This is a genomic window from Kribbella sp. DT2 (genome assembly GCF_049844575.1).
GTDB lineage: Bacteria > Actinomycetota > Actinomycetes > Propionibacteriales > Kribbellaceae > Kribbella.
On record NZ_JBNCLH010000010.1, the window covers coordinates 192,220 to 305,292 of the forward strand.

The 113,073-nt window shown below is 69.7% G+C and carries 105 protein-coding genes, 2 tRNA genes and 1 riboswitch (1 of these 108 only partly in view); of the genes, 43 read left to right on the forward strand and 64 right to left on the reverse strand.

Going from position 1 to position 113,073, the window contains the following annotated elements:
* The first annotated feature begins 99 nt into the window (after nt 1-99).
* On the forward strand, nt 100-927 hold the full coding sequence (locus ACLQ2O_RS35030) for a hypothetical protein (protein WP_425840663.1): 828 nt from the start codon (nt 100-102) through the stop codon (nt 925-927).
* A gap of 331 nt (nt 928-1,258) precedes the next feature.
* Here the strand turns inward: ACLQ2O_RS35030 and ACLQ2O_RS35035 are convergent, their stop codons facing one another.
* Nucleotides 1,259-2,269: a hypothetical protein gene (locus ACLQ2O_RS35035; protein WP_425840666.1), complete on the reverse strand. Its 1,011-nt coding sequence runs from the start codon at nt 2,267-2,269 to the stop codon at nt 1,259-1,261.
* A gap of 191 nt (nt 2,270-2,460) precedes the next feature.
* Entirely contained in the window at nt 2,461-2,925 is a 465-nt protein-coding gene (locus ACLQ2O_RS35040; RefSeq protein WP_425840669.1) for a MarR family winged helix-turn-helix transcriptional regulator, read from the reverse strand.
* Between the two features lie 68 nt (nt 2,926-2,993).
* On the opposite strand from ACLQ2O_RS35040, the gene ACLQ2O_RS35045 reads away from it, so the two are divergent.
* The 5 genes from ACLQ2O_RS35045 (at nt 2,994) to ACLQ2O_RS35065 (ending at nt 7,054) form a co-directional block, all read left to right on the forward strand.
* Nucleotides 2,994-3,362 carry a VOC family protein gene (locus ACLQ2O_RS35045; RefSeq protein ID WP_425840672.1) on the forward strand — a complete coding sequence of 123 codons (369 nt, stop codon included), beginning with the start codon at nt 2,994-2,996 and terminating at the stop codon, nt 3,360-3,362.
* Between the two features lie 217 nt (nt 3,363-3,579).
* Nucleotides 3,580-3,996: a YciI family protein gene (locus ACLQ2O_RS35050; protein ID WP_425840675.1), complete on the forward strand. Its 417-nt coding sequence runs from the start codon at nt 3,580-3,582 to the stop codon at nt 3,994-3,996.
* The gene (locus tag ACLQ2O_RS35055) at nt 3,996-5,207 is read left to right on the forward strand and encodes an RNA polymerase sigma factor (protein WP_425840677.1); all 1,212 of its coding nucleotides are present in this window, start codon (nt 3,996-3,998) and stop codon (nt 5,205-5,207) included. Before ACLQ2O_RS35050 ends, ACLQ2O_RS35055 begins: the two co-directional genes overlap by 1 nt.
* A 66-nt stretch (nt 5,208-5,273) precedes the next feature.
* The gene (locus ACLQ2O_RS35060; protein ID WP_425840680.1) at nt 5,274-5,801 is read left to right on the forward strand and encodes an ArsR/SmtB family transcription factor; all 528 of its coding nucleotides are present in this window, start codon (nt 5,274-5,276) and stop codon (nt 5,799-5,801) included.
* A complete protein-coding gene (locus ACLQ2O_RS35065) occupies nt 5,798-7,054 on the forward strand; it encodes an MFS transporter (protein ID WP_425840683.1) in 1,257 nt (418 codons plus the stop codon). Before ACLQ2O_RS35060 ends, ACLQ2O_RS35065 begins: the two co-directional genes overlap by 4 nt.
* A 37-nt stretch (nt 7,055-7,091) precedes the next feature.
* Here ACLQ2O_RS35065 and ACLQ2O_RS35070 read toward each other — a convergent pair whose 3' ends face one another.
* From ACLQ2O_RS35070 to ACLQ2O_RS35085, 4 genes are read right to left on the reverse strand one after another with little or no spacing between them, the layout of a single operon-like run.
* Entirely contained in the window at nt 7,092-8,225 is a 1,134-nt protein-coding gene (locus tag ACLQ2O_RS35070; RefSeq protein ID WP_425840686.1) for a D-alanine--D-alanine ligase family protein, read from the reverse strand.
* A gap of 58 nt (nt 8,226-8,283) precedes the next feature.
* Nucleotides 8,284-9,426 carry an NAD(P)/FAD-dependent oxidoreductase gene (locus tag ACLQ2O_RS35075; RefSeq protein ID WP_425840689.1) on the reverse strand — a complete coding sequence of 381 codons (1,143 nt, stop codon included), beginning with the start codon at nt 9,424-9,426 and terminating at the stop codon, nt 8,284-8,286.
* Nucleotides 9,426-9,617 (reverse strand): ferredoxin, encoded by a 192-nt coding sequence (locus tag ACLQ2O_RS35080; protein WP_425840692.1) that lies wholly within the window; start codon nt 9,615-9,617, stop codon nt 9,426-9,428. Before ACLQ2O_RS35080 ends, ACLQ2O_RS35075 begins: the two co-directional genes overlap by 1 nt.
* Nucleotides 9,617-10,819 carry a cytochrome P450 gene (locus ACLQ2O_RS35085; RefSeq protein WP_425840695.1) on the reverse strand — a complete coding sequence of 401 codons (1,203 nt, stop codon included), beginning with the start codon at nt 10,817-10,819 and terminating at the stop codon, nt 9,617-9,619. The genes ACLQ2O_RS35080 and ACLQ2O_RS35085 overlap by 1 nt, the downstream gene beginning before the upstream one ends.
* A gap of 74 nt (nt 10,820-10,893) precedes the next feature.
* On the opposite strand from ACLQ2O_RS35085, the gene ACLQ2O_RS35090 reads away from it, so the two are divergent.
* Together ACLQ2O_RS35090 and ACLQ2O_RS35095 are read left to right on the forward strand one after the other, a co-directional pair.
* Nucleotides 10,894-11,493: a TetR/AcrR family transcriptional regulator gene (locus ACLQ2O_RS35090; RefSeq protein WP_425840697.1), complete on the forward strand. Its 600-nt coding sequence runs from the start codon at nt 10,894-10,896 to the stop codon at nt 11,491-11,493.
* Nucleotides 11,494-11,512: 19 nt separating this feature from the next.
* On the forward strand, nt 11,513-12,619 hold the full coding sequence (locus tag ACLQ2O_RS35095; RefSeq protein WP_425840700.1) for a trans-sulfuration enzyme family protein: 1,107 nt from the start codon (nt 11,513-11,515) through the stop codon (nt 12,617-12,619).
* 16 nt (nt 12,620-12,635) lie between these two features.
* Here the strand turns inward: ACLQ2O_RS35095 and ACLQ2O_RS35100 are convergent, their stop codons facing one another.
* A complete protein-coding gene (locus ACLQ2O_RS35100) occupies nt 12,636-13,799 on the reverse strand; it encodes an MFS transporter (protein WP_425840703.1) in 1,164 nt (387 codons plus the stop codon).
* A complete protein-coding gene (locus tag ACLQ2O_RS35105) occupies nt 13,796-14,581 on the reverse strand; it encodes a DeoR/GlpR family DNA-binding transcription regulator (protein WP_425840707.1) in 786 nt (261 codons plus the stop codon). The genes ACLQ2O_RS35100 and ACLQ2O_RS35105 overlap by 4 nt, the downstream gene beginning before the upstream one ends.
* A 63-nt stretch (nt 14,582-14,644) precedes the next feature.
* Between ACLQ2O_RS35105 and ACLQ2O_RS35110 the strand changes: the two genes are divergently transcribed.
* Nucleotides 14,645-15,814: an MFS transporter gene (locus tag ACLQ2O_RS35110; protein ID WP_425840710.1), complete on the forward strand. Its 1,170-nt coding sequence runs from the start codon at nt 14,645-14,647 to the stop codon at nt 15,812-15,814.
* Here the strand turns inward: ACLQ2O_RS35110 and ACLQ2O_RS35115 are convergent.
* On the reverse strand, nt 15,798-16,469 hold the full coding sequence (locus tag ACLQ2O_RS35115) for a FadR/GntR family transcriptional regulator (protein WP_425840713.1): 672 nt from the start codon (nt 16,467-16,469) through the stop codon (nt 15,798-15,800). The genes ACLQ2O_RS35110 and ACLQ2O_RS35115 overlap by 17 nt on opposite strands.
* A 43-nt stretch (nt 16,470-16,512) precedes the next feature.
* On the opposite strand from ACLQ2O_RS35115, the gene ACLQ2O_RS35120 reads away from it, so the two are divergent.
* Entirely contained in the window at nt 16,513-17,691 is a 1,179-nt protein-coding gene (locus ACLQ2O_RS35120) for an MFS transporter (RefSeq protein ID WP_425840715.1), read from the forward strand.
* A gap of 108 nt (nt 17,692-17,799) precedes the next feature.
* Here the strand turns inward: ACLQ2O_RS35120 and ACLQ2O_RS35125 are convergent, their stop codons facing one another.
* Nucleotides 17,800-18,807 carry a sugar phosphate isomerase/epimerase family protein gene (locus ACLQ2O_RS35125; RefSeq protein ID WP_425840718.1) on the reverse strand — a complete coding sequence of 336 codons (1,008 nt, stop codon included), beginning with the start codon at nt 18,805-18,807 and terminating at the stop codon, nt 17,800-17,802.
* Between the two features lie 47 nt (nt 18,808-18,854).
* On the reverse strand, nt 18,855-19,943 hold the full coding sequence (locus ACLQ2O_RS35130; RefSeq protein ID WP_425840721.1) for a Gfo/Idh/MocA family protein: 1,089 nt from the start codon (nt 19,941-19,943) through the stop codon (nt 18,855-18,857).
* Between the two features lie 77 nt (nt 19,944-20,020).
* On the opposite strand from ACLQ2O_RS35130, the gene ACLQ2O_RS35135 reads away from it, so the two are divergent.
* The gene (locus ACLQ2O_RS35135) at nt 20,021-21,169 is read left to right on the forward strand and encodes an ROK family protein (RefSeq protein ID WP_425840724.1); all 1,149 of its coding nucleotides are present in this window, start codon (nt 20,021-20,023) and stop codon (nt 21,167-21,169) included.
* Here the strand turns inward: ACLQ2O_RS35135 and ACLQ2O_RS35140 are convergent.
* From ACLQ2O_RS35140 to ACLQ2O_RS35150, 3 genes are read right to left on the reverse strand one after another with little or no spacing between them, the layout of a single operon-like run.
* Nucleotides 21,156-22,175: an aminoglycoside phosphotransferase family protein gene (locus ACLQ2O_RS35140; RefSeq protein WP_425840727.1), complete on the reverse strand. Its 1,020-nt coding sequence runs from the start codon at nt 22,173-22,175 to the stop codon at nt 21,156-21,158. The genes ACLQ2O_RS35135 and ACLQ2O_RS35140 overlap by 14 nt on opposite strands.
* Nucleotides 22,172-23,176: an NAD(P)H-dependent glycerol-3-phosphate dehydrogenase gene (locus ACLQ2O_RS35145; protein WP_425840730.1), complete on the reverse strand. Its 1,005-nt coding sequence runs from the start codon at nt 23,174-23,176 to the stop codon at nt 22,172-22,174. The genes ACLQ2O_RS35140 and ACLQ2O_RS35145 overlap by 4 nt, the downstream gene beginning before the upstream one ends.
* Complete coding sequence (locus ACLQ2O_RS35150) at nt 23,173-23,925, reverse strand: lysophospholipid acyltransferase family protein (protein ID WP_425840733.1); 753 nt, start codon at nt 23,923-23,925, stop codon at nt 23,173-23,175. Before ACLQ2O_RS35150 ends, ACLQ2O_RS35145 begins: the two co-directional genes overlap by 4 nt.
* Before the next feature lie 49 nt (nt 23,926-23,974).
* Between ACLQ2O_RS35150 and ACLQ2O_RS35155 the strand changes: the two genes are divergently transcribed.
* A complete protein-coding gene (locus ACLQ2O_RS35155) occupies nt 23,975-24,775 on the forward strand; it encodes a 2-phospho-L-lactate guanylyltransferase (RefSeq protein WP_425840735.1) in 801 nt (266 codons plus the stop codon).
* A 16-nt stretch (nt 24,776-24,791) separates the two neighbouring features.
* Here the strand turns inward: ACLQ2O_RS35155 and ACLQ2O_RS35160 are convergent, their stop codons facing one another.
* From ACLQ2O_RS35160 to leuC, 8 genes are all read right to left on the reverse strand, one after another.
* Nucleotides 24,792-24,998 carry a hypothetical protein gene (locus ACLQ2O_RS35160; RefSeq protein WP_425840738.1) on the reverse strand — a complete coding sequence of 69 codons (207 nt, stop codon included), beginning with the start codon at nt 24,996-24,998 and terminating at the stop codon, nt 24,792-24,794.
* A gap of 246 nt (nt 24,999-25,244) precedes the next feature.
* Entirely contained in the window at nt 25,245-25,835 is a 591-nt protein-coding gene (locus tag ACLQ2O_RS35165; RefSeq protein WP_425840741.1) for an HU family DNA-binding protein, read from the reverse strand.
* Between the two features lie 225 nt (nt 25,836-26,060).
* On the reverse strand, nt 26,061-26,258 hold the full coding sequence (locus ACLQ2O_RS35170) for a hypothetical protein (RefSeq protein ID WP_425840744.1): 198 nt from the start codon (nt 26,256-26,258) through the stop codon (nt 26,061-26,063).
* A gap of 53 nt (nt 26,259-26,311) precedes the next feature.
* Entirely contained in the window at nt 26,312-27,484 is a 1,173-nt protein-coding gene (corA, locus tag ACLQ2O_RS35175) for a magnesium/cobalt transporter CorA (protein ID WP_425840747.1), read from the reverse strand.
* Between the two features lie 882 nt (nt 27,485-28,366).
* Nucleotides 28,367-28,729 (reverse strand): hypothetical protein, encoded by a 363-nt coding sequence (locus ACLQ2O_RS35180; protein ID WP_425840750.1) that lies wholly within the window; start codon nt 28,727-28,729, stop codon nt 28,367-28,369.
* Nucleotides 28,730-28,888: 159 nt separating this feature from the next.
* Nucleotides 28,889-29,146 (reverse strand): hypothetical protein, encoded by a 258-nt coding sequence (locus tag ACLQ2O_RS35185; protein WP_425840752.1) that lies wholly within the window; start codon nt 29,144-29,146, stop codon nt 28,889-28,891.
* A 113-nt stretch (nt 29,147-29,259) separates the two neighbouring features.
* The gene (leuD, locus tag ACLQ2O_RS35190) at nt 29,260-29,859 is read right to left on the reverse strand and encodes a 3-isopropylmalate dehydratase small subunit (RefSeq protein ID WP_425840754.1); all 600 of its coding nucleotides are present in this window, start codon (nt 29,857-29,859) and stop codon (nt 29,260-29,262) included.
* 13 nt (nt 29,860-29,872) lie between these two features.
* On the reverse strand, nt 29,873-31,303 hold the full coding sequence (gene leuC / locus ACLQ2O_RS35195) for a 3-isopropylmalate dehydratase large subunit (protein WP_425840757.1): 1,431 nt from the start codon (nt 31,301-31,303) through the stop codon (nt 29,873-29,875).
* A gap of 108 nt (nt 31,304-31,411) precedes the next feature.
* Here leuC and ACLQ2O_RS35200 point away from each other — a divergent pair, with 108 nt between their 5' ends.
* Nucleotides 31,412-32,131, forward strand: coding sequence for an IclR family transcriptional regulator (locus tag ACLQ2O_RS35200; protein WP_012922430.1), 720 nt, complete (start codon nt 31,412-31,414; stop codon nt 32,129-32,131).
* A gap of 237 nt (nt 32,132-32,368) precedes the next feature.
* Nucleotides 32,369-32,968, forward strand: coding sequence for an HdeD family acid-resistance protein (locus tag ACLQ2O_RS35205; RefSeq protein ID WP_425840760.1), 600 nt, complete (start codon nt 32,369-32,371; stop codon nt 32,966-32,968).
* 45 nt (nt 32,969-33,013) lie between these two features.
* Here the strand turns inward: ACLQ2O_RS35205 and ACLQ2O_RS35210 are convergent.
* The 5 genes from ACLQ2O_RS35210 to ACLQ2O_RS35230 form a co-directional block, all read right to left on the reverse strand.
* Nucleotides 33,014-33,089, reverse strand: a tRNA-Glu gene (locus tag ACLQ2O_RS35210).
* Between the two features lie 81 nt (nt 33,090-33,170).
* Nucleotides 33,171-33,242 (reverse strand) — tRNA-Gln (locus tag ACLQ2O_RS35215).
* A gap of 117 nt (nt 33,243-33,359) precedes the next feature.
* Nucleotides 33,360-34,319 carry a CPBP family intramembrane glutamic endopeptidase gene (locus ACLQ2O_RS35220; RefSeq protein WP_425840762.1) on the reverse strand — a complete coding sequence of 320 codons (960 nt, stop codon included), beginning with the start codon at nt 34,317-34,319 and terminating at the stop codon, nt 33,360-33,362.
* Between the two features lie 2 nt (nt 34,320-34,321).
* Nucleotides 34,322-35,860: a glutamate--tRNA ligase gene (gltX, locus tag ACLQ2O_RS35225; RefSeq protein WP_425840765.1), complete on the reverse strand. Its 1,539-nt coding sequence runs from the start codon at nt 35,858-35,860 to the stop codon at nt 34,322-34,324.
* On the reverse strand, nt 35,853-36,641 hold the full coding sequence (locus ACLQ2O_RS35230) for a fumarylacetoacetate hydrolase family protein (RefSeq protein ID WP_425840768.1): 789 nt from the start codon (nt 36,639-36,641) through the stop codon (nt 35,853-35,855). Before ACLQ2O_RS35230 ends, gltX begins: the two co-directional genes overlap by 8 nt.
* Before the next feature lie 115 nt (nt 36,642-36,756).
* On the opposite strand from ACLQ2O_RS35230, the gene ACLQ2O_RS35235 reads away from it, so the two are divergent.
* Both ACLQ2O_RS35235 and ACLQ2O_RS35240 read left to right on the forward strand, forming a co-directional pair.
* Entirely contained in the window at nt 36,757-37,260 is a 504-nt protein-coding gene (locus tag ACLQ2O_RS35235; protein WP_425840771.1) for a GNAT family N-acetyltransferase, read from the forward strand.
* The gene (locus ACLQ2O_RS35240) at nt 37,257-38,144 is read left to right on the forward strand and encodes a 3-methyladenine DNA glycosylase (RefSeq protein WP_425840774.1); all 888 of its coding nucleotides are present in this window, start codon (nt 37,257-37,259) and stop codon (nt 38,142-38,144) included. Before ACLQ2O_RS35235 ends, ACLQ2O_RS35240 begins: the two co-directional genes overlap by 4 nt.
* On the opposite strand, the gene ACLQ2O_RS35245 is transcribed toward ACLQ2O_RS35240, so the two are convergent.
* The 3 genes from ACLQ2O_RS35245 to ACLQ2O_RS35255 all read right to left on the reverse strand — a co-directional run bounded on the left by ACLQ2O_RS35245 (nt 38,141) and on the right by ACLQ2O_RS35255 (nt 41,068).
* Entirely contained in the window at nt 38,141-39,481 is a 1,341-nt protein-coding gene (locus ACLQ2O_RS35245) for an alpha/beta fold hydrolase (RefSeq protein ID WP_425840777.1), read from the reverse strand. The two genes, ACLQ2O_RS35240 and ACLQ2O_RS35245, sit on opposite strands and share 4 nt — an antisense overlap.
* A complete protein-coding gene (locus ACLQ2O_RS35250; RefSeq protein ID WP_425840779.1) occupies nt 39,478-40,068 on the reverse strand; it encodes a TetR/AcrR family transcriptional regulator in 591 nt (196 codons plus the stop codon). The genes ACLQ2O_RS35245 and ACLQ2O_RS35250 overlap by 4 nt, the downstream gene beginning before the upstream one ends.
* A gap of 88 nt (nt 40,069-40,156) precedes the next feature.
* The gene (locus tag ACLQ2O_RS35255) at nt 40,157-41,068 is read right to left on the reverse strand and encodes a class I SAM-dependent methyltransferase (RefSeq protein ID WP_425840782.1); all 912 of its coding nucleotides are present in this window, start codon (nt 41,066-41,068) and stop codon (nt 40,157-40,159) included.
* Between the two features lie 321 nt (nt 41,069-41,389).
* On the opposite strand from ACLQ2O_RS35255, the gene ACLQ2O_RS35260 reads away from it, so the two are divergent.
* From ACLQ2O_RS35260 to ACLQ2O_RS35270, 3 genes are all read left to right on the forward strand, one after another.
* Nucleotides 41,390-41,971, forward strand: coding sequence for a DinB family protein (locus ACLQ2O_RS35260; RefSeq protein WP_425840785.1), 582 nt, complete (start codon nt 41,390-41,392; stop codon nt 41,969-41,971).
* Nucleotides 41,972-42,029: 58 nt separating this feature from the next.
* A riboswitch (cobalamin riboswitch) is annotated at nt 42,030-42,186 on the forward strand.
* Nucleotides 42,187-42,317: 131 nt separating this feature from the next.
* On the forward strand, nt 42,318-45,284 hold the full coding sequence (locus tag ACLQ2O_RS35265) for a ribonucleoside-diphosphate reductase subunit alpha (RefSeq protein WP_425840788.1): 2,967 nt from the start codon (nt 42,318-42,320) through the stop codon (nt 45,282-45,284).
* On the forward strand, nt 45,281-46,342 hold the full coding sequence (locus ACLQ2O_RS35270) for a ribonucleotide-diphosphate reductase subunit beta (RefSeq protein ID WP_425840791.1): 1,062 nt from the start codon (nt 45,281-45,283) through the stop codon (nt 46,340-46,342). The genes ACLQ2O_RS35265 and ACLQ2O_RS35270 overlap by 4 nt, the downstream gene beginning before the upstream one ends.
* A gap of 292 nt (nt 46,343-46,634) precedes the next feature.
* Here the strand turns inward: ACLQ2O_RS35270 and ACLQ2O_RS35275 are convergent, their stop codons facing one another.
* Genes ACLQ2O_RS35275 through ACLQ2O_RS35285 form a run of 3 tightly spaced genes read right to left on the reverse strand, consistent with a single transcriptional unit; the run spans nt 46,635 to nt 49,071 of the window.
* Nucleotides 46,635-47,216: an isochorismatase family protein gene (locus ACLQ2O_RS35275; RefSeq protein WP_425840794.1), complete on the reverse strand. Its 582-nt coding sequence runs from the start codon at nt 47,214-47,216 to the stop codon at nt 46,635-46,637.
* 17 nt (nt 47,217-47,233) lie between these two features.
* Nucleotides 47,234-48,622 carry an MFS transporter gene (locus ACLQ2O_RS35280; protein ID WP_425840797.1) on the reverse strand — a complete coding sequence of 463 codons (1,389 nt, stop codon included), beginning with the start codon at nt 48,620-48,622 and terminating at the stop codon, nt 47,234-47,236.
* On the reverse strand, nt 48,619-49,071 hold the full coding sequence (locus tag ACLQ2O_RS35285) for a MarR family winged helix-turn-helix transcriptional regulator (RefSeq protein WP_425840799.1): 453 nt from the start codon (nt 49,069-49,071) through the stop codon (nt 48,619-48,621). The genes ACLQ2O_RS35280 and ACLQ2O_RS35285 overlap by 4 nt, the downstream gene beginning before the upstream one ends.
* 124 nt (nt 49,072-49,195) lie before the next feature.
* Between ACLQ2O_RS35285 and ACLQ2O_RS35290 the strand changes: the two genes are divergently transcribed.
* From ACLQ2O_RS35290 to nagA, 6 genes are read left to right on the forward strand one after another with little or no spacing between them, the layout of a single operon-like run.
* Nucleotides 49,196-50,422 carry an ROK family transcriptional regulator gene (locus ACLQ2O_RS35290; protein WP_425840802.1) on the forward strand — a complete coding sequence of 409 codons (1,227 nt, stop codon included), beginning with the start codon at nt 49,196-49,198 and terminating at the stop codon, nt 50,420-50,422.
* Nucleotides 50,419-51,717: an extracellular solute-binding protein gene (locus ACLQ2O_RS35295; protein WP_425840806.1), complete on the forward strand. Its 1,299-nt coding sequence runs from the start codon at nt 50,419-50,421 to the stop codon at nt 51,715-51,717. Before ACLQ2O_RS35290 ends, ACLQ2O_RS35295 begins: the two co-directional genes overlap by 4 nt.
* 12 nt (nt 51,718-51,729) lie before the next feature.
* Nucleotides 51,730-52,686 (forward strand): carbohydrate ABC transporter permease, encoded by a 957-nt coding sequence (locus tag ACLQ2O_RS35300; protein WP_425840809.1) that lies wholly within the window; start codon nt 51,730-51,732, stop codon nt 52,684-52,686.
* Complete coding sequence (locus tag ACLQ2O_RS35305; protein WP_425840812.1) at nt 52,683-53,504, forward strand: carbohydrate ABC transporter permease; 822 nt, start codon at nt 52,683-52,685, stop codon at nt 53,502-53,504. The genes ACLQ2O_RS35300 and ACLQ2O_RS35305 overlap by 4 nt, the downstream gene beginning before the upstream one ends.
* Nucleotides 53,505-53,525: 21 nt before the next feature.
* On the forward strand, nt 53,526-54,995 hold the full coding sequence (locus ACLQ2O_RS35310) for a glycoside hydrolase family 3 protein (RefSeq protein WP_425840815.1): 1,470 nt from the start codon (nt 53,526-53,528) through the stop codon (nt 54,993-54,995).
* Entirely contained in the window at nt 54,992-56,098 is a 1,107-nt protein-coding gene (nagA, locus tag ACLQ2O_RS35315) for an N-acetylglucosamine-6-phosphate deacetylase (protein WP_425840818.1), read from the forward strand. Before ACLQ2O_RS35310 ends, nagA begins: the two co-directional genes overlap by 4 nt.
* On the opposite strand, the gene ACLQ2O_RS35320 is transcribed toward nagA, so the two are convergent.
* The 4 genes from ACLQ2O_RS35320 to ACLQ2O_RS35335 are packed head-to-tail and all read right to left on the reverse strand — an operon-like array spanning nt 56,057 to nt 60,467.
* On the reverse strand, nt 56,057-57,235 hold the full coding sequence (locus tag ACLQ2O_RS35320) for an ROK family protein (protein ID WP_425840821.1): 1,179 nt from the start codon (nt 57,233-57,235) through the stop codon (nt 56,057-56,059). The two genes, nagA and ACLQ2O_RS35320, sit on opposite strands and share 42 nt — an antisense overlap.
* Entirely contained in the window at nt 57,216-58,082 is an 867-nt protein-coding gene (locus tag ACLQ2O_RS35325) for a carbohydrate ABC transporter permease (RefSeq protein WP_425840824.1), read from the reverse strand. Before ACLQ2O_RS35325 ends, ACLQ2O_RS35320 begins: the two co-directional genes overlap by 20 nt.
* On the reverse strand, nt 58,079-59,068 hold the full coding sequence (locus tag ACLQ2O_RS35330) for a carbohydrate ABC transporter permease (RefSeq protein ID WP_425840827.1): 990 nt from the start codon (nt 59,066-59,068) through the stop codon (nt 58,079-58,081). The genes ACLQ2O_RS35325 and ACLQ2O_RS35330 overlap by 4 nt, the downstream gene beginning before the upstream one ends.
* A 7-nt stretch (nt 59,069-59,075) precedes the next feature.
* Nucleotides 59,076-60,467: an ABC transporter substrate-binding protein gene (locus ACLQ2O_RS35335; protein ID WP_425840829.1), complete on the reverse strand. Its 1,392-nt coding sequence runs from the start codon at nt 60,465-60,467 to the stop codon at nt 59,076-59,078.
* Nucleotides 60,468-60,550: 83 nt separating this feature from the next.
* Between ACLQ2O_RS35335 and ACLQ2O_RS35340 the strand changes: the two genes are divergently transcribed.
* Genes ACLQ2O_RS35340 through ACLQ2O_RS35350 form a run of 3 tightly spaced genes read left to right on the forward strand, consistent with a single transcriptional unit; the run spans nt 60,551 to nt 63,833 of the window.
* Nucleotides 60,551-61,738 (forward strand): oxidoreductase, encoded by a 1,188-nt coding sequence (locus tag ACLQ2O_RS35340; RefSeq protein ID WP_425840832.1) that lies wholly within the window; start codon nt 60,551-60,553, stop codon nt 61,736-61,738.
* On the forward strand, nt 61,738-62,532 hold the full coding sequence (locus ACLQ2O_RS35345; RefSeq protein WP_425840835.1) for a sugar phosphate isomerase/epimerase family protein: 795 nt from the start codon (nt 61,738-61,740) through the stop codon (nt 62,530-62,532). Before ACLQ2O_RS35340 ends, ACLQ2O_RS35345 begins: the two co-directional genes overlap by 1 nt.
* Nucleotides 62,529-63,833, forward strand: a complete 1,305-nt coding sequence (locus ACLQ2O_RS35350; RefSeq protein ID WP_425840838.1) for an MGH1-like glycoside hydrolase domain-containing protein — start codon at nt 62,529-62,531, stop codon at nt 63,831-63,833. The genes ACLQ2O_RS35345 and ACLQ2O_RS35350 overlap by 4 nt, the downstream gene beginning before the upstream one ends.
* Here ACLQ2O_RS35350 and ACLQ2O_RS35355 read toward each other — a convergent pair.
* The 3 genes from ACLQ2O_RS35355 to ACLQ2O_RS35365 form a co-directional block, all read right to left on the reverse strand.
* Entirely contained in the window at nt 63,820-64,110 is a 291-nt protein-coding gene (locus ACLQ2O_RS35355) for a hypothetical protein (RefSeq protein WP_425840842.1), read from the reverse strand. The genes ACLQ2O_RS35350 and ACLQ2O_RS35355 overlap by 14 nt on opposite strands.
* The gene (cimA, locus tag ACLQ2O_RS35360; protein WP_425840845.1) at nt 64,107-65,696 is read right to left on the reverse strand and encodes a citramalate synthase; all 1,590 of its coding nucleotides are present in this window, start codon (nt 65,694-65,696) and stop codon (nt 64,107-64,109) included. The genes ACLQ2O_RS35355 and cimA overlap by 4 nt, the downstream gene beginning before the upstream one ends.
* A gap of 233 nt (nt 65,697-65,929) precedes the next feature.
* Nucleotides 65,930-66,328 carry a hypothetical protein gene (locus ACLQ2O_RS35365; protein ID WP_425840848.1) on the reverse strand — a complete coding sequence of 133 codons (399 nt, stop codon included), beginning with the start codon at nt 66,326-66,328 and terminating at the stop codon, nt 65,930-65,932.
* 64 nt (nt 66,329-66,392) lie between these two features.
* Here ACLQ2O_RS35365 and ACLQ2O_RS35370 point away from each other — a divergent pair, with 64 nt between their 5' ends.
* Nucleotides 66,393-67,007 carry a nitroreductase family protein gene (locus ACLQ2O_RS35370; RefSeq protein WP_425840851.1) on the forward strand — a complete coding sequence of 205 codons (615 nt, stop codon included), beginning with the start codon at nt 66,393-66,395 and terminating at the stop codon, nt 67,005-67,007.
* 138 nt (nt 67,008-67,145) lie between these two features.
* Here ACLQ2O_RS35370 and ACLQ2O_RS35375 read toward each other — a convergent pair whose 3' ends face one another.
* From ACLQ2O_RS35375 to ACLQ2O_RS35385, 3 genes are all read right to left on the reverse strand, one after another.
* Nucleotides 67,146-68,237 (reverse strand): branched-chain amino acid aminotransferase, encoded by a 1,092-nt coding sequence (locus ACLQ2O_RS35375; RefSeq protein WP_425840854.1) that lies wholly within the window; start codon nt 68,235-68,237, stop codon nt 67,146-67,148.
* Nucleotides 68,238-68,327: 90 nt separating this feature from the next.
* Complete coding sequence (locus ACLQ2O_RS35380; protein WP_425840857.1) at nt 68,328-69,380, reverse strand: 3-isopropylmalate dehydrogenase; 1,053 nt, start codon at nt 69,378-69,380, stop codon at nt 68,328-68,330.
* Nucleotides 69,377-69,541: a hypothetical protein gene (locus tag ACLQ2O_RS35385; RefSeq protein WP_425840860.1), complete on the reverse strand. Its 165-nt coding sequence runs from the start codon at nt 69,539-69,541 to the stop codon at nt 69,377-69,379. Before ACLQ2O_RS35385 ends, ACLQ2O_RS35380 begins: the two co-directional genes overlap by 4 nt.
* Before the next feature lie 149 nt (nt 69,542-69,690).
* Between ACLQ2O_RS35385 and ACLQ2O_RS35390 the strand changes: the two genes are divergently transcribed.
* A complete protein-coding gene (locus tag ACLQ2O_RS35390; RefSeq protein WP_425840863.1) occupies nt 69,691-70,257 on the forward strand; it encodes an O-methyltransferase in 567 nt (188 codons plus the stop codon).
* A 329-nt stretch (nt 70,258-70,586) separates the two neighbouring features.
* Here ACLQ2O_RS35390 and serA read toward each other — a convergent pair whose 3' ends face one another.
* From serA to ACLQ2O_RS35445, 11 genes are all read right to left on the reverse strand, one after another.
* The gene (gene serA, locus ACLQ2O_RS35395; RefSeq protein ID WP_425840866.1) at nt 70,587-72,194 is read right to left on the reverse strand and encodes a phosphoglycerate dehydrogenase; all 1,608 of its coding nucleotides are present in this window, start codon (nt 72,192-72,194) and stop codon (nt 70,587-70,589) included.
* A gap of 97 nt (nt 72,195-72,291) precedes the next feature.
* The gene (locus tag ACLQ2O_RS35400; RefSeq protein WP_425840869.1) at nt 72,292-73,521 is read right to left on the reverse strand and encodes a serine protease; all 1,230 of its coding nucleotides are present in this window, start codon (nt 73,519-73,521) and stop codon (nt 72,292-72,294) included.
* A gap of 106 nt (nt 73,522-73,627) precedes the next feature.
* Nucleotides 73,628-74,650, reverse strand: coding sequence for a ketol-acid reductoisomerase (gene ilvC, locus ACLQ2O_RS35405; RefSeq protein WP_184806177.1), 1,023 nt, complete (start codon nt 74,648-74,650; stop codon nt 73,628-73,630).
* Nucleotides 74,651-74,734: 84 nt separating this feature from the next.
* Nucleotides 74,735-75,412, reverse strand: coding sequence for an acetolactate synthase small subunit (gene ilvN, locus ACLQ2O_RS35410; RefSeq protein ID WP_425840872.1), 678 nt, complete (start codon nt 75,410-75,412; stop codon nt 74,735-74,737).
* On the reverse strand, nt 75,413-77,212 hold the full coding sequence (locus ACLQ2O_RS35415; protein ID WP_425840875.1) for an acetolactate synthase large subunit: 1,800 nt from the start codon (nt 77,210-77,212) through the stop codon (nt 75,413-75,415). It lies immediately after the preceding gene.
* A gap of 231 nt (nt 77,213-77,443) precedes the next feature.
* The gene (ilvD, locus tag ACLQ2O_RS35420; protein WP_425840878.1) at nt 77,444-79,117 is read right to left on the reverse strand and encodes a dihydroxy-acid dehydratase; all 1,674 of its coding nucleotides are present in this window, start codon (nt 79,115-79,117) and stop codon (nt 77,444-77,446) included.
* 21 nt (nt 79,118-79,138) lie between these two features.
* Nucleotides 79,139-80,113, reverse strand: coding sequence for a hypothetical protein (locus ACLQ2O_RS35425; protein ID WP_425840881.1), 975 nt, complete (start codon nt 80,111-80,113; stop codon nt 79,139-79,141).
* A 77-nt stretch (nt 80,114-80,190) separates the two neighbouring features.
* Nucleotides 80,191-80,730: an AAA family ATPase gene (locus ACLQ2O_RS35430; protein ID WP_425840884.1), complete on the reverse strand. Its 540-nt coding sequence runs from the start codon at nt 80,728-80,730 to the stop codon at nt 80,191-80,193.
* Between the two features lie 43 nt (nt 80,731-80,773).
* Nucleotides 80,774-81,049 (reverse strand): ubiquitin-like small modifier protein 1, encoded by a 276-nt coding sequence (locus ACLQ2O_RS35435; protein ID WP_425840887.1) that lies wholly within the window; start codon nt 81,047-81,049, stop codon nt 80,774-80,776.
* Entirely contained in the window at nt 81,046-82,134 is a 1,089-nt protein-coding gene (locus ACLQ2O_RS35440; protein ID WP_425840890.1) for a WD40/YVTN/BNR-like repeat-containing protein, read from the reverse strand. Before ACLQ2O_RS35440 ends, ACLQ2O_RS35435 begins: the two co-directional genes overlap by 4 nt.
* 16 nt (nt 82,135-82,150) lie before the next feature.
* A complete protein-coding gene (locus tag ACLQ2O_RS35445; RefSeq protein ID WP_425840893.1) occupies nt 82,151-83,080 on the reverse strand; it encodes a 2-hydroxyacid dehydrogenase in 930 nt (309 codons plus the stop codon).
* A gap of 221 nt (nt 83,081-83,301) precedes the next feature.
* Here ACLQ2O_RS35445 and ACLQ2O_RS35450 point away from each other — a divergent pair, with 221 nt between their 5' ends.
* Together ACLQ2O_RS35450 and ACLQ2O_RS35455 are read left to right on the forward strand one after the other, a co-directional pair.
* On the forward strand, nt 83,302-84,681 hold the full coding sequence (locus ACLQ2O_RS35450; RefSeq protein ID WP_425840896.1) for an FAD-binding oxidoreductase: 1,380 nt from the start codon (nt 83,302-83,304) through the stop codon (nt 84,679-84,681).
* The gene (locus ACLQ2O_RS35455; RefSeq protein ID WP_425840899.1) at nt 84,678-85,964 is read left to right on the forward strand and encodes a class I SAM-dependent methyltransferase; all 1,287 of its coding nucleotides are present in this window, start codon (nt 84,678-84,680) and stop codon (nt 85,962-85,964) included. The genes ACLQ2O_RS35450 and ACLQ2O_RS35455 overlap by 4 nt, the downstream gene beginning before the upstream one ends.
* A gap of 13 nt (nt 85,965-85,977) precedes the next feature.
* On the opposite strand, the gene ACLQ2O_RS35460 is transcribed toward ACLQ2O_RS35455, so the two are convergent.
* Nucleotides 85,978-87,324 carry a hypothetical protein gene (locus tag ACLQ2O_RS35460; RefSeq protein ID WP_425840902.1) on the reverse strand — a complete coding sequence of 449 codons (1,347 nt, stop codon included), beginning with the start codon at nt 87,322-87,324 and terminating at the stop codon, nt 85,978-85,980.
* A 179-nt stretch (nt 87,325-87,503) separates the two neighbouring features.
* Here ACLQ2O_RS35460 and ACLQ2O_RS35465 point away from each other — a divergent pair, with 179 nt between their 5' ends.
* Complete coding sequence (locus ACLQ2O_RS35465; RefSeq protein ID WP_425840905.1) at nt 87,504-88,637, forward strand: PQQ-dependent sugar dehydrogenase; 1,134 nt, start codon at nt 87,504-87,506, stop codon at nt 88,635-88,637.
* Nucleotides 88,638-88,733: 96 nt separating this feature from the next.
* Nucleotides 88,734-89,168 carry a hypothetical protein gene (locus ACLQ2O_RS35470; protein WP_425840907.1) on the forward strand — a complete coding sequence of 145 codons (435 nt, stop codon included), beginning with the start codon at nt 88,734-88,736 and terminating at the stop codon, nt 89,166-89,168.
* 51 nt (nt 89,169-89,219) lie between these two features.
* Here ACLQ2O_RS35470 and gatB read toward each other — a convergent pair whose 3' ends face one another.
* From gatB to gatC, 3 genes are read right to left on the reverse strand one after another with little or no spacing between them, the layout of a single operon-like run.
* Nucleotides 89,220-90,716 carry an Asp-tRNA(Asn)/Glu-tRNA(Gln) amidotransferase subunit GatB gene (gene gatB / locus ACLQ2O_RS35475; protein WP_425840910.1) on the reverse strand — a complete coding sequence of 499 codons (1,497 nt, stop codon included), beginning with the start codon at nt 90,714-90,716 and terminating at the stop codon, nt 89,220-89,222.
* On the reverse strand, nt 90,713-92,218 hold the full coding sequence (gatA, locus tag ACLQ2O_RS35480; protein ID WP_425840913.1) for an Asp-tRNA(Asn)/Glu-tRNA(Gln) amidotransferase subunit GatA: 1,506 nt from the start codon (nt 92,216-92,218) through the stop codon (nt 90,713-90,715). Before gatA ends, gatB begins: the two co-directional genes overlap by 4 nt.
* Nucleotides 92,218-92,514: an Asp-tRNA(Asn)/Glu-tRNA(Gln) amidotransferase subunit GatC gene (gene gatC, locus ACLQ2O_RS35485; protein ID WP_425840916.1), complete on the reverse strand. Its 297-nt coding sequence runs from the start codon at nt 92,512-92,514 to the stop codon at nt 92,218-92,220. The genes gatA and gatC overlap by 1 nt, the downstream gene beginning before the upstream one ends.
* 237 nt (nt 92,515-92,751) lie before the next feature.
* Here gatC and ACLQ2O_RS35490 point away from each other — a divergent pair, with 237 nt between their 5' ends.
* The gene (locus ACLQ2O_RS35490) at nt 92,752-93,396 is read left to right on the forward strand and encodes an ACT domain-containing protein (RefSeq protein WP_425840918.1); all 645 of its coding nucleotides are present in this window, start codon (nt 92,752-92,754) and stop codon (nt 93,394-93,396) included.
* 75 nt (nt 93,397-93,471) lie between these two features.
* On the opposite strand, the gene ACLQ2O_RS35495 is transcribed toward ACLQ2O_RS35490, so the two are convergent.
* The 6 genes from ACLQ2O_RS35495 to ACLQ2O_RS35520 form a co-directional block, all read right to left on the reverse strand.
* Nucleotides 93,472-93,696, reverse strand: a complete 225-nt coding sequence (locus tag ACLQ2O_RS35495; RefSeq protein WP_425840921.1) for a hypothetical protein — start codon at nt 93,694-93,696, stop codon at nt 93,472-93,474.
* Between the two features lie 8 nt (nt 93,697-93,704).
* Nucleotides 93,705-95,117 carry a hypothetical protein gene (locus ACLQ2O_RS35500; RefSeq protein WP_425840924.1) on the reverse strand — a complete coding sequence of 471 codons (1,413 nt, stop codon included), beginning with the start codon at nt 95,115-95,117 and terminating at the stop codon, nt 93,705-93,707.
* A gap of 150 nt (nt 95,118-95,267) precedes the next feature.
* Nucleotides 95,268-97,397 carry an NAD-dependent DNA ligase LigA gene (gene ligA / locus ACLQ2O_RS35505; RefSeq protein ID WP_425840927.1) on the reverse strand — a complete coding sequence of 710 codons (2,130 nt, stop codon included), beginning with the start codon at nt 97,395-97,397 and terminating at the stop codon, nt 95,268-95,270.
* 47 nt (nt 97,398-97,444) lie between these two features.
* Nucleotides 97,445-98,431 carry a methionine synthase vitamin-B12 independent gene (locus tag ACLQ2O_RS35510; RefSeq protein ID WP_425840930.1) on the reverse strand — a complete coding sequence of 329 codons (987 nt, stop codon included), beginning with the start codon at nt 98,429-98,431 and terminating at the stop codon, nt 97,445-97,447.
* Nucleotides 98,428-99,516, reverse strand: coding sequence for a tRNA 2-thiouridine(34) synthase MnmA (gene mnmA / locus ACLQ2O_RS35515; RefSeq protein ID WP_425840933.1), 1,089 nt, complete (start codon nt 99,514-99,516; stop codon nt 98,428-98,430). Before mnmA ends, ACLQ2O_RS35510 begins: the two co-directional genes overlap by 4 nt.
* A complete protein-coding gene (locus ACLQ2O_RS35520) occupies nt 99,516-100,718 on the reverse strand; it encodes a cysteine desulfurase family protein (RefSeq protein WP_425840936.1) in 1,203 nt (400 codons plus the stop codon). Before ACLQ2O_RS35520 ends, mnmA begins: the two co-directional genes overlap by 1 nt.
* Nucleotides 100,719-100,869: 151 nt before the next feature.
* Between ACLQ2O_RS35520 and ACLQ2O_RS35525 the strand changes: the two genes are divergently transcribed.
* From ACLQ2O_RS35525 to ACLQ2O_RS35560, 8 genes are all read left to right on the forward strand, one after another.
* Nucleotides 100,870-102,258, forward strand: coding sequence for a serine hydrolase domain-containing protein (locus tag ACLQ2O_RS35525; protein WP_425840939.1), 1,389 nt, complete (start codon nt 100,870-100,872; stop codon nt 102,256-102,258).
* 16 nt (nt 102,259-102,274) lie between these two features.
* On the forward strand, nt 102,275-103,861 hold the full coding sequence (locus ACLQ2O_RS35530; RefSeq protein WP_425840942.1) for an ABC transporter substrate-binding protein: 1,587 nt from the start codon (nt 102,275-102,277) through the stop codon (nt 103,859-103,861).
* A 61-nt stretch (nt 103,862-103,922) separates the two neighbouring features.
* Nucleotides 103,923-104,858, forward strand: coding sequence for an ABC transporter permease (locus ACLQ2O_RS35535; protein WP_425840945.1), 936 nt, complete (start codon nt 103,923-103,925; stop codon nt 104,856-104,858).
* Nucleotides 104,858-106,756: a dipeptide/oligopeptide/nickel ABC transporter permease/ATP-binding protein gene (locus tag ACLQ2O_RS35540; RefSeq protein WP_425840947.1), complete on the forward strand. Its 1,899-nt coding sequence runs from the start codon at nt 104,858-104,860 to the stop codon at nt 106,754-106,756. Before ACLQ2O_RS35535 ends, ACLQ2O_RS35540 begins: the two co-directional genes overlap by 1 nt.
* Nucleotides 106,753-107,784 carry an ABC transporter ATP-binding protein gene (locus ACLQ2O_RS35545; RefSeq protein WP_425840950.1) on the forward strand — a complete coding sequence of 344 codons (1,032 nt, stop codon included), beginning with the start codon at nt 106,753-106,755 and terminating at the stop codon, nt 107,782-107,784. Before ACLQ2O_RS35540 ends, ACLQ2O_RS35545 begins: the two co-directional genes overlap by 4 nt.
* The gene (locus ACLQ2O_RS35550; RefSeq protein ID WP_425840953.1) at nt 107,781-111,110 is read left to right on the forward strand and encodes an LpqB family beta-propeller domain-containing protein; all 3,330 of its coding nucleotides are present in this window, start codon (nt 107,781-107,783) and stop codon (nt 111,108-111,110) included. Before ACLQ2O_RS35545 ends, ACLQ2O_RS35550 begins: the two co-directional genes overlap by 4 nt.
* The gene (locus tag ACLQ2O_RS35555; protein ID WP_425840956.1) at nt 111,110-112,213 is read left to right on the forward strand and encodes a M20 family metallopeptidase; all 1,104 of its coding nucleotides are present in this window, start codon (nt 111,110-111,112) and stop codon (nt 112,211-112,213) included. Before ACLQ2O_RS35550 ends, ACLQ2O_RS35555 begins: the two co-directional genes overlap by 1 nt.
* Nucleotides 112,210-113,073: the 5' portion of a GNAT family N-acetyltransferase gene (locus tag ACLQ2O_RS35560; protein ID WP_425840959.1), read on the forward strand. The gene runs 63 nt beyond the window's last position; 864 of the gene's 927 nt are visible here — the first part of the coding sequence; it begins with the start codon at nt 112,210-112,212; the stop codon falls past the right edge of the window. The genes ACLQ2O_RS35555 and ACLQ2O_RS35560 overlap by 4 nt, the downstream gene beginning before the upstream one ends.

Sequence of the window (113,073 nt, forward strand, 5' to 3'; positions counted from 1 at the left end):
GCGCCTCAACTGGCCTCGGCCTCTCTCGCCAGTCGACCTTCGCGACCACTGTGCGCCGCCCTCGTCACCTGGTCTACGGTTACTCTCCGTGGAGGGTCGATGAGCCAGGGGATTATCCGGTTTGCCGAGTACCGAGCGTTCGACGAGCAACGCATCGAGGCAAGCAACGCGATGATGGGGTTGCTTGCCGGCGCCCAGCTGGCGTCGCACCTGCTCCAACTGACCGACGGCTCCGACACTCTCCTCCCCGAGGTGTTCCCTCGGGTCCCGCACATCAGGCGGTTCAACCTCCGCACCCAGGCCGCCAAGGAGATCCTCCAAGCGGCCGACACCTACCTCGGCGCGATGAGCGTCCCCTACGCGCTTGCCCTTCACGAAGACTTCCTCAAGTCCTGCACAAGCCTCCTTGCCCGTGACGGCCAAATCGCAGCGCCGAGCCGTCCGGTACTGGCCCAACTTCACGATCTGATCGAGACAGCAACCGGCGCGACCTTCAAGCCGAACAGCATCATCCAGATCGACACTCTGCGGCTGATGCGCAACTGCACAATCCACAGTGGGAGCCGAGCCAGTCAGGCACTGGTCGATCAGGTCGGACGCTGGACACCAACCGTCGAAGCCAACTGGGCACGGCTCACCAACCAGACTTTGACAGGCATCTCCGTCGGCGACCGGATCGAGTTCGGGCATGCCGAATTGATTCTCACGCTGGCTGTGACGAAAGCACTCGCTCGGCAAGCCAACATCATCCTGCGTGATTCCTTGAGTCGTGAGCTCTGGGCACAACTGGTCGTGGAGGACGTTCATGTCGAGGAGCGCCAGCCGATGAACAAGCATCAGCTGGAGCGCAAGGTCCAAGGTATGGCCCGCCGTCACTACGCAGCCCTCCATCTGACCGCGGACGAACTCGGCGCGGCGATGGCTTGAGCAGGCGTCGCGACAAAAAAGTGGTGGGGCGCCCGGGGGGCCCCCACAACAAAAAGTGGGGGGCGTGGGCTGGTGGTCCATGAAAAGGCGACCCGGTGTGCCGGGATTCGAACCCGGATCGTCCACTTCAGCCAGAGCATCCGGTCATGAACCGAGGGGACGATCTCCCAATGCTCCGATCATGCTTGGTCCGCAGACCCAACATGCCTCAACGATATCAGCCGGCACCTGCCGAGCAAAGCACGTTCGGGCGCCCATCGGTTGCCACGCTCGACGCCGAAGATCGCTGGGCAGGGAGCTGCCGCACCGCTGACTGCGATGCTCCACCTGGCTAACCCAAGTGGAGGTTGCCAGTTACCGCCGCCAGGTTCCGCAGTTGGTTGATCTTGTCGGGGAGGTCTCGCAGTGCGTTGCTGATGGCGGCTTCGATCGTCGTGCGGTCCCCCATCCATCGGGCCGCGGGGGCCTCGTCGAGGGCGACGCGGAGGCGTTCGCTGAGGACCTGGAGGTGGTTTCTGGTGACGCTGAGGAAGAGGTCCGGTCCGGGCCAGGCCAGGTTGCCGCCGACTGCGGCGTACGTGGTGAGGATTCTCCTGACCCGCTCAGGCTCTCTGTCTCCGAAGATGTACGCGACCCGGGCCGCTTCGAGGGCTGCACTGTCGGTGCGGACGCTGTCCCAGTCGACGAGGACGGGGCCCGACGCAGACCTGACGATGTTGTGGGGCTTGAAGTCGCCGCGGGTTGTCACAAGGTCCGGTACCACGTCACAGAGGTCCGCGATTCGTTCGGTGACCGCGAGGATGTGCGGGAGCGTGTCGAGGTACAGGGCCGTCCATAAGGCGTCACGGTCGCGGGCCTTCGCGAGCCAGGCCTCCCAGGTCGCCGGCGACTGGACCGCTTGCCGCCACCACTGGGGCAAGCCGACTCGGCCGAGTGGCTGCAATCGATGGACCTGCAGCATCGTCCGGCCCAGCCATGCCGAGAGGTCTTGGTCGGGCTGGGACGTGGGATGGTCGATCCATCGGTGGACCCTGAAGAGCCGGTCCTCGACGCGGGCCAACCATCCCAGGACAGGGTCGACCGGCGCTATCGGCTCCGGCATGTCCACACCTGCCGCGAGCGCTTGGCGCTCGAACTCCATCGCGACCGCCAACTGGTCGGTCAAGTGCTCGCCGTGGAACTGGCCACCTGTCGTCGGAAAGTAGCCCTTCAAGAAATAGCGCCCTGTCGTGGTGTCGAGCCGCCACGCATCGGTGTCGCCACGCCGGACATGAACGAGGCTGCCGACGGGGATCCCTAGGTCGAAAGCCGCCGCGATCTCGTCCGGAGTCGGCGTGTGCAACGGTCCTCCAGGATCGGCGTACGAGCAGCGTTCTCAGTGATCAACGGCCGTGACGACGAAGGCGTTCCAGCTCACTGCGCGGGCGGGTCCGCCGGACGTCACGCCCGCGGCGCTGGTACGACGTACGGCACCGCCCGCGGCGCTGGTACGACGTACGTTGTGTACGTCGCCACCCGGCAGTGAATCGATCGTCACTCCACCGTCTGGCGACCGTCGTCGCCGGCGCGCAGGGAGTGGATCATGCTCTGCAGGATCCGGAACACCGCGGACTGGTCGGTCTCGGTCAGGTCGGCGGTCATTCTGAGCTCGACGGAGCGGACGGCCGCGGTTGCCTTCTCGAGGCTGGCTCGGCCGCTTGGTGTGAGCTGGGTCGGGAGAACTTTCCCGACGGGTGCCTGCGTGGGCCTGGTGACGTAGCCGTCTCGTTCGAGGGTCTGGAGCAGGACGTTCATCGACTGCCGGGTCACGAACGCGCCGCGTGCCAGCTCGGAGTTCGACAGGCCCGGGCGTTGGGCCAACAGTTCGAGGCAGGAGTAGTGCGTGATGCTCATCCCGAGCGGCCGGAGTACTTCCTCCATGGCTGCGCGCAAGGCGCTCGACGCCTCTTTCAGCAGGTAGCCCAGTGACGTCTGCAGGTCGACACCTTCTTGACTCATGTCAGTATTCTGACATAGCTTGAGCTGTGTCAGCTAACTGACACACCTATCTGAAGGAGCGTCAAGTCATGCCCGTCACCGGACCCGATTTCGTCTCGTTGCAAGCGCGCGACCTCGCCGCCTCGCAGGCGTTCTACGAGCAGTACCTCGGCCTCGTCCGCTCGCCGGCCGGACCGCCGCACGCCGTCGTCTTCGAGACGAAGCCGATCGCGTTCGCCCTCCGCGACGTCGTTCCCGGCACCGATCTCGCCTCCGTCGCGCAGCCCGGCATCGGCGCGGCGATCTGGCTCCACGCCACGGACGTCCAGGCGATCCACGACACCCTCGTCGCCGACGGGCACACCATCGTCTCCGCCCCGATCGACGGGCCTTTCGGCCGGACGTTCACCTTCGCCGACCCCGACGGCTACCAGATCACCCTCCACGACCGCGGCTGATCGGACATCGGGCTGTTCATCGTTGATTCGCGTTCAGCATTGCTCCGCACTGGTTGATTGGTGGAGCAGGTCGCCGGGTCGGCCGGGCGGCTGCTGCACGGCTGGAAGCGGCAGCTCGATATTCCCCCACGAACCCGTGTCCGGTTCTGCGTGGGGGCGTCGACGTGGGGGGTGAGAGGCGCCACAGTGGTGTCACTCGCTGACCGAGGAGACGAGCATGAAGTACATGATCCTGAGCTACGCGTCGCAGGAGGACTACGACGGGATGGGCGGCAAGGACACCGGGAAGCCGGCCTGGACCGAGGCGGACTTCGCGGCGATGGGGGCGTTCATGGAGAAGTTCAACGCCGAGCTGGTCGAGTCCGGGGAGCTGGTGGAGACCCGCGCGCTGGCGGCGCCGGCGCTGACGCGGCGGATCGGGTCGAAGGACGGCGAGTCGGTCGTCACCGACGGCCCGTACGCCGAGACGCAGGAGGTCCTGGCCGGCTACTGGATCGTCGAGTGCGACTCGTTCGACCGGGCGGTCGAGATCGCGTCGCGGCTCGGGGACACGCCCGCGCCCGAGTTCGCCCGTGCCACCGCGTACGCCGACATCCGCCCGGTCGTCGGAGGACGCGACGAACTGATCAGCTGATGGACCGACCGGTCGAGGACCTGCTGCGCGAGCTCGCGCCGCGGGTCCTCGGCACGCTCGTCCGCCGGTACGGCCACTTCGACACCGCGGAGGACGCCGTCCAGGAAGCGTTGCTCGCGGCAACCGACCAGTGGCCCGGCGAAGGTCGTCCCGACAACCCCGTGGCCTGGCTGATCACGGTCGCCTCGCGTCGGCTCACCGATCTCCTGCGCGCGGAGCAGGCCCGCCGGCGCCGCGAGCAGCAGGTCGCCCAGTGGACCGCCGTACCGCCGGAGCCGGTCACAGACTCCGACGACACGCTCATCCTGCTCTTCCTCTGCTGCCACCCGTCGCTGTCGCCGTCGTCGCAGATCGCGCTGACCCTGCGTGCGGTCGGCGGCCTGACCACCACCGAGATCGCCCGCGCGTTCCTGACCACCGAGGCGACGATGACGCGCCGGATCACCCGCGCCAAGCAGTCGGTGAAGTCCAGCGGCGCCCGGTTCTCGCTGCCGCCCGACCACGTCGACCGTCTGAGCGCCGTACTGAAGGTCGTCTACCTGATCTTCACCGAGGGCTACGCCAGTACGACGGGTCCGCAGCTCCACCGCGTCGAGTTGACCGCCGAGGCGATCCGCCTGGCCCGGATGCTGCACGGCCTGCTCCCCGACGACTCCGAAGTCACCGGTCTGCTCGCGCTGATGCTGCTCACCGACGCCCGCCGCCCCGCGCGCACCGGCCCGGCCGGCGAGCTGATCCCCATGGACGAGCAGGACCGCACGCTCTGGATCCGCCCCGCGATCGACGAAGGCGTCGCCCTGATCACCGCCGCACTCCCCCGCGGCCCGCTCGGCCCGTACCAACTCCAGGCCGCGATCGCCGCCGTCCACGACGAGGCCGCCACCGCCGAGGCGACCGACTGGCCGCAGATCGCCGCCCTGTACGGCGTACTGCTGCAACTCACCGACAACCCGATGACCACGCTCAACCACGTCGTCGCCGTCGCGATGTCGGAGGGCCCGGCGGTCGGCCTGCGCTACCTCGCCACCATCGACACCGATCCGCGACTGACCAGCGACCATCGCCTGTACGCCGTACGCGGTCACCTGCTGGAGAAGTCCGGCGACGCCACCGGCGCCCGCGCCGCCTACGAGCGCGCCGCCGAGCTGGCCACCAGCCTCCCCCAGCGCCGCTACCTGAACAAGAAGCTCGCCCAGCTGACTCCCCAATAACCATTTGACAGTCGAGGCCCGGGCAACGCATCGTTCTCCCCAAGACTTGTTGGGGAGTGAGGAACGATGACCGACGACGACCTCAAGGAACTGCGCGCCGTGGCCCACCCGGTCCGGCTGCGCATCCTCTCGCTGCTCACCGGATCGGCGATGAGCGCCGCCGAGGTGGCCCGCGAGCTCGACCTGAGCCACGCGAACGCGTCGTACCACCTGCGCCTGCTGCTCGAGTCGGGCTCGCTCGTGGAGGCCGGTGAGGAGCGGATCCGCGGCGGCATCGCCAAGCGCTACCGCTACCCGCACGAGGAGCGCGGGCAGCGCCGTACCGGCGGGACCACCGAGGACCGGATCGCCGAGCTACGGGCCCTCGGGCGTGAGCTCGAGCGACGCCTGCTGCAGCGCAAGCGGACGTCGATCGGCCACCTCAGCGACATCGACGCCTGGGTCCCGCCGGAGGTCGACCAGCGCGTGCGCGACCTGCTGATGGAGGCGTCCATGCTGCTCCACGACAACAACCAGCCACCCCGTACGCCGGGAACCGTGCACCTCAGCGCGACCTCCTGGATCTTCGAGATGACCCGGAAGGCCCGCTCGTGAAGGACCGCTCCGCCCTCGCCCCGCTCCGCAACGCGAACTTCCGCAACTACTGGCTGGCCCGCCTGATCGACCGCGCCGGTACGACGATGGCCGGCGTCGCGCTCGCGTTCGCGGTGCTCGAGGTCAGCGACTCCGCGACCGCGCTCGGCGTGGTGTTGGCCGCGCACAGCATCCCGATGGTCGTGTTCATGCTGGCGGGTGGCGTCCTGGCCGACCGGTTCGGCCGGACCCTGGTGATCCAGGCAACGAACATCACCTCCGGCGTCACCCAGATCGCGATCGCGGGGCTGGTGATCACCGGTACCGCCGAGATCTGGATGCTGGTGGCGCTCACCGCGGTCAACGGCACGACCACCGCCGCGAGGATGCCGGCGATGGCGGGCCTGCTTCCCCAGCTGGTCCCCCGTGACCAGCTCAAGGCCGCGAACCTCGTGGCCGCCGTGCCCGAGAACGCGTTGATGGTGCTCGGTCCGGCGGTGAGCGGCTTGCTCGTGATCGCGGTCGGACCGGGCTGGGCCCTGGCCGTCGACGGTGCGACGTACCTGGTCGCGGCGCTGCTACTCGTGCGGGTGCGGATCCCTCGCCCGGTGGAGGGTCAGAGCAAGGGCGTCGTCGCCGACCTGCGGGAGGGATGGACGTACTTCCGCAGTACGACGTGGTTGTGGGTGGTGGTCGTGGCGTTCACCCTGCTCAACGCCATCAGCAGCGGCGCGTTCAACACGCTCGGCCCGGTGCTCGCCACCCAGACCGCCATCGGCGAGGCCGGCTGGGGACTGATCCGCTCGGCCGAGGCGGTCGGGTACCTGGTGTGCTCGCTGATCCTGATCCGGCTCACGTTGCGGCGACCGCTGCGCTGGGGCATGGCCGCGATGGCCCTCCAGGGCCTGCCGATGATGGTGCTCGGCTTCGAGCCGGTGCTCGTGGCGGCGATGGTGGCGACGTTCGTCGGCGGCCTCGGCAGCCAGATCTTCAACCTGGGCTGGGACCTGGCCATGCAGGAGCACGTGCCGGACGAGATGCTGTCGCGGGCCTACTCCTACGACATGCTCGGCTCGTTCGCCGCGATCCCGCTCGGCCAGCTGGCGATCGGTCCGCTGGGGCTCGCCTTCGGCCTCCAGCCGGTGATGCTCGTGGCCGGGGCGGCGTTCGTCGTCATCTCACTGGCGCCGCTGCTGTCGCGGTCCGTACGGGACCTTTCCCGCGCGACGGCAGCAGCCAGTGGGACACCCGCCGAGCCCCAGCCAACGAGCTGAACCGTCCGATCAGGCCAGGCCGATCAGACCAGAGCGATCAGCGCAGACCAGTCGGGCGGGTCTGCGCCAGCGTCAGCAGCCGGTCGACCAGCGCCGGGTAGTCCAGCCCCGAGGCCGCCCACAACCGCGGGAACATGCTGGTCGGGGTGAAACCGGGCATCGTGTTGATCTCGTTGATGACGACGCGGCCGTCGCCGTCGAGGAAGAAGTCGACGCGGGCCAGGCCCTCGGCCTCGATCGCGTCGAAGGCGGTCAGCGCCTTGGCCTGGATCTCGGCCACGACCTCGGCGGGCAACTCGGCCGGCACCGACAGCGCCGTGTACTCCTCGCCCTCGGGCAGGTACTTGGTCTCGAAGTCGTAGAAGTCGTGCCCGCCACCGGAGATCGAGATCTCGCCGCAGACACTCGCCTCGGGCTGACCGCCGTTCAGCCCACCCAGTACGCCGACCTCGATCTCGCGCGCGTCGTTCACCGACGCCTCGACGATCACCTTCGGGTCGTGCGCGCGCGCCTCGGCGATCGCGTCGTCCAGCTCGTCGACCGAGGTGACCCGGCTGATCCCGAGGCTCGACCCGCCACGGGCCGGCTTCACGAACACGGGGAAGCCGAGCTCGACCACGGAGGCGCGGCAGGCGGCGGGGTCGCGCAGCCAGTCGCGGTCGCGGATCACGACGTACGGGCCGACCTCCAGCCCGGCGGCCGCGAACACGACCTTCATGTAGTGCTTGTCCATGCCGACCGCGCTGGACAGGACGCCGGAGCCGACGTACCGGATGTCCGACATCTCCAGCAGGCCCTGCAGCGTGCCGTCCTCACCCCAGGGGCCGTGCAGCAGCGGGAAGACCACGTCGACCTCGCCGAGCGTGCTCGGCACCCGGTCCGGCTCGGAGACGATCAGTTCGCGGTCGCTGCCGAACAGCACCGGCGACGCCGTCACGTCCACCTCGGGCAGCTTGCCGTCGGTGATCGACAGCCGGTCCGGGTCGCCGCTCTCCAGCACCCAGTGCCCGGACGTCGTGATCCCGACCGGTACGACGTCGTACTTGTCCCGGTCGATCGCCTGCAGCACGTTGGCCGCGGTGACGCAGGAAATGGCGTGCTCGCTCGACCGGCCACCGAAAACGACGGCGACGCGGGGCTTGCTTTTTTCGTCCCTCGAGAACTCACTCACCGGCTCGACGATAGCGTCACCGCCGACCGATCCTGACCGGGGTTCGGTAAAGATCGCTTCAGATTGCTGTCAGTAGCGCCCTCTCGGAACGCAGTTCGCGCGGCATGTTCCAGCCCAGAACAGCGCTCACCCGACCGCCGGAAACGTAGTGCGCGAGGAACTTCCGTACGCCTGGATCGCCCTGTACGACGACCAGCCGCGCGTCCGGCGGAACCACGCCGTACACCTGGATCCTCGCGTCGTACTGGTCGGTCCAGAAGTACGGCACCGGATCGAACGAAATCTCCTGCCCCGCGATCCGGCGCGCCGCGCAGACCGCCTGCTCGGTCGCGTTGAACCGGTGCTCCAGCCGCAGCGAGGTGCCGAAGCGTCGACTCGTCCACCGCGCCACGTCCCCCGCCGCGTGCACCCCGGCAGGCGCCTCATCACCCAGCACGCCGTCCGCGCACGGCAAGCCCGATGTAACCAACCAGTCGGTTGCCGGGCGCGAGCCCACAGCGACGAGGACGGCGTCCGCCTTCACGACCGAGCCGTCTGCCAGCTCGACACCTTCCACCGCAGACTCACCGAGCAAGCGCGTCACGCCGGACCCACCAAGCACCCGTACGCCGTTGGCCGCGTGCAGCTCGCCGATCATCCAGCCCAGCTCGGCCCCCAGCTGCACAGCCATCGGCGCCGGAGCCAGGTCGACCAGCGTCACCTCACACCCGAGCTGCCGAGCCGCAGCGGCCGTCTCCGAGCCGAGGAACCCAGCACCGACGACTACTACCGCCGAGGCGTCCACCAGCGACTTCCGCAGCGCCACCGCGTCGTCCAGCGTCCGCAGCACGTGGACGCCGGCCAGGTGATGTCCCTCCCGGAGCCGGACGGGCTGCACGCCGGTAGCCACGACCAGGTGGTCCCAGCCGACCTCCTCGCCGGTCGCCAGCTCGACGACTCGCCGTGAGAGGTCCAGTCCGGAGGCACGCGACCCCAGGCGCAGGTCGATGCCCTGCTCGGCGTACGTCGTACTGGGCCCGAAGCTGGTCCGCTCGGCCGGCCAGCTGCCGAGCAGGACCTGCTTGGACAGCGGCGGCCGGTCGTACGGGAGGTGCGGCTCGTCGCCGATCACCGTGATGCTTCCGGCGAAGCCCTCGCGGCGCAGCGTCTGTGCGGTCGTGGAGCCCGCTGCCGAGGCTCCTACGACTACAACATGCTCCATCACTCGGCCAGGTGGATGGCCCGGGCCGGGCAGAGCAGCGCGGCCTCGCGGGTGGCGTCGTACTCGGCGGCCAATGGCTCCCGCAGCAGTACGGCGACGCCGTCCTCGTCACGCTGGTCGAAGACGTCCGGTGCGGCCAGCACGCACTGCCCGGCCGCGACGCACCCTTCCTGGTCGATCTCGACGTTCATCAGTTGGCCTCCCAGGTGACCGGCAGCTCAGCGAGCCCGTAGACCAGGGCGTCGTGCTTGAACTTGATCTCCTCGAACGGCACGGCCAGCCGCAGCGTCGGGATCCGCGCGAACAGCCGGGTGTAGACCTCGCTCAGCTCGACCCGCGCGAGCTGCTGCCCGAGGCACTGGTGCGGGCCGAACCCGAAGGCCAGGTGCGCGGACGCCTTGCGGGTCAGGTCGATCCGGTCCGGGTCGGGGAAGACGCTGGTGTCCCGGTTCCCGGCGGTGATCGCGGCGATCAGGTACTCGCCCGCCTTGACCGTCTCGTCGCCGATCGGGATGTCGTCGAGCACGTGGCGGAACAGGCCGAACTGTACGACGGTCAGGTACCGCAGCATCTCCTCGACCGCGGCCGGTGCGATCTCCGGCTGCTCCCGCAGCTGCTGCAGCTGGTCGGGGTTGCGCAGCAGGGCCAGCGTGCTCAGCCCGATCATGTTGGCCGTCGTCTCGTGACCGGCGATCAGCAGCGTGATGCCGATCGACACCAGCTCGGGCACGGTCAGCGGTGTGCCCTGGTCCTCGGCGCGGGTGATCAGGCGGCTCAGCAGGTCGTCGGCCGAGCGGTCCTCCTGCTTCGACATGACCAGCTTGGCCATGTACTGCTGGAGCTCCTCGCTGGTCTGCAGCTGCTCCTGCTGGGTCCGCTTCACCGAGAGCAGCAGCGCCGACCAGTGCTGGAACTGGTCGCGGTCGTCGTACGGGACGCCGAGCAGCTCGCAGATGACCAGGGACGGGATCGGCAGCGCGAACTGCTCGACCAGGTCGACCGGTCCGCCGGCGGCGAGCATCTTGTCGAGGTGCTGCTCGACCAGGTCGACGATGCGCGGCCGGAGCGCCTGCACGCGCTTCACGGTGAACTCGGCGGTCAGCAGCCGGCGCAGGTGCGCGTGCCGCTCGCCGTCGTTCTGCAGGATCGAGCCGGAGTCGACCTCACGCTGCAGGTCCGCGTGCGGCGACATGTGCGCCGAGGGAGCCGAGCGGGAGCTCAGGTTCGGGTTGCTGAGCACCTCGCGCACCTCGTCGTACCGGCTGACGACCCAGGCGTCGACGCCGAGCGGCGTGGACACCTTGGTGGGCTGCTCACCGGCCAGCAGGTCGGTGTAACCAGTGGCGGGGTCGAACGGGCACCCGGTCGGCCGGATGTGAGGAAAGGCAGTCATCGAACCTCCATAATCTGACAGTGACTACCATATGACTGTAGGTACTGCTTTTCAAAAGGCAGTAAGTTGGGACGATGGGGCTTCGTGAGCTGAAGCGGGAACGGACCCGCCGGCTGATCTCGGACAAGGCTTTCGAGCTGTTCACCGACCACGGTTTCGGCCGGACCACGGTGGAGCAGATCGCCGCGGCGGCCGAGGTCGGGCCGAGCACGCTCTACCGGTACTTCCCGACCAAGGAGACGCTCGTTCTCGAGTTCGTCGAGAACAGCCTGTTCGGCGCGCTCGACTGGTTCCGCGAGCAGCCCGCCGACCTGGAGCTCCCGGACGCCCTCGAGCAGGTGATCGGCCGCGTCCTGGACCAGATGGACAGCAACCCCGACCGGGTCCGCGCCGTCTACGAACTGGCCGGCCAGACCCCGTCGCTGAGCGCCCACCTGACCGACGCGATCTGGCGCTGGCGCAAGGACCTCAGCGTCGAGCTGGTACGACGCTCGTCCGGCACCAGCACCGAACTGACCGCCAAGCTCGCCGCCGGCACGACGATGAACATCATCGAAATCGTGGTGGAGACCTGGGTCGACCACCCCAACGGCCCCACGGTCAAACAGCTCGCGGAAAAAACCCTCGAACTCTTCCGCGACAACACCATCCCCCTCCCCAGGGCCCGTCAGTAACTGTTGGCACAATCCCCGCATGACCTCTGACCTGGATCCGTCCACCGTTGTCGTGCACGCCGGACGTCCCGAGCGGGTGCCCGACGCGCCGCTCGGTGGATCGCCGGTGTTCAGCTCGACGTACATCGCCGGCGGCGACCGCGGCTACGGCCGGTTCGACAACGACGCCTGGGCCGCGTTCGAGCAGACCCTCGGCGCGCTGGAGGGCGGTCGCGGCCTGACCTTCGCCTCCGGCATGGCCGCCGCGGCCGCGGTGATGGACCTCGTACCGGTCGGCGGTCTGGTCGTCGCACCCCAGCACGCCTACAGCGGCGTACTGGGTCTGCTCGACCAGCAGGCGGCGACCGGCCGGCTGAACCTCCAGCGCGTCGACATCACCAACACCGACGAGGTCACGGCCGCGGTGGAGAGCGCCGACCTGCTCTGGATCGAGTCGCCGACCAACCCGGCCATGGAGGTCGCCGACCTCCCCGCGCTCTGCGCCGCGGGCCGCGCGGCCGGCGCGCTGATCGTGGTCGACAACACCTTCGCCACCCCCCTGCTGCAACGCCCGCTGACCTTCGGCACCGACCTGGTGATGCACTCCGCGACCAAGTTCATCGCCGGCCACTCGGACGTCGTACTGGGTGCGATCGTCACCGCGAACGACGACCTGTGGACGACGCTGGAGTCCAAGCGCCGCAACCTCGGCGCCGTCCCCGGCCCGATGGAGGCCTGGCTGGCGCTGCGCGGCCTCCGCACCCTCGCGCTGCGCCTCGAGCGCGCCCAGTCGAACGCCGCCTTCCTCGCCGAGCGCCTGCTCGAGCACCCGCGGGTCAGCCGCGTCCGCTACCCCGGCCTGCCCGACGACCCGGGCCACGAGCGCGCCAAGGCCCAGATGTCCGGCTTCGGCGCGATCCTCGCGATCGAGCTCGGCGGCGACGCCGAGGGCGCTCAGCGCGTCTGCGAGTCCACCAAGCTCTGGGTCCACGCGACGAGCCTCGGCGGCGTCGAGTCGATGCTCGAACGCCGCCGCCGCTGGCCCGCCGAGGTCCCGACGATCCCGGCCGACCTGATCCGCCTGTCGGTCGGCATCGAGCACCCCGACGACCTCTGGGCCGACCTCGACCAAGCCCTCAAGGCTTGACCCGTACGACGCCCGCCTAGTCCTTCGGCTTCCGCAGGACCGGCGCGCCGATCACCGTCACCACGCACAGCACCACCGGCAGCACGAACGCCACGTTCAACGGCATCCAGTGCGCCAGCCCGCCGATCAGCGCCGGTCCCGCCAGCAACCCGACGTACCCGAGCCCCACGACCCGAGCCATCAACGCTCCCGATGCCCTCGGGTCCAGGTTCCCCGCCGCCGTGAACAGCTGCGGCACTCCCCCGGCCAGCCCGAGCCCGAACAACGCCCAGCCGGCCAGCCCGACCGCGACCCACGGGCTGACGATCACGACGGTCAACCCGACGGCGGCCAGCGCCGCGCCGTACCGGACGATCGCCATCGCCCCGATCACCGCGGCGACCCGGTCGGTCGCGAACCGCCCGATCGTCATCGCGACCGCGAAGGCGCCGTACGCGTAGGCCGCCGTACTGGTCGAGGTGCCCAGCACGTCGCGGAACTGCAGCGCCGCCCAGTCGTTCGCGACGCCCTCGGCCAGCATCAGCCCGAAGGCCAGTCCACCCAGTGCCCAGACCAGCTTCGCCGGCGGCTTCCGCGACGGCAGGTCCTCCTCGTCGTGCTCCTCGAGCACCTCCGCCTCGATCAGGAACCGACCGGTCAGCAGCGACACCACGACGAGCAGCGCCCCACAAGCGCCGAGCGTCACCTCCGTCGGTACGTCGGCCCGCAATGTCATCGCGCCGATCAACGCGGCGATCGCGCCGCCGATCGACCACATCGCGTGGAAGGCCGCCATGATCGGCCGCGGGTAGGCCCGTTCGACCACCACCGCGTGCGCGTTCATCCCGACGTCGAGCGACCCGTTGGCGAACCCGAGCACGATCAGCGTGAGCCCGAGCGTCCACCACGAGTGCGTGAGCCCGGGCCCGAACAGCGACAAGCCGAGCAGCACACCGGACGCCGGCACGAGCCGCCGTTGGCCGACCTTGTCGGCCAACGGGCCGGCCACTTGCATGCCGAGGAACGCGGCACCGCCGAGGACGAGCAGCAGGAGCCCGAGCGTGCTGTGGGTGATTCCCGTCGCCTGCTCGATGTTCGGGATGTGCACGACCCACAGGCCGATGGCGAAGCCGTTGACGCCGAAGTACACCCAGGTCGCGATCCGGGCCGCCCGCGGTGGGGCGGCGACGAGCGTGCTCAAGAGTTCTGGTCCAATCTCGGTGTTCCGGCGACCTGCACAAGTACGCCGCGCTCGGCCAGCGCGGCCCGCTCGTCCAGCGGGGCCGACGGGTCGGTGATGATCAGGTCAGGTCGATCGGCCGGGCAGACGTAGGCCAGGGCCGCCCGTTCCCACTTCGCGCCGTCGACGAGAGCGATCGAGCGCGTCGCGACGGCAAGGGCCTGCAGCTTCACCTCGGCGTCGCCGAGGTCGTAGGCGGTCAGTCCGGCTTCCAGGCTGAACGCGCACGGACTCAGTACGGCGACGTCGAAGCGCAGCGCGCGCAGCGAGGCCAGCGTCAACGGCCCGACCAGCGCCTGCTCGCCCTTGCGCGGCTCGCCGCCGGGCAGCAGCAGCCGGATCCCGGGGTAGTCGACGAGCTCCTGCGCGATCTGCAGCGACAGCGGCATCACCGTCAGCGTGCGGCCGCGCAGCCGCCGGGCGACCTCGAGCGCCGTCGTACCGCTGTCGAGCACGATCGAGTCGCCGTCGCGCAGCTGGTCGACGGCCGCCGCGGCGATCACCTGCTTGGCCTCGACCGCCGCGGTCGAGCGCGCGGCGAACGGCGGCTCGACACCGGCCGGCATCACCGAGACCGCGCCACCGTGGACGCGCTTGAGCACGCCCTGCGCGGCCAGGTAGTCGAGGTCGCGGCGGACCGTCATGTCCGAGGCGCCGGTCAGCTCGACCAGGTCGGAAACCGCGATCCGGGTCTCGCCCCGCAGCCGTTCTACGATGACTCGCTGACGTTCGGCACTCTTCACGGCACCGAATCTAACATGTCGTTCTGTGCGTTCAAACATTCCGCCTGTTGATATGGACTTCCTTTGACGATCGATGAGGTACGGCGCGCCCGCGTCGCGGTGGCCGTCGTGTTCTGCGTGCACGGCGCGGTGACCGGCTCGTTCGCGACCCGCGTGCCGTGGATCCAGGACCACGCCGGCGTCAGCCCCGGCCAGCTGGGGCTCGCTCTCGCGTTCCCGGCGCTGGGAGCGGCGATCGCGATGCCGCTCGCCGCCCGGGTCAGCCACCGCTTCGGATCCCGTACGGCGTTGCGCGGGCTGCTCGCGCTCTGGACCCTGGCCCTGATCCTGCCGTCGCTCGCACCGAACCTGATCGCCCTGTGCGGCGCCCTGTTCGTGTACGGCGCGACCGCCGGCATGGCCGACGTCGTGATGAACGCGCTCGGCGTCGAGGTCGAGCGGCTGCTGAAGAAGTCGATCATGTCCGGCCTGCACGGGATGTGGAGCGTCGGCGCACTGATCGGGTCGGGCATCGGGACCGTCGCCGCGCACCTCGAGATCAACGCGCAACTGCACCACCTGGTGATGGCACTCGTCCTGACCGTGCTCGGTGCGTTCGCCTGCCAGTCCGTGCTCAACCTCCACCCGACCGAGGAGGAGGAAGCGCCACCGCGCTTCGCGCTGCCGCCGAAGTCCGCGCTGCTGATCGGCGCCGTCGGTTTCTGCGCGGTCTTCGCCGAGGGCGCGAGCCTGGACTGGTCGGCCGTCTACCTGGAGGACGTGCTCACCACCTCGGCCGGCGTCGCGGCCGGAGCGACCACCGGCTTCGCGCTGACGATGGCCGTCGCGCGGCTGGTCGGCGACGCGGTGGTCGACCGGTTCGGCGCTGTTCCGACGGTCCGGGTCAGCGGCGTGATCGCGACGCTCGGCGGCGTGCTCGTCGTACTGGCTCCGCATCCGGCCGTCGCGATGGCCGGCTTCGGACTGCTCGGGCTCGGCATCGCCGTGGTCGTCCCGTTGGCCTTCGCGGCCGCGGGCAAAGCGGGTCCCAACCCGAGCCAGGCCATCGCGGGCGTCGCCACGGTCACGTACGCCTCCGGGCTGGTCGCGCCGTCGATCATCGGCGGCATCGCGCAGGCGAGCAGCCTGACGTTGTCGTTCATCGTCGTCACGGTGCTCGCGACCGGGCTGGCGCTGTTCGCTCCGGTGCTTGCTCCTCGCCGTACGGGTCGCAGCGTCACTGGTTCTGCTTGACGGTCTCGATCAGCGCGTACGACGCTCGCGCGGCGGCGTCCGGGTCGCCCGCCGCGATCGCCTCGAACACGTCGAGGTGGGCGGCCCGCAGCTGAGGATGCTCGGGGAAGTGCGCGCTCGCCTCGATGGACTCGGCGAGCAGGCCGGCCATCGCGTCGTACAGGCGCAGGAGGATCGGGTTGCCCGAGGCCTCGACGACGCCCCGGTGGAAGGCGGTGTCGGCGACGACGAACGCCTCCAGGTCAGCCGTGTCGTTGGCGGCGTCGCGCGCCTCGACGGCAGCGATCAGCCCCTTGAGCCGGTCCGGGCTGGGCCGCCCCGCCGCGAGCCGGGCGGCCGCCGCCTCGATGCCCGCGCGGGCATCGAAGACCTGGTCGAGCGCCGAGAGCTCGTCGCGCAGGAGTACGCCGCTGATCTCGTCGGTCGCGCGCACGTAGGTCCCGTCCCCCACGCGCGGTTCCAGCAACCCCGTCAGGCTCAGCGACCGCAACGCCTCGCGGACAGTCCCCCGACTGACCCCGAGCTCCGTCGCGAGCTGGTTCTCCCCGGGAATCCGCGTGTCCCGCGCCCACTTCCCCGACTCGATCAGCGCCCGGAACTGATCCGCGACCTGCTGAACCAAGGGCACCTGCCGTACAGGCCCATTCAATGACATAGTCTGTAAATGTAGGACATCTTCACGAGGGAGGGAAGCACCAGTGGCACTGTCAGCCGCACCGGTCGCCCGGCAGTACTCACCACTGGTCACCGCGACCGCCTTCATCGTCGCGCTCAGCCTGAGACCAGCACTGACCGCAGTCGGTCCCGTGCTCCCGAGAATCGGCGTCGACCTGCACCTCGGCGAAGGCATGCTCGGTCTTCTCGGCACGCTCCCCCTGCTCGCCTTCGCGTTCGCCTCGCCGCTCGTCCATCTCCTCTCCCGCCGCTTCGGCATGGAGCGGACGGTCTTCGTCTCGCTGCTCGTCCTGGCCGTCGGCACCGCCGCCCGCCCGTACACAGGCCTGGCCGGACTCTGGATCGGCACGGTCGTGGTCGGCGCGGCGATTGCCGTCGGCAACGTGCTCGTCCCGGTGATCCTCAAGCGCGACTACGCCGCGAACGTCTCCCGCGCGACCGGCGTGTACACCGCGTTCATCACCGGCGGCGCCGCGGTCGCCTCGCTGGTCGCCGTACCGATCGCGAACGCCGCAGGCTGGCGGCTCGCACTCGCGGTCTGGGGCGGTCTCGCCGTACTGGTTGCTTTGGCGTGGTTGCCGCGGACGATCTCACCGGCCCCGGTCCCACCCGCACCGACGACCGACGAAGCCCCGCCGGTCAGCGTCTGGCGGCAGCCGATGGCGTGGCTGGTCACGTTCTACATGGGCCTGCAGTCGACGAGCTTCTACCTGCTCGTGAACTGGCTGCCGACGATCGAGATCTCGAACGGGATCTCGGAGCGGACCGCCGGCGTGCACATCTTCTTGTTCCAGTGCTTCGGCCTGATCGGCGGACTCAGCATCCCCTGGCTGATGAAGCACCCGACCAACCAGCGCCCGGGCACGATCACCGCGAGCCTGCCGATCCTGGTCGCGCTGCTCGGCCTCCTGCTGCTGCCCGATCTCGCGCTGCTCTGGGTCGTGCTCGCCGGGCTCGGCCAAGGTGCGGCGCTGGTTGCCGCGCTCTCGCTGATCAGCATCCGCGGCCGCAGCCACCACGAGACGACCCAGCTGTCCGGCATGGCCCAGGCCGTCGGCTACCTGCTGGCCGCGGGTGGACCAGTGCTGGCCGGCCTTCTCACCGAGCGCACCGGGAGCTGGGACACCGCGTTGATCGTCTTCGCAGGCCTGGCAGCGGTCCAGCTGACGATGGGGTACGCCGCCGGCCGCGACAGCCGCTGAGAACTCGTCGCGCCTACTTGCACGCGGCGAGGCGCAACGACCTGTAGGCGCGACCACCAGCAGTTGCCGCCGCCACAGCCACAAGGAGCTCCGGCGGCGGCCGACCGACTACTTCTCCGTGGCGAACGCCGCGTCGAAGGCGGCTTCCGGCTTGTCGAAGGCCAGGTTGCGGATCACGTTGACCGCCTCGGCAGCGCCGACCTTGCGCTCCATGCCGGCGTCCTCCCACTCGACCGAGATCGGCCCGGCGTACCCGATCGAGTTGAGCACGCGGAAGCAGTCCTCCCAGTTCACGTCACCGTGGCCGGTGGAGTAGAAGTCCCAGCCGCGCCGCGGGTCGCCCCACGGCAGGTGCGAGCCGAGCCGGCCGTTGCGCCCGCCGCCGGTCCGCATCCGGGTGTCCTTGCAGTCCACGTGGTAGATCCGGTCCTTGAAGTCCCACAGGAACGCGACCGGGTCGATGTCCTGCCACACCATGTGCGACGGGTCCCAGTTGAGCCCGAACGCCTCGCGGTGCCCGATCGCCTCGAGCGCCAGCGTCGTCGTCCAGTAGTCGTACGCGATCTCCGACGGGTGCACCTCGTGCGCGAACCGCACGCCCTCGGTGTCGAACACGTCGAGGATCGGGTTCCACCGGTCGGCGAAGTCCTGGTAGCCGGCGTCGATCCGGTCGGCCGGGACCGGCGGGAACATCGCGACGTACTGCCAGATCGACGACCCGGTGAAGCCGATCACCGTGTCGACGCCGAGCAACGCTGCGGCCCGCGCGGTGTTCTTCAGGTCGTCGGCCGCACGCTGCCGCACGCCCTCGGCGTCGCCGTCGCCCCAGACCCGGCCCGGCACGATCGCCTGGTGCCGGAAGTCGATCGGGTCGTCGCAGACCGCCTGGCCGACCAGGTGGTTCGAGATCGCCCAGACCTTCAGGTTGTACTTGTCCAGGATGTCCTTGCGGGTCTGGACGTAGTTCGGGTCGTCGATCGCCTGCTGGACGTCGAAGTGGTCACCGGAGCAGGCGATCTCGACGCCGTCGTAGCCGGCCGACGAGGCGAACTCGCAGACCTCCTCGAACGGCAGGTCGGCCCACTGGCCGGTGAACAGGGTGATCGGGCGTGGCATCCGCGGTGCTCCTCAGGGTGAAGTTGTGATCCTGTACGACGTACTGCCTAGTCCTCGACCTCGACCCACGCGGAGTCGGCGGCCGCCGAGCGAAGGACCGCGTCGACCAAGCGGGCAGACCGTGCGCCGGCGGCGAAGTCCGGAAGTCCGTCCGGACGGTCGCCACCGCGCACGGCCGCGTAGGTGTCCGCGACGAACGAGTCGAACGCGTCCTGGTAGCCCTGGGCGTGACCGGCGGGCAGCCGGTTCACGCGGGCCGCGGGCGGGCTCAACGTGTCGGGGTCGCGGGTGAGCAGTTGGCCGGCGGCGCGGTGGCCGACCCAGAGACGGTCCGGGTCCTCCTGGTCGAAGCCGTAGCTCGACTCGGTGCCGGAGACCTCCAGGTAGAGCCGGTTCTTGCGACCGGCGGCGACCTGGCTGACCACGACCGTGCCGACCACTCCGGCCTCCGTACGGAACTGTGCCGTCGCCAGGTCCTCGGTCTTGACGTCCACGCCACCACGCTGCGACCGGACGGTCCGGGTCTGCGCGCTGACCGCGGCGATCCGGTCGCCGGTGACGAACTCGGTCAGGTCGCACCAGTGCGAACCGATGTCGGCGAAGGTGCGCGACGGGCCGCCGGCCGCGTCGTCGACGCGCCAGTTGTCGTCGTCGGCGCCGGCGAGCCAGTCCTGCAGGTAGCTGCCGTGCAGGCTGGTGATCATCCCGGCGTCGCCGGCGGCGATCCGGGTCCGCAGCTCGCGGACCATCGGGTGGTAGCGGTAGACGAACGGCACGGTGGCGACCAGCCCGGCCTCCTGCGCGGCCGCGAGCAGTCCGGCGGCGTCCTGCGCGTTCGTGGCCAGGGGCTTCTCGCAGACGACGTGCTTGCCGGCCTCGAGCGCCTTCAGGGTCACCGGGAGGTGCGTGCTGTTCGGCGTACAGACGTGGACGAGGTCGAGGTCGGCGGCCAGCAGGTCGTCGAGAGTCTCGAATCCCTGCTCGGCTCCGGTCGCCTCGGCCGCGGCCTGCGCGCGTTCCGGGCTGGACCCGATCGCGCCGACGACCCGCGCGCCACCGACCAGCGCGGACCGGCCGTGCACCCGGCCCATGAAGCCGCCACCGATGATTCCGACCTTCAGCTTGTCTGTGGACACGTTCGGGACACTATGTGACACTTTTGAACCCCGTCAAGCAAAAGTCCGCCGACCGACCGACGAAAGTGCGTACGCCGATGACCGACCTCAGCACCACCGCCGCCGAGGCGGGCCCGCTGCTGCGGTTGCTGCTCGACGGACAACCGCGCACGCGCGCCGAGCTGATCGACCTGAGCGGCCTCGCGCGGTCGACGGTGACGGGCCGGATCGAGGCGCTGCTGGCCAGCGGGCTCGTCGTACCGTCCGGTGAAGCGGCGTCGACCGGAGGCCGTCCGCCGGCGCGTTTCCGCTTCAACCCGTCGGCCCGGCTGGTCCTCGCCGCGGACGTCGGCGCGACCCATCTCTCGGTCGCCCTGACCGACCTGACCGGCGCGATGATCGGCAGCCGAACGCTCCCGCTCAACATCGCCGAAGGCCCCGAGGTGGTCCTGAGCGCGATCGTCCGGACCGGCTTGGCGTTGCTGACCGCTGCCGACCGCTCCCCCGCCGACCTCGCAGGCACCGGCGTCGGCCTGCCCGGCCCGGTCGAGCACCGCACCGGCCGCCCGAACCATCCCCCGATCATGCCCGGCTGGGACTCGTACGACGTCGTCGCCCGCCTCGGCGCCGACCTGCCCGGCCCGGTCCTCGTCGACAACGACGTCAACATCATGGCGCTCGGCGAGCACAGCACGGCGTACGCCGACGTCGAGCATCTGCTCTTCGTCAAGGTCGCCACCGGCATCGGCGCCGGCGTCATCAGCGGCGGCCGCCTCCACAGGGGAGCCCAAGGCGCGGCCGGCGACATCGGCCACGTGCAGACGCCCGGCCGCACCGACCTCTGCCGCTGCGGCAACCAGGGCTGCCTGGAAGCCGTTGCTTCCGGTACGGCGATCGCCACGGCTTTGACCTCGTCCGATATTCCAGCAAGTTCAAGTCGGGACGTCGTCGACCTGGTCCGCTCCGGCAACCCCACTGCTACTCAACTGGTCCGCCAGGCCGGTCGGGAGATCGGCTCCGTGCTCGCGACCGCGGTCAGCCTGCTCAACCCGTCGGTGATCGTCGTCGGCGGTTCGCTCTCGCTGGCCGGCGACAGTCTGCTGGCCGGCATCCGGGAGACCGTCTACGCCAGATCGTTGCCCCTGGCCACCACCGAGCTCCGCGTCGTCCCGTCGGCCGCCGGGCCCGACGCCGCCCTGCGTGGCGCCGCGGCTCTCGTCCTCCAGCACACCCTCAGCGCCAGCTGATGGCCAACTCGTCCACGAACGCGATCGCCTGCTCGAGCGCCGCCCCACCGCGCGCGAAGCCGAACCCCCGCCGGCGCCCCTCGTAAACAGCCAGCACCAACCGCAGCTGCGCCCATCGCCGAACGCGCTCACCGTCGACCTCGGCCGCCTCGGCGAACACGTCCAGCTCGCGCCGCAGCGCCTTCACCGGATCATCGGTCGTCATCAGCACCAGTGCCCGAGGCCCGACCAACCTGCCGGCGTCGTACGCCGGATCCCCCACCCACCCCTTCGGGTCGATCGCGAGCCAGTCCTCACGCTCACCCCGCAGAATGTTGCGTGGATGCAGATCCCCGTGCACGACGAGCTCCGGCTGGTGCCGCCCGAGTTCGTCCACGACCGCCAGCGCCGCGCGGACCACCGACGTCGGCAGCGCGTCCGGGAAGTCCTTCGATCCGGCCCGAAGCTGCTCACTCCAGCCATCGGCCTGGTCCCGCAACCGCGGCGGACCCGGAACAGAATGACCGTCCATCGCGCCGCCGTACGGGACGGCCAGCCGACGACAAAGCCGTCCGGCCGCCGCGGCGATCTCGTCACCGTCCTCGAGGTCCGCAAGCCGCGAGGGCCCCGCCCGCTCGAGCAACATCGCGAACCGCTCGTCGTCCCGCTCGTACAGCAGCACCGCGCCCCGCCCACCCCAGATCGCGAACGCCTCCGGCTCGCACGCGTTGCGCGGATCGGGAAAGGACACCTTGAGCACCGCACACCCGACAGCCTCACCCGAGCCCACAGCCTCGCCCGACCCCGCAGCCTCGCCGGACCCCGCAGCCTCAGCCGACCCCGCGACCCCGGCCGCACGCCGTACCGGCACGATCAGCCCGACCTCGCCGTGCATCACCGCACCGTCACGCTCGCACTCCCAGCGCGCCAGCAACTCCTCGACCAGCGCGGGCACCGAAGCCAGCCATACCCGCCCCGGCTCGCCCTCGCGATCGACCGTGGCGCGGGTGAAACTCTCCGGGATCAACCCCAACGTTCCGATTTCGCCGACCGGGAGACCAGGCTGAACAGCATGTCCTTCGGCGTCATCTCCCCCGCGACGACCTTCGTCACGTGCTCGGCGATCGGCATCTCCACGTCGTGCCGGTGGGCGAGCTCGGAGATCGACGAGCAGGACTTCACGCCCTCCGCGACCTGACGGGTCGCACCGGCGATCTCAGCGACGGTCATCCCCTGCCCGAGCTTCTCGCCGAACGTCCGGTTCCGGGACAACGGCGACGAGCAGGTCGCCACCAGGTCGCCGAGCCCCGCCAGCCCGGAGAACGTGTGCTCGTCAGCCCCCAGCGCCGCACCGAGCCGCGCGGTCTCAGCCAGTCCGCGCGTGATCACCGACGCCCGAGCGTTGTCACCGAACCCCAGCCCGACCGCCATCCCGACAGCCAACGCGATCACGTTCTTGGTCGCCCCACCGAGCTCGCACCCGACGACGTCGTTGTTCGTGTACGGCCGGAACACCGGCGAGTGGCACAGCTTCTGCAACCGCGTCGCCGTCCCCTCGTCGGCGCACGCGACGACCGCGGCGGCCGGCTGTCCTTCGGCGATCTCGCGCGCCAGGTTCGGCCCGGACACGACCGCGATCCGCTCCGGCCCGGCGCCGGTCAGCTCGGCGATCACCTCGGACATGCGTTTCGTCGTACCGACCTCGACGCCCTTCATCAGGCTGACCAGCGGCACCGCGGGCGGCAGTACGCCGGCCCAGTCGCGCAGGTTGTCCCGCAACGACTGACTCGGTACGGCGAGCACGATCGCCTCGGCGCCGTCGGCCGCGACGGCCGGGTCGTGCGTAGCGGTGATCGCCTCGGGCAACCGCAGCCCCGGCAGGTAGTCCGGGTTCTCGTGCCGGCTGTTGATCGCCGCGCACAACGACTCCCGCCGCCCCCAGACCGACACCTGGTTCCCCGCGTTGGCCAGCACCGTGGCGAACGCCGTACCCCAGGAACCGGCACCGAACACCGCTACTTTGGTCATTTGTTCTCCTCGTCCTCGGCCTTGGCCTCGCGCAGGTCGAACAGCTCCTTCGGCGGGGTCTGGCCCCGCAGCTCCCCGAGCCCCGCGGCGACCGTCTGCATGATCACCTCGGTTGCCTCGTGCAACAGCTCGTTGGTGATCGGCTGCCCGCGGAACGCGTCCAGGTCGACCGGCGGACCGGCCTTGACCCGCATCGTCTTGCGCGGCAGCAGCCCGACCCGGAACTTCTTGCCGTACGAGTGGAAGACTTCCTGCGCGCCCCAGTTCGCGATCGGGATCACCGGGCAGCCGGTCATCAACGCGATCCGCGCCGCCCCGGTCTTGCCGGTCATCGGCCACATGTCGGGCTCGCGGGTGATCGTGCCCTCGGGGTAGACGCCGACGCACTCACCGCGCTCGACCGCGGCGACCGCGTCCCGGAACGCGTCCGAGGCCTGCGCGGACCCGCGGTACACCGGGATCTGCCCGGCCGCGCTGATGATCTTGCCTGCGATCGGCAGCTTGAACAGCGACGCCTTGCCGAGCAGCCGCGGCACCCGCCGGCACTCCCAGATGTAGAAGCCGAGCACGAACGGGTCGAAGTGCGAGATGTGGTTGGTCACGAACACCACGCCACCGTGCCGCGGCATGTTCTCGCGGCCCTGGAAGTCGGGCTTGGTGAAGACCAGCATGAACGGCTTGACCAGCGCCACCACCAGCCCGAACCAGAACCCGCGCGGTGGGCGGGGATCGTGTCCTGGGCTGTTCACTGATGCCTCCTGTGCGTCGTCCCCGTACGTCATGGAAGAATCTTGCCTGATGGAAGACGTACAGGTCGCTCCCTGGATCCTGGTGGTCCCGGTGAAGCGTACGGCGATCGCGAAGAGCCGGCTCGCTGCGGCCTACCCCCAGCACCGTCCGGAGCTCGCGCGCGCCTTCGCCGCCGACACCGTCGACGCCGCCCTGGCCTCGCCACTGGTGCGCGCCGTTCTGGTCGTCACCGACGATCCCCAGGTCGCCGCCGACGTCACCGCGGCCGGCGCCCACGTCGTACCGGACCTGCCGGCGGCCGGCGCCCACACCGTCTCGGATCTTCCGGCGAACGGCACCAACACCGTCTCGGATCTCCCCGCGAACGGCACCCACGTCGTCCCGGAGCTTCCGCCGAACGGCACCCACGTCGTCCCGGAGCTTCCGGCGAACGGACTGAACGAGGCGCTCGAGCACGGCGCGGCCGTCGCCGCCGCCGAGTTCCCGGGCGCGCGCATCGCGGCGCTCTCCGCCGACCTGCCCGCGTTGCGCCCCGACGAGCTCACCGCCGCGTTGGCTGCCTGTGTCGCCGACCGCAGCTTCGTCATCGACCAACCAGGCACCGGTACGACGATGCTCGCGGCCGCTCCCGGCGTCGCGCTCGATCCCCGCTTCGGCGTCGGGTCCGCCCTGGCCCACCAGGCCTCGGGCGCTGTACCGCTCGACCTCGCGATTCCGTCGGTACGCCGGGACGTCGACACCGCCGCCGACCTCGCGGACGCCGTCCAGCTCGGCGTCGGCCCACGCACCGCCGAGGTGATGTCGATCGTGTTCGGCGCCGTGATCGGCTCCGAAGGCCTCGCCTGCTAGGGCACCGTGATCCTGCTCAGTGCAGCGTGATGAAGTGCACCGCGGTGATCGCGATCCCTTGCCCTGATCCGCTGGTCTCGACGCGCACCCGCTGACCGACGCGCAGGAAGCGCACCGGCGTACCGGCCAGCTCGTCGGCGCTGAACGGCAGCTCGACGCCGGTGTCGGTCAGCACCGCACCGGACCTGGACGCGTCGTCGTAACGGCTCACGGTCGCCTGCATGGCACCACGCTAGGCCATCCGGCGTGATCCCGCGTCCCGACGCCGCCCCCCGCAGCCCGACGCCGCCCTCGCGTCCCGACGCCGTCCTCGCGTCCCGGTGACCCGGTGACCCGGTGACCCGGCAGACGTTGCCGCCGACATCTTCTCGACGGCGCCCGCGCATCGCCCCGAACACGGCGAAGGCCGGTCGCCCCTGGAGTGGGGAGACCGGCCTTCGCTGGTACAGCGGTGCCGCAGTGCTGAAGGTCAGCGGGCCGAGGCGCGCTTGGCCGGAGCCTTCTTGGCGGGGGCCTTCTTGGCCGGCGCCTTCTTGGCGACGGTGGCCTTCTTGACCGGAGCCGCCTTCTTGGCAACGGTCTTGGCCGGGGCCTTCTTCGCCGGGGCCTTCTTGGCGACCGTCTTGGTGGCGGCGGCCTTGGCCGGCGCCTTCTTGGCGGCGGTCTTGGTCGCGACGGCCTTGGCCGGAGCCTTCTTGGCCGGCGCGGCCTTCTTGGCCGGAGCGGCTGCCTTGGTGGCGGTCGCGGCCGGCTTCGGGGCCACCAGCTTCGGCAGCTTCTTCGCACCGGAGACAACGGCCTTCAGCTCCGCACCCGCGCGGAACTTCGGAACCACGGTCTTCTTGGCACGCTTGGTCTCGCCGGTCCGCGGGTTGCGAACCATGCGGGCACCACGCTCGATGGCCTCGAAGGCACCGAAGCCGGTGATGGCGACCTTGCCGCCCTTCTTGGTCAGCTCGCGCTGGACGGTGTCGATCACCGACTCCAGGGCGTGCTGGGCCGAACGGCGATTTCCGTCGAAGTGCACTGCGAGCGCTTCGACCAACTGGCTCTTGTTCACTGTCTTCCCTCCGTGAACGATGGCGTCGAGCACAGCGCTCGATCTCACGTGAACGTTATGGACTCAACAGGCCGTTCACAAACACCAACGCGGCAATTTGGCCTTGTTTTGGGCGATTTGCCCCCGATTTGGCCTCCAAAGGCCCGATCTGGGCTCTTGGATTCCCTTCTGAGCAACGATCCGGCGACCAACGGTGACCCCGGCCACAACCCCGTACGCCGGTGCTCAGCGCCGCTTTCCCCGTAAAGAACGCAGTCCCGACTGGGCCGTGTCGAGCCCGCGGGCGACCGCGCTGTCGCCCTTGCGCTGCCGCAGGGTGTGGCTGATCTTGCCCAGCAACCACTCCACCAGCGGTACGGCGATCGCCAGCACGACCCACATGATCAGCCGCCGGCGCAGGAACAGCCACATCTTTGCCTCCAAGGTCTCAGGATGTCTCGAAGACTAGTGCCCGCGACAGAAACAGCGGGGATGTTTCACAGCCAGCCGCGGCGCTTGAAGACCTGATGCAGACTGCCGCAGACCAACGCCATCAGGCCGATCGCGAACGGGTACCCCCACTGCCAGTGCAGCTCGGGCATCACGTCGAAGTTCATCCCGTACACGGTCCCGATCAGCGTCGGCGCGAACAGGATCGCCGCCCACGCGGAGATCCGCTTCACCTCTTCGTTCTGCGCGTTGCTGGCGACGGTGAGGGACTTCATCTCCTCGTTCTGCTGCTGGGCCACCAGGGTCGCGTTCACGGTCAGGATGTCGCGCAGCAGCTCGCGGAAACCGTCCACCCGCTCGACCACCTGGGTGACGTGGTCGGCGACGTCGCGCAGCGACCGCTGCAGCTCCTGGTCCACGCCGTACTTGTCGAACCCGGCCCGCAACGAGTCCAGCATCCCGATCAGCGGCCGGGTCGCACGCTGGAACTCGATCACCTCACGCGACAGCTCGTAGATACGCCGCGACACCTTCGGGTCGCCGCGGAACACCTCGGTCTCGATCTCGTCGATGTCGTTCTCGAGGCCCGCGACCACCGGCGCGTACCCGTCGACGACCTTGTCCATGATCGCGTACAGAACCGCTTCGGTGCCTTGCCGCAGCAGCTCCGGATCGCGCTCCACCCGACGCCGTACGGCGGCCAGGTTGGGCGCCTCGGCGTGCCGGACCGTCACCACGAAGTCCGGTCCCACGAACACGTGCACCTCGCCGAACTCGACCTCCTCGGTCGCGTCCCGGTACCGCGCGGCCTTCAGCACGACGAACAGGGTGTCGCCGTACCGCTCGAGCTTCGGCCGCTGGTGGGCCTGGATCGCGTCCTCGATCGCCAGCTCGTGCAGGTCGAACTCCTGCGCCAGCGACATCAGCTCCCGCCGGTCCGGCCGGTACAACCCGATCCACGCCAGGCTCCGCGGCGCTTCGTGCAGCACCTGGTAGGTGTCGGCCAGCGACTCCGGCGACGCGACCCGGCGCCCCTCGCAGTAGATCGCGCTGTCGACCACCGAATGCCCCTTGGGCTTGCTGTGCACCGGGTGATCGGCCGCCGGCTCGATCGCTTCCGGGGCGGGCGCGGCCGGCCCTCCGGCGTACCGGCGAGCAGCGGCCCGCAACGACGGCGTACGGCCAAAGGCACGAAGGGTGCGCAGGCGCAGGTCGGACATGAGTCCTCCAGGGTTTGTTGCAGACGGGAGCGACGACGACGTCTGCCCGACCCCCGCGGCTCACCGCCGCGCACCACAACACACCCCGGTTTCGTACGCCGGGGCGGCTGACCTGGAAGAGGAGTTAGTTGCCTCGAGGCCGAGCGAGATCGGTATGTCTGGAGGGGTCACTGGTCATCAGCGCCTCACCTCCTAGATCTCGTCAGCCCGGTTCCTGCAACCCCGCAAGGGTAACACCAGAGTTATCACCCCAGCTGTGCAATCCGTTACGCCCACGTTGACATAGACCCCCACGTGGACTCCTCCGTTCGCTGGCACTCACTACGGTGCCTGCTCCCACCCACCCTTTGTTCAGTTGCGTGCTGACGCACGCGGTGCGCGTGCTTCGCCCGCTTCAAGTGCGCGCTGGCGCGCGGTTCTAGTGCGCGCCATCGCGCTTCACTTACGCGCTGCGCGCTTCATTTTCCGCGCTGTCGCGCGACCACGAGAACGCGCTGACGCGCTGAGTACGCGTGCCGGCGCCCGCTCGGTGGCGCCCTATCGCGCGGCGTGCGTACCTGCTACCGCGCCGGACGCTTGCTCGTTACTGCTCCGACTGTGCGAGCGTGGCCCCGCGACCGCGCTGATCGTTGTCCTCAGCAACCGAGCGAGCTGCACAAGCGACCAACTCGCGTCGAGTGATCGGCGTCCCCACCGACCTCGTGCGGCTCACCGAACCCCCGCCGCGAAGCATCGACGACCCGCTCACCGTGGATCGTCCATCTGGTCGCTTCATGTACATCATCCGCCGCCATGCGCCCACGCTATCGAGGTCCCGCAGCCAGAGCGGCGACTTGTGAAAGCGGCAGACAAGCGGATCGCCTGTGGCCTCGGGGACCAGCATCACTGCTCTGTCAGATCCGCAAGCCGAGCACTGTAGTCAAGAGCAAGGTCCTCGTACCGCATCACCAGCGTCGCGCCTGACAGGCGCGACGCGTCCTTGGCATTGACCTCGGCCTGAAGCAGCCAAGTGTGGCCACAGCCGGGGCCGGCACCACCGATGAATGCGAAGCTGTTGATCTTCAGGCCCTTGCCGTCGTCGATCGTGATTGACGGCCTCCTGTACCGCTCCGCCGCTCGCCCTTCGGCCACTACGCCGACAAACAGGGACTTCCCGCCCGGGCTCAGCCACACTCCGGTATGAAAGACCAAAGTGCCGTCATTTGCTCGGCCGACGGCAGCCGGGCTCAACAGTTGCGTCGGCACTGCGTCTTCTCCTGCGGGCACGAACTCCCTTTCTCTGTGGGCACCGCCACGATAGCCGTCCTCGGCGCCTCCAGCACGGCCCACGCTGCCGGCAAGGGGGCTGAAGCGTAGACCGTGCGCAGGCTCTTCCGCCTCCGAAGGGGCAGGACTCTCGTCCGGCTAACGGCGTCGGCGGATCACGACAAAGGCGACCAGCGCCAGCGTGGCAACGAAGGCGAGGAGGCCGAACGGCGTCGACTCCATGGATTCGACCCAGGCCGCGTCGGGTTCACCGTCACAGTCACAGGGCGTGTAGTGGTCGATGATCAGCCAGGTCACCAACCCCACGATGGCGGCGCCGATCGCAGCAAAACATCCGATGGAGAGACACGAACCGGCGCTGGACCCGGGTTTGCCAGCAGTCGACTCGCTCTCCATCGGACAAAGCTAATGGCGGACAAGGCCACGTGGCCTCGAACACCGACTGGGGCCGCGAACAAGACCTTCCCTGTCCACGGCCCCTGTTCACGCAGTCCGACGCATTGCCGTCCCTAAGCCTTCGCGGGCAGAGTCGCCGGCTTGAACGACGGCCTCGTGGCCTCGTACGTCTCGATGTCGTCGGCGTGAGACAGCGTGATGCCGACGTCGTCGAGCCCGTTGAGGAGCCGGTAGCGCGTGTAGTCGTCGATCTCGAACGGTGCGGACAGGGCGCCGGCGGAGATCGTCTTGGCCTCGAGGTCGACCGTCACCTTCGTGCCGGGGTCCTTCTCGATCGTCGTCCAGAGCTCCTCGACGACCTCCTCGGTGACCAGCGCGGCGAGCAGGCCCGCCTTGCCGGAGTTGCCGCGGAAGATGTCGCCGAAGCGGGCCGAGACGACGACGCGGAAGCCGTAGTCCATCAGTGCCCAGACCGCGTGCTCACGCGAGGAGCCGGTGCCGAAGTCGGGGCCGGCGACGAGCACCGAGACACCCTCGTACTCGGGCTGGTTCAGGACGAACGTCGGATCGTTGCGCCAGGCAGCGAACAGCCCGTCCTCGAAGCCGGTCCGGGTGACCCGCTTCAGGTAGACGGCGGGGATGATCTGGTCGGTGTCGACGTTGCCGCGGCGCAGCGGGGCCGCGGTGCCGATGTGCTGGGTGAAGGCGTCCATGATTCCTTTGTCCTCAGACGTTCTCGGGTACGGCGACCTCGACCGGCGGCAGATCGATCGGCGCGGCGAGGGTTCCGGTGACGGCGGTGGCAGCGGCGACGAGCGGCGACACGAGGTGCGTCCGCCCGCCCTTGCCCTGCCGGCCTTCGAAGTTGCGGTTCGACGTCGACGCGCTGCGCTCGCCCGGTGCCAGCTGGTCCGGGTTCATCCCCAGGCACATCGAGCACCCCGCCCCACGCCACTCGGCCCCGGCGTCCTTGAAGATGACGTCCAGCCCCTCGGACTCGGCCTGCAGCCGCACCCGGCCGGATCCCGGTACGACGAGCATCCGGGTGCCCTCGGCAACCTTCCGCCCGGCCAGTACGCCGGCCGCCGCGCGCAGGTCCTCGATCCGCCCGTTCGTGCAGGACCCGAGGAAGACGGTGTCGACCTGGATCTCCCGCAGCGGCGTACCGGCGGTCAGTCCCATGTACTCCAGCGCCCGCTCGGCCGCGACCCGGTCGTTCTCGGTCGTGAAGTCCGACGGCGACGGCACGTTGGCCGACAGCGGCAGGCCCTGGCCCGGGTTGGTCCCCCAGGTCACGAACGGCGCGATCTCCTCGGCGCGCAGCACGACCTCACGGTCGAACGACGCGTCGGAGTCGGTGGCCAGGCTGTTCCAGTACTCGACCGCGGCTTCCCAGTCGACGCCCTGCGGCGCGTGCGGCTTGTCCTTCAGGTACGCGTACGTCGTCTCGTCCGGCGCGATCATGCCGGCCTTGGCGCCCCACTCGATCGACATGTTGCAGATCGTCATCCGCGCTTCCATCGACAGCGCGCGGATCGCCTCGCCGCGGTACTCGACGATGTAGCCCTGACCGCCGCCGGTCCCGACCTGCGCGATCAGCGACAGCACCAGGTCCTTGGCCGAGACGCCGTCCGGCAGTACGCCGTCGACCGTGACCGCCATCGTCTTCGGCCGGGCCTGCATCAGTGTCTGGGTGGCGAGCACGTGCTCGACCTCGCTGGTGCCGATCCCGAACGCGATCGCGCCGAACGCGCCGTGCGTCGAGGTGTGGCTGTCACCGCAGACCACGGTCATCCCGGGCTGGGTCAGGCCGAGCTGCGGGCCGATCACGTGCACGACGCCCTGGTCGGGGTCGCCGAGGGTGTGGATCCGGATGCCGAACTCCTCGGCGTTCTTGCGCAGCGTGTCGACCTGGGTCCGCGAGACCGGGTCGGCGATCGGCTTGTCGACGTCGTACGTCGGGACGTTGTGGTCCTCGGTCGCGATCGTCAGGTCCGGGCGGCGAACCGCGCGGTTGGCCAGCCGCAGACCGTCGAAGGCCTGCGGGCTGGTCACCTCGTGGACGAGGTGGAGGTCGATGTAGAGGAGGTCGGGTTCCCCGTCGGCGTGACGCACGACATGTGCGTCCCAGACCTTTTCCGACAACGTCCTGCCCATCAGACTTCTCCTTCGGGTGGTGTACTAGGTGCGCTTTCGCTCACAGTGCGCCGAGAAGGGGCGCCAAAGCGACTTGCGTTCCACGATTCGAGACGGCAATATCGTCTCATGGACAACTCTAGCGGAGTCGGCGTTCTCGACAAAGCAGCTCTCGTTCTGTCCGCACTCGAGTCCGGGCCGGCGACCCTGGCCGGACTCGTGGCGGCGACGGGGCTGGCCCGCCCGACGGCACACCGGCTTGCCGTCGCGCTCGAGCACCACCGGCTGGTGGGGCGCGACATGCAGGGCCGCTTCGTGCTCGGGCCGCGCCTGAGCGAGCTCGCCTCCGCTGCCGGCGAGGACCGCCTGCTGGCGACCGCCGGTCCCGTCCTGGCCCGGCTGCGCGACATCACCGGTGAGTCGGCGCAGCTCTTCCGCCGCCAGGGTGAGTACAGAGTGTGCGTCGCGGCCGCGGAGCGTCCGTCCGGCCTGCGCGACACCGTCCCGGTCGGCAGCCAGCTGACGATGGCCGCTGGATCCGCCGCTCAAATACTGCTGGCCTGGGAGGACCCGGAGCGCATGCACCGCGGACTCCACAACGCCACCTTCAACGCCGCGGCCCTGGCCGGCGTACGGCGTCGCGGCTGGGCGCACTCGGTCGGCGAACGCGAGCAGGGCGTGGCCTCGGTCTCGGCCCCGGTCCGCTCCCCTTCCGGCAAGGTGATCGCGGCCGTCTCCGTCTCCGGCCCGATCGAACGCCTCTCCCGCCAGCCCGGCCGCATGCACGCTCCCGCCGTGATGGCCGCCGCCGAGCGTCTCTCCGAAGCCCTGCGCCGCGCCTCGGAGTAACCCCGTACGACAGAAGGCCTGACCGCACACCCCGCGGCCAGGCCTTCTTCTTTTGTCCGCCGGTCCCTCCGCCTTCTTCGGACGCCGGCCCCTCCGCCTTCCTTGGACGCCGGTCCGTCCGCCGGCTTTCTTGCGGCTCGACCACAACTACCCGGCGGCCTCTTGTCCCGTCCCGCGCTCGGGATCACGATGAAATCGGGTTGCGGCCCGTCCGGGCCGGCCCGTGGAGGTCGGCGGATGCCTGGATCAACGGCCGTGGGCGACTGGCTTTCGGTGGGGTGGAAGATGCTCGTCGTGCGCGGCGCGGTCGGCATCGTGTTCGGGATCCTGGCGATCGCCTGGCCGCTGTCGACCGCGATCGCCCTGGCCCTGCTGTGGGGTTTCTGGGCCTTGATGGACGGCCTCGGTTCACTCGTCCAGGCCTTCCAGCCGGAGTCGAGCGGCAGCAGGCTCTGGCTGGTGGTGATGGGCGTGATCGCACTCCTCGCGGCGTTCTTCGCGATCTTCAGCCCGGCGACGACCGCGGTGACCCTGACCTGGATCCTCGGCATCTGGCTGATCGTGCGCGGGGTGTTCGAGGCGATCGGCGCCTTCGGCAGTACCTCGTCGACGCCGCGCTGGCTGCTGCTGCTCAGCGCCGCCCTGTCGGTCCTGATCGGAATCCTCTTCGCGGCCAACCCCGGCGCGGGAGCGGTCACCATCGCCACCTGGCTGGGCATCGCGGCCCTGGCCTGGGGCGGCGTCTTCGTCCTGGGCGGTCTCGCCGTACGCCGGGAGCTCACCGGTCACAGCACCACACCGTTGATGCCCCCAGGCCCGGCCGCACCCCAAGCCTGAAACCAGAAGCGCCTCTCACCCGGAGGTGAGAGGCACTGTTTTCTCTGGTAGCCCCGACGGGATTCGAACCCGCGCTACCGCCTTGAGAGGGCGGCGTGCTAGGCCGCTACACAACGGGGCCAGAGCGTTGTTGCATGGTCCCTACGGACCTGGCAACGAGGAAGAACTCTACCGATTTTCATCGGTCGGGTCCAATCACTCGCTGGGGTACTAGGACTCGAACCTAGACTAACTGGACCAGAACCAGTCGGGCTGCCAATTACCCCATACCCCATAGCTTTTACTGCGATTGTCAGTGCGTTTCGCGCCCTCACAACCTGGCCCGCTGAGCCTATCGCAGCAGGGCGTCAGAAACCAAAACGAGTCCCCGCTGAACCAGGTGTCACTCGCGTCACACCAGTCTCCGGCCCGGTCCACCGACCACCGGCGCGTGCACCAGCGGCAGGTCGCACGTGGTCTGCAGGTCCTGCTTACGCGCCAGCAGTACGGCGACCACACCGAACAGCACGAACTTCGCCACGTCCACCGCCACCAGACCCCAGCCGGCGTCCGACGCGTTCAGACTGGCGTTCACGCTGTTCGTCAGCGCCGCGAACACGAACGTCACCACGTTGTTCGCCGCGTGCGCCGCGATCGACGCCTCCAGCCCACCCGTCCGTACGGCGAGGAAGCCGGCGACCAGCCCGAACGCGAAGCGGTCCAGGAACAAGGCCGGGCTCTCCCACGGCCACACCCCGTGCGCCATCGTGAACAGCACCGTCGTGACCACGACAGCGACCACCGAGCTGCGCACGAACGAGCCGACCGCCTGCAGCAGGTACCCGCGGAAGAAGTACTCCTCCCCCGCCGCCTGCAGCGACGAGGTGAGCAGCACGACGGCGATCACGCCGGCCGCGTCCGCGGCCGCTCCCTTGCCACCCTCGCCGAGCAGGTCGATCCCGCCGACCTTGATCACCCCGAGCATCACCAGTTCGACCACCACGGCGGCCAGGCCGAACCACAGCATCGGCCGCCACCGGATCCGGCCGACCACCGACGACAGCAGTCCCGGCGTCTGGTGGTTCAGCCGGGTCGCGACGACCATCGTCAACGGGATCAGCACGATCAGCGTCAGGTTGGTCGTCAGCAGCCCGAACCACGAGATCGTGCCCTCGGGATCCTTGCGGATGCCGAACCCGATCACCTGGATCACCAGGCTGAGGAACATCCAGCCGGCCAGGACGGCGAACGCGCCGAGCACGACGGTCCAGCCGGCCGTGACCGGGTTGCGCAGCAGCCGGTGGTACGGCTGCGGTCCCGCGTCCCGGGGATCCGCGGTGGACCCGGGACGCGGCGTCGCGTCGTACGGCACGGTCACTCCGCCGGAAGCAGCGTGCGGGCGTGCTCGAGCCGGTGCAGCGACCGGTCCCGGCCGATCAGCTCGAGTGACTCGAACAGCGGCGGTGAGATCCGGCGGCCGGAGATCGCGACCCGGACCGGGCCGAACGCGTTCTTCGGCTTCAGCCCCAGGCCCTCGATCAGCGAGGCGCGCAGCGCGGCCTCGATCGCCTCGGTGCTCCAGTCGGACAGGTTCGACAGCGCCTTCACCGACGCCTCCAGCACGGCGCCGGCGTCGCCGGTCAGCACCTTGCCCGCGGCATCGGGGTCGACCTTGAACGCGTCGTCGGAGACGAACAGGAAGCCGAGCATGTCGACCGACTCCGACAGCGTGTTCATCCGCTCCTGCACCAGCGGTACGGCGGCGGTCAGCAACCGCTGCTGCTCGTCGGTCGGCTCGGCCGGCAGCACGCCCGCCTTGGCCAGGAACGGCACCACCCGGCGGCCGAACTCGGCCGGCTCGAGCAGCCGCATGTGGGAGGCGTTGATCGCCTCGCACTTCTTCGGGTCGAACCGGGCCGCGTTCGAGTTCACCTTGCGGATGTCGAAGGCCTCGATCATCTCGTCCATCGTGAACACGTCGCGGTCCTCGGCGATCGACCAGCCGAGCAGGGCCAGGTAGTTCAGCAGACCCTCGGGCAGGAAGCCGCGCTCCATGTACTCGCCGAGGCCCGCGCCCGGGTCGCGCTTGGACAGCTTCTTGTTGCCCTCGCCCATCACGAACGGCAGGTGCCCGAACCGCGGCGTCCGGCCGGAGCCGATGCCGATCTCGGCGAGCGCCTCGTACAGCGCGATCTGCCGCGGCGTCGACGGCAGCAGGTCCTCGCCGCGCAGCACGTGGGTGATCTCCATCAGCGCGTCGTCGACCGGGTTCACCAGCGGGTACAGCGGGAACCCGTTGGCCCGGACCAGGACGTAGTCGCCCAGGTTCTCGGGCAGGAAGGTGATCTCGCCGCGGACCAGGTCGGTGAAGGTGATCGGCCGGTCCGGCATCCGGAGCCGGACGACCGGGCGACGGCCCTCGTCGACGTACGCCTTGACCTGCTCATCGGTGAGCGTGCGGCAGTGGCCGTCGTACCCGCTGTGCTGGCCGGCCTGACGGGCCGCCTCGCGCCGCTGGTCGAGCTCCTCCTGCGAGCAGTAGCAGTGGTACGCCTTGCCGGCCTGCAGCAGCTTGGCCACGACGTCGGCGTAGATGTCCATCCGCTCGGTCTGCTTGTACGGGCCGAAGTCGCCGCCGACCTCGGGGCCCTCGTCCCAGCCGATGCCGAGCCAGCGCAGCGAGTCGAGCGTGTACTGCAGCGCCTCGGGGGTGTTGCGGGCCGCGTCGGTGTCCTCGATCCGCAGGACCAGCTTGCCGCCGTAGTGGCGGGCGAAGGCCCAGGCGAACAGGGCGGTGCGGATGTTGCCGACGGTCAGCAGACCGGTCGGGGAGGGAGCGAACCGCAGGCGGACCTGGGCTGGCTCGAGGCCGCCGAGTACGTCGTCGTCGGTCGGAGCGGGCCGGTCAGTCACGCACGATCACCTTGTTCGTCAGAGTTCCGATTCCTTCGACACTGACCGCGACCTCGTCGCCGGGCAGCATCGGGCCGACACCCGCGGGGGTACCGGTGAGCACCACGTCGCCGGGCAGCAGCGTGGTGAAGGAGGTGATGTAGGCCAGCACCTCCGGGATGTCGAAGATGAACTGCGACGTCCGGCCGTCCTGCTTCGGCTCGCCGTTCACCTCCGTGCTGACCCGGACGTCGGCGACGTCCAGGTCGGTCTGGATCCAGGGGCCGAGCGGGCAGAACGTGTCGTAGCCCTTGGCCCGGGCCCACTGACCGTCGCTCTTCTGCAGGTCGCGCGCCGTCACGTCGTTGGCGATCGTGTAGCCGAAGATCACCTCTTCGGCCCGCTCGCGGGGCAGGTCGCGGCAGATCCGGCCGATCACGATCGCCAGCTCGCCCTCGAAGTGCAGGTTGTTGGTCTGCTCGGGGTAGACGATGCCGTCGCGCGGCCCGATCACCGACGTGTTCGGCTTCAGGAAGATCATCGGCTCGGCCGGTACGTCGTTGCCGAGCTCGGCGGCGTGGTCGGCGTAGTTGCGCCCGACGCAGACCACCTTGCTGCGCGGGATCACCGGGGCCAGCAGCCGGACGTCGGCCAGCTGCAGCACCTCGCCGGTGAGCTGGACCGGCCGGTACAGCGGGTCCGAGTCGAGGACGGCGACGGTGCCGACGAGACCTTCGGGGTCGTCGGTCTCGACAAGCCCGTACTTCGGTTCGTCGTCGACGGAGAATCTGGCGATACGCACGGCTGGCCTTCAGTCGAGGGAATGAACGGCCCGAGCCTACCGCCGTACCCAGTCAGCCCTTCGATCCGCTCTCCTTTCTTCACCGGTCCGTGGGCCGGAATGAGACAGTGGTCCGGTGACGACCGACCGAACCCCGTTCACGATCCGCCTGGCCGAGCCCGCCGAGTACGCCGCCGTGGGCGAGCTGACCGTCGAGGCGTACGCGAACGACGGCTTCATCCCCGCCAACTCCGGCTACGGCGACACCCTGCGCGCGGCCGCGGACCGCGCCGTACGCGCCGAGCTCTGGGTCGCCACGGACGGCACCGACCTGCTCGGCACGGTCACGTACTGCGTCCCCGGCTCCTTCTACGGCGAGATCGGCCAACCGCACGAGGGCGAGTTCCGCATGCTCGGCGTCTCGGCGAAGGCCCGCGGGCTCGGCGTCGGCACCGCCCTGACCGAGCACTGCATCGCCCGCTCCCGCGACCTCGGCTTCACCCACGTCGTCATGTCGAGCGCCGACTACATGTTGCCCGCCCACCGCATCTACGAGCGCCTCGGTTTCGTCCGGGTCCCCGAGCGCGACTGGTCTCCCCGACCGGGCGTACACCTGTACGCCTACTCCCTGGCGCTGTGACTGTCCTTCTCTCACCCACCGAGTGGGAACCGCTCGCCGCTGCCCACGCCGCCCGCGTCGACGAGCTCGTCGCCGGCCACCTCGCACGTCGTCAGCGCCGCGAAGCCCACCCGGTCGAGGACTTCCTCTTCACCTACTACCCGACCCGGCCGAACCAGCTTCGGATCTGGCACCCCGGACCCGACGTCCACCTTGCCGGCGCCACGTCGTACAAGGATCGCAAGGGCTACCTGTACGCCGACGGCGCCGCCTGCCTGGACCCCGCGGAGATCGAACGTCGCGCCGACTCCATCACCTGGATCCGCCGCCTGCTGGCCGCGACCCTCGACCGCCAGCCCCAGTTCGGCTGCTTCGGCCTGCACGAGTGGGCGATGGTCTACCGCCTGCAACCCGGCGAGGTCCGCCACGAGAAGTGGCCGCTGCGACTAGGTGCCGAGGGCACCGACCAGGTCGTCGAGTCGCACAAGATCGGCTGCTCCCACTTCGACGCCTTCCGCTTCTTCACCGAACCGGCCCGTCCCCTCAACGCCCTGCAACCCACCCGCGACCAGCAACCTGCCTTGGAACAGGGTGGCTGCCTGCACGCCAACATGGACCTCTACAAGTGGGCCACCAAACTCGCCCCCTTCACCCCTAGCTCGCTCCTCCTGACCTGCTTCGAGCTGGCCAAGGACATCCGCACCCTCGACATGCGAGCTTCGCCGTACGACCTCGCTCCGCTCGGCTACTCCCCGATCCCCATCGAAACCCCTCCAGGCAAAGCCGAGTACGCCGCCGCCCAACGCGCCTTCGCAGAACGCTCCAAGCCCCTCCGCGAACAACTCGTGGCCCTCTGCGACAAGCTCCTCCACACCATCAGCCAGCCGGCTGGGCGTTTGCACTAGCTCAGCCCGCGGGGCATCGCCTTCGCCAGCGTCAGGCGGGCTCCGATCAGCTTGTTCAGCATGCCGGGAAGTCCTGCCGGATCGGCCGGAAGACCAGTGGGGTCGCCGCCTCGGCTCAGGTGCTGCATGACCGCGAGGGCGAGATCCTGCGCGGTGTCGAGCGTGCTGTGCCCGTGGTCGCGGACCGGCACCAGCGTGGCGTTCGGCGCCAAGCTCACGATCCGTTCCGCCACGCTCCTCGGCGTACGGACGTCACGATCGCCCGACAGCACCACCAGCGGCCAGTCGAACGCAGGAAGCTCAGCAGCCAGGTCGAACGGCTCACGCTCGAACGCCGAGAACCTCGGCGCCGCCTCGGCGAACGGGCCAGAGACGTCCAGGGGCTGACCGTCCGGCGCGACCGCTGTCCCCAGCTCACGGAAGGCGATCTCGCCCACGAGCTCGAACTCCATCATGAACGGCCGCGACCCGGTCACCTCGGACGCACCGAGCCGACCGACCCACCGCCACGCCCGCTGCCCGCGCCCGGCCGCCAGCAGGTCGAGCATCCGATCCACCATCGGCAACCCACCGAACTCGTACAACACCTGCAACGGAAACCCGGCTTCGTCGCCGTCGATCACCCCACCACCAACCAGCTCCCGTACGACGTCCGCCTGCGTCCGCGTCTCCGCGGTCCCCTGCCAGAACAGCGATCGCAGCTCGCCCCGCGACGCCGCGCTCCAGCCGACGTCGACCATCGCCGAGTCCAGCACCATCCCCGCCACGCGCTCCGGATGACGAACCCCGAGCCCCTGCGCGAGATAACTCCCGTACGAACACCCGTAGACGACGACCTGGTCGATCCCCTCCGCCTCGAGCACCGCCGCGAGATCGTCCACCACGTCGTCCACGGTCATCGCCTCCCGCGGCAGATCGGCGCCGTCGTCGTCGGTCCGCGACAGCCCGACCCCGCGATGCTCGACCATCAGCAGGTCGGTCCCGAGCCGCGCCGCCTTCGCCCGCAACCCGCGGTACGGCAACACCGACGCAAGCCCCGGCCCACCAGGAATCACCAGCACAGCCAGCCGATCCCCCGAGTCGGCACTCCCCGAGGCAGACCAGCCGCCACCCGAGTCGCCGCGGGGCTCCCCCGAGTGGGCCGGCGCGGCGCGGGCGTCGGCCGGAGCGCCCGGCGTCGCGCGGGCGTCGGCCGGGGTGGCCGGCGTGGTGCGGGTGTAGGCGAGAGAGAACGTCCTCCCGTCCGGCAGCGGCCGGCGGATCGTGCGGACGCCCGGCGTACGGGCGATCTGTTGCCGGCGCTTCTGCCGGGACTGCTGGTCAGTTCGGGCGCTCACGACCGGCCTCCTTCGATGACGGATCGGACGGTGGTGGACAGCAGCGTCTTCGCGGACTCGACGGTCAGCGGGGTGCCCGGTGTGAGCAGCTCAAGGCAGAGCCCGGACGACAAGGAGCTCAGCAGCATCGTCGTCTCCGCGCTCCGCGCTGAGTCGAACCGCCCCTCGTCGGCGAGCACGCGCAACCAGCTGGCGATCCGCTCCCGCGCCCGCTCGGACGAGACCTCGAGAAACTGGCGCGCCAACGAACTGCTTTCCGGTCGCAGCGCCCCGTGGTACAGCCCGAACCAGATCTCCAGCAGCGGCCGCGACTCCTCGTCCGCCGGCAGGAACTGCACCATGCACCGCACCAGCCGGTCCCCCGCATCAAGCCGCGCATCGGCGATCGCGAAGTCGTCGAGCTGATCGTCCAGCAGTCGCCGTACGAGCGCGTCATGCAGGTCCCGCTGCGTCGGGAAGTAGTGCCGCAGCGTCCCCATTCCAATGCCCGCAGCCCCCGCGACCGCCCGGACGGACACCTTCTCCAGCCCGCTCTCCCCCGTCACCCGCGCCGCAGCCGCCAAGATCCGCTCCCGCTGCTCCGCCACACCAGCAAACTAGCACACCGTGCTAGCACGCCGTGCCAGAAGCCTTTCGAGGGAGCTCCACCCAGCCCGCCTCCGGAGCGGGATCAGATCAGGCCGGCTTGGTCGCCTTCAGCGCGAACAGCAACGGGATCCGTGGCGCATCGTCCGGCAGGCGCCACCAGCCTTCCGGGGTCTGGACCATCGACGGCCAGCGCGGCCACTGCAGCACCTCGGACTCGCGCAAACTGTCGATCCGCAATCCAGCCGCGGACAACGTGGTGACCACCTCACCCAGCCCGTGCATCCACTCGTAACTGGTATTGCGTCCCGGGACCTCGTCGCCGGTATAAGTGACCGTCGACTCGTGCGCGATCGCGCCCCGGCCCTCCAGATAGTCGTTGCGCAGCACCAACTCGTCGGACTCACCAGGCAACCCGACCGGGCGCAACGAGTTCAGCAGCGGATGGAACTCGACGATGTAGACGGACCCACCAGGCTTGAGCAGACCGGTGACAACCTCGGCCCACTTCGGCAGGTCCGGCAGGTAGCAGAGGGCGCCCTTGCCGGTGTACACGACGTCGAACCGCCGGTCCCCCAGCGCCTCGACCGCGTCGTACACATTGGCGTGCACGTAGTCGATCTCGACCCCGGCCTCCGTCGCCAGCCGGCGAGCCTCGTCGAGCGACCGCGCCGACAGGTCCAGCCCGGCCGTCCGCGCACCCCGCTGAGCGAAGGCGATCGTCTCCGTCCCCAGATGGCACTGCAGATGGACGACGTCACGGCCACCCAGCTCCCCCAGGTCGGCCCACTCGTAGTCGGCGAACCAGAAGTCCGCCGGCCGTTCGTAGAACTTGCTCGCGGCGTGCAGCGGCGCCCGCGCGTCCCAGTCCGCCTCGTTGGCCGCCACCTGCGTCAGCTCGTCCGCGTCCAGCGCCACCGGCTTCTCCTTCTGTCGCCTGGCCCGGTCCTCGTCCTCCCAGTCTCTCCAGGCCCAGGTCCAGGCATCACCACTCAGGCTCATCTCGACTCACCCGGCGTCACGCGTTTCCCCCTCGGAAGCAGTCCCGCGAGCAGTTACCGCGCCCCCGGACCCTCCCGAGAGCGTTCCCCCAGCGCTGCTCACCCAGCGTGACTCTACTCCCGTCGGCCACGCTGAGTAATCACGTTTGGGTCTCACTCCACACCAGCTCCCCGGTCGCGCTCGCATTAACAGTCGACCACCGGAAGCACCAGCACCGACACGCTGTGCTGATTGACTTTCCGGCGTTCTCTCGACCACAATTCGAACACATGTTCGAAGCAAGAACAAACCGCGGGGAATCGGGGAGCGTGAGGATCTGTGATGCCGGAACCGTTCGACTGGGACATTCTGGAGCGACCGTCGGCGATGGCGATGGTGCGGGGCCAGCTCGGTTTCAGCTGGATGGTGCTGGCCCAGCGGCTGGCGGCACTGACCGACGACGAGTACTTCTGGAGACCGAGCGCGGAGGCGCTGACCGTCGTACGGCGACGGCATGCCGGCCGCTTCCGGTCGCTCGGATCGGGTGAGTGGGTGGCGCAGTGGCCGGACGAGCCGGACCATCGCGGGCCGCGGACGATCGCCTGGCTGATCGCGCACCTGACCGAGACGTTCTTCGAGCGCTGGGAGTGGACCTTCGGCGAGCGGATCCAGGGCCGCACGGACATCACGCTGCACGGGAACGCCCAGGACGCGGTCGCCTGGCTGACCCACTGGGTCGACGCGTGGCAGGACTCGATCGCCGCGCTGGACGAGGAGCAGGTGATGACGGTCGGTCTCAGCCAGGCCACCGAACTGGACGCCGCGGAGCCCTTCGGCCACGTCGTCCTGCGGCTCAACCGGGAGCTGATCCATCACGGATCGGAGATCATGACGCTACGGGACCTCCATGCGCTGGCCGCCTGAAACCACTAGATGTGCGACACGCGGCGCGTCGAGGCACTACATGTCGGGGTCTACCGCTAGTGTTCTGCGTGCTGGTGGTTCTGCCCGGGTGACGCGACCAAGCGCGGCCGGGCCGAGGCAACAGGGGAATCCGGTGCGAGTCCGGAACTGCCCCGCAACGGTGAGCGGACAGGTCGTCCGCGAGTCCGAGTACCTGCCACCGGTGCGCGTACCGCCGGTACGCGTTGGTCCGAGACCTCGTGGGTGGGTCGGTGGGCGTCAAGGCGGCCGTACTCGCCGTGCTGCCCTGCGTCGCGCGCTCTTCCCCAGGTCATGGTCCCCCGGAACTCGCGTGGAGAGAGCGCCTGTGACCATCGTTTCGTCGTCGCCGCCCGCATCGGGCACCGTGCCCGACCCGTCGGCGTCCCAGCTGACCGTCGTCCGCCGTGACGGCACCAGCACCGCATTCGACCCGACCAAGATCGCGGTCGCCGTGAGCAAGGCCTTCCTGGCCGTCGAGGGCGCCGAGGCCGGCACCAGTCACCGGGTCCGTGACCTGGTGACCGACCTGACCGCCCGCGTCGTGACGGCGCTGACCAGCCGCGGCGACGCACGGCGCAGCGTTCAGGTCGAGGACATCCAGGACCAGGTCGAGCTGGCTCTGATGCGCGCGGGAGAGCATCAGGTCGCCCGCGCCTACGTGCTGTACCGCGAAGAGCGCACCAAAGCCCGGACGCCGTCCGACCCGACCGGCGTGACCGAGACACCGGTCATCACTTTCCGTAGCGCCGACGGTAGCAGAGCGCCACTGGACGTCGCCCGTCTCCGGCTGGTGATCGCCGAGGCGGCCGCCGGTCTGGACGCCGTCGACCCCGAGCAGATCCTCGACGAGACGCTCAGCTCCTGCTACGACGGCATCGCCCAGCACGAGGTCGAGCTCGCCCTGGTGATGGCCGCCCGCTCGTACGTCGAGACCGAGCCGCAGTACAGCCAGGCCGCCGCGCGCCTGCTGCTCGACCAGATCCGTCGCGAGACGCTCGGCCGTGTGCACGGCGAGCCCCGGCAGGCGACCCAGGCCGACATGAGCACGGCGTACGCCGAGTACTTCCCGCGCTACCTCAGCACCGGGATCGAGGCCGGGCTGCTCGACCCCGAGCTGGCCACCTTCGACCTCGCCCGGCTGGCCGCGGCGATCAGGCCCGAGCGCGACCTGGACTTCGCGTTCCTCGGCCTGCAGACCCTCTACGACCGGTACCTGCTGCACATCGACAAGGTCCGGTTCGAGCTGCCGCAGGCGTTCTACCTGCGGGTCGCGATGGGCATGGCGCTCAAGGAGGACGACCGGGAGACCCGGGCGCTGGAGTTCTACGAGCTGCTCAGCTCGTTCCGCTTCATGTCGTCGACGCCGACCCTGTTCAACTCCGGTACGACGCGGCCGCAGCTGTCGTCGTGCTTCCTGACCACGGTCGACGACGACCTGTCCGGCATCTTCGCCGGCATCCGCAACAACGCGCTCCTGGCCAAGTACTCCGGCGGCCTGGGCAACGACTGGACCCCGGTCCGCGGCATCGGCGCCAAGATCCGCGGTACGAACGGCGAGTCCCAGGGCGTCGTCCCGTTCCTGAAGATCGCCAACGACACTGCTGTAGCAGTCAATCAAGGCGGAAAACGGAAGGGCGCGGTCTGTGCGTACCTCGAGACCTGGCACATGGACATCGAGGAGTTCCTCGACCTGCGCAAGAACACCGGCGACGAGCGCCGCCGGACCCATGACATGAACACCGCGAACTGGGTGCCCGACCTGTTCCTGCAGCGGGTCGAGGCCGGTGGCGACTGGACGCTGTTCTCCCCCGACGAGGTCCCGGACCTGCACGACCTGTACGGCGCGGCGTTCAGGACGGCGTACGAGAACTACGAGGCCGCTGCCGACCGTGGTGAGATCCGGGTGTTCCGGCGGGTCAAGGCGGTCGACCTGTGGCGCCGGATGTTGACCGTGCTGTTCGAGACCGGCCACCCGTGGATCACCTTCAAGGACGCCTGCAACCTGCGCTCCCCGCAGCAGCACGACGGCGTGGTGCACTCCTCGAACCTGTGCACCGAGATCACGCTGAACACGACCGTCGACGAGACCGCCGTCTGCAACCTCGGCTCGGTCAACCTGGTTGCCCATCTGACCGAGACCGGTCTGGACGCGGACCTGCTGCGCGACACGGTGAAGACCGCGGTCCGGATGCTCGACAACGTGATCGACGTGAACTTCTACACCACGCCGGAGTCGGAGCGGGCCAACCAGCGGCACCGCCCGGTCGGCCTCGGCCTGATGGGCTTCGCCGACGCGCTGTTCGCGCTGCGCATCCCGTACTCGTCCGACGCCTCCGTCGAGTTCGCCGACGTCTCGATGGAGGCGATCAGCTACCACGCGATCGAGGCCTCGACCGAACTGGCCGCCGAGCGCGGGACGTACCAGACGTACGACGGTTCGCTATGGAGCCAGGGCGTCCTGCCGATCGACTCGCTCGAGCTGCTGCGGACGGCGCGCAACGGCGACGTCCAGCTGGACACCGGCCGGACGCTCGACTGGGAGGCGCTGCGCGCGAAGGTGCTGAAGGACGGCATGCGCAACTCCAACGTGCTAGCGATCGCGCCGACCGCGACGATCTCCAACATCTGCGGGGTCAGCCAGTCGATCGAACCGACGTACAGCAACCTGTTCGTGAAGTCGAACATGTCCGGTGAGTTCACCGTCGCCAACCCGTACCTGGTCGCCGACCTGAAGGCGCGCGGGCTGTGGGACCAGGTGATGGTGTCGGACCTCAAGTACCACGACGGCGTGCTGAGCCGGATCGAGCGGATCCCGGCCGACCTGCGCGCGCTGTACGCGATCGCGTTCGAGATCGAGCCGCTGTGGCTGATCAAGGCGGCGTCGCGGCGGCAGAAGTGGATCGACCAGGCGCAGTCGCTCAACCTCTACATGTCGGCCCCGTCCGGCAAGGCGCTCGACGAGCTGTACCGGTCGGCCTGGCGGTACGGGCTGAAGACGACGTACTACCTGCGCTCCCAGTCGGCCACCCACGTCGAGAAGTCGACTCTGCAGGGGACGGACGGCCGGCTGAACGCAGTGCCGGTCGCTCCGGCCGCAGCCCCCGCGCCGGCCGCCCCCGCGCCGGCCGCAGCTCCCGCCCCGGCCGCAGCTCCCGCGCAGGTGGCCGCTCCGGTGGCCGAGGTGCCGGCCACTCCCCCGGCGGCGGCGCCGGTCGTTCCGATGGACGACACGTTGCTCGACGCCCCTGCTGTCTGCAAGCTCGACGACCCCGACTGCGAGGCCTGCCAGTGACCACCACCCCCACCGGACTCGGTGAGATCGCCGTCGGCGCGGACCGGGTCGAGGTCGCCGACAAGGCGATGATCAACGCGCGCGCCGACGTGAACCAGCTGCTCCCGCTGAAGTACCAGTGGGCCTGGGACAAGTACCTTGCCGCCTGCAACAACCACTGGATGCCGACCGAGGTCTCCATGCAGGCCGACATCTCCTTGTGGAAGAGCAACGACGGCCTGACCGAGGACGAGCGCCTGATGCTCAAGCGCAACCTCGGCTTCTTCGCCACCGCGGAGTCCCTGGTCGCGAACAACATCGTGCTCGCGGTCTACCGCCAGCTGACCAACCCCGAGTGCCGGCAGTACCTGCTGCGCCAGGCGTTCGAGGAGGCCGTGCACACGCACACCTTCCAGTACATCTGCACCTCGCTCGGGCTGGACGAGGGCGAGCTGTTCAACATGTACCGCGAGGTCCCGTCGATCGCCGACAAGGACGCCTGGGCGCTGAAGTACACGCGGCACCTGGAGGACGGCAACTTCCGGACCGGTACGCCGGAGGCCGACACCGACTTCCTGCGCGACCTGATCGCGTTCTACGTGGTCTTCGAGGGCATGTGGTTCTACACCGGGTTCGCGCAGATCCTGTCGCTGGGCCGGCGCAACAAGATGGTCGGCATCGCCGAGCAGTACCAGTACATCCTGCGCGACGAGTCGATCCACCTGAACTTCGGCATCGACTGCATCAACCAGATCAAGCTGGAGAACCCGCACCTGTGGACTGCTGAGTTCCAGGCCGAGGTCCGCCAGATGCTCACCGAGGCCTGCGCGCTCGAGGTGGCCTACGGCCGCTCGACGATGCCCAACGGCATGCTCGGCCTCACCGCCGACCTGTGCGAGCAGTACATGCACTTCATCACCGACCGCCGCGCCGAACAGATCGGCATCCAGCCCATCTTCGGCGAGACCCGCAACCCCTTCGGCTGGATGTCCGAGGTGATGGACCTCAAGAAGGAGAAGAACTTCTTCGAAACCAGAGTCATCGAGTACCAGTCAGCCTCCGGCCTCACCTGGGACTGACAAGCGGGATGGGGCGCTCGCTCGATCTCGTCCAGGCTCGCACTGCACCGGCCGGTGCTATGGACGCTCAGCAAGCGCCTCGCGTACGGCGTGCCCTCTCCATCCCCGCTCGCCCCCACCCGCACCGCGGGTGGGGGCGTGCGGGGTTGGAGGGGGCGGCGGGGCGCAGCAGTCGGCGGGCGCCGTCGGTGCTCGGGCGGGCGCGGCGCTCGTCGGCGGCAGCGGCAGCGCTAGCGGCGGCGGCAGCGGCAGCGGCAGCAGCGGCAGCAGCAGCAGCAGCAGCAGCAGCTTCCTACGAGCGGGTCTTCTCAAGTAGTTCGAGGACCTCGGCCGTCGTGCCGGACTCGCCCAGGCGGGGGAAGATCGTCTGGAGGGTGAAGGCGTGGCCCTCGGCCGACAGGTCCGACATCGCGTCGGTGGCGAGGGTGACGTGGTAGCCGTGGGCGTAGGCCTCGCGGGCGGTGGTGTCGACGCCGATGCTGGTGGCGATGCCGGTGAGCACGATCTGGGTGATGCCTCGGCGGCGCAGGTGGAGGTCGAGGTCGGTGCCGTAGAAGGCGCCCCAGTTGCGTTTGGTGACGGTGACGTCCTCGGGGTGGCCGGCCAGGGCGGGGACGATTTCAGAGCCGTCCGCGACGGGCGTGCCACCGGAGGGGCGCTGGTACTCGGTGCGGCCGGGCATCGAGTCGGCGGGAGTCGCCTGGACGCGGACCAGGAAGACCGGCAGCTTCCGGGCGCGGAAGGCGTCGGCGAGCTCAGCGGTGCGGGTGATGACGTCGGCGGCGGAGTACGGCGCGACGGGGAGGGCGGCAACGGCGTTCTGGAGGTCGATGACGACCAGGGCGGTGTGTTCGTCGAGAGTGGTGAGAGCCACGGGAGGAAGGCCTTTCGTCACTTGATGCGGTTGAGTGAGCGGTCCAGCACGGTGAGGGCGAGCAGCAGCACGCCGACCCCGAGCAGGAACCAGGACAGTTCGTGCAGACCGGACGTGGTCGCACCGTCGGAGAAGAACGAGGCGTTGGCCGCGGCGGCGGTCAGCGCGCCGAGGTAGGTACAGGTTCGAAGCAGCCCCGCGGACGATCCCATCCGCGAAGGATCCGCCTGGTGGTAAAGGGCGTTCTGGTTCGCCAGCCCGTTCAGTCCCTGCGGGAAGCCCGCCAGAACACCGAGCCCGACCAGCAACCACAACGGGCTGCTACCAGCAGCCAGCTGAAGCGCGCCGCAGGCAACCAGCAGAAGGATGCTCCCGGCCACCAACTTCCCGCGGACCGCCGAACGCCGGCCGGTGATCGCCGTGATCGCGACGGCGGCCAGAGACATCGGCAGCAGCACCAGCCCGGCCTTCGGCGCGCTCAGCGAGCGCCCTTCCTCCAGCCACTGGGTGAAGCCGTAGAGGAACGAGTACGAGACCACGAAGGTGCAGACCTGCCGTCCGTACGTCGCCAGCAGCGGCGCGTTGCCCCCGAGCACCCGCAGATCGATGAACGGATCAGCGGCCCGCAGCTCCCGCCACGTGAACCCGGCGCCGAGGACGACAGCCACCCCGATCAGGAAGACCGACGACCAGCTCGGCTTCATCAAGAACATCATGAAGCTGACCAGCATCGCGGCGAACAGCACGATCCCGGCCAGGTCGAGCCGCCCTCCACCGGAGCGACCCGTTGACCGAGGCAACCACACCAGACCCAGCACCACGCAGGCCAGCGACAGCGGCACGTTCACGGTGAAGATCAGGTGCCAGCCACCGACCCCGATCAGCAGCCCACCGAGCGTCGGCCCGATCACCGCGATCACCTGGTTGGCGATCGACAACGCGCTCAGCACCCCGGTCGGGCTGGCCATCCCGGTCCGGTCCGCCTCGCTGCGGATCAGCGACATCGACGCCGGGTACGCCGCCGAGGTCCCGAAGCCGAGCAGCACTCGCGAGGCGATCAGTACGCCGAGCGTCGGCGCCAGCGCACCGAGCAGACCGGCGACGCCGACCAGCGCCGTACCGATCAGGTACAACGGCCGCGGCCCGTACCGGTCGACCAGCCGGCCCATCACCGGCTGCCCGACGGCGGTCGCCAGGTAGAGCCCGGTCACCAGCCAGGCGGTGTCGGCGGGGCCCACGCCGAACGCCGACCCGATCGGGATCAGCGCGACCGCGAGCATGGAGGAGTTGATCGGGTTGAGGATCGAGCCGAGCACCATCGGCGCGATCAACCGGCGATCGAACCGCACGTCCGCGCCGGCCGAGGCGCCGGCCAGTTGGCCGGGCGCGGTCTTGCCCGAGCTCACGCCTGGGTCACCTCGTCGAGCAACGTCAACGCCCTGATCAGGTCCCGCCGCTGCTCCTCGCTCAACCGCTCCTGCAGCGCCGAAGCCAGCCACTCCTGCCGAGCCCGACGCCCGCCCTGCAGATGCTCGACCCCCGCGGCGGACAACGACAGCACCTGCCGCCGCTTGTCCAGCGGGTCGGGGCTCCGGGCAACCAACCCGAGCTCGAGCAGGACGCCGACCGTCGCGGCCATCGACTGCGGCCGGACCCGTTCGGCCGCCGCCAGCGCGCTCGCCGTCGTCGGGCCGTCCTTATCCAGCCGGCTCAGCACCGAGGCCTGCGACAGCGTCAGGTCCTCCGCGTCGGCCAGGTCCCGCAGTCGCCGGCGCAGCCGCCCGAAGACGACCCGCACGTCACTCGCCGCCTGCACCGCCGACTCGGAGATCTCCACCTCTCCACCATAGATCATCAGTCCAGACTGCGCAGTTCAGCCTGCCTAATTAAGTGCATACAGAAGTCCGTGATCCCTGGACAGCGCCGCCGGCCCGGCGATAGCCTCACAGCTCAACCAATTCTATTCACCGTGAGAATAAATGACGAAGCTGGTACGAGGCAGCGCCGGGACCCGGACCGCCAACCGTGGCGCGATCATCGCCGCGGTGCTGTCCGGCGCCGGGATCGACCGTCGCCAACTGGTCGAGCAGACCGGTCTGAGCTGGGCCACCGTCGCGCGGATCGTCGACGACCTGCTCGCCGACGGGCTGGTGCTGGAGCAGCACAAGATCGTCCGCGAGGGTCCCGGCCGCCAGGCCGCCGCCCTCGGGTTCAACCCGCGGGCCGGACTGGTGGCCGGGATCGACCTCGGCGGCACGTACTGCCGGACGGTGATCGCCGACGGCCTCGGTACGGCGCTGATCCGCTGCCGTGACGAGACTCCGCGCGAGCTCGATGCCCCGGAGCTCGCCCGCTGGATCGCCACCCGCGTGCTCGGCCTGGTCGAGCGGTACGGCGACGGCGTACCGCTCACGTCGGTCGCGATCGGCCTGCCCGGTGTGGTGGCCGCGACCAAGGACCGCGTGGTCGGCGCGTTCAACCTGCCGCAGATCCTCGGCACCACGTTCGTCGAGACCGTCGGCGCCGAGCTCGGTGTCCCGACGATCATCGACAACGACTCCAACCTCGCCCTGCTCGGCGAGCTGCACTACGGCGAGCTGCCGCGCGACGAGACCGTCGTCCTGCTGAGCCTCGGCACCGGCCTCGGCTCGGCGGTCGCGGTCAACCGGCAGGTGCTCGCCGGGCCGGAAGGGCTGCTCGGTGAGTTCGGCCGGCTGCGCCTTCCCGGACGCAAGGAGCGTCTGCGCGACCTGCTCTCCGGCGCGGGTTTACTCACCCTGGCGCAGGCGGCCGGACACAACCTCACCAAGGCCGACGAGGTCTTCGCCGAGCCCGGCCGCTTCAGCGGCCTGGTCGACGAGATCCACGAGGCGCTGCTGCACCTGGTGTCGATCGTTGCCCTGGCCTACGAACCGAGCACGGTCGTCTTCACCGGCGGGTTCTCCGGGGCCTTCAGCGACGACGTGCTGCACCAAGTGAGCGACGAGACGTACGCGACGGTCGGCGTCCGCAGTGATCTGCGCCGGTCTGTGCTCAAGGACTCCGGCGGCCTGCTGGGCGCGATGGCCGCCGCCCTGAGCGGTTACTACACCGCGATCGGGGTGGCTCGCCACCAGGTCGTTTCGATCACGACCCCCGACACCGGCGTCGTGGCGCTGCTGGAGAACAGCCCAGTGGATCAATCAGCGAAAGAGGAACAGTCATGATGCGTTGGAAGACAGTCGGCCTCGCCGCCACGGTCTCGATCGCCCTGACCGGCCTGGCCGCCTGCGGGGGTGGTGACGCCACGAGCTCGGGCGCGACGAACGAGCTGACGGTCTGGATGATGACCGGCGGCCCGGGCGACAACAAGATCGTCGAGGACGTGACCAAGCAGTTCCACGAGAAGCACCCCGACGTCACGGTCAAGGTCGAGGTGCAGCAGTGGGACAACATCGTCACCAAGCTGACCACCGCGCTGGCCTCCGACAACCCGCCCGACATCGTCGAGATGGGCAACACCCAGACCCCGCTGCTGACCGCGTCGGGCGCGCTGGCCGACCTGACCGGGGACAAGGGTGACTTCGAGTCCTCGGACAAGTGGCTGGCCGGGCTCGCCGGCCCTTCGACGTACCAGGACAAGCTCTACGCGACGCCTCTGTACGGCGGGACGAAGGTTGTCATGTACAACAAGAAGATGTTCGCCGCGGCGGGCATCGCCAAACCGCCGGCCACCGTCGACGAGCTGGTCGCGGACTGCTCGAAGCTGGCGCAGGCACACAGCAAGACGCCGAACTTCTCCGCGTTCTACATGCCCGGTCAGTACTGGTTCGCCGGCATGCCGTTCCTGTTCGGCAAGGGCGGCGCGATCGCGACCGAGAACGACGGCAAGTGGACCGCGACGATGAGCAGCGCCGAGAACCAGGCCGGGCTGGCGGAGTGGAAGAAGTTCCAGAACGCGTGCTCGACACCCTCGTCGACCGGCGCCAACACCGACAGCCCCGACCAGGACCAGATCTTCGCCGACAGCAAGGCCGCGATGATCTACGTGAAGGCCTGGGAGCCGGGCGCGGTCAAGGAGAAGAACGCCAAGACCGCCGCGGACGCCGGCTACTTCATCATGCCGGGCTACCAGCCGAACTCGCCGCTGCCGGTGATCGTGGCCGGTTCGACGATCGGCATCGCGGCCAAGAGCCCGAACAAGGACGTCGCCGTCGACTGGCTGAAGGCCATCACCAGCAAGAGCTTCCAGCAGACGATGACGCGGACCATCCACCAGCTGCCGATCGTCCCCGACTTCCTGCCGACGACCGACGTACCGGACATCCTGAAGCTCGGCACGCAGGCCGCGACGGTCAGCCGGGCCCTGCCGGCCACTCCGGGCGAGGCGACGCTGGAGACCGAGAGCTACAACGAGCAGTTCTTCGCCAAGATCGCCAAGGGCGGCGAGATCGCCAGTTCCGCCCAGGAGTACGACAAGCACGCGACCGAAGCGTTCAACGCCCTGTCCGGCCCGCGCTGACGGTAGCGGCTGATGACCTCGCTCACGCAAGCGGCACCCACGACCGCCCGGACCGGGCAGCCCGTCCGGGGCAGGCGACTCGCGCGCTTCACGCCGTACGGGCTGATCGGGCCGGCGGTGATCGCGTTCGCCGCCGTACTCGGCTACCCCCTGGTCCGGCTGGTCTGGCTGTCGGTGCAGGACTTCGGACCGCGGTCGCTGTTCACCGGCGAGGCCCCGTTCGTTGGCCTGGGCAACTTCTCCCGGGTGCTCGGCGACGCCGACTTCTGGCACGTGCTGCTGCGCACGCTGATCGTCAGCGTCGGCTGCGTGGTGAGCATGATGGTGCTCGGCTTCCTGCTCGCGTCGCTGCTGCGCCTGGTGTCGAACTGGGCGCGCGTGATGCTGTCGGTCTGCCTGGTGCTGATCTGGGCGATGCCGATGGTGTCCGCGTCGATGATCTGGCGCTGGCTGTTCGAGCCGCAGTACGGCGTCCTGAACTGGGTCATCACGCAGCTCCACGTCTTCGGTGACTTCTCGGCGCACGACTGGTTCTCGTCGCCGGGGCAGGCGCTGTTCCTGATCATCGTGCTGATCGTGTGGAAGGGCCTGCCGTTCATCGCGCTCACGCTGTACGCCGCGATGGGCCAGATCCCCGACGACCTGTACGAGGCCTCCGCCCTGGACGGCGCCGGCCGCTGGTCGACGGCGCGGCACGTCACGCTGCCGATCCTCGGCCCGGTGCTCGCCGTCCTGGTACTGCTCGAGGTGATCTGGTCGGTCAACTCGTTCACCCCGTTCTGGGTGCTCACCCAGGGCGGCCCGGACGGCGGGACGACGACGCTCGGCGTCTACTCCTACCTCGAGGCGTTCACCCGCAACGACTACGGCGGCGGCGCGGCGATCGCGATCGTCACGGTCGTGCTGCTCGCCGTACTGGCTGTGCTCTACGTCCGCCGGCTGATCGCGTCGGGTGAGGTGACGGCATGAACCACAAGCGCGCGATTCCCAACACGATCGCGGTCGTCGTCTCGCTGATCGTGATCTTCCCGGTCTACTGGATGTTCGCGACCGCGCTCAAGCAGCCCGGCAAGATCCTGTCGGCGACGCCCGAGTTCTTCCCCTGGCCGATCAGCTTCGAGAACTTCAGTACGGCGCTGACGCACGGCTCGTTCCTGCACTACGTGCGCAACTCGTTGCTGGTCTCGGTGTCGACCGTGCTGATCGCGCTGGTGGTCGCCCTCGGCGCCTCGATCGCGCTGGCCCGGTTCCGGTTCCTCGGCCGCCGCGCGTTCCTGGTCGGGCTGGTCCTGGTCCAGATGGTGCCGGGCTCGGCGATGGTGATCCCGCTCTACCTGATGCTGCGCTCGGTCGGGGCGATCGACTTCGTGCCCGGGCTGATCATCACCTACATGACCTTCGTGCTGCCGTTCACGATCTGGACGCTGCGCGGGTTCGTGGCCGGCATCCCGCTGGAGCTGGAGGAGGCCGCGATGGTCGACGGCTGCGGCCGGTTCGGCGCGTTCTGGCACATCCAGCTGCCGCTGCTCGCGCCGGGCATCGTGGCCACCTCGATCTTCGCCTTCATCAGCGCCTGGGACGACTACCTGTTCGCCTACGTGTTCCTGAAGTCGCAGAGCAACTACACGCTGCCGGTCTGGCTGGTCTCGTTCCAGACCTCCGACGGTATCGACAACGGCGCCACCATCGCGGCGTCGGCGATCTTCTCGCTGCCGGTCCTGGTCGTCTTCCTGCTGGTCCAGCGCCGGCTGGTCGGCGGGATGACCAGCGGCGCGGTCAAAGGCTGAATCCCTGTGAAGGAGAAACTCGTGAAGGCAGAGCTCGAGCGGCTCGCGTACGGCGTACTGTTCCCCGCCCACGGCCGGCCGAAGGTGCCGAACTGGGTGCCGCCCCGGATCGAGGCCGGTCTCGGCGGGTTCGTGATCTTCGGCAAGGACATCGTGGACGGCGACCAGTTCCGCGGGCTGGCCGCGCAGCTGCACGGCCTGCGCGACCACGTGCTGCTCTCGATCGACGAGGAGGGCGGCGACGTCAACCGGCTGGAGAACCTCGGCGGGTTCTCGATGCCGGGCAACCGGGCGCTCGGCGAGCTCGACGACCTCGAGCTGACCCGGCAGGCGGCGTACCAGATCGGGTTGTCGCTGGTCGATGCCGGCGTCGACTGGGACCTCGCACCCGCGGTCGACACGGCCGTGAACCCCCTGAGCCCGAACGGGATCCGCTGCTTCGGCGCCGACCGCGACCTGGTCAGCCGGCACACGGCGGCCTGGGTCGAGGGGCTGCAGTCGGCCGGCGTCAGCGCTTGCGCGAAGCACTACCCGGGGCACGGGCTGAGCGGCACCGACGCGCACCTGGCGACGCCGCTGGTCGACGTGTCGCGGGAGGAGCTGCTGGACAGCTACCTGGATCCGTTCCGCGCCGCGATCGCGGCGGGCGTCGACAGCATCATGGTGTCGCACGACCTGGTGCCGCAGGTGGACGACGTACCGGCGACGATCAGCAAGGTGCTGCTCACCGACATCCTGCGCGGGGAGCTCGGGTACGACGGGGTGGTGATCACCGACGCGCTGGAGATGTACGGGATCGCCGACGTCGCGCCGCTGCCGGAGGCCGCCGTACGGGCGATCGAGGCGGGGGCCGACGCGTTGTGCCTGGGATCGTGGGCGTTCCTCGACGATGTCGAGGTGGCGGCCCGCGCGCTGGTCGAGGCCGTCGACAGTGGACGGTTGCCGTTGGCACGGTTGCAGGAGGCCAACGACCGGCTCGCGCGGCTCGGCACCCGGCCAAAGGCGGACGTCGCGCTGCGGGACAACGCGCTGGGCTCGAGGCTCGCCGAGCAGGTCACCGTCACGCACGGAGATCCGCTGCTCCGGAGCGACGCCGCGCTGATCATCCGGCTGGAGCCGACCCACTCCCCCGCCGCCGGCTCGGCCGGTTGGGGCGTCGAGCAACTGTTGCGCGACGCGGGGAAGGTTGTCGAGAGCATCGGCCTGTCGGGTCAGACCTACAACGGTCCCGGGATGGCGAAGGCCGGGGTCGGCGAGTTCCGCTCCGAGTACGGCGCCGACAGCCAGGTGATCCTGCTCGTCCGGGGCGCGCACCGGTTCCCTTGGCAGGAGAAGCTGATCACCGAGCTGCAGTCGCAACATCCCGACGCGATCGTGGTCGACATGGGTGTTCCCGGAACGGACTACTCCGGTTTCGCCGCGTGGATCCAGACTTTCGGCAGCGCAAGAGTCTGTGCGGAAGCCGCCACTCGCCGCCTGCTCGGCAGATGATCACTTTCCTCAACACTCACTTGGGCTCCGTACAGATCAACAACGGTGTTGTAGCTGCTGTTGGTCTGTGCGAGCCACAGGGAGAAACGATCGATCTTGCCGGCGGCCGGCTCCTCCCCGGCTTCGTCGACACCCACTGCCACGGCGGCGGCGGAGCCGCGCTCTACTCCGGCAACCCCGACGACGTCCGGCAAGCCGCCCGCGCTCATCTGCTCCACGGCACCACCACCTTGATCGCCTCCGTCGCGACCATGCAGCTCGACCGCATGCTCGCCGCCGCGGCCGCGATCGTCGAAGCCGCCGCACCCAACCTCCACGGCATCCACTTCGAGGGCCCCTTCCTCTCCCCCAACCGCCGCGGCGCGCAAACTGCCTCCGCACTCCTCCACCCCGACGAGCGCGTGTTCACTCAACTGACCGAGGCAGCCGGCGGCCTGGCCATTTCGATGACCATCGCCCCCGAGCTTCCCGGCGCCATCGACCTCATCAAGAACCACCCCGAGCTCACCTTCGCCGTCGGTCACACCGACGACGACGGCACCTTCACCCGCCAGGCCTTCGACGCCGGCGCCCGGACCGCCACGCACCTCTTCAACGCGATGCCCCCGATGACCCACCGCCAACCGGGTCCGGTCGGCGTCGCCCTGCTCGACGACCGTATCTCCTGCGAACTGATTGCCGACGGCACCCACCTGTCCCCCGAGGCGCTCGCTGTCGCCCTCCGGACGGCGGGCCTCGACCGCGGCATCCTGGTCACCGACGCGATGGCCGCCACCGGGCTCGGCGACGGCGACTACGCGTACGCCGATCGCCGCGTCACCGTCCACGACCGGGTCGCCAAGCTCCACGGCACCAACACCCTGGCCGGCTCGGTCCACTTCCTCGCCGACGCCCTCGCGTACGCCGTACGGACGCTGCGCTTGACGGTGCCGCAGGCAACCGCCCTGGTCTCCACGAACGCCGCGAACCACTACGGCTGGCACGACCGCGGCACGCTTGCCGTCGGCAACCGCGCCGACCTCGTCCTGCTCTCCGCGGACCTCGAGGTCGAGCAGGTCTACCTAGCCGGCGTTCGCCAGCCGGGCGTCGACAGCGGCCGGTGAGTAGACCTCGTTGACCACCAGCCGCGCCATCCCGTCCAGCGCGGCGTGGTCCGCGAGCTGCCCGGTCGCGACCGTCAGGTGCCGGGTCGCCCGAGGCAGCGTCGACTGGTAGAGCACCTCGTGCACACCGGCCACGAAATCCGTGTGCGCCAGATCGCCGGCGATCATCAGGACGCCGGGATTGATCACGCTGACCACCGTCGCCAGCACCTCGCCGACCCGGCGACCGGCCTCCCGCGCGAGCCGCAACGCGTCCGGCTGCCCCGACTGCAGCAACGCCCGTACGTCGGCGCCGGAGCGCGCCGTCACCCCGAGCTCGGTCAGCGCCGATGCGAGCGCACCACCACTGGCGACCGCGGCCAGGCACCCGATCGACCCGCACTGACACTTCGCGTCGCCCGCGTCGCGGACCCGGATGTGCCCGATGTCGCCCGCGCCGCCGTCGATCCCGCGGAACACGGTGTCGCCGATCACGACCCCCGCGCCGATCCCGGTCGACACCTTCACCAGCACGAACGCCGGCGAGTCCGGGTACCCGGCCGACTGCTCGCCGAGCGCCATCGCGTTCGCGTCGTTGTCGACCAGCACCGGTACGTCGTACCGGCGGCGCAGGTGTTCGCGGATCGGGTACTCGTCCCAGCCCGGCATGATCGGCGGCCGGATCACCAAGCCGGTGTCGAACTCGACCGGCCCCGGTACGGACACGCCGATCCCAGCCAGCTCGCTCGCCGTCCGCCCGGCCTCAGCGAGCAACGCGTCGAACCAGTCGGACAACGTGTCGAGCACGATGCCCGGGCCGTCGGCAATGACCAGCTCCCCCGCGTGCTCCGCCAGGACGCCGCCGGCCAGGTCCATCAGCGCGGCCCGGGCATGCCGGGTGTCCAGGTCGGCCGTGAGCACCACCGCGTGCTGCTCGTCGAACCGCAGCACCACCGGCGGTCGACCGCCGGTCGAGGCGGTCGACCCGGCCTCGACCAGCCAGCCGTTGCCCAGCAGCGGCTCGAGCCGCTGGCCGAGCGTCGAGCGCGACAGGCCGGACAGCTCCTGCAGCTCCCCGCGGGTCCCGGCTTGGCCGGTCCGGACGAGGTGCAGCAGCCGTCCAGCGGACGTCGTCGCGTCAGCCCTTGTCTGCCCCACTCGTCAACCCTTCCGTCAGCAACCGCTCGGCGCCGTAGAACATCAGTACCACCGGCAGTGTCAGTACGACGGATCCTGCCATCAGCACGGTCTTCGGCACCTCTACGCCATTGGCGAGCTGCTGCAGCCCGAGCGAGACCGTCCAGTGGTCCGGCTCGGCCGCCAGGAACAGCAGCGCGAACAGGAACTCGTTCCACGCGATCATGAAAACGTACAGGGCGGTCGCCATCACCGACGGTGCCGCCAGCGGCAGCACCACCTTGCGCAGGATCTGGAATCGCGACAGCCCGTCCAGCGCGGCCGCCTCCTCGATGCTGACCGGCACGGTGCTGAAGTAGCTGCGCAGCATATAGATCGCCACCGGCACGGTCTGCGCGATGTAGACGATGATCAGCCCGACCAGGCTGCCCTGCAGCCCGACCTTCGCGAACATCACGAACAGCGGCACGGCCAGCAGCGTCGCCGGGAACAGGTAGACGCCGAGGAACAGCGCGCTGACCTTGCGGCTGCCGGTGAACCGCAGCCGGCTGACGGCGTACGCGCCCGGGATCGCGACCAGCAGCGTGAGCAGCATCGCGCCGATCGAGACGATCGCGGAGTTGCGCAGCATCAGCGGGAAGCCCTGGCCGCCGTTCTCGACCGAGGTCAGCACCGACCGGTACGAGTCGAGGCTGAACTCCTTGGTCGACACCCAGATCCGGCCCGGGTCGAGCAGCAGCTCGTCGATCGGCTTCACCGACAGCAGCACCATGTAGTAGAAGGGGAACAGCGTGGCGACCACCAGCACGGCGATCACCACCCACCGCATGATCCCGAAGAACCGGATCTGGAAAGCGTCGCGGGTCATGCCTGGTCCTCCTGCATCTTCCGGCCGAAGAACTTGAAGTACAGCCCGAGCAGCGCGATCAGTACGACGGCCAGCACGACCGCCTGCGCCGAGGCGAGCCCGACGTCGAAGCGCGCGGTCAGGAACCGGTACACCCGGACCGCGACCACGTCCGTGCCCGCGCCACCCCCGGTGAGCAGGTAGACGTCGTCGAACTTGTTGAACGTGAAGATGAACCGCAGCACCGACAGCAGCGCGATCACCGGCATCAGCTGCGGCAGCAGCACGAACCGGAACCGCTGCCACGGCGTCGTCCCGTCCACCACCGCCGCCTCCTCCAGCACCGCCGGCACGGCCTGCATCCGGGCGATCAGGAACAGGAACGCGAACGGGAAGTACCGCCAGGTCTCGAACGCGATCACCGTGAACAGCGCCATCGGGACCGGGACTCCGAGTACGTCGTACGAGCGCTGGGTCAGGAAAGCGATCGGCCGGTCCCAGCCCAGCCACTCGACGCCGAAGTGGTTCACGACCCCGAGGTCGGGGCTGAGCAGCACCTGCCAGACGAACGCGACGGCGACCACCGGGGCGACGTACGGCAGCAGCATCGCGCCGCGGATCAGAGCACGGCCGCGGAATGGTTTGCGCAGCGCGAGCGCGGCGATCAGGCCGACCACGATCGAGCCGAGCGTCGAGCCGACCGTGTAGACGACGGTGGTCCACAGCGACGACCAGAAGCCGGGTGAGCTGAAGACGCGTTCGAGGTTGCGCAGCGTCCAGTGGCCCCACAGGCCCTGGCTCTGGATGTCGACCAGACGGACGTTCTGGAACGCGAGCATCACCGTCCACAGGATCGGCAGGACGACGACCACCAGCACGATCACCAGCGTCGGCGAGACCAGCGTCAGGCCGGCCCAGTTCTCCTCGCGGCGGCGGGCGTTCTTCTGCTTGCGGCGGCGGGGTGCGGCGGCCTCGACGGCCGGTGGCTTGTCGGTCACGGTTGTCATCTCTGCCTCACCCGAGCGAGTCCTGGATCGCGGCGACGTCAGCGGTCGCCTGTTTCGCGGCTTCGTCGGCATCGACCTGCCCACTGGCCAGCGCACTGATTGCCTTGGGCACCGGAAGTTCGCCGAGCGTGGCGCCGACCAGCGCGCCCTGTCCCTCGGTGATGCCCCAGCGCTGCATCTTGCCGATCCCGCCGCGCAGCTCCGCGATCACCGGGGCCGGGTAGATCGCGGCCAGCGGCTTGCGGGTGTCGACGCCGATGTCGGCCTTGTCCCAGGCCTGGTCGAACTTGTCCGGGTCGGCCGTCGTACCGTGGCGGACCGGGAACTTGCCCTCGGCAGCCATCCCGAACCAGTCCTCGTAGCCCTGGTCGAGCATGTACTGCACCAGCTGCTGCGACGCGTCGGCCTTCGCCGTCTTCGTCACCGTCCAGCCGGTCACCTCACCGAACTGCGCGGGCTCGGCGCCGTCCGGACCCTGGACCGCGGTCACGACACCGGTGTTGCGGGCCAGCCAGCTCTTGTCCTTCGCGCACGGCTCGCAGCTCGGCAGCGCGTCCTCGCGCAGGCCGGCGAGCTCGTCGAGCAGGAAGGACGACCAGACGACCATCGCCGACTTGCCCGCGAAGTACGCCGCGCGCGTGGAGTCGACGGTCTGCGTGCCGGCCGCGGAGTACTTCGTTGCCAGGTCACCGTAGAAGCGGAACGCTCCCTGGCATGCTGGGCTGTCGAGCGTGATCTTGCCAGCGGCATCGACCAGTTGGCAGTTGTTCGCCAGACCGAAGTACTCGAAGCTCTGCTGGGTGAACGGGTCGGCCGGGTCGGTGGCAAGCGAGATGCCCTCGGTGCCGTCCTTGTTCAGCGCCTGCGCGGCCTTCTCGATCGCGTCGTACGACGTGGGCGCGGGCAGGCCGGCCGCGGCGAACAGGTCCTTGCGGTAGTAGAGCAGCTGCGTCCAGCTGTCCGACGGTACGGCGAGCTGCTGGTCGCCGGTGCGGGTCAGGTCGAGCGCGCGCTGGTCGAAGGTCTTCGGCCCGAGCGCATCGACAACCTTGCCCGCGGCGTCCGGGTTGAGCAGGCCGTTGCTGGACAGCTGCTGGATCGCGGCCAACGGGACCGCGCCGATCACGTCGGGCAGCTTGCCGGCCGCGGCCGCGGACATCACCAACTGGCTCAGCTGCGGCTCGTCGACCCCGACGAGCTTCACCTGGATGCCGGTCTCGGCGGTGAACTTCTCGAAGATCGCCCGGGTGGTCTCCAGCCGCCCGGACACGTTCTCGAGCGACCAGACGGTGATGCTGCGCTCGTCCCCGGCGCTGGAATCGTTGCCGCAGGAGCTGAGCACTCCGGCAGCCAGCAGGAGCGCGCTCGCGATGGAGAGCGCCCTGGTGAAGCGTGACATACATCCTCCTCAGGGGAGCTGACCTACGCATAACATCAGGACTATTGTATTTTGACAAGACCTAAGTCCTCTTGGAGGTTGCTGTGGCCCGCGTCGTGCAGTTCTCGTCTCCCCGGGTGGCCGAGGTGGTCGACTTCGACCCGCCACCGCTCCCACCCGGTCACGTCCGCGTCCGTACGGCGTACTCCGGCATCTCGGCCGGCACCGAACTGACGGCGTACCGGGGCACCAACCCGTACCTGACCCGCACCTGGGACCCGGACGCCCGGATCTTCCGCGATGCCGAGGCCGGGGTCTCCTTCCCGGTCGTCGGTTGGGGCTACTCCGAGTCCGGCGAGATCACCGAGGTCGCGCCCGACGTCGACGGTCTGTCGGTCGGCGACCAGGTCTGGGGCATCTGGGGCCACCGCAGCGAAGCAGTCCTCCCCGCGGAAAAGCTCGCCGGCCACCAACTCCCCGCCGGCGTCTCCCTCGCCGCCGCGTCCTTCGCCCGCGTCGGAGCCATCGCCTACAACGCGATCCTCTCGGCCCGCATCACCCTCGGCGACCTGGTCGCCATCTACGGCCAGGGAGTCATCGGCCTCCTGGCCACCCGCCTGGCCACGCTGAGCGGCGCCCAGGTACTCACCGTCGACGGCATCGAGTCGCGCCGCCAGGAGTCGCTGAAGTACGGAGCCCTGGCGGCCTTCGCCCCGGGCGGCGCCGCAGAGCAGATCCGGGCGATCAGCACCGGAGCCGACGCGAGCGCCGCAGGCGCGAGCGGGGCGGCCGCCGGAACGGCAGGCCTCCGGGGCGGCTCCGCCCTCCTCCCCTCCAGCGCCGAAGGCGCTAGGAGCCGGGGCGGCTCGCCTCCCCTCCTCCCCCGCGCCGCCGCCGGCGCCGCAGGCGCCGGCGGCGGCGCGGACACGGCGATCGAACTATCGGGGGTGTACCCCGCTCTGCAGGAGGCGATCAGGTCTGTTGGTGTAGGTGGGCGGGTGGTTGCCTCTGGCTTCTACCAGGGCGAGGGCAACGGCCTGCGGCTTGGGGAGGAGTTCCATCACAACCGCGTCGAGCTGATCAGCTCGCAGATCGGCGGCGTTCCTCCGGAGCTGGCCGGGCGGTGGTCGGTGGATCGGCTGCAGCGCGGGTTCCTGGAGCTGGTCGGCCGCGGCGCCGTGGATCCCGAGCCCTTGATCACCCATCGCGTCGGTGTGGAAGACGCCGCCGACGCCTACGTCCTGCTCGACACGCGTCCCGGTGACGCCCTGCAAGTAGTGCTGGAGTTCTGATGAAGATCGCATGCCAGGAGCAACTGTTGCCGGGGGCGACGTTGCAGGAGAAGTGGGACTTCGCCACCGCCGCCGGGTACGACGGGATCGAGCTGCGCGGCAAGGGCGACCTGAGCTTCCGCGACCGTCTGCCCGAGCTGCACAAGGCGAAGGCCGACGGCGTCGTGATGCCGACGGTCTGTGTCGACATGCTGCACTTCTTCGGCGCCTTCGAGCCCGACCAGCGCGCCGACGCGATCGTGCAGATGAAGGTCGAGCTCTCGGTGATCGCCGAGCTCGGCGGACTCGGCGCGCAGACGCCGGCGTCGTACGGGATGTTCTCCCGGCGCCTCCCACCGTTCGAGCCGCCGCGCGACGAGGCCGGCGACCGTGAGGTCCTGCTCGACGGACTCCGCGAGCTCGGCGAGCACGCGGCGCGCGAGGGCGTCGAGCTGTTCCTCGAACCGCTGAACCGGTACGAGGACCACATGGTCAACCGCCTCGACCAAGCCGCGGAGCTGATCCAGGCGGTCGGCCTCGACGCGGTCCGGATCGGCATCGACAGCTACCACATGAACATCGAGGAGACCGACCCGTCCGCCGCGATCGTTGCCCAGGCGCCGTACATCGGGCACGTCCAGCTCAGCGACTCCAACCGCTTCCAGCCCGGCGCCGGCCACCTCGACTGGGCCGCCTTCCTCGGCGCGCTCGATGCCATCGGCTACGACCGCTACCTGGCCGTCGAGTGCCGCCTCACCGGCGATCCGATCGAGGCGGTCCGCTCGATCCCGGCCGTCGTCAGGCGGTACGTGTGACGAACCCGAATCAGCCGCCTCCGGCCGGACCGGGTCGCGCTGACCTGCGCCAGGCCGCCGAGCGAGTACTCCTCGGCAACTGGACCGGCCACTCCACGGTCCCCTCCCACTCCCTCTACCCCCACCAATGGAGCTGGGACTCCGCCTTCATCGCCATCGGCCTGCGCCACCTCTCCCCACGCCGCGCCCAGGTCGAACTGGAGTCCCTCCTGGGATCGCAGTGGTCCGACGGCCGGATCCCCCACATCAGCTTCTCCCCCGCCGTCGCCCGCGACGCCTACTTCCCCGGTCCCGACTTCTGGCAGGCTGCGACCACCGGCGGCGTCGAGACCTCCGGCATCATCCAGCCCCCGGTGCACGCGCTGGCCGCGTGGCTCACCCACCAGGCCGACGAGCAGGAGTCCGTACGCCGGAACTTCCTCCCCCGCGTCTACCCCCAGCTCGTTGCCTGGCACACCTATCTCCGCACCCGCCGCGACCTCGGCGCCCGCGGCCTGGTCGCGATCGTCCACCCCTGGGAGTCCGGCATGGACAACAGCCCAGCCTGGGACGACGCCCTGGCCCGCGTCACCCCCGCGCCGCTCGACTCCTTCACCAGAAGAGACACCGACCACGCCAGCCCCACCGATCGCCCGACGGACCTGGACTACGGCCGCTACGTCCAGCTCGCCGCGACCTACCGGGACCACCAGTACGACGACGCGACGACACCCTTCGAGTTCGCCCTGGAAGACCCGGCGTTCAACGCCCTGCTGATCGCCTCCGAACACGCCTTGGCAGACATCGCAGAAGCCCTCGGCCTGGACCCCGCCCACCACTTGAAAGCCGCCGCAGAGCTGACGAAAGCATTGGGTGGGCTCTTCACCGACGGCCTGTTCCACGCCCGCGACCTCCGCGCAGACGACGGAGGCGTGGTCGCCGCCGGCACCATCTCCGGCCTGATCCCCCTCGTCGTCCCCTGTCTTCCCCAGGCGACCGAACTGCTGGCAACAGCCCGCGGAGACCGCTTCGGCCTCGGCCGCGTCCGCCTCGTCCCGAGCTACGACCTCACCGGACCCGCCTTCGAGCGTGAGCGCTACTGGCGTGGCCCGAGCTGGTTCAACACCGCCTGGCTGATCCATCGGGGGCTGGCGGCGTTGGGTGAGCAGCACCAGGCCGACCAACTGAGAGACGACCTGCTGGAGCTTGCCGGCAGCACCGACTTCGCCGAGTACGCCGACCCGTACGACGGCGCCCCGCGCGGCGCCCAGACCTTCAGCTGGACCGCCGCGGTCGCGCTCGACCTGCTCAGCTGTAGGTGACGTCCAGCACGCCGATCACCTTGTCGAGCCGGGCCGCCACCCGCCCGGCGTCGAACCCGTTGCCCTCGACAACGATGCGCAGCTCGCACCGCTCCAGGCACAGGCTGATCGTGCGGACGTCGTACGGGTTGAGCAGGACGGCGATCCGCGCCAGCATGCCGCGCGTCTCCACCACCTGCGCGGTGAAGACCGTCATCGGCCGCTCGACCGGCGCCTCGACGGCAGCCAGTGGGTGCAGCGGTACGCCGGCCGCCCGGCTCGGTGCAGTGACAGTCATCGCACAACCTCCTTGTGGCGCAGCAGACCGAAGGTGACACCGTCGACGAGCGCCTCCCAGGACGCCTCGACGATGTTGTGGCCGACGCCGACCGTCACCCAGGACCCTTCGCCGTCGCCCGTCTGGATCAGAACTCTGATCACGGCATCCGTGCCGTGCCCCTGGTCGAGGATCCGTACCTTGTAGTCGACCAGGTCGAACTTGTTCACCACCGGGAACGCCCGCTCGATCGCCGCCCGCAGCGCGTGGTCCAGAGCGTTGACCGGACCGTTGCCCTCACCGGTGACCACCTCGCGCTCGCCGCCGGCCACCAACTTCACCGTCGCCTCGGACACGGCCTCGCCCTCGGCGCGCGACTCCGTGATGACCCGCCACGACTCGACGTCGAAGAAGCTCGCCCGCTCGCCGGTGACCTCCTCGGTCAGCAGCAGCTCGAACGACGCGTCGGCCGCCTCGAACGTGTACCCGCGCGACTCCATCTCCTTGACCCGCTCGGTCACCCGCCCGACCAGTTCCTTGTCGTTGCCGAGGTCGAACCCGAGCTCGCGCCCCTTCAGCTCGATGCTCGCCCGCCCGGCCATCTCGGAGACCAGCATCCGCATGTCGTTGCCGACCAGCGCCGGATCCGTGTGCTGGTAGAGATCCGGGTCGACCTTGATCGCGCTGGCGTGCAGCCCGGCCTTGTGCGCGAACGCCGACAGCCCGACGTACGGCTGCCGCGCGGACGGCGGCACGTTGGTCACCTCGGCGATCGCGTGCGCGATCCGGAACGACTCGGCCAGCTTGCCCGGCGGAAGCAGTTCCATCGCGCGCTTCAGCTCGAGGTTGGCCACGACGGCGAGCAGGTCCGCGTTGCCGGTTCGTTCGCCGTACCCGTTGATCGTGCCCTGCACGTGCGTCGCCCCGGCCTCCACCGCCGCGATCGAGTTCGCCACCGCGCAGCCGCCGTCGTTGTGGGCGTGGATGCCGAGCCGCGCCCCCGTGGCCTCCAGCACCTCCCGTACGACGTCCTGCAGCTCCCGCGGCAGCGAGCCACCGTTGGTGTCGCACAACGCGACCACGTCGGCGCCGGCCTCGGCCGCGACCCGCACCACCTCGAGCGCGTACGCCTTGTTGGCCCGGTACCCGTCGAAGAAGTGCTCGGTGTCGAGGAACACCCGCTGCCCGTGCTCGCGCAGGTGCTTCACAGTGTCGGCGACCATCCGCAGGTTCTCGTCGAGCGTCGTGCGCAGGGCCCGCTCGACGTGCGCGTCGTGGCTCTTGGCAACCAGTGTGACGACGTCGGCGCCGGACTCACGCAGCGCGGCGACCTGCGGGTCGTCGGCCGCGACCGTGCCCGGCTTGCAGGTCGCGCCGAACGCGGCGAACGTCGCGTGCCGCAGGTGCAGCTCGGTCCGCGCCCGGGCGAAGAACTCGGTGTCCTTCGGGACCGCCCCCGGCCAGCCACCCTCGATGAACCCGACGCCCAGGTCGTCCAGGTGCTGAGCGATGGCGATCTTGTCCGCCACGGACAGCGCCAGACCCTCCTGCTGCGCGCCGTCGCGCAGGGTGGTGTCGTAGACGTGGAACTCGTCGGATCCGCTCACGGGGGTCGCCTTCCGGTGGATGGGGGCATCAGGCAAACAAAAAACCTCCCGCAAGGTGCGAGAGGTCTGCGCGCTCAGGTACTGCTGCTGAGCGCGCCTAGCCAATAATGACCCGGAAGTTCTTCATGACATTTTTCAGTCTGCCACAGCACGCCGTGGCGGGGACGAAATGTCTCGGAAGGCGAACATCCAGTACGCCGATCAGTACTGCGGCGTGCGCCGCAGTCTCGTGCTCAGGCGGTGAGAGACCACTCCGGGGTGTCCCAGGCGGTGTAGAAGTCTTCGCGCTCCAGCGCGCGCAGGCCCCACTCGTCGCGATCGAGCGCCTGGTCGGTCAGACCGCCGCGCTCGTCCTCGATCCGCTGCCACCAGTACCGCGTGATCGTCCCGTCCTCGCTGACGTGCAGTTCGCGGACGACCACCCACTCCCGCTCGTGCCAGACGGCCTCGAACAGCCGGTCCGTCCCGTCGTCGTCGGCCCTGGCCCCGAACGTCCGCGCCGCCGTCCCCCGGTCCAGGTCGCGGATCAGCTCCGCCGAGGCCCGGAAGGCCTGCCGGGTCTCCGCACCCCACTCCCGCTCGCGCGCCAGCTCCGCGTAGTACGCCTCGACGTCATCCGGAAAGCCGCTCATGCGCGAGACCCTACCCAAACCACCTGAACGCTTGCTGAATCCCTGCGATGCGATGCTGGACGCTGTGCCCGACCACTCCACCGAGAACCCCGCCGCGAACCCCGCCCAGGACCTGGCCGACGACCGGCTCCACCCGTTGCTCCGGACGCGCTGGAGTCCGATGTCCTTCGACGCCGGCCACCGGAACACCTATGCCGAGACGGAGCTGCTGCTCGAGGCAGCCCGCTGGGCGCCGTCCGCGGGGAACTCGCAGCCGTGGGCGTTCATCGTCGGCTGCCGCGGCGACGACACCCACCAACGACTCGTCAAGCACCTCGCCCGCAGCTCGGCCCGCTGGGCACCGTCCGCCGGATTGCTGATCGCGAACTTGGCACACCGGTACGTCGAGGACACCGACTGGGAGTATTCGGAGTTCTCCCAGTACGACCTCGGGCAGGCGGTCGCGCACATGACGATCCAGGCGCAGGCGCTCGGGTTGGCCGCGCGGCAGTTCCGGGCGTTCGACCGGGACGGGCTGGCGGCCGAGTTCGCCGTACCGGAGCACTGGGAGGTCACCACGATGACCGCGATCGGGCGAGCCGCTCCGACCTCCGCCTCGCCGACCACTGCCGCCGCCGGCGACCCGTCCCGCGAACGCCGCCCGGTCCTCGACCTCCTCTGGCCCGCCGAGACCCCCTGATCCCCACCGCCCCGCTCCTCCATCGCCCCGCGCAACGTCCGAAGAAACGCAAAGCGTCCGAAGAACCGTGCGCTATAGCCTCGGGTTCTTCGGACGCTCTGCGTTTGTTCGGACGCTACGGGGTGCCCCGACCGGGGTTCAGCAGATGCGGGTCATCCAGCCGTGGGTGTCGGGCGTGCGGCCGTACTGGAGGTCGAGCAGCGCGCTGCGAACGGCCGCGGTGACCGGGCCACCGTTGCCGTCGGCCACCTGGACCTCGCCGCCGTTCCACTTCAGGGACGCGACCGGCGTGACCACCGCCGCCGTACCGCAGGCGAACACCTCGCGGATCCGGCCGGACGCCGCGCCGTCACGCCACTCGTCGATCGAGATCTTGCGCTCGGTGACGGTGTGGCCGAGGTCGGTGACCAGCTTGAGGATCGAGTCCCGGGTGACGCCCTCGAGGATCGTGCCGGACAGTTCCGGGGTGACCACGGAACCGTCGTCGAGCACGAAGTACAGGTTCATCCCGCCGAGCTCTTCGACCCACTTCTTCTCGACCGCGTCCAGGAACGCGACCTGGTCGCAGCCCTGCTCGATCGCCTCGGCCTGGGCCAGCAGCGACGAGGCGTAGTTGCCACCGGTCTTGGCCGCGCCGGTCCCACCGGGCGCCGCGCGGGTGTACTCCTCGCTGAGCCAGATCCGGACCGGCTTGACGCCGCCGGTGAAGTACGAGCCGGCCGGCGACGCGATCACGCAGTACGTCACCTGCGCCGACGGGCGCACGCCGAGGAACGGGTCCGACCCGAACATGAACGGCCGTAGGTACAGCGAGGTCTCGCCGCCACTGGGCACCCACGCCTTGTCGAGCTCGACCAGCGTGGTCAGCGAGTCGAGGAACGCCGCCTCGGGCAGCTCCGGCAGCGCCAGGCGCTTCGCGGACCGGTTGAACCGGGCCGCGTTGGCCTCCGGCCGGAACGTGTGGATCGAGTCGTCGGGGTGCCGGTAGGCCTTCATCCCCTCGAAGATGGTCTGGGCGTAGTGGAACACCGAGGTCGCCGGAGACAGCTCCAGCGGCCCGAAGGCGGTGATCCTCGCGTCGTGCCAGCCGTTCTCCCGGTCCCACGTGGCGATCGCCATGTGGTCGGTGAAGTACTGCCCGAACCCTGGGTTCGCCAGGATCGTGGCGCGCTGGTCGTCGCTGGCCGGTTGGGTGTTGGGCTCAACGGTGAACTCTAGATCGGCGCTCATGAGCGCACCGTACCTCTTGCTTGAATGGTCAGGCGAGCGCCGAAAAGCGCGCCTGACCCCGCTGTCCAGCAGTCGAGCGAAGACATCTCATCACCCGGCCGCGCGCTTGGCGATCGCGTCACCGATCTCCGACGTCGTCCGGGCGCCACCGGCGGTGCGCTCCTCGATGTCCGCGGTCACCGCGGCCTCGATCGCGGCCGCCGCCTCGGTCAGCCCGAGGTGCTCGCACAGCAGCGCCGCCGACAGGATCGCGGCGGTCGGGTCCGCCTTCTGCTGCCCGGCGATGTCCGGCGCGGAGCCGTGCACCGGCTCGAACATGCTCGGCGCGGTCCTGTCCGGGTTGATGTTGCCGCTCGCGGCCAGCCCGATCCCACCGCTGATCGCGGCGGCCAGGTCGGTGAGGATGTCGCCGAACAGGTTGTCGGTGACGATCACGTCGAACCGCGCCGGGTCGGTGACCAGGAAGATGGTCGCCGCGTCCACGTGCAGGTAGTCGACCGCGATGTCGGGGAACTCGGTCGCGACCGCGTCGACGGTCCGCTTCCACAGGTGCCCGGCGTGCACGAGCACGTTGTTCTTGTGCACCAGCGTGAGCTTCTTGCGCGGCCGGGCCTGGGCCCGCGCGAACGCGTCCCGGACGACCCGCTCCACGCCGTACGCCGTGTTGACCGACACCTCGGTGGCGATCTCGGCCGGCGTCCCGACCCGCAGGGCGCCGCCGTTGCCGACGTACGGGCCCTCGGTGCCCTCGCGGACGACGACGAAGTCGACCTCGCCCGGATTCGCCAGCGGCGAGCCGACGGAGGGGTAGATCTTCGACGGCCGCAGGTTCACGTAGTGGTCCAGGGCGAACCGCAGCTTCAGCAGCAGACCACGCTCGAGTACGCCGGACGGCACGGTCGGGTCGCCGACCGCGCCGAGCAGGATCGCGTCGTGCTTGCGAATCTCCGCGAGCTCGGCGTCCGGCAGCGTCTCGCCGGTCTCGTGCCAGCGCTTCGCGCCCAGGTCGTACTCGGTCCGCTCGAACGTCACGCCGTGGACCGCGCTGACCGCGTCGAGCACCTTGAGTGCCTCGGCCGTCACCTCGGGCCCGATTCCGTCGCCACCGACGACGGCCAGCGTGAAGTCCTTCTGAGTGCTCACTTCTTGGGTTCTCCCCCGTTGTCGCGGCGGTTCATGGCTTCTTGCACGGCCCGGGCCTCGGGCGCGGTCTCGCTCGCCGCGCGGGCGGGCCGGCGACGCCGGGCCGCCTTGCGCTCGGATGCGTCGATCGCGGGCCAATTGGCTGGATACATGTCGTACATGCTGCTCCTCCCGATCAGGGTCTCGCGGGCGGCAGGGTGGCTCCAAAATTACTCTGACATGCGACTACTTCACCACAATGCGGGCACTCTGTCCCAATATGTGAGATACCAGTGACAGCACTGGACCGAAGCTGTGCAACTCTCAACCGGTGAGCGCTCCTCCAGAACTGCCGCCGCTGGTGTCGGCGGCCCTCAGCCTGTCCGGCCGGCGCGGGTTCGTCAGCTCGACCCGCAACGAGACCGGCCGGCTGCTCGCGACGCTTGCGGCGTCGCGCACCGGCACGGTCGGTGAGCTCGGCACGGGCTGCGGGGTCGGCTCGGCCTGGCTGCGCAGCGGCGTCGCCGAGGGCACCAAGATCGTCACCGCCGAGAGTGACCCCGAGCTCGCCAAGGCGGTGGCCGAACTGTTCGCCGCCGACGAGCGGATCGAGGTCGTCGAGGCGGACTGGACCGCGCTGATCGAGCGCGGCCCGTTCTCGCTGCTGTTCGTCGACGCGCGCGAGGCGAAGCTGTCCGCCCGCGACGTGGTCGCCGAGGTCGTCGAGCCCGGCGGCTTCGTCGTACTGGACGACTTCACCCCGTCGGCCGTCTGGCCGCCGATGTACGAGGGCCGCGTCGACACCCTGCGCCAGGAATGGCTGCAGGACAAACGCTTCACCACCGTCGAGGTAATGGTCGCCGCCGACGCCGCCGTACTGCTCGCCACCCGCCGCTGACCCACCCCACCACCCAGTGCATTTGGTGGGTTAACCCACCGACTCGCCCGTTGGCCCACCAGAATTCCGTGGGCCAACGGGCGATCTCGTGGGTTAACCCATGAAATGCGGCGCGGGGTAGGGCGGAGGGGACAAGCAGGTGGGCCCGAGCCACGTCTCCCGGGTGGGAGGGGCTCGGGCCCTGGCCGGCCGCCATGCGCCTGCGGGCGGCAGGCCGGTCCTGCTCTTCCAGTGTGACGGCCCGCCGGGTTCAACCGCTCCCCGGGCGAGTGTCGTCTCACCTGGTGTACGCCGGCCGGATCACCACCGGCCGGCGCGCACGGGTCTGCTCAGGCCTCCAGGTCGACCGTCCGCGCGGTGTCTGCCTGTACGGCGGACGCGATGTCGTCCAGCTTGGCCGGCGGGATGCTCGAGTCGACGCTCAGCGCGACCAGCGCCTTGCCGCCCTTGCGGTCCCGGCTGACCTGCATGCCGGCGATGTTGATGTCGGACTCGCCCAGGATCCGGCCGACCGCACCGACGATGCCCGGGCGGTCCTCGTAGCTGAGGAACGCCAGGTGCGCGGACAGCTCGATCTCCAGGTCGAACCCGTCGATCTCGACCAGCCGCTCGGACTGCTTGACGCCGACCAGCGTGCCGGAGACCGACACCTGCCCGCCGTCGGACAGCGTGCCGCGCAGGGTGATCAGGTTGCGGTGCTCCGGGCTGTCGTGGTCGGTGACGAGCCGGACCTCGAGGCCCCGCTCGGCGGCCAGCAGCGGCGCGTTCACGTAGGAGACGTTGTCCTCGACGACGTCCGCGAAGACACCCTTCAGCGCGGCCAGCTCGAGCACCTTCACGTCGTACTGGGTGATCTCGCCGCGGACCTCGACGTCGAGCTGCTGCGCGACGCCGCCGGCCAGCGCGGTGAAGATGCGGCCCAGCTTCTCGGTCAGCGCGATGCCCGGGCGGACCTCCTCGGCGATGACGCCGCCCTGAACGTTGACCGCGTCCGGCACGAGCTCGCCGGACAGCGCGAGGCGGACGGACTTGGCGACGGCGATGCCGGCCTTCTCCTGCGCCTCGTCGGTGGACGCGCCCAGGTGCGGGGTGGCCACGACGTTCTCGAACTCGAACAGCGGGGAGTCGGTGCACGGCTCCTTGGCGAACACGTCCAGGCCGGCGGCCGCGACGCGGCCCTCCTTCAGCGCGGAGTACAGCGCCTGCTCGTCGACGATGCCACCGCGGGCGGCGTTGACGATGATGACCTCGGGCTTGACCTTGTGCAGCTGCTCGTCACCGATCAGGCCGATCGTCTCCGGCGTCTTCGGCAGGTGCACGGAGATGAAGTCGGACGCGGCCAGCAACTCGTCCAGGGACGCCAGCCGAACACCCATCTGCGCGGCGCGACCGGCCTGCACGTACGGGTCGTAGGCGATCACGTTCATACCGAAGGCGGCCAGCCGCTGCGCGACCAGGACGCCGATCTTGCCCAGGCCGACGATGCCGACGGTCTTCTCGAACAGCTCGACACCGGAGTACTTGCTGCGCTTCCACTCGCCGTTCTTCAGCGACTGGTCGGCGGCCGGGACACGGCGGGCCGCGGCCAGCAGCAGCGCGACCGCGAGCTCGGCGGCGCTGACGATGTTCGAGGTCGGGGCGTTCACGACCATGACGCCGGCCTGGGTGGCGGCCTTGACGTCGACGTTGTCGAGGCCGACGCCCGCACGGGCGACGACCTTGAGCTTCTTCGCCGCGGCCAGCGCCTCGGCGTCGACCTTGGTGGCGCTGCGGATCAGGATCGCGTCGACGTCGGCGATCGCGGTGATCAGCTCGGCGCGGTCGGCGCCGTTGGCGTGCCGGATCTCGAAGTCCGGTCCGAGGGCCTCGACGGTGGCGGGAGACAGCTCTTCGGCGATCAGTACGACGGGTCGCGTGGCTGCTGCGGTGTCAGGCATGACAGACATCTCCTGCGGAAGCGGTAGGGGGCTCGATCGATCAGAGCACCGCGCTGTGCCCGCTGGCACCGATGCTACCAGCCACCCGGTGTCACGCTCAGTCGGTATCACATCCCGCGGTGTTCTTCTCGGTGGAGGCGCCGTCGATCCGCAGTCCCTGCTGCTCGCGGACCAGGTGGTAGCGAATCCACAGCCGGCCGCAGGTGTGACCGTTCGCGCCGTTGCTGTTCGGCGAGAAGAGCACGGTGAAGCTCAGCCGGGCGTCCGCGTTGTTGTCGCCACCGGCCGTCGTGACCGACTCGACCACCGGCTGGAACGCGTACGACGTCGCGTGCTTCTTGGCGTCCTCGGCCGGGTCGCTGCGCGCGCGCAGGACGTCGGAGTAGGTCGACTGCATCCCGACGAAGTCGTGCCGGTTCAGCGTGTCGAGGTACTGCCCGAGGATCTCGCGGACCTCGCCGGCCAGCGGGGTGTTCGCCACCGCGAGCTCCGGCTCGACCGGGCTCTGCGGCCCGCGCGCCCGGCAGTTCCCGAGCTTCTCCGGCGTGAGCGTCCCCCGGCCCTCGGCGTACGGGCGCAGTTCGTCCAGGCCGGCGATCCTGCTGGTGGCGATCGTGGGGCCGGTGAGCAGTCCGATCACCCGGCCGCGGTTGTCCACCTCCGGCGCACCGAGCGCGGCGGCGTCGACGATCTCGGTCAGCTTGCCCGGCTCGTCCGCCGTACCGAGCCGGCGGGCGACCTGGTCACCGTTCAGCTCGTAGCCGACGAGCGCCCGGTCCGCGGATCCGTCGGGGAGCTTCGCGGCCAACGAGGCCGTCGGTTTGTCGGCCTTGCCCGCCATCGCGAGCACCGCGACGCCGTTGGCGTTGGAGCCGCGGACCACCGCCCGCCGGACCTTGCCGTCCTGGGTCACGATCGCGATCGAGATCGGCTCACGGATCGCCGACACGGCGGTCAGCACCACCCCACCAGGCATCAGTACGCCGGACGCCTGCCCGGTGCCCTCGCAGGTCGTCGCCAGCACCCGCACCACGGCCGGCCCGGCCTTCGCGAGCACGTCCTCGGTGTCCAGGCTCAGGCTGTCCGCCCGCACCAACCACCCGGCCGCGGCACCGAGCACCAGCACGAAAACCACCAGCGGCCAGACGAACCGCCACCGGAACTTCGGCGGCAGCGGCTCCCCCGGTCCCTCGTCAGCGGCCGCTCGGCGACGCGGCTCGAGCGTCGTCCGGGGACCGAGCGCGGGCGGCGGGTCGGTGTTCTCGACCGCCCAGCCCGGGATCCGCCGAGGCGGGCGCGGCAGCTCGCTGCGGCCCTGCTCAGCCATCCCTGCCCTCCCCTGTCCGGTGCACTCCCGATTCTGTCAGAGAACAGAGCGACGCCCAGGCCACACACGGTGACCTGGGCGTCGTCGTACGACGTACTGCGGTGGATCAGCGCGCGGCGGTGCCCTCGACGTAGTCGTCGGCGTCGTGCGACTTGACCCACGCCATCAGCGCACGCAGGTCCTTGCCGACGGCCTCGATCGGGTGCGACTCGCTGGCCTTGCGGAACTCGGCGAACTCCGGCGCGCCGGCGTCCTGGTCGGCGATGAAGCGGGCCGCGAAGGTGCCGTCGGTGATGTCGTTGAGGACGTCCTTCATCCGGGCCTTCACCGACGCGTCGATGATCCGCGGGCCGGACACGTAGTCGCCGTACTCGGCGGTGTCGGAGACCGACCAGCGCTGCTTGGCGATGCCGCCCTCGTACATCAGGTCGACGATCAGCTTGAGCTCGTGCAGGCACTCGAAGTACGCGACCTCCGGCTGGTAGCCGGCCTCGGTCAGCGTCTCGAAGCCGGCCTGGACCAGCGCGGAGACACCACCGCAGAGCACGGCCTGCTCACCGAACAGGTCGGTCTCGGTCTCCTCGGTGAAGGTGGTCTTGATGCCACCGGCCCGCAGGCCGCCGATGCCCTTGGCGTAGGCCAGCGCGAGGTCCCACGCCTTGCCGGTCGCGTCCTGCTCGACCGCGACCAGGACCGGAACGCCCCGGCCCTCGGAGTACTCGCGACGGACCAGGTGCCCCGGGCCCTTCGGCGCGACCATGAACACGTCGACACCGGCCGGGGGCTTGATGTAGCCGAACCGGATGTTGAAGCCGTGCCCGAAGACGAGCGCGTCGCCGTCGACCAGGTTCGGCTCGATGGCCTCCTTGTAGAGCGCCCGCTGGGCCGGGTCCGGCGCCAGCACGACGATCACGTCGGCCTCTTCACAGGCCTCGGCCGGCGTGACGACCCGCAGGCCCTGGGCCTCGGCCTTCGCGCGGCTCTTGGAGCCTTCCGGCAGGCCGACGCGGACGTCGACACCGGAGTCGCGCAGCGACAGCGCGTGGGCGTGGCCCTGGGAGCCGTAGCCGAGCACGGCCACGTTCTTGCCCTGGATCACCGACAGGTCGGCGTTGTCGTCGTAGAACATTTCTGCTGCCACTGGGAGCTCGTCTCCTTGATTCTTCTGGGGTGAGGGGTCGGCGGGTGCCGGCCGGGGTTGCGGGGGCGTCGCTCAGCCGTGCCTGGCCTGCGCGGCGGGGCGGTGACCCGGCGGCGGCGCCGGCACCGGGTGGTTCGGGTTGGCGGCCGCAGCAGCGGCGGGGGTGCCCGCCGGCTGGTCGGCGGCGGGGCGGGCCTGGAGCACCGGCGCGCCGGAAGCCACGTGCGGCGGCGGGACCGGGACCGGACGCAGCGAGCGGTCCGAGATGGACCGGCCACCACGGCCGATCGCGACCATGCCGGACTGGACCAGCTCGCGGACGCCGAACGGTTCGAGCACGCGCATCATCGCCTCGAGCTTCTCGGGGTTGCCGGTCGCCTCAATGGTGATCGCGTCCGGAGCCACGTCCACCACCTTCGCACGGAACAGCTGGACGGTCTCCAGCACCTGCCCGCGGGTGAGGGTGTCGGCCTTCACCTTGACCAGGATCAGCTCACGCTGCACGGTCTGGGTCGGCTCCAGCTCGACGATCTTGATCACGTTCACCAGCTTGTTGAGCTGCTTGGTGATCTGCTCCAGCGGCTGCTCGTCGACGCTGACCGCGATCGTCATCCGGGAGATCTCCGGGTGCTCGGTCGGGCCGACCGCGAGCGAGTCGATGTTGAAGCCCCGCCGCGAGATCAGCGCCGCGACGCGGGCCAGGACACCGTGCTTGTTCTCGACCAGGATGCTCAGTGTGTGCTTGGACATTTACAGCTCCTCCGAGTCCCAGTTCGGGGCCATGTCGCGGGCGATCTGGATGTCGTCGTTGCTGGTGCCGGCGGCAACCATCGGCCAGACCATCGCGTCGCGGTGCACGACGAAGTCGACCACCACCGGCGCGTCGGTGACCGCCATCGCCTTCTCGATCGTGGCGTCGACGGACTCGCGGTCGGAGCAGCGCAGGCCGACCCCACCCATCGCCTCGGCCAGCTTGGCGAAGTCCGGGATCCGCGCCGAGTGCAGGTCGGTGTTGGAGTAGCGCTTGTCGTAGAACAGCGTCTGCCACTGCCGGACCATGCCCAGCGACTGGTTGTTGATCACGGCAACCTTGATCGGGATGCCCTCCAGCGCGCAGGTGACGAGCTCCTGGTTGGTCATCTGGAAGCAGCCGTCGCCGTCGATCGCCCAGACCGTCGCGTCCGGCCGGGCCACCTTGGCGCCCATCGCGGCCGGCACCGAGTAGCCCATGGTGCCGAGGCCGCCGGAGTTCAGCCAGTTCAGCGGCTTCTCGAACGGCAGGTAGTGCGCGGCCCACATCTGGTGCTGGCCGACGCCGCTGGTGTAGATCGTGTCCGGCCCGGCGATCTGGCCGATCCGCTGGATCACGTACTGCGGGGAGAGGCTGCCGTCCTCCGGCTCGTCGTACCCGACCGGGTACTTGGCCTTGACCGAGTCCAGCAGACCGCGCCAGGTGGAGTAGTCCGGGGTCTTGCCGTTGCTGGCGATCTCGGCCTTCAGCGCGCCGATCAGGTCGCCGATGACCTCCTTGCAGTCACCCACGATCGGCACGTCGGCGTGCCGGTTCTTGCCGATCTCGGCCGGGTCGATGTCGGCGTGGATCACCTTCGCGTCCGGCGCGAACGAGGCGAGCTTGCCGGTCACCCGGTCGTCGAACCGGGCGCCCAGGCAGATCAGCAGGTCGGACCGCTGCAGCGCGCCGACGGCCGAGACCGCGCCGTGCATGCCCGGCATGCCGAAGTGCAGCGCGTGGCTGTCGGGCAGTGCGCCGCGGGCCATCAGCGTGGTGACCACGGGGATGCCGAGCAGCTCGGCGAGCTCCTTCAGCTCGGCCGACGCCTTGGCGCGGATCACGCCGCCGCCGACGTACAGCACGGGCTTCTCGGCAGCGGCGATCAGCCGGGCCGCCTCGCGCACCTGCTTGGGGTGCGGGCGGGTCACCGGGCGGTAGCCGGGCAGCGAGAGCTCGGTCGGCCACTGAAAGTCGACCGTGGCCTGCATCGCGTCCTTGGTCACGTCCACCAGGACCGGACCGGGCCGGCCGGTGGAGGCGATGTGGAAGGCCTCGGCGATCGTCGAGGCGATGTCGTTCGGGTCATTGACCAGGAAGTTGTGCTTGGTGATCGGCATCGTGATGCCGCGGATGTCGGCCTCCTGGAAGGCGTCGGTGCCGATCGAGGCGCTGGCCACCTGGCCGGTGATCGCCACCATCGGGACCGAGTCCATGTAGGCGTCGGCGATCGGGGTGACCAGGTTGGTCGCGCCCGGGCCGGAGGTCGCCATGCAGACGCCGACCTTGCCGGTGGTCGAGGCGTAGCCCTGAGCCGCGTGCCCGGCGCCCTGCTCGTGACGTACGAGGATGTGGCGGATCTGGGTCGAGTCGAGCATCGGGTCGTACGCCGGGAGGATCGCGCCGCCCGGAATGCCGAAGACGGTGTCCACTCCGGCGTGTTCCAGTGCGCGGATCAGAGCCTGTGCCCCGGTCAGCTGCTCACTCATGAGTGCCTTCCCTTGTCCAGTCACGATGTTGGCTTGCCGCGACCGATCCATCCTCGCTCGTGGTTGTCGCGGGTGAACCTCTGGGTCCCAGATAGTCGCCCCGGCAACAAAAACGCCCCTTCTGCCGGTTGGCTGAAGGGGCGCGCTCGACTCGGAGGTCGCGTCAGTCGGCGCGCCGCACAAGTACGAGGAGAATCGTTCGCATGCAGGTAACAGTCGCCGACCGGTGCCGATCTGGTCAAGTTCCCCGCTGAGTTGTCTCATTTTCTGAGATGACCGTCTTTAGATACAGACAGCACCTTCCGAGGCCGAGCCGACCAGCTTGACGTACTTGCCCAGTACGCCGCGGGTGATCGCCGGCTCCTTGGGCGACCAGCCCTCCTTGCGGGCTTCCAGCTCGTCGGCCTCGACGTGCAGCTCCAGCGTCCGGTTCTTCACGTCGAGCGTGATCCGGTCGCCGTCGCGGACGAACGCGATCGGGCCGCCGTCGACGGCCTCGGGCGCGACGTGGCCGACGCAGAGTCCCGTCGTACCGCCGGAGAAGCGGCCGTCGGTGAGCAGCAGCACGTCCTTGCCGAGGCCGGCGCCCTTGATCGCGCCGGTGACCGCGAGCATCTCGCGCATCCCGGGACCGCCCTTCGGCCCCTCGTAACGGATCACCACGACGTCGCCGGCCTTCAGCGAACCGTCCTCGACCGCGTCCATCGCGCCCCGCTCGCCGTCGAAGACCCGCGCGGTGCCCTCGAACACGTCGGAGTCGAAACCGGCGCTCTTCACCACCGCGCCCTCCGGCGCGAGCGAGCCACGCAGGATGGTGATCCCGCCGGTGCCGTGGATCGGCCGGTCGAGCGCGCGGATGATCGTGCCGTCGACGTCCGGCGGGGCGATGTCGGCGAGGTTCTCGGCCATCGTCTTGCCGGTCACGGTCAGGCAGTCGCCGTGCAGCAGCCCGGCGTCGAGCAGCGCCCGCATGACCACCGGGATGCCACCGACCCGGTCGACGTCCGTCATCACGTACCGGCCGAACGGCTTCAGGTCGCCCAGGTGCGGGACCTTGTCGCCGACCCGGTTGAAGTCGTCGAGGGTGAGCGCGACCTCGGCCTCGCGCGCGATCGCGAGCAGGTGCAGTACGGCGTTCGTCGAGCCGCCGAGCGCCATCACCACGGCGATCGCGTTCTCGAACGCCTCCTTGGTGAGGATCTGCCGCGCGGTGATGCCCTTCTCGAGCAGCCCCACCACCGCCTCGCCGGAGCGGCGGGCGAACCCGTCACGCCGCCGATCGACCGCGGGCGGCGCCGCGGACCCAGGCAGCGACATGCCGAGCGCCTCGGCCGCCGAGGCCATCGTGTTCGCGGTGTACATGCCACCGCAGGCGCCTTCGCCCGGGCAGATCGCGCGTTCGACGGCATCGACCTCCTCGCGGCTGATCAGGCCACGCGCGCAGGCGCCGACGGCCTCGAACGCGTCGATGATCGTGACGTCCTTGTCGCCGAGGCGCCCGGGCATGATCGACCCGGCGTACAGGAAGACACTGGCCAGGTCGAGGCGCGCGGCGGCCATCAGCATCCCGGGCAGCGACTTGTCGCAGCCGGCCAGCAGGACCGAGCCGTCGAGGCGCTCGGCCTCCATCACGGTCTCGACGGAGTCCGCGATGATCTCGCGGCTGACGAGCGAGTAGTGCATGCCGACGTGGCCCATCGAGATGCCGTCGGAGACGCTGATCGTGCCGAACTCCAGCGGGTACCCGCTGGCCGCGTGCACGCCGTCCTTGACCGCTTTCGCGAGCCGGTCCAGCGACAGGTTGCAGGGGGTGATCTCGTTCCAGCTGGACGCGACGCCGATCTGCGGTTTGGCCCAGTCGTCGTCGCCCATTCCGACGGCCCGCAGCATTCCGCGCGAGGCGGTTGCTTCCAGTCCGTCGGTCACCGTCCGGCTGCGCGGCTTGATGTCAGTCATGCCCTGACTGTATGCCCGCGGTCAGCGGCGGTACTTCTCGGCGAAGGCCTCGAGCGGGTCGCCGCTGTAACCCCAGGGCAGGGTGTTGACCCGGTTGAACATGGCGTCGGCCGACTCCCGCCCGGCATCGCCCTGCGCGTGCTTCAGCAGGTAGGCGTAGTAGTTGTGCGCCTCCAGGTCGGGCGCTTCCGGCGTACGGCCGGGCTGCAGCCACTTGCTCCGGGCGGCGAGCAACGGTTCCTGCCACTTGGTGGACAGCTTGGTCGCCGCGGCGATCTTCTTCACCGCGTTGGCGTCGGTGAACGCGAACACGTGCAGCCGCGCCTCGGTCACCGCCTTGGCCAGTACGGCGCCGAGCACGCTGCCCGGCTTCGCCTTGTCGGCCGTCTCCTGGCCGAACGCGAGCATCTCCTCGATGCTCGTCCCGTACCACTTCGGCGCGATCGCGTGCACCTTGTTGCCGTGCGCCGCGTAGCTGTCGGGGTGCCGCGCGACCGCCTCCTGGAACAGCGACTCGTGCGTGTCCAGGTCGGCGCCCAGCCCGATCGCGATCCACTGGTAGACCGTCCACGGCGTCGGGTCGTCCGGAGCCGTCTCGATCGCCAGTCCGACCACCTCGTACGCCGTACGCAAGATGTCGTGGAAGGTCGAGAACTGCTGCGCGGACACGTCCTTGGCCTGCCGGCCGCTGCGGACCTCCCAGCCTTCGAGGACCAGCGTCTGCGCCAGCCACAGCAGCAGGTCCGGGTCGCGACCGCCGACCTCCTCCAACCGGGCCTCGAGCTGTTCCGAACGACCGACGGCCGCCTCGGAGAGGCCACCGTTCCACACCGCGCGGCGGTCGCCGGCCTGGGCCTTGAACCCGGCCAGCGCGGTGTCGAAGTCGCCCGCCCGGACGGCCACCACAGCCCCGTCGAGCGCCGGGTCGACCCAGGTCCGGTCGAGCAGCAGACCGTCGGTCGGCGGGACCCGCTTCTTGCGCGTGAAGATTCCCATCGAGAGATCCTAGGGCCGCTTCCTGGCCCGCCCGCCCGTTCTGCAGCTTGCTGCAGAACCCTTGACGGCAAGGTGTTTCAGGCCAGGCGGTACCGCTTCGACGCGACCGCCGCGCGGACCTCGGCCGCGGTCTGCTCCGCGTCCAGCGCGCTGGTGTCGATGACGTGCCGCTCCAGCTCGCCGAGGTCCTTGAACGCGTCGTACATGCCGTTGATCGCTTCGACGTCCTTCAACTCCGTGTCGGGCCGCTGCTGGGCGCGCCGCAGCGTCGTCGCGAGGTCGGGCCGCAGTACGACGTACGAGAGCGCGAGCTGGTCGCGCTCCGCGGCGACCCGGTACGGCTTGAGGAACCACGGGCCGATGATCCCGTCGACGACGATGTCGTACCCGCCGCGCGCGTACGTCGTGGCGGTGGCGACGATCGCGTCGACGACGACCTCGTTCTGCTGCTGCGCGCCCGGCATGTACGGCGGGACGAAACCGGTCTTGATCGCGCGGAAGTACAGGTCGGTCGTCAGGTACACGGCCGGCCCGGCGGCATCGGTCGCGACCAGCGCCGCCACGGTCGTCTTCCCCGACCCGGGCGAGCCGGTCAGCAGGATCACTTCCCCAGTCATGGGCGGGACGGTAGCGGTTGGGCTGCTCGAGCAACAGTCCTTTTCAGCCGCCCGCGACGCTGGGCAGGACCAAGAGCTCCGCGCCGTCGGGCAGCTCGGTGTCGAGACCGGCGAGATCGCGGATGTTGTCGTTGCCGAGGTACACGTTGACGTGCCGCCGTAGCGCGCCCTGCTCGTCGGTCAACCGCCGCCGCAGCGCGGGATGTTCCTGCTCGATTTTCGCGAACGCCTCGCCGACTGTCGCCGCCTCGATCGCGACCTTCTCGTTGCCGCCCGCAAACGGCTGCAGCACCGTCGGCAGCTTCACCCGGACCGTCACAGCACGGCCGCCCGAACAGTCAGTACGTCGGGCAGGTGCCGCGCGACCTCGGTCCAGCTGTCGCCCGCGTCGGCGCTCGCGTAGACGCACCCGTCGCGCGTCCCGACGTACACGCCGGCCGGCGTACCGGTGTCGGTGCAGAGCGCGTCCCGCAGCACCGGCGCGTACGACGGCACGTCGGGCAGGCCCTTGGTCAGCGCCTCCCAGGTCGCACCCGCGTCGCGCGAGCGGTAGACGCGGCACTTGGCGTCGGTCGGGATCCGGTTGCCGTCGGCCACCAGCGGGAAGACGTACACGGTCTCCGGCTCGTGCGGGTGCACGGCGATCGGGAAGCCGAAGTCCGAGGGCAGGCCGTCCGCGATCGACTTCCAGATCGCGCCGCCGTCGTCGGAGCGGTACACGCCGTGATGGTTCTGCGCGAACATCCGCTCCGGCACCTCGGGGTGCCCGGCCAGCTTGTGCACGCACTGGCCGAACTCCGGGTCCGGGTCGGGCATGAAGTGGGCCTTGATGCCGTGGTTGGCCGGCGTCCAGGTCTGTCCGCCGTCGTCGGTCTGGTAGACGCCGCCGGTCGACATCGCGACGCTGACCCGGCCGGTGTCGGTCGGGTGCGGCAGCACGGTGTGGATCGCCTGGCCGCCGAAGCCGGCGCCCCAGTCCTTGCGGTGCGGGTGGTCCCAGAGGCCGCGGACCAGCGCGAAGGTCACGCCGCCGTCGGTCGACTTCCACAGCGACGACGGCTGCGCGCCGGCGTACACGACGTCCTTGTCCTCGGGCGCCCCGGGCTGGATCTGCCAGACGCGCTCGACCGAGGTGCCGGCGTCCTTCGGGAAGCCGATCGAGCCCTCCGGTGGCTCGGCCCAGGACTGCCCGAGGTCGTCGGAGTGGAAGACGGCCGGGCCCCAGTGCTCGCTGGTCCCACCGGCGAACAGGCGCGGCCGATCGCCGCGGGTGTCGATGCCGACGGAGTAGATCCCCTGCATCTCGAAGTGCGGCCCGTCGAGCGTCCACAGCTGACGCTCGGCGGTGCTGCGCCCGATCCAGAGCCCCTTCTTGGTCCCGATCAGCAGTACGGCCTCGGACATCTTTGTCCTCCAGGTTTCAGCGTGGTGGTCCTGCCACCACATTGATCAACGGTTCCTTCTTCACGTACCGGTCGAGCTGGGCCCGGACCAGCCGCGCGACCCGCGGCGGGAACGCCGTCGAGGCCCCACCCCGGTGCGGGATGATCAGCACGTTCGGCGCCGACCACAGCGGGTGCCCTTCCGGCAACGGCTCGGGATCGGTCACGTCCAGCGCGGCGCGGACTCGCCCCTTGTGCAGCGCGGCGACCAGGTCGTCGGTGTTCACCACGACACCGCGGGCCACGTTGACCAGCAGGGCGCCGTCCTTCATCCGGCCCAGGAACTCCGCGTCCACCAGGCCCTTCGTCTGCTCGGTCGCCGGGGTCAGCAGTACGACGACGTCCGCGCGCGGCAGCAGCTCCGGCAGCTCGGTGATCGGGTGCACGCCCTCCCGCGCCCGCCGCGCGACCCGGATGACGTCGCACTCGAACCCGGCCAGCCGCCGCTCCAGCGCCTCGCCGATCGACCCGTACCCGAGGATCAGCACGGTCCGATCGGCGAGCGAGTCGTCGATCCCGGCGTCGGCCGGCCAGATCCCCTGCTGCTGGTTGACGACCGCCTTCGGGATCCTCCGGTACGACGCCAGGATCAGCCCGACCGCCAGCTCCGCCGTCGACGCGTCGTGCACGCCGCGCGCGTTGCACAGCGTCACGCCGTCGGGCAGGTGCGGCAGCACGTTCTCGAACCCGGCGGTCTGCGTCTGGACGACCTTGAGATTCGGCATCTCACGGATGACCTCGACGACCTGGGAGCTGCCCATGTAGCTGGGCACGTAGAACTCGACCTGGTCAGGCTCCGCGGGCAGCTCGCCGCCGCCGTAGTACGTCGCCTCGACCCGCTCCGGGAGCCCACCGAGAAACTCGGCCGGGTCCTTCCACGGCAGCCATGTGATCACCGAATCAGCCATACCCGAAAACCTACTCGCCACCACCGACGCCGGGCGACCGCCCGGTCATGCCGATCAGCCGATCCGTCAACGGCACGCTCAGCACACGCCCGGCCGGCCTCAGGTCGATCATCTGGTCCTCCTTGTCTCGTACGTCACGTCGGAGCCGCCGGCAGCGTCTCGACATCCGGTTGCAAGAAATTCTTCTGCCCGTTGTTCGACTCCCGTCGTACTCTGATTGGGTGCCTTCGACATCGGGTTCGACCTCGACTGTGGAACACGATCAGGCGGTCGGACGTCTCCGAGCGTCCTACCAGGCCATTCCCCCCGGGGAACCGGTCCGCCTGGCCAAACGCAGCTCGAACCTCTTCCGCCCTCGAACGGCGGTCGAGACGCCCGGCCTGGACGTCTCCGGGCTGACCGGCGTCATCTCGGTCGACCCCGAGGCCCGGACGGCGGACGTCCAGGGCATGTGCACGTACGAGGACCTGGTCGCCGCCACCCTGCCGTACGGCCTGACCCCGATGGTCGTCCCGCAGCTGAAGACGATCACGCTCGGTGGCGCCGTGACCGGCCTCGGCATCGAGTCGTCGTCGTTCCGGGCCGGCCTGCCGCACGAGTCCGTGCTCGAGCTCGACATCCTGACCGGCGCCGGCGAGGTCGTCACCGCGCGGCCGACCGGCGAGCACGCGTCGCTGTTCCGCACCTTCCCGAACTCGTACGGCACGCTCGGCTACGCCACCCGCCTGCGGATCGAGCTCGACCGCATCTCGCCGTACGTCGCGCTGCGGCACGTCCGGCTGGGGCTGGACGCACTGGCCCCGGCGATCGACGAGATCGTTGCTCAGGGCACGTACGAGGGTGAGCCGGTGCACTTCGTCGACGGCGTCGCCTTCAGCCCGACGGAGGCGTACCTGACCCTCGGCCGCAACAGCGACGCCGCCGTACCGACGAGCGACTACACGGGCCAGCAGATCTACTACCGCTCGATCCAGCAGCGCCCGACCGACTTCCTCACCGCCCACGACTACCTGTGGCGCTGGGACACCGACTGGTTCTGGTGCTCGGCCGCGTTCGGCGCGCAGAACCGGTGGGTCCGTCGGCTGTGGCCTTCACGGCTTCGCCGCAGCGACGTCTACCACCGGATCATCGGCTTCGAGAACCGCCACGGGTACGCCGCCCGGCTGAACCGGCGCCGCGGCAACCCCGACCGCGAGCGCGTCGTACAGGACGTGGAGATCCCCGTTTCGCGCCTCGCCGACTTCCTCCGCTGGTTCGACGCCGAGGTCGGCATGCGGCCGGTCTGGCTGTGCCCGCTGCGCCTGCGGGGCACCGACACCTGGCCGCTCTACCCGCTGGCTTCGTCCGTCACCTACGTCAACGTCGGCTTCTGGGGCACGGTCGCGATCGCCCCGGGCGCGGCCGACGGCGACGTGAACCGCCGCATCGAGGCGGCGGTCGCCGAGTTCGGCGGCCACAAGTCCCTGTACTCCGACGCCTACTACGACCGGGAAACCTTCGAGCGCCTCTACAACGTCCCGGCCCTCACTGCAGTCAAGAACATCTACGACCCCAACGCCCGCCTCACCGGGCTCTACGAAAAGGCGGTGACTCGCCGATGACGACAGTCGCGACGCAGATCTCGATCGCTCAGGCCCTCACGGCCGTGGCCCCCGAAGGCCTCCCGTTCCGCTTCACCGCCTACGACGGCAGCGCGGCCGGCCCCGAGGACTCCCCCATCCACATGCACCTGGCCACCGAACGCGGCCTGTCCTACATCCTCACCGCGCCCGGCGACCTCGGCATGGTCCGCGCCTACGTCCAGGGCGACCTCGAGATCACCGGCGTCCACCCCGGCAACCCGTACGACCTCATGCGCATGATGCTCAACCAGCTCCACTTCGAGCGTCCCACGCCGTCGGAGGCCCTGCGCATCGTCCGAGGCCTCGGCTGGTCCCACCTGAAGCCCCCGCCGCCCCCGCCGCAGGAGCACCTCCCCAAGTGGCGCCGGACCTTCGAGGGCCTGCGCCACTCCCGCACCCGCGACAAGGCCGCCATCCACCACCACTACGACGTCTCGAACACCTTCTACGAGTACGTCCTCGGCCCCTCCATGACGTACACGTGTGCGGTCTTCCCCACTGTTGTGTCGTCCTTGGAAGAAGCCCAGTTCGAAAAGTACGACCTGGTGGCCCGCAAGCTGGACCTCGAGCCCGGCCAAAGGTTGCTGGACGTCGGCTGCGGCTGGGGCGGCATGGTCCGCCACGCCGCCCGCGAGTACGGCGTACGAGCTCTGGGCGTCACCCTGTCGGCCGCCCAAGCCGAGTGGGCCACCGCCGCAATCAAGCAAGAAGGCCTGGAAGACCTCGCCGAAGTCCGCTTCCTCGACTACCGCGACGTGGTTGAGTCCGACTTCGACGCCATCAGCTCCATCGGCCTCACCGAACACATCGGCGTCCGCAACTACCCGTCGTACTTCGGCTTCCTCCTGGACCACCTGAAGCCCGGCGGCCGGCTCCTCAACCACACCATCACCCGCCCCGACAACCGCTTCCGCTCCACCGGCGCCTTCATCGACCGCTACATCTTCCCCGACGGCGAACTCATCGGCTCCGGCCGAATCATCGCCGAGGCCCAAGACGCCGGCTTCGAAGTCCGCCACGAAGAAAACCTCCGCGAGCACTACGCGTTGACCCTCGCCGGTTGGTCCGAAAACCTCGAATCCCACTGGGACGAAGCGGTCGCCGAAGTCGGCTACCCCACAGCCAAGATCTGGGGCTTGTACTTGGCCGCCTGCCGAGTCGGCTTCGAACGCAACAACACCCAACTCCACCAAATCCTCGCGGTGAAGCTGGACGACCAGGCCAACGCCCACTTCCCCCTCCGCCCCACGTGGGGAAGCTGAGCGCCCGTCCGGCCTACTGCTGCGTGACCGTCAGCTCTGTTGCTGTCTCGTCGCTGATCAGGCCGGCGCGGTCTCGGCTCCAGGCGGAGAGGCGCAGCCAGCCCGCCTCGGCCAGGGTGAGTTTGACGTCCGGTGTGCCTGCCGGCGTCGTACCGGTGGGGGCGCCGAAGAACCCGTAGCTGTAGCTGGTCAGGTCCGTGGAGCCGCCGTTCGTGAAGTGCAGGGTGACCTCCTGCCCGACGCGGTACGGCGCTTCCGGGCTGATCGTCAGGCCGGGAGCGTTCGGCCGCTCGGTGTCGACCGTGAGCTCACAGCTGTCCGACCAGGCGGTGTAGTTCGTACCGTCGAAGACCCGAGCGTGCCATTCATAGGTCTTCCCGTTCTCCAGCGCGGGAGTGGTCTCGGGCTCGAACCAGGACCCGGTCCCCTTCGTCGGGCTCTGTCCGTCGAGCACCTGCTCACCGGTGCCCAGCTCGGACATCTGGAACTGCACGCTGACACTCGGGCCGTCCTGCACACGCGGGACCAGGACGCGCAGTCGCGGGTTCGTCCCCGGCAGGTACGGGCGCGCGTCGCCGGTCGCACAACTGCTCGTCGGATCGATCGTCGCCATCTGGTCGGCAGTCGGCGCCGACAGTCCGGTGCCCGGCGTGGTCGGAGCGACATCGACGTTCAGCTTGGCCGGCGGGGAGCTGGGATTGCCGGCCCGGTCGTAGGACCAGACGGTGATTGTGGTCGGGCCGACGTCGCGGAACGTGTACTGAGCTGTTGCGGGGGTGCTGGGGATGCGGACGTCGGCGGTGTCGCGGTCGCCGTACCCGTACGCCGTGACGTCGGTGGAACTAGTGGGGCTGAAGGCGAGCGTGACGGTCTGACCGACCTGGTACGGACCCTCGGGGGTGATCGTCACGCCCGGGGCGTCGGGCCGGTCGGTGTCGACGGTGAGCTCGCACTTGCGGGACCAGGGTGAGTACTCGGTGCCGTCGAAGATCCGGGCCTGCCAGGCGTAGGTCTTGCCGTTCTCCAACTGCGGCTGTCGGCCGGGCGTCTCGACCCACGAGCCGACGAGCTTCAGGTCGCTCTGGCCGGTGAAGACGCGCTTGCCGGTGGCGACGTCGACCACGCGGAACTGGGCACTGGCGCGGGCCGGGCCGTTCGGGTCCTCGGGGAGGAAGGTCTGCAGACGGGGAGCGGTGTCGGCGATGTACGGGTGGGCGTCGCCGCGGACGCAGGCCGTGTTCGGCCCGACCGTCTGCAGATGCTCCGGCGCGGGGCGCGGCGGTGCGGCGTACGCGGACAGTGGGGCCGCGACGCAGGTGGCGGCGGTCAGGAGGGCGGCTGAGAGCAGGCGGAAGCGCATGAGGTCCTCGTGTGTGAAGGCGGCTCCCCCGAGCCACGGCAGGCTACGTGAGTGGGTAGTGGCGCAACAACTGGCAAAAGCTGCAACTCCGGTGGCGGGTGGTGACGCGGCTTTCGCGGGGTTTTCGGGGGTACTTCGGGATAGTGAGGGTGGTGGGTTGTCGACTCGGAGGAGATGGCGTGCGTACTGCGGCTCTGGTGGTGGCGGTGGGGTTGTTGGCTGCTGGGTGCTCGGACGGGGGCGGCGGCGAGGGAGCTGCCTCGCCTTCGGCGTCGGTGACCAGTAGCGGGACGCCGTCCGGTACGCCGGTGCCGTCGGCCCCGAGCAGCGCGGTGCCTCAGGGGCCGGTGAAGTTGGCGGTGGCGGGGACTGTGGCTACGGGGATCGAGGTGCCTTGGGGGCTGGCGTTTCTGCCGGACAAGTCGGCCTTGGTGACCGAGCGGGACTCGGGGAAGGTGAAGCGGGTCGCCGGTGGTCGGGCGACCGAGGTGGGGAGCGTCGAGGGAGTGGACGCCTCGTCCGAGGGTGGGTTGCTGGGGATTGCGGTGGATCCGCAGTACCCGACGCGGCCGTATGTCTATGTCTACTACTCGACCGGCGACGACAACCGGATTGCTCGGATGACGTACCAGGGCAACAGGCTCAGCGGGCAGCAGGTCATCTTGGACGGGATTCCGATGGCGGCTGTGCACAACGGTGGGCGGTTGCGGTTCGGGCCCGATGGATTCTTGTACGCCGGGACCGGCGACGGGAGTGACCGGCCGAACTCGCAGAACGACGACTCGTTGGGTGGGAAGATCCTCCGGATCACGACCGACGGCAAGGCGGCGCCGGGCAATCCCCAAGGGCGGATGTGGTTCTCCAAGGGGCACCGGAACGTCCAGGGGCTCGCCTTCGACAAGGACCAGTTGTACGCCGCCGAGTTCGGCCAGGACACCTGGGACGAGCTGAACACGATCACCGCCGGCGCCAACTACGGGTGGCCGGGCGCCGAGGGGATCAGCAAGCTGGACGGCATGGTCGACCCGATCGCGCAGTGGAAGACCGACGACGCGTCGCCGTCGGGGATCGCGGTCGCGCAGGGGCACGTGTTCATGGCCGGTCTCCGCGGCGAACGGCTGTGGGCGATTCCCGTTGCCGACGGCAAGCGGACGGGTGAGCCGGTGGCGTTCTTCACCAACCAGTACGGGCGTTTGCGGACCGTCGAGGCCGCGCCGGACGGGTCGTTGTGGGTGACGACGTCGAACACCGACGGGCGCGGCGACGTACAGGACGGCGACGACCGGATCCTGCGGGTGACCATCAGCCGCTGACGATGCATGGAATTTTCTCTCACCTGGTACTAGTGGAAGCACACACACTCAGGGAGGGGAGACGCTGTGCCTCATCAGGCGCCACTGGAATCCAGCGTGATCACGTCGACGGAGCGGTACGAGGACGCAGTGCGCACCGTCGACCAGCTGAGGTCCTACGGGATGAGACAGCTGGAGATCACCGGCGCCGGACTGCGCATGGTGGACAGACGCAACGGCAAGATCGCGCGGGCCAGTGGGTTCAGCGCGCTGTCCGGTGCGGCGCTGGGGCTGGCCCTCGGTGTGTTCGTGACGCTGGTCGCCGACACGAGCATGACCGGGCTGGTCGTCGTGTTCTGGGGACTTGTGTACGGCGCGATCCTGGGCGCCCTGGTCGGCTTCTTCAAGGCGCTCGTGCACAACCGCCCGGAGGCGGCAGCGAGTGAGGTCCGTCCGACCGAGTACGAGGTGCGCTGCGCGCCGGCTGACGTCGCCGTGGCGAAGAAGCTGCTCACCACTCCCCCGGACCTGCATCACCAGGAAGCGGCCTGACAGACCGACGGACCCCAGGGATCACTCCCTGGGGTCCATCAGCACGTAGTACTAGATCCCGAGCTTGGCGTTCAGCAGTTCGCGGACCTTTGCCGCGTCGCCCTGGCCGCGCAGGTCCTTCATCACGGCGCCGATCAGCGCACCCGCGGCGGCGGGCTTGCCGGAGTTGACCTTCTCCACCACGTCCGGGTTCGCCGCGATCGCGCGGTCGATGGCCTCGATCAGCGCGGAGTCGTCGGAGACCAGCGCGAGCCCGCGGGCCTCGATGATCTGCGCCGGCGTGCCCTCGCCCTTCACCAGGCCGTCGAAGACCTGACGAGCGAGCTTGTCGTTCAGCGCACCGTCGTCGACCAGCTTCTGCACCTCGGCGACCTCAGCCGCACCGACCCCCAGCGAGCCCAGCTCCTGACCCGACTCGTTGGCAGCACGAGCCAGCTCACCCAGCCACCACTTCTTCGCGGCGGCCGCGCTGACCCCGAGCTCAACCGTGCCGACCACCAGCTCCAGCGCGTTGCCGTTGATGACGTCGCGCATCTCCAGGTCGGTGAAGCCCCACTTCTCCTGCAGCCGGACGCGACGCGTCGACGGTGCCTCGGGCAGCGTCGCGCGCAGCTCCTCGACCCACTCGCGCGACGGCGCGACCGGGACCAGGTCCGGCTCGGGGAAGTACCGGTAGTCGTCGGCGTCCGACTTCTCCCGGCCGGACGTGGTGACGCCGGTGTCCTCGTGCCAGTGCCGTGTCTCCTGCAGGACCTTCTCCCCCGACGCCAGTACGGCGGCCTGCCGGGTGATCTCGTAGGTCACCGCCCGCTCGACCGAGCGGAACGAGTTCACGTTCTTGGTCTCGGTCCGCGTGCCCAGCACCGTCGAGCCGTGCGGCTTCAGCGAGACGTTGGCGTCGCAGCGCAGCGAGCCCTGGTCCATCCGGACGTCGGACACGTCCAGCGCGAGCAGCAGGTCACGCAGCATGCTCACGTACGCCCGGGCGACCGCCGCCGCCTTCTCCGGCGCGACCTCGATCGTGCGGGTGACGATCTCGATCAACGGGATGCCGGCCCGGTTGTAGTCGACCAGCGAGTGCGAGGCGCCGTGGATCCGGCCGGTCGCGCCACCCACGTGGGTGGACTTGCCGGTGTCCTCCTCCATGTGCGCGCGCTCGATCTCGATCCGGTACGTCTCGCCGTCGACGACGACCTCGGTCCAGCCGTCGAACGCGATCGGCTCGTCGTACTGCGAGGTCTGGAAGTTCTTCGGCATGTCCGGGTAGAAGTAGTTCTTCCGGGCGAACCGGCACCACTCGGCGATCTCGCAGTTCAGAGCGAGGCCGATCTTGATCGCCGCCTCGACGGCCTTCCGGTTGACGACCGGGAGCGCGCCGGGCAGACCGAGGCAGACCGGGCAGGTCTGCGTGTTCGGCGGGGCGCCGAACACGGTCGGGCAGCCGCAGAACATCTTCGAGTTGGTGTTCAGCTCGACGTGGACCTCGAGACCGAGCACCGGGTCGTACTGCGCGAGCGCATCTTCTATCGCGAAAACCGCGGCGGTCATCGGGTCACCTCCAGCTCCGGAGCCTTGGACATCAGGACGCCGCCCCACTGCTCGGCCAGCGCGGCCTCGAGCGCGCCACCGACCTGGTAGAGCAGCTCGTCACGCATCACCGGCGCCATCACGTGGAAGCCGACCGGCATGCCGTCCTCGTCGGCCAGGCCGCACGGGAACGACGCGGCCGCGTTGCCGGCCAGGTTGGACGGGATCGTGCACAGGTCGTTCTTGTACATCGCGATCGGGTCGTTCACCCGGTCGCCGATCGCGAACGCGGTCGTCGGCGTGGCCGGCGAGACCAGCACGTCGACCTGCTCGTAGGCCTTCTCGAAGTCGCGCGCGATCAGCGTGCGCACCTTCTGTGCCTGGCCGTAGTACGCGTCGTAGTAGCCGCTCGACAGCGCGTGCGTGCCGAGCATGATCCGGCGCTTGACCTCCGCGCCGAAGCCGGCCTCACGGGTCAGGTTCATCACCCGCTCCGCGCTGTTCTCGCCGTCGTCGCCGACCCGCAGCCCGTACCGCATCGCGTCGAACTTGGCCAGGTTGGACGAGGCCTCGCTCGGCAGGATCAGGTAGTACGCCGGCAGCGCGTACTGGAAGTGCGGGCAGGACACCTCGACCACCTCGGCGCCGAGCTTGGTGAGCAGCTCGACCGCCTCGTGGAAGCGCGCCTCGACCCCCGGCTGGTACCCGTCACCGCCGAGCTCCTTGACGACACCGATCCGCAGACCGGCCACGTCGGCCCGGCGCGCCGCGTCGACAACCGCCGGGACCGGCTGGTTGATCGAGGTCGAGTCCATCGCGTCGTACCCGGCGATCACCTCGTGCAGCAGCGCCGCGTCGAGCGTCGTCCGCGCGCACGGACCAGGTGTGTCCAGGCTGGAGGCGAGCGCGATCAGCCCGTACCGCGAGGTGCCGCCGTACGTCGGCTTGACGCCGACCGTGCCGGTGAACGCACCCGGCTGGCGGATCGAGCCACCGGTGTCCGTGCCGATCGCGAGCGGTGCCTCGTACGCCGAGATGGCCGCCGACGAACCGCCGCCGGAGCCACCGGGGATCCGGTTCAGGTCCCACGGGTTGTGCGTGGTGCCGTACGCCGAGTTCTCGGTCGAGGACCCCATCGCGAACTCGTCCATGTTGGTCTTGCCGAGGATCACGACCCCGGCCGCCTTCAACCGCTGCACGACGGTCGCGTCGTACGGCGGCTTCCAGCCCTCGAGCATCTTCGACCCGGCGGTCGTCGGGATGCCGTCCTGGGTCAGCACGTCCTTCAGCGCCAGCGGTACGCCGGCCAGCGGGCCGAGCTTCTCCCCGGCGGCACGCTTCTTGTCGACGGCCGCGGCCTGCGCCAGCGCGCCCTCGGTATCGACGTGCAGGAACGCGTGCACGGCACCGTCGACGGCACCGATGCGGTCCAGGTGTGCCTGGGTGATCTCCACCGCGCTGGCCTCACCGGACGTCATCAGCTCCGACAGCTCGACCGCTGTCTTGCGGATCAGGTCACCCATCAGTCCTCCTCCAGGATCCGCGGCACCCGGAATCGCTGCTCCTCCGCGGCCGGCGCGCCGGACAGGGCCTGCTCCGGCGTCAGGCACGGCACGTTCACGTCGTCCCGCATCACGTTCGTGAGCGGCAGGGCGTGCGAGGTCGGCGGGATGTCGTCCGCGGCCACCTCGCTGACCTGCCCGACCAGCGCGATGATCTGGTCGAGCTGCGGTGCGAGGTGGTCGAGCTCGTCGTCGGAGAGCTCGATCCGCGCCAGTCGCGCTAGGTGCGCGACCTCTTCGCGGGTAATCGATGGCATGAAGGGCATCCAATGTCTGCAGTTGCTAAACAAAGCACCACTCGGAGGTTTGGAGTGGCACCTGAGCCATCCTAGAGGTCCGTCGTGACGGCTGTGTTGCCTGCTGCCCGATGCTGTGGACAACCCAGCGAGGTTCACCAGATGGAGCACCGGTGGCGTGTCTCTTTGCTCCGCTCTGTAACATTGGCCGCGACAGGGCGTAACTTGCGTGGTTTTGGGCTGGGAGATGATCGTTCGGTGTTCCTGCTGCGATTGATCATCCCGGACCGCCCCGGTTCGCTCGGCACGGTGGCGACCGCCCTCGGTGAGGTCGACGCCGACATCCACGCGATCGAGATCGTCGAGCACCGCCGCGAGAACGGCACGGCCGTCGACGACATCGTGGTCGACCTCCCGCCCGGCGTTCTGCCCGACCGTCTGGTCTCGGCCTGCAACAGCGTCGAAGACGTCGAGGTGATCTGGTTCTCGCGGTACGGCGCGGGCGGTGGCCTGCACATGGACCTCGAGGCCGTCGAGCAGATGACGTCCGCACCGGCCGAGGCGATCGACATCCTGGTCGAGCAGTCGCCCTCGGTGCTGCACGCCGACTGGGCCGCGCTGCTGGACGGCACCGGCGGCGAAGTGAAGGTCGCGCTGGAGACCAGCGCGACGCCGGAGTTCGGCGACCTGGTCGACCAGTGGCTGCCGCTGGCGAAGGCGACGACGCTGGCCGCCCCGGACCACAAGGGCCTGGTCGAGTCGGTGCTGGTCGCCGCCCCGCTGGAGTCCGACCGCCGGGTGCTCGTGATCGGCCGCCGCGGTGGACCCGAGTTCCTCGGCTCCGAGGTGGCCCGGCTCAGCTATCTGGCCAACCTCGCCGTGACGATCCACGCGACCGCGTAGCCACACCGAAAGCCCCCTCACACCAGGTGTGAGGGGCTTTTGCGTGATCGAGAAAGCTCGCGTGATCGCGAAAGCTCAGCGCAGTTCGAAGTACGCCAGCGCGCCGAGCCCGACGATGGCCAGCAGGACGAGCCCGCCGGCCAGCGCGGTGACCAGGATCGCGGTGATGTTCTTGCCGTCACCCGCGGGAAGCTCGAACTGGGTCGGCCCCCAGGCGCCGCCGCCGTCGACACGCTGCAGCGCCTCGGGCGGCGGCTTGGCCACCGCCCGCGACTCACGCTTCTCCGGCTCGAACTTCACCTGGTCCCTCAGACGTAGAACGACTCGTACGAGAACTCGACGGACCGCGATCCGTAGGTGTCGTCGGTGTCGGCGAGGATCTCGACCCGCCAGCCGGACACGTAAGCAGTGTACGACTTGCCGTCGTTGCGAGCGTCGACGAACGCCTTCAGCGCCGCGACGTCCGGCCCCTTCAGCACCGCCAGCCCGTCGGCGAACACCGCCGCACCGCCGCCCTTCACGTCCTCGAGGTCACCCGAGGCCCGCATCTGGAACGAGCGCAGCCCGCCACCGGTCGATCCGAATCCGAGCACCGACAACGATCCGTACTTGCCGAGGGTCTTGCGGCAGGTCAGACCGGACTTGCAGTCGTACTTCTTCGCCTTCAGCCCGGCGACCATCGTCGCCTGGGTGGTCTGGAACTCCTTGCGCGGCAGGTCGAGCTCGTCCGCGCCGGACTTCTTGCCACCGACCTGGATGGTGTCGCCGTTGTTGCGCAGCGAGAACTCGCCCCAGGTGCTGCCGACCTTCTGCGTCTTCTGGCCGTTCTTCACCGCCTGCTGCACCTTGGCGACCTCGGACCCACCGAAGGTGTCGTTGCCGAGCGCCTGCAGCGCGGCGTCGAAGGTGACGCCGGCGTTGTTGACGTTGTCGTCGTTCGTCGACTTGATCAGTACGGCGACGATCGTGCCGTCGGACTGGAACTGGAACACCGTCTCGGCCTCGGTCGCACCGTCGAGCTTGAAGCAACCGCGGTGAGCACCCTGCGCCCCGTTGAACAGGTCGCTGCACTGGTACCCGTCGGACTGGAGCTTGTCGGTCGCCGCCTTGGCCTGACCGGTCGCCTCCCCCAGCGCACCGGCCGGAGCGGTCGGGTCACCGCCCGGCGTCTCCGGACCATCGGTCGGCTGGGAGTTCGTCGGCTGCGTGGTCGGCTCGTCGTCGTCACCGCCGAGCGCCTTGATCCCGACGAAGACCAGCAGGCCGATCACCAGGATGCCGACGATGCCGCCGCCGATGAAGAGCGGCATCTTGTCCTTGCCACCACCGGAGCCACCCGGACCGTTGGGCTGCCAGGGCTGCTGACCGCCCTGCTGCTGGTGCCAGCCGGCCTGCTGAGGCTTCTGCTGGCTCCACGGCTGCTGCTGGTACCCGCCGCTCTGCTGCTGGCCCCAACCAGGCTGCTGGCCCTGCTGCGGAGGCTGGCCAGGCTGCTGCTGCCCGGGCTGCTGTCCCCAGCCGCCCTGCTGCGGAGGCTGACCCTGAGGGGGCTGGCCTTGCGGCGGCTGGCCCTGCTGCGGTGGGCGCTGTCCCCAGCCACCACCGTCCTGGGGCGGCTGCTGTTGTCCCCAGCCACCTTGCCCCTGGTTTCCCCCTTGCTGCCCGCCCGGCTGGCCCCCCGGCTGCCCAGGACCCCACGGTCCTTGTGGCGGCGTAGTCATATTCGCTCCTTAGTGACCCACGTGTCGACGTGCAAAGTTAACAGTCCGACGGTCCAGGCCCCACAACGGATCCATCCATCGGAAAATGCTTTGTTCCACAGCGGAAACGGCGTACCGAGCTAGGCCAGATCCGCCACTGGACAGGACGATCTACGCCTCACCTGGCTCCGGTGCGGTCGCCACTTCGGCCGCCGCCTCCGCGCCGGAGTCGATCAGGACCTGGAACCCGGCCGCGTCCAGGATCGGTACGCCGAGCTGCACGGCCTTGTCGTACTTCGATCCCGGAGAGTCACCGACCACCACGAACGACGTCTTCTTCGACACCGATCCGGCGACCTTGCCCCCGCGGGACACGATCGCCTCGGTCGCCTCGTCCCGGCTGAACCCCTCGACCGTACCCGTGACGACGACCGACAGCCCGGTCAGCGTCTGCTCGACGGTCGGCCCGGTCCGCTCCTGCCGCAGCTGAACGCCGGCGGCCTTCCATTTCTGGACGATCTGCTGGTGCCAGTCCACCTGGAACCACTCGATCACCGCGTGCGCGATGGTCGGCCCGACGCCCTCGATCTCGGACAGTTCCTCCTCGCTCGCCGCCTCGACCGCGTCGATGTCGTCGTACGCCGCCGCGAGCGCGGCCGCCGCGGTCGGGCCGACGTGCCGGATCGACAGCGCGACCAGGCCGCGCGACAGCTGCTGGGTCTTGGCCGCTTCGAGGTTGGCGAGCAGCTTCTGCGCGTTCGCCGACAGCGCGCCGGCCTTGGTGGTGAAGAAGGGGCTGGTGGCCAGCGCCTCCTCGGTGAGCGAGAACAGGTCGCCCTCGTCCGCGATCAGCTCGCCGCCGATCAGCGCGTCGGCGGCCTTGAAGCCGAGCACCTCGATGTCGAACGCCGACCGCCCGGCCAGGTGGAACAGCCGCTCGCGCAGCTGGGCCGGGCAGGACTGCGAGTTCGGGCAACGGATATCGATGTCGCCCTCCTTCATCGCCCGCAGCGTCGTCCCGCAGGACGGGCACTCGGCCGGCATCCGGAACGGGTACGCCTCCTTGGGCCGCAGGTCGATCACCGGACCGAGGATCTCCGGGATCACGTCACCGGCCTTGCGCAGGACGACGGTGTCGCCGATCCACACGCCCTTGCGCTCGACCTCCTGGCCGTTGTGCAGGGTCGCGAACTCGACGGTCGACCCGGCCACCCGCACCGGCTCCATCACCCCGTACGGCGTGACGCGGCCGGTCCGGCCGACGTTCACCTTGATGTCGAGCAGCTTGGTGGTGACCTCTTCCGGCGGGTACTTGTACGCGATCGCCCAGCGCGGCGCGCTCGACGTCGAGCCCAGCGCCCGCTGCAGGTCGACCTCGTCCACCTTCACCACGACCCCGTCGATCTCGTGGTCGACGGAGTGCCGGTTCTCCCCGTAGTACGCGATGAACTCGTTGACCTCGGCCAGCGTCTCGACCCGGCGGGCGCGGTCGCTGACCGGCAGGCCCCACGCCTTCAACTGCTCGTACGCCGACGACAGCCGGGCGATGTGGTGCCCGTCGACGCGGCCCAGGCCGTGCACGACGAACCGCAGCGGTCGGTTCGCGGAGACCCGCGGGTCCTTCTGCCGCAGGGATCCGGCGGCGCCGTTGCGCGGGTTGGAGAACGGGTCCTTGCCGGCTTCAACGAGTTGCGCGTTCAGCTGCTGGAAGTCCTCGACGCGGAAGAAGACCTCGCCACGGACCTCCAGGAACTCCGGCGGTTCGTCGGTGTCCAGAACCTCGGGGATGCTCGCGATGGTCCTCACGTTCAGCGTGACGTCCTCGCCGGTCGAGCCGTCACCACGCGTGGCGCCGGTGTCGAGGCGGCCATTCTTGTAGACGAGGTCCAGCGCCAGCCCGTCGACCTTGAGCTCGCACAGGAACCCGCTGTCGTGGATCTGCTGCACCGTGACCTCGCGCTCGAGCCGCTTGGCCCAGGCCTCCATCTGCTCGGCGGAGAACGCGTTGCCCAGGCTCTCCATCCGCTGCGGGTGGGTGACCGGCGCGAACAGCGTCGAGATCGGTACGCCGACCTTCTGCGTCGGCGAGTCCGGCGTGCGCAGCTCGGGGAACTCCTCCTCGATGCCCTGCAGCTCGTGCATCAGCGCGTCGAAGTCGGCGTCGGAGATCGTCGAGGTCGCCATGTAGTAGCGGAACCGGTGCTCCTCGATCTCGCGGCTCAGCGCGGCGTGCCGCTCCCGCACCTCGGGCGGTGCGGCAGGCTGGTCGGCGGCGTTCGTCTCGGGGATCTCCGTGCTCATGTGCAGAACTTACCGCCCGGCACCGACGTTTTCCGGGCTATCAGACCCTAGGCTTCGGCGGCTTCTCCGAGCGCGTCGACGATGCCCCGCAGCAGCTCCAGGCGGGCCCGGGCGTCCGACGGCGACGCAGAGGCAGCGAGCCCGCACGCTGGGGTGACGACGACCTGCTTCATGAGCTCCGGGTCCAGCCCGAGGTTGCGCCACGTGCGGACCAGCGGGGCGGCGGCCTGCTCGGGGTTGAGCAGAGGACCGGTCGTGGCGACCAGCCCGGCGTACAGGGTGGTCTTGGCCTCCACTGCGATCGCGATCTGCTCCCAGGCGGGCTCGGTGAGCAGCGAGACGTCTACTGCTACTCCCCCAGCGCCTGCCTTGGTGAACACCTCGATGGGCGGCCGGGCCGCACAGCAGTGCACCAGGGTCGTCGCAGGGTCAGCAGCCTCGATCACTCGGGCCAGCAGCTCCACAGCTCCCGGACCGTCCACCGAGCGGTGCTTGCTCCACCCACTGGCCGTCGGAACAGCTCCAGCCAGTACGGCGGGCAGCGCGGGCTCGTCCAGCTGCACCAGCAGGTCCACACCGGGCAGCCGGCGTCGCACCTCAGCCACCTGAGCGTTCAGCCCGTGCGCCAGCGCGTCAGCCAGGTCCCGGCGAGCACCGTGGTCCGCCAGCACCTTGTCCCCACGCGGCAGCTCCACCGTGGCCGCCAGCGTCCACGGCCCGGTGAACTGGAGCTTCAGCGGCCCGGTGTACCCGTCGCCGAACTCCTCCAGGACGTCCAGGTCCTCCTCCAGCAGCGACCGCGCCCGGCGCTGGTCCATGCTCGACCGCGGATCCGAACCACCCGTCAGCCGCCACCCGGCCGGCTGAAGATCAGCCGACAGCTCAGCCAGTACGGCGACCGCCCGGCTGAGCATGTCGCCGTACGGGCGGGCCGGCAGCTCCGGCAGGAACGGGATGTCGACCGCGCCCAGCACGACCTTGACCCACTCCCGGATGTCGCCACCCGGCAGCGACCCCAGGCCGGTAGTCGTCATACGTTGGCCGTCGCGCGGCGGACCGAGTCGATCGTGGCCGAGCCGATGACCCGCGTGCCGTCGTACAGGACAACAGCCTGACCGGGCGCCACCGCGGCAGTCGCCTCGTCGAAGTCCACGTACACCTCGTTGCCGTCGACGCGAGCAGTGACGGCCACCTCGTCGCCGTGCGCGCGGAGCTGAGCCTTGACCTGCAGCGTCTCCGTCGGCTCCGGACCGCACCAGCGGGGCTTCGACGCGACCAGACTCTCCACGGCCAGCTCCTCGCGGGATCCCACCGTCACCGTGCGGTCCACCGGGCTGATGTCGAGCACGAAGCGCGGCTTGCCGTCGGCCGCCGGCGTACCGATCCGCAGGCCCTTGCGCTGGCCGACCGTGAAGCCATGAGTGCCGCTGTGCTCGCCGAGCTTGGCGCCGCTGCTGTCCACGATGTCGCCCGGCGCCGCGCCGAGCTTCTCGGCCAGGAAGCCGGGGGTGTTGCCGTCGGCAATGAAACAGATGTCGTGGCTGTCCGGCTTGGCCGCCACCGACAGCCCGCGCCGCTCGGCCTCGGCCCGGATCTCGGTCTTGACCGTGTCACCGAGCGGGAAGAACGCGTGCTTCAGCTGCGCCTGCGTGAGCACGCCGAGCACGTACGACTGGTCCTTGGCGTGGTCGACCGCGCGGTGCAGCTCGCGGCCGGACGTGGTCTCGACGATCTGCGCGTAGTGCCCGGTCGCGACGGCGTCGAAGTCGAGCGCGAGCGCACGCTCCAGGACCGCGCTGAACTTGACCTTCTCGTTGCAGCGCAGGCACGGGTTCGGCGTCCGGCCCGCGGCGTACTCCGCGACGAAGTCCTCGACCACGTCGGCGTGGAAGCGCTCGGCCAGGTCCCAGACGTAGAACGGGATGCCGATCACGTCGGCGGCCCGGCGGGCGTCGCGGGAGTCCTCGATCGTGCAGCAGCCACGGGCGCCGCTGCGGTACGACTGCGGGTTGCGGCTGAGCGCCAGGTGCACACCGACCACGTCGTGCCCGGCCTCGGTCATCCGCGCCGCCGCGACGGCGGAGTCCACTCCACCCGACATGGCTGCGAGTACCCGCATCAGTTGTTCCTTCCCACGTTCTGCAGTCCGGCGGACATCGCCCGCTCCACCACTGGCCCGATGTTGTCCAGCACCGTGTCGACGTCCGCACTGGTGCTGGTGTGTCCGAGGGTGAACCGCAGCGAGCCACGGGCCCGCTGGTCGTCGTACCCCATCGCGAGCAGTACGTGACTCGGCTCCGCGACCCCCGCGTTGCAGGCCGAGCCGGTCGACACCTCGATCCCGCGCGCGTCCAGCAGGAGCAGCAGCGAGTCGCCCTCGCAGTCCCTGAACGACAAGTGTGCGTTACCGGGCAAACGGCCGGTCGGGTCCCCCGACAGCAGCGCGCCCGGGACCGTGCTCGTGATGCCCTCGACCAGCCGGTCCCGCAGCGCGATCAGGCGCTGCGACTCGTCGGCCTGGTGCTTGACGGCGTACGCCGCGGCCACCGCGAACCCGGCCGTCGCCGGAGTGTCCAGCGTGCCCGACCGTACGTCGCGCTCCTGGCCGCCGCCGTGCACGATCGGCACCAGCTGCGTCTCCTTGTGGACCAGCAGGGCGCCGATCCCGTACGGGCCGCCGATCTTGTGCGCCGAGACGGTCATCGCGTCGACGCCGAGCGTGCCGAAGTCCACCGGGATCTCCCCGACCGCCTGCACGGCGTCGGTGTGCACCGGAATGCCGTGCTCGGCCGCGATCGCCGCGACCTCCTGGATCGGCTGCAGCGTGCCGACCTCGTTGTTGGCCATCATCAGCGTGACGAAGGACACCGACGCCGGGTCCTGCTCGATCGCCGTACGGACCTCGTCGGGCCGCACCCGGCCGAGCGCGTCGACCGGCAGCCACTCCAGCTCGGCCCCCTCGTGCTGCGCCAGCCAGACGGCCGGGTCCAGCACGGCGTGGTGCTCGATCGCGCTGAGCAGGATCCGCCGCCGGCGCGGGTCCTCCTTGAGCCGGGCCCACCACAGGCCCTTCAGCGCGAGGTTGTCGGCCTCGGTCCCACCGGAGGTGAACACGACCTCGCTCGGCAGCGCGCCGAGCGCCTCCGCGATCGTCTCCCGGGACTCCTCGACGGTCCGCCGGGCCGCTCGTCCCGACCCGTGCAACGACGAAGCGTTGCCGGTGCGCCCGAGGTGGGAGGCCATCGCCTCGATCGCCGCGGGCAGCATCGGAGTCGTCGCCGCGTGATCGAGGTAGACCGTACGTCGGCCGGAAGAGGTCATAACACCCTCAAGAGTAAGTCCTCCACCGAGATTCCCGTCAGGCGTCCCTACGAGCCTGTGGACAGAGGCTTCGTCCCGGCGGACGAAATCGGCCCGGGCTGTGGTCGTCCACGACGAATACGCGCGCCGCTGAGCGTCCTAGCGTCAGCGCATGGCGACCCTGAACGAGATCGAGACATGGCTGCACGACCAGTTGCCGGCGCTGCTCGCCGAGCACGAGGTCCCCGGCGCCGCGATCGGCGTCCTGTACGGCGGTGAGGTGGTCGACCACGCCGCCGGACTCCTCAGCAAGGCGACCGGTGTGGACGCGACTGCCGACTCGGTCTTCCAGATCGGCTCGATCACCAAGGTGTGGACGACCACGCTGGTGATGCAGCTCGTCGACGAGGGCAAGGTCGACCTGGACGTCCCGGTCCGGGACTACCTGCCCGAGTTCGTGCTGGCCGACGACGGCGCGGCCGCCAAGATCACCACGCGGCAGCTGCTGAGCCACACCGCCGGGTTCGAGGGCGACATCTTCAACGACACCGGCAAGGGCGACGACGCGGTGGAGAAGTTCCTGGTCACGCTCGCCGAGGTCGGCCAGCTGTTCGGGCCGGGCGAGATGTTCTCCTACAACAACGCCGGCTTCGCCGTGCTCGGCCGCCTGGTCGAGGTGCTCCGCGGCAAGCCGTACGACGCCGTACTGCGGGAGCGGCTGTTCACTCCGCTCGGCCTGGCGCACGCTGCGTCCGACCCGTACGAGGCGATCCTGCACCGGGCCGCGGTCGGGCACCTGCGACCCGCTCCGGGCGAGGCGCCGGTCCCGGCTCCGGTCTGGGCGCTGACGCGCTCGATGGCGGCGGCCGGCGCGATGCTGGCGATGAGTCCGCGTGACCTGCTCGCGTTCGCGGAGATGCACCTGCGCGGCGGTACGACGGCCGACGGGACCGCCGTACTGAGTGCTGCGAGTGTCGCGGCCATGCAGGAGCCGCAGGTGAAGCTGCCCGCGCTCGGCATGATGGGCGACTCGTGGGGGCTCGGCTGGGAGCTGTTCGACTGGTCCGGTACGACGGTGATCGGCCACGACGGGGGCACTATCGGCCAGGGCGCGTTCCTGCGCGTCGTACCGGAGCACGGGCTGGCCGTCGCGCTGCTGACCAACGGCGGCGACATGATCGAGGTGTACCGCGCGGTCGTCAGCCACGTGGTCAAGGAGCTCGCCGGACTGGACCTGCCCGCGATGCCCACTCCCCCGGACGCCGCTGTCGAGGTCGACGTGTCCCGCTTCCTCGGGACCTACACCTGCGACGCCTTGGACCTCACCGTCCGCCAGGACGACGACGGCAAGCTCTGGCTCGACCAGGTACCGAAGGGCATCTTCGCCGAGCTCGGCCCGACGCCGGAGCCGGTCGAGCTGGTCGGCCGCGACGAGCAAAGCCTGATCGCGGTGAAGGCGGAGAACGGCCTGCACACCCCGCACGTCTTCCTCGGCGACGACGGCACCGGTCGCGCCCTCTACCTGCACAGCGGCCGCGCTCTGCGCCGCGCCACAGCCTGACCCCTTCGGAGGCATCGTGAAATCCGCACTCGCAGTCCTGGTGGCCGGCGTCCTCGCTCTCTCAGCCTGCAGCTCGGGCGGAGAGACGACCACGGCCGGCGGCGGCAAGCCGGTCGCAGGGCAGACGCTGACCATGGCCGTCGGCGGTGATCCCGGCAACCTGGACCCGCAGTTCACGTCGCTGTCGGTCACCATGCAGGTCGACTGGTTCCTGTACGACGCGCTGCTGAGCATCGACGCGAGCGGCAAGCCGGTGGCGGGGCTGGCGGAGAAGTGGGAAGGCACGACGACCAGCGCGAAGTACACGCTGCGCAAGGGCATCACCTGCGCCGACGGCACTCCGCTGACCGCGAGCACGGTGGCGCAGAACATCAACTTCGTCGGTGATCCCGCCAACAAGTCGACGCGGATCGGCGTCTTCGTTCCGGCTGGAGCCAAGGCGGTGGCCGACGACGCGGCGGGCACTGTCACCGTGACCGCGGCCGCACCGGACGCCTTCCTGGCCCGCAACGTCGGCGGTCTGCACATCGTCTGCGCCAAGGGGATGAAGGACCGCAGCGTCCTCAAGCAGGGCTCGGACGGCACCGGCATGTACACGGTCAGCGAGGCCGTGCCCGGTGACCACTACACGCTGGCTCTGCGCAAGGACTACGCGTGGGGCCCGGGCGATTTCAAGGCCGACCAGACCGGCGTACCGGAGAAGATCGTAATCAAGGTCGTCGCCAACGAGACCACCTCGGCGAACCTGCTGACTGCCGGTCAGGTGAACATCGTCAGCATCGCCGGACCGGACAAGCAGCGACTGGCGGCGCAGCAGCTGTTCAAACGCGAGGTCGGTGCACCGCTGGGCCAGCTCTGGTTCAACCAGAAGGCAGGCCTGCCCACCGCGGACCTCGCCGTACGACGTGCGCTGACGCAGGGCCTCGACCTGACCCAGCTGGGCAAGGTCGTCACCAGCGGATCCGGTACGGCGCCGACCGATCTGGTTGCCCCTGGCATGGGCCCCTGCAAGGTCGACACGGTCACCGGCAACCTGCCCGGGCACGACCTGAACGCGGCCAAGGCAGCACTCGACGCGGCGGGCTGGAAGCCGGGCGCCGGCGGAGTCCGGGAGAAGGGCGGCAACAAGCTGTCCCTGGTCTTCTACTACCCGACCACGCTCGGCCCGACGCTGCAGTCGGCCGCCGAGCTGCTGCAGAAGTCCTGGACCGAACTGGGCGTGGACGTGTCCCTGAAGGCGGTCTCGACCGCCGAGATCAGCACCGTCGTCCTTGCCGGTCAGGGCACCTGGCACGCGGGACTCATCCCGCTGACCGTCTCCCTGCCGAGCCAGCTGGTCAGCTTCCTGTCCGGTACGACGCCGCCGAACGGGAGCAACTTCTCGGGCATCAAGAACCCCGGGTACGACGCGGCGATCGCCAAGGCGTCCAAGACCGCCGGGACGGACGGCTGCGAGGACTGGGCGGCCGGCGAGCGGGCGCTGTTCGAGCAGGTCAACCTGGTGCCGTTCGTGAACACGACCGTGCCGATCTTCGGCAAGAACGCCACCTTCGACCTGAGCCAGAGCAGCGTCGTGCCCAGCTCGATCCGGATGCTGGGGTGAGCCGGTGACGACGGTCCCCGCGTCTCCTACCGCCGGCTCTCGCCCGGAGCTGAATCCCTGGGTGCGCTTCGCGATCCGGCGGTTCACCCGCCTGGTCGTGTCGGTCCTGGCGCTGGTCAGCGCGGCCTTCCTGATGATCCACCTGATCCCCGGCGACCCGGTCCGCTCGGCGCTCGGACCGGCCGCCGCGAAGAGTCTCGTCGACGCCCAGCGCGAGTCGCTCGGTCTGAACGACCCGCTCTGGACGCAGTACCTGCACTTCCTGCAGCACCTGTTCACGGGCAATCTCGGGACGTCGATCACGACCGGTCTTCCGGTGTCCGACGTGATCCGCGACCGCCTGCCCGCAACCGTTCAGCTCGCCGTCGCCGCGTTCCTCGTCGCTGTGCTGATCGCGCTGCCGCTCGGCCTGGCGATGGGTGTGCTCACGCGCGCCGGGCGGCGGCCGAAGGCCGAGCTGACCTTCACGTCGACCTCCGTGGTGCTGGCTGCGATTCCTGAGTTCCTGCTCGCGGTCGGGCTGGTCTACGTGTTCGCCGTTCAGCTGCACTGGTTTCCGGTGGCCGGTCGCGGCAACCTCACGTCGTACGTGCTGCCGGTTCTTGCGCTGGCCATCGGACCCGCTGCGGTCCTCGCCCGGATCTGCCGAGTCGAGCTGCTCGCCGTACTGCAGACCGACTACCTGCGGACTGCGCGGGCCAAGCGTCTGCCGGCGGCCGCGATCTACCTGAGGCATGCGCTGCCGAACGCGGTGACGGCGACGATCACGCTGGGCGGTCTGCTGCTCGGCGGGATGGTCGCCGGGACCGTGCTGGTCGAGAACGTCTTCGGCTGGCCAGGGCTCGGCAGCACGATCGTGTCCTCGATCCTCGCCAAGGACTATCCGCTCGTGCAGGGCGTAGTGCTCGTGTACGGCGTCGGCGTGCTGCTGGTGAACCTCGCCGTGGACGTCGCGCTGGCCCTGCTCGATCCGCGTTCGACCATCCGGGAGAGCTGATGGCCCGACGAACTCGCTGGATCGCAGTTCTCCGTACGCCGGTCGGCGCGGGCGCGGGCATCCTTCTGCTCGCGGTCCTGCTGCTCGCGCTGCTCGCGCCGATGCTCTGGTCCGACCAGGCCAGTGCGATCGACACCGAGCACCTGCTCGAAGGCACGTCGTCCCAGCACTGGCTGGGTACCGACAGCCTCGGGCGAGACATCTTCTACCGCGTGCTGGTCGCCTCCCGTACGTCGATCGCGCTCGCGCTGCTGGCCACCGCTCTTGGCGTGTTCGCGGGTCTGCTGCTCGGCTCCGCGCCCGTGTTGCTCGGCCGACGGGCCGGGCGGCTGACAACGGCGATCGTGAACATCGCCGTCGCCTTCCCCGGCCTCCTGCTCGCGCTGTTCTTCGCGGTGATCTTCGGGGTCGGCGCGAAGGGCGCGGTCCTCGCGATCGGCCTGGCGGGCGCACCGACGTTCGCGCGGCTGACCCAGACGCTGGTCGCGGGAGTCGCCGAGCGGGACTACGTCGCGGCGGCACGGATCGCGGGTGTCAGCCGGTTCCGGATCCTCGTCCGGCACATCCTGCCGAACATCGCGGAGCCGCTGGTGGTGAACGCGACGATCGGCGCCGGCGGCGTGCTGCTCGCGTTCGCGGGGCTGTCGTTCCTCGGTCTGGGTGTGCAACCGCCGGCCTACGACTGGGGGCGGCTGATGGGCGAGTCGCTGAACGGGATCTACGTCCATCCCGCGGCCGCGCTCGCGCCGGGCGTCGCCGTCGTCGTCGCCGGGTTGGCGTTCAACCTCTTCGGCGAGGCGGTGGCGAAGGGGCTCGGCATACCTGCGCTCGTCGGTCCGCGGGTGCGGGCGACTGTGCCGGAGACGGTTCCGGCGGCTCCGATCGACGACGACGCCGTACTGGTCGTGAAGGATCTGCGGGTCAGCTTCCCCGGGCCGGTCACACCGGTGCGTGGAGTCAGCTTCACGATCGGCAAGGGCGAGATCGTCGGCGTGGTCGGCGAGTCCGGGTCGGGCAAGAGCCTCACGGCCCTTGCTGTCGCCGGGCTCATCGAGTCGCCTGGACAGGTCTCAGCCTCCGAGCTGTCCTTTCTCGGTGCGCCGTTGCTCGGCCGACTGGCCGACCGCGCGAGTGCGGCGACGCGGCGACGGCTGCTGGGGACGTCGTTCGCGATGGTCTTCCAGGACCCGATGACGTCGTTCAACCCGACCAAGCGGATCGGCGTACAGCTTGCTGAGGGGGCTCGGGAGCACCAGGGCCTGAGTCGCCGCCAGGCGATGGCTCGGGCCGTCGACCGGTTGCGCGCGGTGCGCGTTCCGGCGGCGGAACGCCGGGCGCGGCAGTATCCGCACGAGTTCTCCGGCGGGATGCGGCAGCGGGCGATGATCGGGATGGGACTGATGGGTGCGCCGGCGTTGATCGTCGCCGACGAACCGACGACCGCTTTGGATGTCACGGTGCAGCGCCAGGTGCTGCGGCTGCTCGAGACGATCCGGGAGACCGACGAGGTCGCCATCCTGCTGATCAGCCACGACATCACCGTGGTCGCGCAGGTCTGCGACCGGGTGCTGGTGATGTACGCCGGACGTATCGTCGAGGACCTGCCGGCATCCGAGCTCGCTTCGGGGGCACGGCATCCCTACACACGGTCGCTGCTGGCCGCCGTACCGGATCTGGACACGCCGCTCGACGAACCGCTGGCGGTGATTCCCGGACGACCTGTTGAGCCGTCAGCTGTCGGCGCGGGATGTGCCTACAGAATGCGTTGTGAGTTCCTTGTTGGGGCCTGTTCGTCGAAGGATCCTGAACTGGTAGGCGAAAGCCATCGGGTGGCCTGTTGGAATCCCCAGGGCCAACCGTTGCTGAGCATCGAATCGATCCGGACGGGGCAGCGATGAGTGAACTGCGGTTCGACCAGGTGACGGTCCGGTACGGCGCACTGACGGCCGTCGACGGGGTCGACCTGACCGTTCCGTCCGGCCAGGTCGTCGGGCTGGTCGGCGAGTCGGGGTCCGGCAAGTCGACGATGGCCCGGGCGGCGGTCGGGCTGGTCGAGGTGGCGTCCGGTCAGATCCAGCTGGACGGCGAACCACTCCGCCGCCGGCCCGGCGGACGACGTCCACTGCAGATGGTCTTCCAGGATCCCTACTCGTCGCTGGATCCCCGGATGACCATCGGCGACTCGATCGCCGAGGCGATCCCGCGATCGGCCGCCGGCGCTCGTCGTCAGGAGGTCGCCCGGTTGCTCGACCTCGTCGGGCTGGGCGCGGACCGCGCTCCGTCCTACCCAGGTGCTCTCTCGGGTGGTCAACGCCAGCGCGTCGCCATCGCGCGAGCGCTGGCCGGTCAACCCGACGTGATCATCGCGGACGAGATCACCTCGGCCCTCGACGTCTCGATCCAGGGCACGGTGCTCAACCTGGTCCGCTCGCTGCAACGTGAGCTGCGGCTGTCGATGCTGTTCATCTCCCACAACCTCGCGGTCGTGCGGTACGTCAGCGACTTCATCGCCGTGATGTACCTGGGCCGCATCGTCGAGTTCGGTCCCGCCGCGGACGTGCTCGCCGATCCACAACACCCGTACACGAAGGAGTTGCTCGCCGCCGCGCCTCGTCGCGGATCGACCACGCTGCTCGACCCCGTTGCTCAGCTGCTGGCCGATCCCGCGGCCCAGGCCGTTGCCGAGCGCGCTGCCCAGGTGGTCGCCGACGCCGAGCCGGCCGATCCCCACCATCCACCGGCCGGGTGCCGGTTCCATCCCCGCTGCCCGATCGGGCCGCTCGTGCTCGCCGATCGCGAGCACTGCTTGACGATTGATCCCACCACCGACGCCGATCGCCGACGTCACCGCGCCGCCTGCCACCACGTGGCCGGCGACCTGCAGCCGGTCACCGCCGGTTCCGTAGCCAAGGAGGACTCCCTGTGACCCGACGTCTGCGCATCGACGACCTGTCCGTGCCGGAGCAGCCCGCGCTGTCTCCGGACGGCTCCCAGCTCGCCTACGTCCTGCGGACCACCGACCTCGAGAAGGACCGCACCCTGCGAAACCTCTGGCGGGTGCCGCTGGCGGGAGGCGAGCCGCAGCAGCTGACCCGGGGCGACGGCGACAGCTCACCGACCTGGTCGCCGGACGGGACCCAGTTGGCCTTCCTGCGCGGCAAGGACGGACCCGCTCAGCTCTGGGTGCTTCCGGCCGGTGGCGGCGAGCCTGAGCAGCTCACCACGCTTGCTCTCGGCGCCGGAGCTCCGCGGTGGAGTCCCGACGGGACCCGTATCGCCTTCAGCGCTCCGGTCGACATCGCCGCACTGGCCGGCGAGGACGACAAGACGCGCGAGGCCCGCAGCCATGCGCCGATCGTCACCGAGCGGCTGGACTACCAAGCCGACGGCGCAGGCTGGTTGCGCACGTACCGCCAGCACGTTCACCTGCTCGACGTCGGGACGAAGAAGTGCCGGCAGGCCACCGAAGGCGACTGGCACGCAGGCGATCCGGACTGGTCACCGGACGGGACCAAGGTCGCCTTCGGCGCGGGCACCGCTCCCGACGCCGACCTCGTCCCGACCGCACCGGCGTACGTGCTCGACGCGACGGACGAGAAGGCCGTGCCGCAGGAGGTCGGGCTTCGCGAAGGACTCGCGGGTCCCGTGCGGTGGACCGCCGATGGCGAGTCCCTGCTGATCGTCGGCAGCACCACCGGCCCGGTCGGCCACGCTGGACTGCTCCGGCTCTCATTGACCGACGGCGCCGTGGAGAATTTGGCAGCGCCGCTCGACCGCAACGTGATGCCCGGCGGACCGGCGTACCCGGGAGCCCTTCCCCTGCTGATCGAGGACGGCCGGTCAGTGCTGTTCTGCGTCCGCGACCGCGGCTGCAGCCACCTGTACGCCGTACCGGTGGCGGGTGGCACGCCTCGGCTGGTGGCCGGCGAAGCCGGCCAGAACGTGTCCGGGCTGTCGGTCGCCGGCGGGGTCGCGGCGTTCGCGCTGACCACGCGGACGTCGTACGGGGAGATCGTCACGGTCGACCTGGCCGACGGGTCGGTGACCCAGCGGACGTCGTACGGGCTCGAGGACGTCGAGACCTTCGTCCGGGAGGAGCGCGAGTTCACGATCGCGGACGGGACGGTGGTGAACGGCTGGATCGTCCGTGATCCGTCGGCCACCGAGGCTCAGCCGTTGCTGCTCGACGTGCACGGCGGTCCGCACAACGCGTGGAACGCCGTCGCCGACGAGGTGCACCTCTACCACCAGGAGCTCGCTGCGCGCGGCTGGACCGTACTGCTGCTCAACCCGCGCGGCAGCGACGGGTACGGCGAGGAGTTCTACAACGGCGTTGTCGGCGGCTGGGGCACGTCGGACGCCAACGACTTCCTCGAACCGATCGACCAACTGGTTGCCGAAGGCATCGCTGACGCCCAGCGGCTCGCGATCGCCGGCTACAGCTACGGCGGCTTCATGACCTGCTACCTGACAAGCCGCGACAACAGGTTCGCCGCGGCCGTCGCCGGCGGGGTGGTCAGCGACCTGACCAGCATGAGCGGCACGTCGGACGCCGCGCACTTCCTGAACGTGTACGAGCTGAACGGCCCGGGCGACTTCAGCGCGATGTCTCCGCTGAGCAAGGTCGACCAGGTCAAGACGCCGACACTGGTGCTGCACGGTGACGCGGACGTTCGCTGCCCGGTCGGCCAGGCCCAGCAGTGGCACACCGCGCTGCGCGAGCAGGGTGTGCCGACCGAGCTGGTGCTCTACCCGGAGGCCAGTCACCTGTTCATCGTCGAAGGACGCCCGTCGCACCGGCTCGACTTCAACCACCGCATCGTCGACTGGGTCGAGCAGTACGCCGGTGACGCCCGTGGACCGCAACGGCCCCGCATCGACGCCGCGCACTGGCAGCGCCGGCTGACGACGCTGGCCGCCAAGCACAAGGTGGTCGGGGCCTCGCTGGGCATCCTGCGCTACAAGCCCGGCCAGGAGGACGAGCTGGTGGAGGCGGCGACCGGCGTACTGCACCAGGAGACGGGCGTCCCGGTGACGACGGACTCGATCTTCCAGATCGGGTCGATGTCGAAGGTCTGGACGGCGACGCTCGCGCTGCAGCTCGTCGACGAAGGACTGCTCGACCTGGACGCGCCGCTGATCCAGGTGCTGCCCGAGCTGCAACTGGGTGATCCCGACGTGGCCAAGCAGGTGACGATGCGCCAGCTGCTCACCCACACGAGCGGGATCGACGGCGACGTGTTCACCGACACCGGCCGGGGCGACGACTGCCTGGAGAAGTACGTCGACGGCCTGGCCGAGGTCCGCCAGAACCACCCGCTCGGGGCCACCTGGTCGTACTGCAACTCCGGCTTCTCGCTGGCGGGCCGGGTGATCGAGAAGCTCACCGGCAAGACCTGGGACGCGGTCCTGCGCGAACGGATCTTCGGACCGCTCGGCCTGCGGCGTACGGTGACGCTCCCGGAGGAGGCGCTGCTGCACCGCGCTGCCGTCGGGCACGTCGGTGAGGAAGAGCTGTCACCCGCACCGGTGTGGGGACTCCCCCGGGCGCTCGGCCCCGCCGGGCTGATCACGTCGACCGCCGCCGAGGCGCTGGCCTTCGCCCGCATGCACCTGAACGACGGCGTCGCGCCGGACGGCACGCGGGTGCTGAGCTCGGAATCCGTGACAGCGATGGCTGACAAGCAGGCCGAGCTGCCGGACAAGCACACGCTCGGCGACTCGTGGGGACTCGGCTGGATCCGCTTCGACTGGGACGGTCACCGGCTGATCGGCCACGACGGCAACACCATCGGCCAGGCCGCGTTCCTCCGCGTGCTGCCCGAGCAGGGCCTGGCCGTCTCGCTGCTGACCAACGGCGGCAACACGCACGACCTGTACGAGGAGCTGTACCGGGAGATCTTCCGGGAGCTGGCCGGGGTCGCGATGCCGTTGCCCCTGGCCCCCTTGTCGGAGGTGCCGGAGATCGACCTGCACCGGCACGTCGGGCGGTACGAGCGGGCGAGCACGCTGCAGGAGGTGTACGTGCAGGACGGGCAGGCGATGGTCCGGGTCACGCTGACCGGCCCGATCGCCGAGCTGATGCCGGAGCCCTCGCAGGAGTTCGTGATGAGGCCGGCGGACGCGAGTGGCGACTTGTTCGTCGTACGGCAGCCGGGATCCTTGACCTGGTCGGCGATCACCTTCTACGCGTTGCCGACGGGTGAGAAGTACATGCACTTCGGCGTCCGCGCCACCCCGAAGGTGGGCTGATGACGGCGACTTTGCCCTTGATGCTGGCGGATCTGGAGACCTTGGTGACGTGCGAGTCGCCGTCGTCGGATCTCGCGGCGGTGGCTCGCAGCGCCGACGTGGTCGCCCGGCTCGGGGCCGAGCGGCTCGGCAGCAAACCGTCGTACGAGGTGGTGGACGGGCGGACGCACCTACGGTGGAAGTTCGGCGACGGGCCGTCGCGGGTGCTCGTGCTTGGGCATCACGACACGGTCTGGCAACTCGGCTCGCTGGACACTCATCCGTTCGTGGTCGCCGACGGCGTGATCCGAGGGCCAGGGTGCTTCGACATGAAGACCGGTCTGGTGATGGCCTTCCACGCCTTGTCCGCGCTGCCGTCCCTGGACGGCGTCACCTTGCTGGTGACCGGTGACGAGGAGCTCGGATCGCCGTCGTCACGCGCCTTGATCGAGGTGGAGGCCGCCGGATGCGCCGCGGCTCTGGTGCTGGAGGCCTCCGCCGACGACGGCGCCCTGAAGCTGGAGCGTAAGGGCGTCTCCAACTACGAGATCCGCATCGTCGGTCGAGCCGCGCACGCCGGTCTGGAGCCGGAGCTCGGGGTCAACGCGAGTGTCGAGGCCGCCCACCAGATCCTCGCGATCGCCGCACTGGGCGACCCTGTGCTGGGCACAACCGTCACGCCGACCGCGCTCACCTCGGGCACCACCCGCAACACGGTCCCGGCGTCCGGAAGCTTCCTGGTCGATGTACGGGCTCGCACCGTGGCGGAACAGCTGCGCGTCGATGCGGCCTTGCACGCCCTGCGGCCAGTGCTGCCCGAGGCGACGCTCGAGATCGTCGGCGGTCCCAACCGCCCACCTCTCGAGCGGAAGATGTCCGACGCGTTGTACCGACGGGCCGGCGCGCTGGCCTCCTCACTCGGTCTGCCTCCGCTGCGCGAAACGTCGGTCGGCGGTGGCTCCGACGGAAACTTCACCGCCGGAGTCGGAACCCCGACCCTGGACGGTCTGGGCGCGGTCGGTGGCGGCGCCCACGCCGACGACGAACACGTCGTCGTCGCTGAGCTGGTCCCGCGCACGACCTTGCTGACAGCGCTGATCGCAGACCTGCTGGACAGACCATGAGCACGCCACTCACTGCCGTCAGCCGAGCGACCAGCGCGGCGGACCAGGCATCCGACGCCGCCGCGGCAAGGGCCGGCGTCCAGGTGCGCATGCTCACCGAGCTGTCCGAACTGGACGGCGTCTACAACCTCTACGACTCCATCTGGCGCCCGGATCCCAAGAACCCACCGGTCACCACCGAGCTCCTCCGCGCCCTCACCAAGGCCGGCAACTACGTCTCCGGCGCCTACGACGGCGACGAACTGGTAGGAGCCTGCGTCGGCTTCTTCTCCGCCCCCGCCGAGGTCGCCATGCACAGCCACGTCGCCGGCGTCTCCACGGCGGCCCGCGGCCGCAACGTCGGCTTCGCCCTCAAGCTCCACCAACGAGCCTGGGCCCTGCAGCGCGGTGTCACCGCGATCTCCTGGACCTTCGACCCGTTGATCCGCCGCAACGCCTACTTCAACCTCGTCAAGCTCGCCGCCCACCCGGCCGAGTACCTGACCAACTTCTACGGCGGCATGCACGACAGCATCAACAACGGCGACGACACCGACCGTCTCCTGGTCCGCTGGGACCTGGACACGCCAGCCGTCGCCGCGGCCGCCGCTCACCAGGCCACCACGCTGTCCGCAACCAACTTGCCCAACGCAACCATCGCCCTGGGCCGCACCGACGACGACCACCCGCTCTTGCCCGCTGCATCCCCCAGCGGCGTCCCTCCGTCCCCTGGCGCCTCTCTGTCACCCGGCGATGAGGTCCTGCTCGTCGCCGTACCGGCCGACGTCGAACGCCTCCGGCAGACCGACCCAGCCGTCGCCAAGTCCTGGCGCTCCGCTCTCCGCGAGGTCCTCGGCGGCCTCCTGTCCGACGGCGCCCAG

Coding starts and splice junctions, on each gene's coding strand:
- ACLQ2O_RS35385 (WP_425840860.1), bottom strand. CDS start 69,541: ATGTACGACATGTATCCAGCCAATTGGCCCGCGATCGACGCATCCGAG.
- ACLQ2O_RS35415 (WP_425840875.1), bottom strand. CDS start 77,212: ATGGATCGGTCGCGGCAAGCCAACATCGTGACTGGACAAGGGAAGGCA.
- ACLQ2O_RS35115 (WP_425840713.1), bottom strand. CDS start 16,469: ATGTCATTGAATGGGCCTGTACGGCAGGTGCCCTTGGTTCAGCAGGTC.
- ACLQ2O_RS35430 (WP_425840884.1), bottom strand. CDS start 80,730: ATGACTGGGGAAGTGATCCTGCTGACCGGCTCGCCCGGGTCGGGGAAG.
- ligA (WP_425840927.1), bottom strand. CDS start 97,397: ATGAGCACGGAGATCCCCGAGACGAACGCCGCCGACCAGCCTGCCGCA.
- ACLQ2O_RS35045 (WP_425840672.1), top strand. CDS start 2,994: ATGCCCGTCACCGGACCCGATTTCGTCTCGTTGCAAGCGCGCGACCTC.
- ACLQ2O_RS35445 (WP_425840893.1), bottom strand. CDS start 83,080: ATGGCTGATTCGGTGATCACATGGCTGCCGTGGAAGGACCCGGCCGAG.
- serA (WP_425840866.1), bottom strand. CDS start 72,194: ATGCCTGACACCGCAGCAGCCACGCGACCCGTCGTACTGATCGCCGAA.
- ACLQ2O_RS35295 (WP_425840806.1), top strand. CDS start 50,419: ATGATGCGTTGGAAGACAGTCGGCCTCGCCGCCACGGTCTCGATCGCC.
- ACLQ2O_RS35500 (WP_425840924.1), bottom strand. CDS start 95,117: ATGACTACGCCGCCACAAGGACCGTGGGGTCCTGGGCAGCCGGGGGGC.
- ACLQ2O_RS35160 (WP_425840738.1), bottom strand. CDS start 24,998: ATGCAGGCGACCGTGAGCCGTTACGACGACGCGTCCAGGTCCGGTGCG.
- ACLQ2O_RS35125 (WP_425840718.1), bottom strand. CDS start 18,807: ATGCCACGCCCGATCACCCTGTTCACCGGCCAGTGGGCCGACCTGCCG.
- ACLQ2O_RS35545 (WP_425840950.1), top strand. CDS start 106,753: ATGAGTGAACTGCGGTTCGACCAGGTGACGGTCCGGTACGGCGCACTG.
- ilvC (WP_184806177.1), bottom strand. CDS start 74,650: ATGTTCTACGACGACAACGCCGACCTGTCGGTGATCCAGGGCAAGAAC.
- ACLQ2O_RS35540 (WP_425840947.1), top strand. CDS start 104,858: ATGGCCCGACGAACTCGCTGGATCGCAGTTCTCCGTACGCCGGTCGGC.
- ACLQ2O_RS35425 (WP_425840881.1), bottom strand. CDS start 80,113: ATGGGAATCTTCACGCGCAAGAAGCGGGTCCCGCCGACCGACGGTCTG.
- ACLQ2O_RS35085 (WP_425840695.1), bottom strand. CDS start 10,819: ATGACTGCCTTTCCTCACATCCGGCCGACCGGGTGCCCGTTCGACCCC.
- ACLQ2O_RS35185 (WP_425840752.1), bottom strand. CDS start 29,146: ATGGAGAGCGAGTCGACTGCTGGCAAACCCGGGTCCAGCGCCGGTTCG.
- ACLQ2O_RS35510 (WP_425840930.1), bottom strand. CDS start 98,431: ATGACGACTACCGGCCTGGGGTCGCTGCCGGGTGGCGACATCCGGGAG.
- ACLQ2O_RS35135 (WP_425840724.1), top strand. CDS start 20,021: ATGACCGACCTCAGCACCACCGCCGCCGAGGCGGGCCCGCTGCTGCGG.
- ilvN (WP_425840872.1), bottom strand. CDS start 75,412: ATGTCCAAGCACACACTGAGCATCCTGGTCGAGAACAAGCACGGTGTC.
- ACLQ2O_RS35460 (WP_425840902.1), bottom strand. CDS start 87,324: ATGCGCTTCCGCCTGCTCTCAGCCGCCCTCCTGACCGCCGCCACCTGC.
- mnmA (WP_425840933.1), bottom strand. CDS start 99,516: ATGCGGGTACTCGCAGCCATGTCGGGTGGAGTGGACTCCGCCGTCGCG.
- ACLQ2O_RS35075 (WP_425840689.1), bottom strand. CDS start 9,426: ATGGAGCATGTTGTAGTCGTAGGAGCCTCGGCAGCGGGCTCCACGACC.
- ACLQ2O_RS35055 (WP_425840677.1), top strand. CDS start 3,996: ATGGACCGACCGGTCGAGGACCTGCTGCGCGAGCTCGCGCCGCGGGTC.
- ACLQ2O_RS35050 (WP_425840675.1), top strand. CDS start 3,580: ATGAAGTACATGATCCTGAGCTACGCGTCGCAGGAGGACTACGACGGG.
- ACLQ2O_RS35525 (WP_425840939.1), top strand. CDS start 100,870: ATGGCGACCCTGAACGAGATCGAGACATGGCTGCACGACCAGTTGCCG.
- ACLQ2O_RS35455 (WP_425840899.1), top strand. CDS start 84,678: ATGACGACAGTCGCGACGCAGATCTCGATCGCTCAGGCCCTCACGGCC.
- ACLQ2O_RS35325 (WP_425840824.1), bottom strand. CDS start 58,082: ATGACCCGCGACGCTTTCCAGATCCGGTTCTTCGGGATCATGCGGTGG.
- ACLQ2O_RS35305 (WP_425840812.1), top strand. CDS start 52,683: ATGAACCACAAGCGCGCGATTCCCAACACGATCGCGGTCGTCGTCTCG.
- ACLQ2O_RS35255 (WP_425840782.1), bottom strand. CDS start 41,068: ATGAGCCTGAGTGGTGATGCCTGGACCTGGGCCTGGAGAGACTGGGAG.
- ACLQ2O_RS35555 (WP_425840956.1), top strand. CDS start 111,110: ATGACGGCGACTTTGCCCTTGATGCTGGCGGATCTGGAGACCTTGGTG.
- leuC (WP_425840757.1), bottom strand. CDS start 31,303: ATGGGCAGGACGTTGTCGGAAAAGGTCTGGGACGCACATGTCGTGCGT.
- ACLQ2O_RS35080 (WP_425840692.1), bottom strand. CDS start 9,617: ATGAACGTCGAGATCGACCAGGAAGGGTGCGTCGCGGCCGGGCAGTGC.
- ACLQ2O_RS35400 (WP_425840869.1), bottom strand. CDS start 73,521: ATGGCTGAGCAGGGCCGCAGCGAGCTGCCGCGCCCGCCTCGGCGGATC.
- ACLQ2O_RS35200 (WP_012922430.1), top strand. CDS start 31,412: ATGGACAACTCTAGCGGAGTCGGCGTTCTCGACAAAGCAGCTCTCGTT.
- ACLQ2O_RS35335 (WP_425840829.1), bottom strand. CDS start 60,467: ATGTCACGCTTCACCAGGGCGCTCTCCATCGCGAGCGCGCTCCTGCTG.
- ACLQ2O_RS35205 (WP_425840760.1), top strand. CDS start 32,369: ATGCCTGGATCAACGGCCGTGGGCGACTGGCTTTCGGTGGGGTGGAAG.
- ACLQ2O_RS35300 (WP_425840809.1), top strand. CDS start 51,730: ATGACCTCGCTCACGCAAGCGGCACCCACGACCGCCCGGACCGGGCAG.
- ilvD (WP_425840878.1), bottom strand. CDS start 79,117: ATGACTGACATCAAGCCGCGCAGCCGGACGGTGACCGACGGACTGGAA.
- ACLQ2O_RS35030 (WP_425840663.1), top strand. CDS start 100: ATGAGCCAGGGGATTATCCGGTTTGCCGAGTACCGAGCGTTCGACGAG.
- ACLQ2O_RS35095 (WP_425840700.1), top strand. CDS start 11,513: ATGACCTCTGACCTGGATCCGTCCACCGTTGTCGTGCACGCCGGACGT.
- gatC (WP_425840916.1), bottom strand. CDS start 92,514: ATGCCATCGATTACCCGCGAAGAGGTCGCGCACCTAGCGCGACTGGCG.
- gatB (WP_425840910.1), bottom strand. CDS start 90,716: ATGACCGCCGCGGTTTTCGCGATAGAAGATGCGCTCGCGCAGTACGAC.
- ACLQ2O_RS35260 (WP_425840785.1), top strand. CDS start 41,390: ATGCCGGAACCGTTCGACTGGGACATTCTGGAGCGACCGTCGGCGATG.
- corA (WP_425840747.1), bottom strand. CDS start 27,484: ATGTCCGACCTGCGCCTGCGCACCCTTCGTGCCTTTGGCCGTACGCCG.
- ACLQ2O_RS35330 (WP_425840827.1), bottom strand. CDS start 59,068: ATGACAACCGTGACCGACAAGCCACCGGCCGTCGAGGCCGCCGCACCC.
- ACLQ2O_RS35090 (WP_425840697.1), top strand. CDS start 10,894: ATGGGGCTTCGTGAGCTGAAGCGGGAACGGACCCGCCGGCTGATCTCG.
- nagA (WP_425840818.1), top strand. CDS start 54,992: ATGATCACTTTCCTCAACACTCACTTGGGCTCCGTACAGATCAACAAC.
- gatA (WP_425840913.1), bottom strand. CDS start 92,218: ATGGGTGACCTGATCCGCAAGACAGCGGTCGAGCTGTCGGAGCTGATG.
- ACLQ2O_RS35365 (WP_425840848.1), bottom strand. CDS start 66,328: ATGAGCGGCTTTCCGGATGACGTCGAGGCGTACTACGCGGAGCTGGCG.
- ACLQ2O_RS35345 (WP_425840835.1), top strand. CDS start 61,738: ATGAAGATCGCATGCCAGGAGCAACTGTTGCCGGGGGCGACGTTGCAG.
- ACLQ2O_RS35520 (WP_425840936.1), bottom strand. CDS start 100,718: ATGACCTCTTCCGGCCGACGTACGGTCTACCTCGATCACGCGGCGACG.
- ACLQ2O_RS35060 (WP_425840680.1), top strand. CDS start 5,274: ATGACCGACGACGACCTCAAGGAACTGCGCGCCGTGGCCCACCCGGTC.
- ACLQ2O_RS35145 (WP_425840730.1), bottom strand. CDS start 23,176: ATGACCAAAGTAGCGGTGTTCGGTGCCGGTTCCTGGGGTACGGCGTTC.
- ACLQ2O_RS35375 (WP_425840854.1), bottom strand. CDS start 68,237: ATGAGCGCCGATCTAGAGTTCACCGTTGAGCCCAACACCCAACCGGCC.
- ACLQ2O_RS35290 (WP_425840802.1), top strand. CDS start 49,196: ATGACGAAGCTGGTACGAGGCAGCGCCGGGACCCGGACCGCCAACCGT.
- ACLQ2O_RS35285 (WP_425840799.1), bottom strand. CDS start 49,071: ATGATCTATGGTGGAGAGGTGGAGATCTCCGAGTCGGCGGTGCAGGCG.
- ACLQ2O_RS35155 (WP_425840735.1), top strand. CDS start 23,975: ATGGAAGACGTACAGGTCGCTCCCTGGATCCTGGTGGTCCCGGTGAAG.
- leuD (WP_425840754.1), bottom strand. CDS start 29,859: ATGGACGCCTTCACCCAGCACATCGGCACCGCGGCCCCGCTGCGCCGC.
- ACLQ2O_RS35440 (WP_425840890.1), bottom strand. CDS start 82,134: ATGTCCGAGGCCGTACTGCTGATCGGGACCAAGAAGGGGCTCTGGATC.
- ACLQ2O_RS35040 (WP_425840669.1), bottom strand. CDS start 2,925: ATGAGTCAAGAAGGTGTCGACCTGCAGACGTCACTGGGCTACCTGCTG.
- ACLQ2O_RS35355 (WP_425840842.1), bottom strand. CDS start 64,110: ATGACTGTCACTGCACCGAGCCGGGCGGCCGGCGTACCGCTGCACCCA.